99 protein-coding genes, 2 tRNA genes and 2 pseudogenes (1 of these 103 running past the window's edge) are annotated in these 114,263 nt (G+C 62.5%); 51 read left to right on the forward strand and 52 right to left on the reverse strand.

From position 1 onward, the window contains the following. Positions 1–189: 189 nt before the first annotated feature. Both AK81_RS15555 and AK81_RS15560 read right to left on the reverse strand, forming a co-directional pair. Positions 190–942, reverse strand: a complete 753-nt coding sequence (locus AK81_RS15555; protein WP_043200234.1) for a slipin family protein — start codon at positions 940–942, stop codon at positions 190–192. 2 nt (positions 943–944) lie between these two features. Next, positions 945–2,291 (reverse strand): NfeD family protein, encoded by a 1,347-nt coding sequence (locus tag AK81_RS15560; RefSeq protein ID WP_043200235.1) that lies wholly within the window; start codon positions 2,289–2,291, stop codon positions 945–947. A gap of 98 nt (positions 2,292–2,389) precedes the next feature. Here AK81_RS15560 and AK81_RS15565 point away from each other — a divergent pair, with 98 nt between their 5' ends. From AK81_RS15565 to AK81_RS15575, 3 genes are all read left to right on the forward strand, one after another. After that, positions 2,390–2,848 carry an aminoacyl-tRNA deacylase gene (locus AK81_RS15565; protein WP_016484356.1) on the forward strand — a complete coding sequence of 153 codons (459 nt, stop codon included), beginning with the start codon at positions 2,390–2,392 and terminating at the stop codon, positions 2,846–2,848. Positions 2,849–2,909: 61 nt separating this feature from the next. Further along, positions 2,910–3,152: a DUF2789 domain-containing protein gene (locus AK81_RS15570; RefSeq protein WP_043200237.1), complete on the forward strand. Its 243-nt coding sequence runs from the start codon at positions 2,910–2,912 to the stop codon at positions 3,150–3,152. A 69-nt stretch (positions 3,153–3,221) separates the two neighbouring features. Then, positions 3,222–3,860: a hypothetical protein gene (locus tag AK81_RS15575; RefSeq protein ID WP_043200238.1), complete on the forward strand. Its 639-nt coding sequence runs from the start codon at positions 3,222–3,224 to the stop codon at positions 3,858–3,860. A gap of 6 nt (positions 3,861–3,866) precedes the next feature. Here the strand turns inward: AK81_RS15575 and AK81_RS15580 are convergent, their stop codons facing one another. The 3 genes from AK81_RS15580 to AK81_RS15590 form a co-directional block, all read right to left on the reverse strand. Continuing rightward, positions 3,867–4,304 carry a CBS domain-containing protein gene (locus AK81_RS15580; protein ID WP_043200239.1) on the reverse strand — a complete coding sequence of 146 codons (438 nt, stop codon included), beginning with the start codon at positions 4,302–4,304 and terminating at the stop codon, positions 3,867–3,869. A 366-nt stretch (positions 4,305–4,670) separates the two neighbouring features. After that, positions 4,671–6,401: a dipeptidase gene (locus tag AK81_RS15585; RefSeq protein WP_043200240.1), complete on the reverse strand. Its 1,731-nt coding sequence runs from the start codon at positions 6,399–6,401 to the stop codon at positions 4,671–4,673. A 161-nt stretch (positions 6,402–6,562) separates the two neighbouring features. Next, positions 6,563–6,639: transfer RNA gene (locus AK81_RS15590), tRNA-Arg, on the reverse strand. 214 nt (positions 6,640–6,853) lie between these two features. Here AK81_RS15590 and AK81_RS15595 point away from each other — a divergent pair. From AK81_RS15595 to AK81_RS15630, 8 genes are all read left to right on the forward strand, one after another. Continuing rightward, on the forward strand, positions 6,854–7,603 hold the full coding sequence (locus tag AK81_RS15595) for a GntR family transcriptional regulator (protein WP_043200242.1): 750 nt from the start codon (positions 6,854–6,856) through the stop codon (positions 7,601–7,603). Then, entirely contained in the window at positions 7,600–9,324 is a 1,725-nt protein-coding gene (locus AK81_RS15600; protein ID WP_043200245.1) for a fumarate reductase/succinate dehydrogenase flavoprotein subunit, read from the forward strand. The genes AK81_RS15595 and AK81_RS15600 overlap by 4 nt, the downstream gene beginning before the upstream one ends. Positions 9,325–9,486: 162 nt before the next feature. Further along, the gene (locus AK81_RS15605; RefSeq protein WP_008096634.1) at positions 9,487–9,732 is read left to right on the forward strand and encodes a 4Fe-4S dicluster domain-containing protein; all 246 of its coding nucleotides are present in this window, start codon (positions 9,487–9,489) and stop codon (positions 9,730–9,732) included. Between the two features lie 119 nt (positions 9,733–9,851). Next, positions 9,852–11,258 carry an ABC transporter substrate-binding protein gene (locus tag AK81_RS15610; protein ID WP_043200247.1) on the forward strand — a complete coding sequence of 469 codons (1,407 nt, stop codon included), beginning with the start codon at positions 9,852–9,854 and terminating at the stop codon, positions 11,256–11,258. A gap of 15 nt (positions 11,259–11,273) precedes the next feature. After that, positions 11,274–12,056: an ABC transporter permease gene (locus AK81_RS15615; protein WP_043200249.1), complete on the forward strand. Its 783-nt coding sequence runs from the start codon at positions 11,274–11,276 to the stop codon at positions 12,054–12,056. Continuing rightward, positions 12,056–12,907, forward strand: coding sequence for an ABC transporter ATP-binding protein (locus tag AK81_RS15620; RefSeq protein WP_043200250.1), 852 nt, complete (start codon positions 12,056–12,058; stop codon positions 12,905–12,907). The genes AK81_RS15615 and AK81_RS15620 overlap by 1 nt, the downstream gene beginning before the upstream one ends. Next, positions 12,904–13,869 (forward strand): HEAT repeat domain-containing protein, encoded by a 966-nt coding sequence (locus AK81_RS15625; protein WP_043200252.1) that lies wholly within the window; start codon positions 12,904–12,906, stop codon positions 13,867–13,869. The genes AK81_RS15620 and AK81_RS15625 overlap by 4 nt, the downstream gene beginning before the upstream one ends. Next, positions 13,869–14,150 (forward strand): DUF971 domain-containing protein, encoded by a 282-nt coding sequence (locus tag AK81_RS15630; RefSeq protein ID WP_043200255.1) that lies wholly within the window; start codon positions 13,869–13,871, stop codon positions 14,148–14,150. The genes AK81_RS15625 and AK81_RS15630 overlap by 1 nt, the downstream gene beginning before the upstream one ends. Before the next feature lie 249 nt (positions 14,151–14,399). On the opposite strand, the gene AK81_RS15635 is transcribed toward AK81_RS15630, so the two are convergent. Next, positions 14,400–15,263 carry an ABC transporter ATP-binding protein gene (locus tag AK81_RS15635; RefSeq protein ID WP_050491894.1) on the reverse strand — a complete coding sequence of 288 codons (864 nt, stop codon included), beginning with the start codon at positions 15,261–15,263 and terminating at the stop codon, positions 14,400–14,402. Next, positions 15,260–16,861, reverse strand: coding sequence for an ABC transporter permease (locus AK81_RS15640; protein ID WP_241496083.1), 1,602 nt, complete (start codon positions 16,859–16,861; stop codon positions 15,260–15,262). Before AK81_RS15640 ends, AK81_RS15635 begins: the two co-directional genes overlap by 4 nt. A 297-nt stretch (positions 16,862–17,158) precedes the next feature. Between AK81_RS15640 and AK81_RS15645 the strand changes: the two genes are divergently transcribed. Then, positions 17,159–18,196 carry an ABC transporter substrate-binding protein gene (locus AK81_RS15645; protein ID WP_043200257.1) on the forward strand — a complete coding sequence of 346 codons (1,038 nt, stop codon included), beginning with the start codon at positions 17,159–17,161 and terminating at the stop codon, positions 18,194–18,196. A gap of 39 nt (positions 18,197–18,235) precedes the next feature. Next, the gene (locus tag AK81_RS15650) at positions 18,236–19,141 is read left to right on the forward strand and encodes a TauD/TfdA dioxygenase family protein (protein WP_019471770.1); all 906 of its coding nucleotides are present in this window, start codon (positions 18,236–18,238) and stop codon (positions 19,139–19,141) included. Between the two features lie 122 nt (positions 19,142–19,263). On the opposite strand, the gene AK81_RS15655 is transcribed toward AK81_RS15650, so the two are convergent. Further along, entirely contained in the window at positions 19,264–20,178 is a 915-nt protein-coding gene (locus tag AK81_RS15655; protein ID WP_043200260.1) for a LysR family transcriptional regulator, read from the reverse strand. Between the two features lie 192 nt (positions 20,179–20,370). On the opposite strand from AK81_RS15655, the gene AK81_RS15660 reads away from it, so the two are divergent. The 5 genes from AK81_RS15660 to AK81_RS15680 all read left to right on the forward strand — a co-directional run bounded on the left by AK81_RS15660 (position 20,371) and on the right by AK81_RS15680 (position 29,022). Continuing rightward, positions 20,371–22,707, forward strand: coding sequence for a TonB-dependent receptor (locus tag AK81_RS15660; protein WP_043200262.1), 2,337 nt, complete (start codon positions 20,371–20,373; stop codon positions 22,705–22,707). A gap of 17 nt (positions 22,708–22,724) precedes the next feature. Then, a complete protein-coding gene (locus AK81_RS15665; protein ID WP_043200264.1) occupies positions 22,725–24,401 on the forward strand; it encodes an aryl-sulfate sulfotransferase in 1,677 nt (558 codons plus the stop codon). A gap of 338 nt (positions 24,402–24,739) precedes the next feature. Continuing rightward, complete coding sequence (gene gabD, locus AK81_RS15670; RefSeq protein WP_043200265.1) at positions 24,740–26,182, forward strand: NADP-dependent succinate-semialdehyde dehydrogenase; 1,443 nt, start codon at positions 24,740–24,742, stop codon at positions 26,180–26,182. A gap of 182 nt (positions 26,183–26,364) precedes the next feature. Continuing rightward, positions 26,365–27,642: a 4-aminobutyrate--2-oxoglutarate transaminase gene (gabT, locus tag AK81_RS15675; RefSeq protein ID WP_043200267.1), complete on the forward strand. Its 1,278-nt coding sequence runs from the start codon at positions 26,365–26,367 to the stop codon at positions 27,640–27,642. A 138-nt stretch (positions 27,643–27,780) separates the two neighbouring features. After that, positions 27,781–29,022, forward strand: a complete 1,242-nt coding sequence (locus AK81_RS15680; RefSeq protein ID WP_043200269.1) for a response regulator — start codon at positions 27,781–27,783, stop codon at positions 29,020–29,022. Positions 29,023–29,187: 165 nt separating this feature from the next. On the opposite strand, the gene AK81_RS15685 is transcribed toward AK81_RS15680, so the two are convergent. From AK81_RS15685 to AK81_RS30140, 3 genes are all read right to left on the reverse strand, one after another. Beyond that, entirely contained in the window at positions 29,188–30,174 is a 987-nt protein-coding gene (locus AK81_RS15685) for a GGDEF domain-containing protein (RefSeq protein ID WP_043200271.1), read from the reverse strand. A 142-nt stretch (positions 30,175–30,316) separates the two neighbouring features. After that, complete coding sequence (gene desA, locus AK81_RS15690) at positions 30,317–31,501, reverse strand: delta-9 fatty acid desaturase DesA (protein ID WP_043200273.1); 1,185 nt, start codon at positions 31,499–31,501, stop codon at positions 30,317–30,319. Between the two features lie 38 nt (positions 31,502–31,539). Continuing rightward, positions 31,540–31,743 carry a hypothetical protein gene (locus AK81_RS30140; RefSeq protein ID WP_043200275.1) on the reverse strand — a complete coding sequence of 68 codons (204 nt, stop codon included), beginning with the start codon at positions 31,741–31,743 and terminating at the stop codon, positions 31,540–31,542. Here AK81_RS30140 and dibA point away from each other — a divergent pair. Further along, the gene (dibA, locus tag AK81_RS15700; protein ID WP_043200277.1) at positions 31,742–33,637 is read left to right on the forward strand and encodes a phosphodiesterase DibA; all 1,896 of its coding nucleotides are present in this window, start codon (positions 31,742–31,744) and stop codon (positions 33,635–33,637) included. The two genes, AK81_RS30140 and dibA, sit on opposite strands and share 2 nt — an antisense overlap. A 115-nt stretch (positions 33,638–33,752) precedes the next feature. On the opposite strand, the gene AK81_RS15705 is transcribed toward dibA, so the two are convergent. From AK81_RS15705 to tcyJ, 9 genes are all read right to left on the reverse strand, one after another. Then, the gene (locus AK81_RS15705) at positions 33,753–34,397 is read right to left on the reverse strand and encodes a methionine ABC transporter permease (RefSeq protein ID WP_008096606.1); all 645 of its coding nucleotides are present in this window, start codon (positions 34,395–34,397) and stop codon (positions 33,753–33,755) included. Further along, a complete protein-coding gene (locus AK81_RS15710; protein ID WP_043200279.1) occupies positions 34,387–35,496 on the reverse strand; it encodes a methionine ABC transporter ATP-binding protein in 1,110 nt (369 codons plus the stop codon). The genes AK81_RS15705 and AK81_RS15710 overlap by 11 nt, the downstream gene beginning before the upstream one ends. A gap of 1 nt (position 35,497) precedes the next feature. Further along, positions 35,498–36,298 (reverse strand): MetQ/NlpA family ABC transporter substrate-binding protein, encoded by an 801-nt coding sequence (locus tag AK81_RS15715; RefSeq protein ID WP_043200281.1) that lies wholly within the window; start codon positions 36,296–36,298, stop codon positions 35,498–35,500. Then, positions 36,291–37,682: an LLM class flavin-dependent oxidoreductase gene (locus tag AK81_RS15720; RefSeq protein WP_043200283.1), complete on the reverse strand. Its 1,392-nt coding sequence runs from the start codon at positions 37,680–37,682 to the stop codon at positions 36,291–36,293. Before AK81_RS15720 ends, AK81_RS15715 begins: the two co-directional genes overlap by 8 nt. Then, positions 37,682–38,863: an SfnB family sulfur acquisition oxidoreductase gene (locus AK81_RS15725; protein ID WP_043200284.1), complete on the reverse strand. Its 1,182-nt coding sequence runs from the start codon at positions 38,861–38,863 to the stop codon at positions 37,682–37,684. The genes AK81_RS15720 and AK81_RS15725 overlap by 1 nt, the downstream gene beginning before the upstream one ends. Positions 38,864–39,027: 164 nt before the next feature. Next, positions 39,028–40,269 (reverse strand): SfnB family sulfur acquisition oxidoreductase, encoded by a 1,242-nt coding sequence (locus AK81_RS15730; protein WP_043200285.1) that lies wholly within the window; start codon positions 40,267–40,269, stop codon positions 39,028–39,030. Positions 40,270–40,595: 326 nt separating this feature from the next. Continuing rightward, positions 40,596–41,354 carry an L-cystine ABC transporter ATP-binding protein TcyN gene (gene tcyN, locus AK81_RS15735; protein WP_043200286.1) on the reverse strand — a complete coding sequence of 253 codons (759 nt, stop codon included), beginning with the start codon at positions 41,352–41,354 and terminating at the stop codon, positions 40,596–40,598. Between the two features lie 2 nt (positions 41,355–41,356). Further along, complete coding sequence (gene tcyL / locus AK81_RS15740; protein ID WP_043200287.1) at positions 41,357–42,025, reverse strand: cystine ABC transporter permease; 669 nt, start codon at positions 42,023–42,025, stop codon at positions 41,357–41,359. Then, positions 42,022–42,816: a cystine ABC transporter substrate-binding protein gene (gene tcyJ, locus AK81_RS15745; RefSeq protein ID WP_043200288.1), complete on the reverse strand. Its 795-nt coding sequence runs from the start codon at positions 42,814–42,816 to the stop codon at positions 42,022–42,024. Before tcyJ ends, tcyL begins: the two co-directional genes overlap by 4 nt. 406 nt (positions 42,817–43,222) lie before the next feature. Between tcyJ and epsC the strand changes: the two genes are divergently transcribed. Together epsC and betT are read left to right on the forward strand one after the other, a co-directional pair. Then, complete coding sequence (epsC, locus tag AK81_RS15750) at positions 43,223–44,155, forward strand: serine O-acetyltransferase EpsC (protein ID WP_043200289.1); 933 nt, start codon at positions 43,223–43,225, stop codon at positions 44,153–44,155. Positions 44,156–44,446: 291 nt separating this feature from the next. Beyond that, complete coding sequence (gene betT, locus AK81_RS15755; RefSeq protein WP_043200290.1) at positions 44,447–46,450, forward strand: choline transporter BetT; 2,004 nt, start codon at positions 44,447–44,449, stop codon at positions 46,448–46,450. A 125-nt stretch (positions 46,451–46,575) separates the two neighbouring features. Here betT and tauD read toward each other — a convergent pair whose 3' ends face one another. From tauD to tauA, 4 genes and pseudogenes are all read right to left on the reverse strand, one after another. After that, entirely contained in the window at positions 46,576–47,409 is an 834-nt protein-coding gene (gene tauD / locus AK81_RS15760) for a taurine dioxygenase (RefSeq protein ID WP_043200291.1), read from the reverse strand. Positions 47,410–47,457: 48 nt separating this feature from the next. Continuing rightward, positions 47,458–48,277: pseudogene (tauC, locus tag AK81_RS15765) on the reverse strand (taurine ABC transporter permease TauC). Beyond that, positions 48,274–49,062, reverse strand: coding sequence for a taurine ABC transporter ATP-binding subunit (gene tauB, locus AK81_RS15770; protein ID WP_043200292.1), 789 nt, complete (start codon positions 49,060–49,062; stop codon positions 48,274–48,276). The pseudogene tauC and the gene tauB overlap by 4 nt, the downstream one beginning before the upstream one ends. A gap of 13 nt (positions 49,063–49,075) precedes the next feature. Beyond that, a complete protein-coding gene (tauA, locus tag AK81_RS15775) occupies positions 49,076–50,047 on the reverse strand; it encodes a taurine ABC transporter substrate-binding protein (protein ID WP_043200293.1) in 972 nt (323 codons plus the stop codon). Positions 50,048–50,695: 648 nt separating this feature from the next. Between tauA and AK81_RS15780 the strand changes: the two genes are divergently transcribed. The 8 genes from AK81_RS15780 (at position 50,696) to AK81_RS15815 (ending at position 57,836) form a co-directional block, all read left to right on the forward strand. Next, positions 50,696–52,024 carry an OprD family porin gene (locus AK81_RS15780; protein ID WP_043200294.1) on the forward strand — a complete coding sequence of 443 codons (1,329 nt, stop codon included), beginning with the start codon at positions 50,696–50,698 and terminating at the stop codon, positions 52,022–52,024. Positions 52,025–52,189: 165 nt separating this feature from the next. Next, the gene (locus AK81_RS15785; RefSeq protein WP_043200295.1) at positions 52,190–52,828 is read left to right on the forward strand and encodes a peroxiredoxin; all 639 of its coding nucleotides are present in this window, start codon (positions 52,190–52,192) and stop codon (positions 52,826–52,828) included. A gap of 277 nt (positions 52,829–53,105) precedes the next feature. Next, a complete protein-coding gene (gene ssuE / locus AK81_RS15790; protein WP_043200296.1) occupies positions 53,106–53,699 on the forward strand; it encodes an NADPH-dependent FMN reductase in 594 nt (197 codons plus the stop codon). An 85-nt stretch (positions 53,700–53,784) separates the two neighbouring features. Then, positions 53,785–54,750, forward strand: coding sequence for a sulfonate ABC transporter substrate-binding protein (locus AK81_RS15795; RefSeq protein ID WP_043200359.1), 966 nt, complete (start codon positions 53,785–53,787; stop codon positions 54,748–54,750). Positions 54,751–54,810: 60 nt separating this feature from the next. Continuing rightward, entirely contained in the window at positions 54,811–55,959 is a 1,149-nt protein-coding gene (ssuD, locus tag AK81_RS15800) for an FMNH2-dependent alkanesulfonate monooxygenase (protein WP_043200297.1), read from the forward strand. A gap of 10 nt (positions 55,960–55,969) precedes the next feature. After that, a complete protein-coding gene (ssuC, locus tag AK81_RS15805) occupies positions 55,970–56,767 on the forward strand; it encodes an aliphatic sulfonate ABC transporter permease SsuC (RefSeq protein WP_043200298.1) in 798 nt (265 codons plus the stop codon). Beyond that, positions 56,764–57,576 carry an aliphatic sulfonates ABC transporter ATP-binding protein gene (gene ssuB / locus AK81_RS15810; RefSeq protein ID WP_043200299.1) on the forward strand — a complete coding sequence of 271 codons (813 nt, stop codon included), beginning with the start codon at positions 56,764–56,766 and terminating at the stop codon, positions 57,574–57,576. The genes ssuC and ssuB overlap by 4 nt, the downstream gene beginning before the upstream one ends. A 44-nt stretch (positions 57,577–57,620) precedes the next feature. Continuing rightward, on the forward strand, positions 57,621–57,836 hold the full coding sequence (locus tag AK81_RS15815; RefSeq protein WP_008095172.1) for a TOBE domain-containing protein: 216 nt from the start codon (positions 57,621–57,623) through the stop codon (positions 57,834–57,836). Between the two features lie 127 nt (positions 57,837–57,963). Here AK81_RS15815 and AK81_RS15820 read toward each other — a convergent pair whose 3' ends face one another. The 4 genes from AK81_RS15820 to AK81_RS15835 all read right to left on the reverse strand — a co-directional run bounded on the left by AK81_RS15820 (position 57,964) and on the right by AK81_RS15835 (position 63,034). Then, positions 57,964–58,596 carry a TetR/AcrR family transcriptional regulator gene (locus AK81_RS15820; protein ID WP_043200300.1) on the reverse strand — a complete coding sequence of 211 codons (633 nt, stop codon included), beginning with the start codon at positions 58,594–58,596 and terminating at the stop codon, positions 57,964–57,966. Continuing rightward, the gene (gshA, locus tag AK81_RS15825; RefSeq protein WP_162491977.1) at positions 58,596–60,173 is read right to left on the reverse strand and encodes a glutamate--cysteine ligase; all 1,578 of its coding nucleotides are present in this window, start codon (positions 60,171–60,173) and stop codon (positions 58,596–58,598) included. Before gshA ends, AK81_RS15820 begins: the two co-directional genes overlap by 1 nt. Positions 60,174–60,326: 153 nt before the next feature. Beyond that, positions 60,327–60,710 (reverse strand): PaaI family thioesterase, encoded by a 384-nt coding sequence (locus AK81_RS15830; RefSeq protein ID WP_012270050.1) that lies wholly within the window; start codon positions 60,708–60,710, stop codon positions 60,327–60,329. Beyond that, on the reverse strand, positions 60,710–63,034 hold the full coding sequence (locus AK81_RS15835) for a Tex family protein (RefSeq protein ID WP_043200302.1): 2,325 nt from the start codon (positions 63,032–63,034) through the stop codon (positions 60,710–60,712). Before AK81_RS15835 ends, AK81_RS15830 begins: the two co-directional genes overlap by 1 nt. Before the next feature lie 217 nt (positions 63,035–63,251). Between AK81_RS15835 and ompR the strand changes: the two genes are divergently transcribed. Continuing rightward, positions 63,252–63,992: a two-component system response regulator OmpR gene (gene ompR / locus AK81_RS15840; RefSeq protein ID WP_016484407.1), complete on the forward strand. Its 741-nt coding sequence runs from the start codon at positions 63,252–63,254 to the stop codon at positions 63,990–63,992. A 13-nt stretch (positions 63,993–64,005) separates the two neighbouring features. After that, the gene (locus AK81_RS15845) at positions 64,006–65,319 is read left to right on the forward strand and encodes an ATP-binding protein (RefSeq protein WP_043200303.1); all 1,314 of its coding nucleotides are present in this window, start codon (positions 64,006–64,008) and stop codon (positions 65,317–65,319) included. A gap of 204 nt (positions 65,320–65,523) precedes the next feature. Here AK81_RS15845 and AK81_RS15850 read toward each other — a convergent pair whose 3' ends face one another. After that, the gene (locus AK81_RS15850) at positions 65,524–66,219 is read right to left on the reverse strand and encodes a FadR/GntR family transcriptional regulator (protein ID WP_154100796.1); all 696 of its coding nucleotides are present in this window, start codon (positions 66,217–66,219) and stop codon (positions 65,524–65,526) included. 214 nt (positions 66,220–66,433) lie between these two features. Here AK81_RS15850 and AK81_RS15855 point away from each other — a divergent pair, with 214 nt between their 5' ends. The 4 genes from AK81_RS15855 (at position 66,434) to AK81_RS15870 (ending at position 72,036) form a co-directional block, all read left to right on the forward strand. After that, the gene (locus AK81_RS15855) at positions 66,434–68,521 is read left to right on the forward strand and encodes a hydantoinase/oxoprolinase family protein (protein ID WP_043200305.1); all 2,088 of its coding nucleotides are present in this window, start codon (positions 66,434–66,436) and stop codon (positions 68,519–68,521) included. A gap of 10 nt (positions 68,522–68,531) precedes the next feature. Then, on the forward strand, positions 68,532–70,160 hold the full coding sequence (locus tag AK81_RS15860) for a hydantoinase B/oxoprolinase family protein (protein WP_043200306.1): 1,629 nt from the start codon (positions 68,532–68,534) through the stop codon (positions 70,158–70,160). Between the two features lies 1 nt (position 70,161). Continuing rightward, complete coding sequence (locus AK81_RS15865) at positions 70,162–70,635, forward strand: RidA family protein (RefSeq protein WP_050491895.1); 474 nt, start codon at positions 70,162–70,164, stop codon at positions 70,633–70,635. Between the two features lie 90 nt (positions 70,636–70,725). Then, entirely contained in the window at positions 70,726–72,036 is a 1,311-nt protein-coding gene (locus AK81_RS15870) for an MFS transporter (protein WP_043200307.1), read from the forward strand. A 114-nt stretch (positions 72,037–72,150) separates the two neighbouring features. On the opposite strand, the gene rimK is transcribed toward AK81_RS15870, so the two are convergent. Together rimK and AK81_RS15880 are read right to left on the reverse strand one after the other, a co-directional pair. Then, positions 72,151–73,056, reverse strand: coding sequence for a 30S ribosomal protein S6--L-glutamate ligase (gene rimK, locus AK81_RS15875; protein ID WP_043200308.1), 906 nt, complete (start codon positions 73,054–73,056; stop codon positions 72,151–72,153). Then, positions 73,053–73,535, reverse strand: coding sequence for an ATP-dependent zinc protease family protein (locus AK81_RS15880; protein WP_016497556.1), 483 nt, complete (start codon positions 73,533–73,535; stop codon positions 73,053–73,055). Before AK81_RS15880 ends, rimK begins: the two co-directional genes overlap by 4 nt. Positions 73,536–73,644: 109 nt before the next feature. Between AK81_RS15880 and AK81_RS15885 the strand changes: the two genes are divergently transcribed. Beyond that, positions 73,645–74,046, forward strand: coding sequence for an RNA-binding S4 domain-containing protein (locus tag AK81_RS15885; protein WP_043200309.1), 402 nt, complete (start codon positions 73,645–73,647; stop codon positions 74,044–74,046). 128 nt (positions 74,047–74,174) lie between these two features. Here AK81_RS15885 and AK81_RS15890 read toward each other — a convergent pair whose 3' ends face one another. After that, positions 74,175–74,969 (reverse strand): phosphatase PAP2 family protein, encoded by a 795-nt coding sequence (locus tag AK81_RS15890; RefSeq protein ID WP_043200310.1) that lies wholly within the window; start codon positions 74,967–74,969, stop codon positions 74,175–74,177. Positions 74,970–75,089: 120 nt separating this feature from the next. Here AK81_RS15890 and hslO point away from each other — a divergent pair, with 120 nt between their 5' ends. The 3 genes from hslO (at position 75,090) to AK81_RS15905 (ending at position 78,437) form a co-directional block, all read left to right on the forward strand. Next, the gene (gene hslO, locus AK81_RS15895) at positions 75,090–75,989 is read left to right on the forward strand and encodes an Hsp33 family molecular chaperone HslO (protein WP_043200311.1); all 900 of its coding nucleotides are present in this window, start codon (positions 75,090–75,092) and stop codon (positions 75,987–75,989) included. A gap of 179 nt (positions 75,990–76,168) precedes the next feature. After that, positions 76,169–77,710, forward strand: a complete 1,542-nt coding sequence (locus AK81_RS15900) for a phosphoenolpyruvate carboxykinase (RefSeq protein WP_043200312.1) — start codon at positions 76,169–76,171, stop codon at positions 77,708–77,710. 286 nt (positions 77,711–77,996) lie between these two features. Then, positions 77,997–78,437: an acyl-CoA thioesterase gene (locus AK81_RS15905; protein WP_043200313.1), complete on the forward strand. Its 441-nt coding sequence runs from the start codon at positions 77,997–77,999 to the stop codon at positions 78,435–78,437. A gap of 55 nt (positions 78,438–78,492) precedes the next feature. Here AK81_RS15905 and AK81_RS15910 read toward each other — a convergent pair whose 3' ends face one another. The 3 genes from AK81_RS15910 to fdhD form a co-directional block, all read right to left on the reverse strand. Beyond that, positions 78,493–78,972, reverse strand: coding sequence for a glycine zipper domain-containing protein (locus AK81_RS15910; protein ID WP_043200314.1), 480 nt, complete (start codon positions 78,970–78,972; stop codon positions 78,493–78,495). Between the two features lie 316 nt (positions 78,973–79,288). Beyond that, positions 79,289–81,634: an FdhF/YdeP family oxidoreductase gene (locus AK81_RS15915; RefSeq protein ID WP_043200316.1), complete on the reverse strand. Its 2,346-nt coding sequence runs from the start codon at positions 81,632–81,634 to the stop codon at positions 79,289–79,291. A 5-nt stretch (positions 81,635–81,639) separates the two neighbouring features. Then, a complete protein-coding gene (fdhD, locus tag AK81_RS15920) occupies positions 81,640–82,470 on the reverse strand; it encodes a formate dehydrogenase accessory sulfurtransferase FdhD (RefSeq protein WP_043200319.1) in 831 nt (276 codons plus the stop codon). Positions 82,471–82,647: 177 nt separating this feature from the next. Here fdhD and lysM point away from each other — a divergent pair, with 177 nt between their 5' ends. Further along, a complete protein-coding gene (lysM, locus tag AK81_RS15925) occupies positions 82,648–83,088 on the forward strand; it encodes a peptidoglycan-binding protein LysM (protein ID WP_043200321.1) in 441 nt (146 codons plus the stop codon). 112 nt (positions 83,089–83,200) lie between these two features. On the opposite strand, the gene yrfG is transcribed toward lysM, so the two are convergent. Next, a complete protein-coding gene (gene yrfG / locus AK81_RS15930; RefSeq protein ID WP_043200323.1) occupies positions 83,201–83,863 on the reverse strand; it encodes a GMP/IMP nucleotidase in 663 nt (220 codons plus the stop codon). Between the two features lie 64 nt (positions 83,864–83,927). Between yrfG and nudE the strand changes: the two genes are divergently transcribed. Together nudE and cysQ are read left to right on the forward strand one after the other, a co-directional pair. Beyond that, positions 83,928–84,494 (forward strand): ADP compounds hydrolase NudE, encoded by a 567-nt coding sequence (gene nudE / locus AK81_RS15935; protein WP_043200325.1) that lies wholly within the window; start codon positions 83,928–83,930, stop codon positions 84,492–84,494. Next, entirely contained in the window at positions 84,491–85,309 is an 819-nt protein-coding gene (gene cysQ / locus AK81_RS15940; RefSeq protein ID WP_043200327.1) for a 3'(2'),5'-bisphosphate nucleotidase CysQ, read from the forward strand. Before nudE ends, cysQ begins: the two co-directional genes overlap by 4 nt. A gap of 166 nt (positions 85,310–85,475) precedes the next feature. On the opposite strand, the gene AK81_RS15945 is transcribed toward cysQ, so the two are convergent. From AK81_RS15945 to rfbC, 4 genes are read right to left on the reverse strand one after another with little or no spacing between them, the layout of a single operon-like run. Continuing rightward, complete coding sequence (locus AK81_RS15945) at positions 85,476–85,931, reverse strand: YiiD C-terminal domain-containing protein (protein WP_043200328.1); 456 nt, start codon at positions 85,929–85,931, stop codon at positions 85,476–85,478. Then, on the reverse strand, positions 85,931–87,337 hold the full coding sequence (locus tag AK81_RS15950; RefSeq protein WP_043200329.1) for a sigma-54-dependent transcriptional regulator: 1,407 nt from the start codon (positions 87,335–87,337) through the stop codon (positions 85,931–85,933). Before AK81_RS15950 ends, AK81_RS15945 begins: the two co-directional genes overlap by 1 nt. Beyond that, positions 87,334–89,148 carry a sensor histidine kinase gene (locus AK81_RS15955; RefSeq protein WP_043200330.1) on the reverse strand — a complete coding sequence of 605 codons (1,815 nt, stop codon included), beginning with the start codon at positions 89,146–89,148 and terminating at the stop codon, positions 87,334–87,336. Before AK81_RS15955 ends, AK81_RS15950 begins: the two co-directional genes overlap by 4 nt. Before the next feature lie 42 nt (positions 89,149–89,190). Then, complete coding sequence (gene rfbC / locus AK81_RS15960) at positions 89,191–89,736, reverse strand: dTDP-4-dehydrorhamnose 3,5-epimerase (protein WP_043200331.1); 546 nt, start codon at positions 89,734–89,736, stop codon at positions 89,191–89,193. Between the two features lie 278 nt (positions 89,737–90,014). On the opposite strand from rfbC, the gene aguA reads away from it, so the two are divergent. Further along, the gene (gene aguA, locus AK81_RS15965; protein ID WP_043200332.1) at positions 90,015–91,121 is read left to right on the forward strand and encodes an agmatine deiminase; all 1,107 of its coding nucleotides are present in this window, start codon (positions 90,015–90,017) and stop codon (positions 91,119–91,121) included. Between the two features lie 191 nt (positions 91,122–91,312). Then, positions 91,313–91,510, forward strand: a complete 198-nt coding sequence (locus AK81_RS30455) for a hypothetical protein (RefSeq protein ID WP_026034717.1) — start codon at positions 91,313–91,315, stop codon at positions 91,508–91,510. A 178-nt stretch (positions 91,511–91,688) separates the two neighbouring features. On the opposite strand, the gene AK81_RS15970 is transcribed toward AK81_RS30455, so the two are convergent. Further along, the gene (locus tag AK81_RS15970; protein WP_043200333.1) at positions 91,689–93,764 is read right to left on the reverse strand and encodes a TonB-dependent receptor; all 2,076 of its coding nucleotides are present in this window, start codon (positions 93,762–93,764) and stop codon (positions 91,689–91,691) included. Positions 93,765–94,239: 475 nt separating this feature from the next. Here AK81_RS15970 and AK81_RS15975 point away from each other — a divergent pair, with 475 nt between their 5' ends. After that, the gene (locus AK81_RS15975; RefSeq protein WP_043200334.1) at positions 94,240–95,559 is read left to right on the forward strand and encodes an OprD family porin; all 1,320 of its coding nucleotides are present in this window, start codon (positions 94,240–94,242) and stop codon (positions 95,557–95,559) included. A 153-nt stretch (positions 95,560–95,712) separates the two neighbouring features. On the opposite strand, the gene AK81_RS15980 is transcribed toward AK81_RS15975, so the two are convergent. The 3 genes from AK81_RS15980 to AK81_RS15990 all read right to left on the reverse strand — a co-directional run bounded on the left by AK81_RS15980 (position 95,713) and on the right by AK81_RS15990 (position 99,777). After that, entirely contained in the window at positions 95,713–97,383 is a 1,671-nt protein-coding gene (locus tag AK81_RS15980) for an FMN-binding glutamate synthase family protein (protein ID WP_043200335.1), read from the reverse strand. Positions 97,384–97,688: 305 nt separating this feature from the next. After that, complete coding sequence (locus tag AK81_RS15985) at positions 97,689–99,056, reverse strand: ATP-binding protein (RefSeq protein ID WP_043200336.1); 1,368 nt, start codon at positions 99,054–99,056, stop codon at positions 97,689–97,691. A gap of 1 nt (position 99,057) precedes the next feature. Next, positions 99,058–99,777: a response regulator gene (locus tag AK81_RS15990; RefSeq protein WP_043200337.1), complete on the reverse strand. Its 720-nt coding sequence runs from the start codon at positions 99,775–99,777 to the stop codon at positions 99,058–99,060. Between the two features lie 140 nt (positions 99,778–99,917). Between AK81_RS15990 and AK81_RS15995 the strand changes: the two genes are divergently transcribed. After that, positions 99,918–102,215, forward strand: a complete 2,298-nt coding sequence (locus AK81_RS15995; RefSeq protein ID WP_043200339.1) for a TonB-dependent siderophore receptor — start codon at positions 99,918–99,920, stop codon at positions 102,213–102,215. 142 nt (positions 102,216–102,357) lie between these two features. On the opposite strand, the gene AK81_RS28395 is transcribed toward AK81_RS15995, so the two are convergent. Together AK81_RS28395 and AK81_RS30460 are read right to left on the reverse strand one after the other, a co-directional pair. Beyond that, on the reverse strand, positions 102,358–102,564 hold the full coding sequence (locus AK81_RS28395) for a DUF3079 domain-containing protein (protein ID WP_081042079.1): 207 nt from the start codon (positions 102,562–102,564) through the stop codon (positions 102,358–102,360). Positions 102,565–102,814: 250 nt separating this feature from the next. After that, on the reverse strand, positions 102,815–103,768 hold the full coding sequence (locus AK81_RS30460; protein ID WP_241496084.1) for a DUF6036 family nucleotidyltransferase: 954 nt from the start codon (positions 103,766–103,768) through the stop codon (positions 102,815–102,817). A 466-nt stretch (positions 103,769–104,234) separates the two neighbouring features. On the opposite strand from AK81_RS30460, the gene AK81_RS16005 reads away from it, so the two are divergent. The 4 genes from AK81_RS16005 (at position 104,235) to AK81_RS29565 (ending at position 108,236) form a co-directional block, all read left to right on the forward strand. Then, entirely contained in the window at positions 104,235–104,471 is a 237-nt protein-coding gene (locus tag AK81_RS16005; RefSeq protein WP_043200340.1) for a helix-turn-helix domain-containing protein, read from the forward strand. Between the two features lie 486 nt (positions 104,472–104,957). Continuing rightward, positions 104,958–106,121 (forward strand): caspase family protein, encoded by a 1,164-nt coding sequence (locus AK81_RS29555; RefSeq protein WP_154100800.1) that lies wholly within the window; start codon positions 104,958–104,960, stop codon positions 106,119–106,121. Between the two features lie 11 nt (positions 106,122–106,132). Beyond that, complete coding sequence (locus AK81_RS29560) at positions 106,133–107,170, forward strand: hypothetical protein (RefSeq protein WP_154100801.1); 1,038 nt, start codon at positions 106,133–106,135, stop codon at positions 107,168–107,170. After that, complete coding sequence (locus AK81_RS29565) at positions 107,163–108,236, forward strand: hypothetical protein (protein ID WP_154100802.1); 1,074 nt, start codon at positions 107,163–107,165, stop codon at positions 108,234–108,236. Before AK81_RS29560 ends, AK81_RS29565 begins: the two co-directional genes overlap by 8 nt. Positions 108,237–108,391: 155 nt before the next feature. On the opposite strand, the gene AK81_RS16010 is transcribed toward AK81_RS29565, so the two are convergent. The 5 genes and pseudogenes from AK81_RS16010 to AK81_RS16035 all read right to left on the reverse strand — a co-directional run bounded on the left by AK81_RS16010 (position 108,392) and on the right by AK81_RS16035 (position 112,471). After that, positions 108,392–108,667 (reverse strand): hypothetical protein, encoded by a 276-nt coding sequence (locus AK81_RS16010; protein WP_043200341.1) that lies wholly within the window; start codon positions 108,665–108,667, stop codon positions 108,392–108,394. Beyond that, positions 108,664–109,644: pseudogene (locus AK81_RS16015) on the reverse strand (integrase domain-containing protein). The gene AK81_RS16010 and the pseudogene AK81_RS16015 overlap by 4 nt, the downstream one beginning before the upstream one ends. A 909-nt stretch (positions 109,645–110,553) precedes the next feature. Continuing rightward, positions 110,554–111,876 carry a tyrosine-type recombinase/integrase gene (locus AK81_RS16025; RefSeq protein ID WP_043200345.1) on the reverse strand — a complete coding sequence of 441 codons (1,323 nt, stop codon included), beginning with the start codon at positions 111,874–111,876 and terminating at the stop codon, positions 110,554–110,556. Positions 111,877–112,048: 172 nt separating this feature from the next. After that, positions 112,049–112,124, reverse strand: a tRNA-Thr gene (locus AK81_RS16030). Between the two features lie 98 nt (positions 112,125–112,222). Continuing rightward, complete coding sequence (locus AK81_RS16035; RefSeq protein WP_043200346.1) at positions 112,223–112,471, reverse strand: hypothetical protein; 249 nt, start codon at positions 112,469–112,471, stop codon at positions 112,223–112,225. 564 nt (positions 112,472–113,035) lie between these two features. Between AK81_RS16035 and AK81_RS16040 the strand changes: the two genes are divergently transcribed. Then, on the forward strand, positions 113,036–113,305 hold the full coding sequence (locus AK81_RS16040; protein ID WP_043200347.1) for a DUF3077 domain-containing protein: 270 nt from the start codon (positions 113,036–113,038) through the stop codon (positions 113,303–113,305). 280 nt (positions 113,306–113,585) lie between these two features. Here the strand turns inward: AK81_RS16040 and AK81_RS16045 are convergent, their stop codons facing one another. Continuing rightward, positions 113,586–114,263 carry the 3' portion of a methyltransferase gene (locus AK81_RS16045; protein WP_043200350.1) on the reverse strand. Its footprint extends 528 nt past the window's final position, so 678 of the gene's 1,206 nt are visible here — the last part of the coding sequence; its start codon lies off the right edge, out of view — the gene reads right to left on this strand; it ends in the stop codon at positions 113,586–113,588.

Below are 114,263 nucleotides of genomic sequence, written 5' to 3' on the forward strand. Positions count from 1 at the left end.
GGAATCGAGCAGTTATCATCAAGAACCATGCTTGCAGCACGTTGCTTGAACTCACGGGTATAGGTCTTTCGTTCTTGCATGGAACCTCCTGATTGGGCGAATCATATCGCCCTTAAGAGGTGTCCGGGATCATTAGGCCAGTTCAGTTCACTACCTGTGGGAGCGGGCAAGCCCGCGAATGGGCCACCGCTATTTTTGTTTGTCTACCAGCCCCGCCAGCAAGTCCACCGGCATCGGGAAGACAATGGTCGAGGTCCTGTCCCCCGCAATCGCCCCCAGCGTCTGCATATAGCGCAACTGCATCGCCCCAGGCTCCTTGCCCAGCATCTGTGCGGCCTGCATCAGCTTCTCCGACGCCTGCAATTCCCCCTCGGCATGGATCACCTTGGCCCGCCGTTCGCGTTCGGCTTCGGCCTGCCGGGCGATGGCGCGGACCATCGATTCGTTGAGGTCGACATGCTTGATCTCGACGTTGGCCACCTTGATGCCCCAGGCATCGGTTTGCGCGTCCAGCACCTGGCGAATGTCCGCGTTCAGTTGCTCACGTTCGGCCAGCAGCTCATCCAGTTCGTGCTTGCCCAGCACCGCACGCAGCGTGGTCTGGGCCAACTGGCTGGTCGCTACCAGAAAGTCCTCGACCTGGATGATCGCCTTTTGCGGGTCGAGCACACGGAAGTAGAGCACCGCGTTGACCTTGACCGAGACGTTGTCGCGGGTGATCACATCCTGTGGGGGTACATCCAGCACCACGGTGCGCAGGTCTACCCGCACCATTTGCTGGATTACCGGGATCAACAGGATCAGCCCCGGCCCCTTCACCTGCCAGAACCGCCCCAGCTGGAACACCACGCCGCGTTCGTATTCGCGCAGGATGCGAAACGCCGACAGCAACAGCATCGCCAGCACGATCAGCACGGCAGTGAAACCCACTTGCATGAACATGGTCATTCTCCTTGCGCCGCAGGCGCGGCGGCGCTCACGTCCAGCATCACGCCATGGCGCGCGGTCACCCGCACGTTCTGGCCCGCTTGCAGCGGCGTTGCGCACTGCACTTGCCATTCCTCGCCCTGGGCCAGGACCACGCCACGGAACGGGTTGCCTGCCATCACCTGGGTGACGGTGACCAGGCTGCCGACCAGGCCGGCGTCACCGCTGACCAATGCCCGTTGGCGTGCCTTGAGGGCCATGCCCAGCACGCCACCGATCAGCAGCGCGGAAAGCACTGCCAGGGTACCGATCAAGGCCAGCGGGATGCCGAAGCCGGGGGCGTCGGTGTCGATCAGGATCAGCGCGCCGACCACAAAGGCAACGATGCCGCCAAAACCGACCACGCCAAAACTGGGCAAGAAGGCTTCGGCGATCATGAAGGCGATGCCCAGCAAGATCAGCGCCACCCCGGCGAAGCTCACCGGTAACAACTGCAGGGCGTAAAGCGCCAATAGCAGGCAGATGCCGCCGACCACGCCCCCCACCGCAGAGCTGGGGCTCATGAATTCGAACAGCAGGCCATACACGCCGATCATGATCAGGATAAGCGCCACGCTGGGGTTGGTAATGACCGCCAGTACCCGTGTGCGCCAGTCCGGCAGGTGCTCGACCACACTGGCGCCGGCGGTCTGCAGCTGGCGTGGCTGGCCGGCGACCTCCAGCGTTTTGCCATCGAGCTTGCGCAGCAGGGCGGGCAGGTCATCGGCTACCTGGTCGATCACATTCAGCCGCAAGGCCTCGCTAGCCGGCAGGCTGACGGCCTCGCGCACGGCTTTCTCCGCCCAATCGGCATTGCGCCCGCGCAGCTGCGCCAGGCCGCGTATGTACGCAGCGGCGTCGTTGACCTGCTTGCGGGCCAGGGTTTCATCATCGCTGCCCTTGGCCTTGTCGTCCTTGGGCGCACCAGGGGGGCCGCCGATCTGCACGGGCGTGGCAGCACCCAGGTTGGTCCCGGGGGCCATCGCGGCAACATGGCTGGCGTAGAGAATATAGGTGCCGGCGCTGGCAGCGCGGGCACCGCTGGGGGCCACGTAGGTGGCAACCGGCACGGGGCTGGCGAGAATCGCCTTGATCATCTGGCGCATGGCGCTGTCCAGGCCACCGGGGGTGTCCATGCGGATCACCACCAGTTGCGCGCCCTGCGCCTGGGCCTGGTCGAGGCTGCGTACCAGGTAGTCGGCGCTGGCCGGGCCGATGGCGTCATCGATGCCCAGCACCCACACCGCACCGGGCGCTGCCTGGCCACCTGGCGTGATGCCAAGCAGCAACAGCAGCAACAGCCAGCGCCAGCAGCGGGCGATCACCTGTCGTCACCTCGTATGCCCCTATTACACAAGTTTAGCCCTGCCTGCCGCTACCCGGCCTAAAATTGGAGATTGGGGGGCGTAACCGGAGGTGCATCATGCGTATGGCAAAGACCCTGCAGGCCCGCCTGGACAAGGCCAACTGCGACTACGACATCATTCCCCATCCACACTCGGCCACCAGCCTGGAGTCGGCCCGTACGGCCGGCGTGCCGGCCGAGCGGGTCGCCAAGTCGGTGATGCTCGATGACCGGCATGGCAACTACATCATGGCCGTGCTACCGGCCAACCGGCATCTGGACATGACCAAGGTGCGCATGTCCGGGGCCTGGCAACTGACCCGTGAAAGCGGCCTGCCGAGCCTGTTCGGCGACTGCGAGCGCGGCGCCGTGCCGGCCCTTGGCGACGCTTACCAGATAAAAATGCTGCTCGACCCGAGCCTTACCCGCCAGGGCGATGTCTACCTGGAGGCGGGTGACCACGATCACTTGATCCACATGAGCATGGAGCAGTACATGAAGCTGGTGCCGCACGCCGAAGTGCGCGAGCTTTGCTGATGTTTTCACACCAATGCCAGACGGGCGTCGTGGACGGCCTGTCTGGCGCTCAGGAGGAACCATGGAAGCGCCGATCCATCCCTTTGCCGACCTTTTCAAGCAGTTGGGCTTGCCCGACGATCCCACGAGTATCGATCAGTTCATCACCAGCCATTCCCCGCTGAAGAATGAAACCAAGCTGGTGGATGCGCCGTTCTGGACCGACTCTCAGCGTGCTTTTCTCAAGGAGAGCATCATTGAAGATGCCGATTGGGCGGTGCCGTTCGATCAACTCAACGAAGCGTTGCGCCGCCCCCGAAAATAAAGCGCCGAGCGGCACCTGACGAGTGATCGGCCGTTGCTATGCTCAGGAAAACAATAAGGGGATAGCGCGATGAAAGATCCCTACGCACCAGGTTTCTGGTGTTCCGTGACGATCCTGGGCACCCTGACGGCCAGTTACTTCTATGGCATCAGGCAGACGCAACAGATGAACCAGGCAGTGCATTTCCTGTATGCCGCTGCGGCTGTCACTGTGGCGGTTGTACTGGTGGCGCTGACCTGGATTGCCTGGCAACAGTTGCACCTGAACAAGCGTGAAGTGATTCAGGGGCGAACGTTGCTCACCATCTGGAACACCAAGGTAGCGCTACGCCGCGTCGAGACGGTGTTCGACCGGTACTTCTGGGGCAGCTACTGGCACTCGGGGCGCACGTTCGAAGAGGTCATGGGCGAGCTCAAGGGCACGCCGCTGGAGCAGAGCCTGGATGCGCTGAAGCGCCAGTGCCGGGTACTCGACCGTGAAATCCATGACCATCATCACCATTGGCTGGCCAATGCCCGCGACCTGTCCAGCGTGGCCCAGGCCATGGCCCGCGAACGCTACCAGCTGGACCTGGGCGAGCCCACCTGCAGTGGCAGTGGCAATACTGCTGTGCTCAACCGTGACCTGGAAGTGCTGGTATACACCTGGTCGGCGCGCCTGCGCAGCTTCGACCATCAGCTGGACGAGCTGGAGCGCGCCTACCATTGAGGGGCTTCACTCGCCGCGGATGTACTGCTCCAGCTGCTGAATCAGGCTGGCCTGTTCGGTGATGGTTTCCTTGACCAGGTCGCCGATCGACAGCAGGCCGAGCAGCTTGCCGTTGTCGACCACCGGCAGGTGACGCAGGTGACGGTCGGTCATCAGGTTCATACAGAAATCGAGCTTCTGCTTCGGCTCCACGGTGACCACGGGTGCGCTCATGATTTCGCGCACCGGGGTGGCGGCGGAAGAGCGGCCCTTGAGTACCAGTTTGCGTGCATAGTCCCGTTCACTGACGATACCCACCACCTGGTTGCCCTCAACCACGGGCAACGCACCGACGTTTTTCTCCGCCAGCATTTTCAGGGCGTCGAGCACCGAGTCATCCGGGCCGATGGTGTAAACGGTCTGGTGCTGGGACTTGGTCTTGAGGATTTGTTCGACGGTCTTCATACGGGCCTCTGCGGGTGAAAAAAGCGCTGTCTCGGAGTAACTAAAGCATCCGGCACGGCGCTCTGCACGGCAATGCAGGAAACGGCATGGAGTCGATTGAAAAACGTCATCGGTGTTCGCCTGTGCCGGCCTCTTCGCGGCTGAAGCCGCTCCCACAGGAATTACACCACCTTCAAAATCTGTGCGATCCCTGTGGGAGCGGGCGTGTCGAGGCGTCGAACCGCCGCGAACACCGGCGAAGCCGGTGCCATCCACCGCGCAGGGTTCTTCGCGGGCATGCCCGCTCCCACAGTGACTGCGCAGGCTTCAGGGTTGATGCAGTACCTGTGGGAGCGGCCTTGGCCGCAAAGAGGCCAGTACTGTCGATCAAAGTTTCGGCATCTGCCCGAGTCGCGCCACCATCTCGCTCACGATCTGCAGGTCCAGCATGAACTGGTCCACAGTTTTGAACTCGTTGTCGTTGTGCCCGGTGTATTTCACATCCGGCATGGCCAGGCCGAACTGCACGCCATTGGGCAGGTCATGCACCGAGGTCGCTCCGGCCGAGGTACCAAACTCATGCTTCATGCCCAGGTTCTCGGTGGCCACAGCCAGCAGGGCCTTTACCCATTCGCCTTCGGGGTTGCGATACATCGGCTCGTCCAGGCTGTAGTCGAACGCCACCGAGGTGCGGCTTTGCCGGGTCCATTTGCCCAGTTTGTCGGCCAGGTCGTCCTTGATCGTGGCGATTGGCTTGCCCTTGGGAATGCGCAGGTTCACGGCCAGTTTCAGGCCTTTGTCATCCACCCCGACAAAGGTCAACGAGGCGGTCAACGGGCCCATGAACGGGTCCTTGAAGGCCACGCCGAGTTTGTTGCCCAGGTAGTCCAGGCCCCAGTTATCGGCGGCGTAGCGGGCAGCGTCGGTGAACTGGTTGTGCTTGAGCGGCACCTGTTGGCCCAGGCCGTTGATGAAGTCGAGCATGCGGGCAACCGGGTTCACCCCGGACTCCGGTTCCGAAGAGTGGGCGGAAACACCGGTGACGGTGAGCAACACCTGCTTGCCATCGGCCTTGGCGTCGATACTGAAGTCGCTGCCATGCTGTTTCACATAGTTGGCGCCGGCTTGCTGCAGCTGTTTGGCCAGTTGTGCCGGGTTGTCAGAAACCAGGGTTGCTACGGAAGTGGTCGGAATCTGGTTGGTGGCCAGCCCCCCCGTCAGGTTGACGATCTCGGCACCCTTGCCGTTGGCCGGGCGCTTGCTGAAGCTGGCCATGACCGTGCCGTAGCCTTTCTCGGCAATTACCACCGGGTACCCACCGTCGAGGGCGAGGTTGTAGTCGGGGGTAGGGTTGCGCTCGAAGTAGTACGGGATGGCATCACCGCTGGTTTCCTCGGTGGTGTCGATCAGCAGCTTGAACTGCCGGGCGAGCGGCAGGTTTTCGTCCTTGGCCACTTTCAGCGCGTACATCGCCACCACGATGCCGTTCTTGTCGTCTTCGGTGCCGCGGCCATACATGCGGTCGCCAACCAGGGTGACCTTGAACGGGTCCAGGCGCGTGCCGTCAGCCAGCTTCCAGTTGTCCGGGTTGACCGGCACCACGTCAGCGTGGGCATGGATGCCGATCACTTCCTTCCCGCTGCCCAGCGAGATCTCGTACACCCGGTTGTCGATGTTGCGGAAGGCCAGGCCAAAGCTGTCGGCCAAGGCCTTGATCTTGTCGGCGATCTTGAGGAATTCAGGGTTTTCGTATTGCGGCGTACCCTCGACATTGAAGGTGGGAATGGCCACCAGCTCGCGCAGGGTTTCGGTGGCGGCCTTGCCGTACTTGATGCGGGTATACAGGCCGAGCAGGCGATTGATTTCGTCTTGCTGTTCGGCGGCCAGTGGCTTGTTGGCCAGGTAGGCGTCCAGGGTTGCGTCAAGGTTGTCGGCCTTGGCCAGGTCGCTGCCTTTAAGCTTGCCGAGGAACTGCTTGAAGTCGCTTGGGTTGCTGGCGTCGAAGGCTTTGACGATGGCAGCGGACTGCTGCTGGGTGAGGTTGGCCTGGGCCGGTTGGGTGAACAGGCCGATGCTGGCCAGTAGCAGGGTGGTGGCGGTAAGTTTTTTCAAGTGCATGGTTGTGCGCATTCCTTCGCCAATCATTGTTGTGGGTTACCCGCCTGGAAAACGGGAAGACGCTCACGCTAACACCAATGACCCGTGGCACGGGAGTACCAGAAACGCGACATGTCGCACAAACGAAAAAGCCCCGGGCGCAGGCCCAGGGCTTTTTGATATGGCGCACTCGGCGGGATTCGAACCCACGACCCCTGCCTTCGGAGGGCAGTACTCTATCCAGCTGAGCTACGAGTGCAACGCGCAGGCATGATACCCATCTGTATCGTTGACGTCCATCGCCTTGATCTGTGGCCTTTTTCCTCTTTTTCCGCAGGCGGCTTCTGCGGGCCATTGGCCTGCGCAAATTTATCTATCCATATGCGATATCAATATTTCCCACACCCTTCTTATGCCCTCTATCCTCTGGTCACAACTTGTTATAACAAGTCATCGATCAGCGAAGAGATCCCATGGCCCAACTGCTCCCCCTGTCCCCGGTACCGCTCTACACCCAGCTCAAGGAACTGCTGCGCGAGCGCATCCTCGACGGTACTTATCCACCGCACAGCCGCATGCCCTCGGAAAGCGAACTGGGCAAGGCCTTCGACGTCAGCCGCATCACCGTGCGCCAGGCACTGGGCGACCTGCAGAAGGAAGGGCTGATCTTCAAGATCCACGGCAAAGGCACTTTTGTCGCCAAGCCCAAGGCGTTCCAGAACGTCAGTACCTTGCAGGGCCTGGGCGAGTCGATGACGCAGATGGGCTACGAAGTGATCAACCGCCTGCGCAGTTTCCGCCATGTGCCGGCCAACGCATTGGTTGCCGCCCGGCTGCAGGTCGAGGAGGGCAGCCTGGTCACCGAGATCCGCCGGGTGCGCCTGATCAACCGCGAGCCGGTATCGCTGGAGCTGACCTGGCTGCCCAAGGCCGTCGGCGAAAAACTGGAGAAGGCCGACCTGGTCACCCGCGACATCTTCCTGCTGCTGGAAAACGACTGCGGCATCGCCCTTGGCCACGCCGACCTGGCCATCGATGCGGTACTGGCCGACAGCGACCTGACCCAGGCCCTGGATGTTGAAGAAGGCTCGCCGATCATGCGCATCGAGCGCCTGACCCATGCTGCCGACGGCACGCCACTGGACTTCGAACACCTTTACTACCGCGGCGATTCCTTCCAGTACCGCCTGCGCATTGATCGCCAGAAAGGGGGCAAGGCATGAGCATCCAGACCCAGGACTACGACATCATCATCATCGGTGGCGGCACGGCCGGGCCGATGGCGGCGATCAAGGCCAAGGAGCAGGACAAAAGCCTGCGTGTGCTGCTGCTGGACAAGGCCAACGTCAAGCGCAGCGGCGCGATCAGCATGGGCATGGACGGCCTGAACAACGCCATCATCCCCGGCCACGCCACCCCCGAGCAGTACACCAAGGAAATCACCGTGGCCAATGACGGCATCGTCAACCAGGCCACCGTGCATGCCTACGCTACCCACAGCTTTGAAACCATCGAGCAACTCGACCGCTGGGGCGTGAAGTTCGAGAAGGACGAGACCGGCGACTACGCGGTGAAGAAGGTTCATCACATGGGCGCCTACGTGCTGCCCATGCCCGAAGGCCACGACATCAAGAAGGTGTTGTACCGCCAGCTCAAGCGTGCCCGGGTAGAAATCAGCAACCGTATGGTCTGCACCCGTGTGCTGCTCGATGGCGAAGGCGCCGCCGCGGGTGTGCTGGGCTTCGACTGCCGCAGCGGCGAGTTTCGCGTGGTGCGGGCCAAGGCGGTGATCCTTGCCTGCGGTGCCGCCGGGCGCCTGGGCCTGCCGTCGTCGGGTTACTTGATGGGCACCTACGAGAACCCGACCAACGCCGGTGACGGCTACGCCATGGCCTACCACGCAGGCGCCGAGCTGGCCAACCTCGAGTGCTTCCAGATCAACCCGCTGATCAAGGACTACAACGGCCCGGCCTGTGCCTACGTCACCGGCCCGCTGGGTGGGTATACCGCCAACAGCAAGGGCGAGCGCTTTATCGAGTGCGACTACTGGAGCGGCCAGATGATGTGGGAGTTCCACCAGGAGCTCGAAGGCGGCAATGGCCCGGTGTTCCTCAAGCTCGACCACCTGGCTGAAGAGACCATTCAGAACATCGAAGAGATCCTGCACAGCAACGAGCGCCCCAGCCGTGGCCAGTTTCACGCCGGGCGTGGCACCGACTACCGCCAGCACATGGTCGAGATGCATATCTCCGAGATCGGTTTCTGCTCCGGGCATTCGGCGTCGGGCGTGTGGGTCAATGAAAAGGCCGAGACCAGCGTCAAAGGGCTGTATGCCGCGGGCGACATGGCTGCGGTGCCACACAACTACATGCTCGGCGCCTTTGCCTATGGCTGGTTTGCCGGCGTGAACGCCGCGCATTACGTGGCCGGGCGCGAACTCGCCGAGGTCGATGCCGAGCAGGTCGAACGCGAGCGCGCGCGGGTGTTTGCCCCGCTGCAGCGTGAGCATGGCCTGCCGCCAGCCCAGGTCGAATACAAGCTCAGGCGCATGGTCAACGACTACCTGCAGCCGCCGAAGGTGACCAAGAAGATGGAAATCGGCCTGGCGCGCTTTGCCGAGATCGAGCGTGATCTGGAGCAGATGAAGGCCAGCAACCCTCATGAACTGATGCGTGCGATGGAAGTGTCGGTGATTCGCGACTGCGCCGAGATGGCGGCGAGGGCTTCGCTGTTCCGCGAGGAAAGCCGCTGGGGCCTGTACCACCACCGGGTGGACTTCCCTGAGCGCAACGATGGCGAGTGGTTTTGCCATTGCCACCTGAAAAAGGGCGAGAACGGCGAAATGACCAGCTTCAAGAAGGCCGTTGAACCCTACCTGATCGCCCTGGATGCAGAAGAGCAGACCGCCTATGACCGGTTGAGGGTAAAAGCCGATGCGGCATGAGTGGGGCTGCTTCGCAGCCCAATCGCCGGCAAGCCAGCTCCCACAGGTACTGCATCGACTGTGAAGTTTGCACCCTCCTGTGGGAGCTGGCTTGCCGGCGATGGGGCCATCAGTTTCAGCAAAAAACAGAACGAGGGCCACAGGCCCCAAGGACTCCGTGAAATGGCCTACCAGCCGCAAGAAATCTTCTTCCGCAGCAGTGCCCCGGTCACCATCGACGAAGACAAATGCATCGCCGAAAAAGGCTGCACCGTGTGCGTCGAGGTCTGCCCCATGGACCTGCTGGCGATCAACCCGGCCACGCAGAAGGCCTACATGGCTTTCGACGAGTGCTGGTACTGCATGCCCTGCGAGAAGGACTGCCCCACCGGCGCGGTGAAGGTCGACATCCCGTACCTGCTGCGCTGATTCATCCCGCCATCCGGCGAACCACCGGACGCCCTCCTGCTGTGCCCCTCGTTTCCCACCACCCAAGCCGGGCGGCGGAGACGACTCCAACTCTTATAACGATTCGAGGGGAAACACCCATGCGCCTTGTTGCAACCGTGGCCGGCCTCGCGCTGGCGCTCACTGGCCTGAATGCCAGCGCCGAAACCATCCGTATCGCCATCGGCACCCAGGACACCACCATCAACTGCGCCACCGGCGGCCTGCTGATCCGTGAGCTGGGCCTGCTGGACAAGTACCTGCCGCACGACGGCAAGTACAAGGACGCCACCTACCAGGTCGAGTGGAAGAACTTCACCAGCGGTGCGCCGCTGACCAACGAAATGGTCGCCGGCAAACTCGACTTTGGCGCCATGGCCGACTTCCCGGGGTCGTTCAACGGCGTTGCCCACCTGGATGCCGGCAAGCGCAGCCTGTTCATCAGTGTGCTGTCCGGCAGCGTGCATGGCAGCGGCAACGGCATCGTCGTACCCGCCGCGTCCAGCGTGCAGTCGCTGGCAGAGCTCAAGGGCAAGACCATTTCCGTGCCGTTCGCCTCCACTGCCCACGGCATGCTGCTGCGGGCCGTCGCAGCCCAGGGCTGGGACCCGCAGAAGGATGTGCGCATCATCGCCCAGGCGCCGGAAATCGCCGGTTCCGCCCTGCGCAGCAACCGCATCGAAGCCCACGCCGACTTCGTGCCGTTCGCCGAGCTGTTCCCCAACCGCGGCTTCGCCCGCAAGATCTATGACGGCGCCCAGGCCAACGCACCGACTTTCCATGGTGCCCTGGTCGATGCCGACTACGCGAAGAAGTACCCGGAAGTGGTCACCGCCTATCTGCGCGCCAGCCTTGAAGCCGACCGCCTGATCGCTGCGCAGCCTGAGAAGTACAGCGAACTGATCGAGAAGGTCACGGGTATCGAAGCCGAGGTCAATTACCTGTTCCACGGCCCGCTCGGCCTGCAGACCCGTGACCTGACCTGGAAGCCCGAATACCGCCAGGCAGTGGCTACCTCCATCGATACGCTCAAGCTGCTGAAAAAGACCGACCGCGGCCTGGACACCGGCAAGTTCATCGACGACCAGTACATCCGTGCCGCCTTCAAAGAGGCTGGCCTGGACTACAACAAGGCGCTGAAAGATTACGACCCGCTGCCACTCAAGGCCAATGACGCGCTGACCGGCAAGCCGATCACCGACTTCAGCCGCCTGGCGCAAATCTGGGTGCGCGGTGAAGACAAGGTCCGCCACTACGCTTCGCCGGAGGCCGCCCTTGGTGCGCTGGCCCAGCTGGAGCAGGAGGGCAAGGACATCCGCGCCATCTACGCCCAGGCCGCCGACAGCGGCATCAAGCTGCTGGCCAACCAGGCCTGGTTCGTGCGCAACGGCAACGGCGAACTGGCGGCGTTCCTGCTCAAGGACCAGGCCGAGCAATATGCCAAGGCCCATGGCGGTGAGGCGCTGGACTTTGTCAGCGCCAACCAGAAGCTGGTCGCGCAGCGCTGACCGGGAGGCACCGACATGACCCGCAACCTCAAGCGCTGGCCGGTGCGCCTGGCGTCGCTGCTGGCCTGCCTGCTGTTCTGGCAGGTGGCGGCACACGTGAAACTGGACCTCGGTCTGCTGACCTTCACCTATGTCCCCACTCCCGAGGCGGTGCTGGACGCTGCCTGGCAGTTGCTGACCTCCAGCACCCTGCTGGCGCACCTGGGCAGCAGCCTGTCGCGGGTGTTTGCCGGTTATGCCACTGCGGCACTGGTTGGCGTGGCCCTGGGGTTGCTGATCGGCCGCTCGCAATGGGCTGAAGACACCCTGCTGCCGCCGCTGGAAGTGCTGCGGCCGATTCCGGCGGTGGCGTGGATCCCGCTGGCGATCCTGATGTTCCCGTCGTCGGAACTGTCGATGGTGTTCATCACCTTCACCGGCGCGCTGTTCCCCATCCTGCTCAACACCGTGCATGGCGTCGAGGCGGTCGACCCGCGCCTGGTGGCATCGGCACGCAGCCTTGGTGCCGGGCGCTGGGCAATCCTGCGCGAAGTGGTGTTGCCAGGGGCGTTGCCGAGCATCGTCACGGGCCTGGCCATCGGCATGGGGACATCATGGTTCTGCCTGGTCACCGCCGAGATGATTTCCGGGCAGTTCGGCATCGGCTACTACACCTGGGAGTCATACACCTTGCAAAACTACCCGGACATCATCGTCGGCATGCTGCTGATCGGCGTGCTGGGCATGGGCAGCAGCGCCCTGGTCAAGCGCCTGGGGGCGCTGGCCACGCCGTGGTACCGCACGCGGAGGGCCAGTTGATGAACAGTTATCAACAGGCGCCGGGGCGTATCGATGGTCGTGGCCTGTCGATTCGCCTGGGGCACGGCAGCGAAGCGTTCGAGGCAGTGCAACGCCTGGACTTTGCCGTGGAGCCTGGCGAGTTCGTCTGCATCCTAGGCCCCTCCGGTTGTGGCAAGTCGACGTTGCTCGGCGCCCTGGCCGGGCACCTGGTGCCCAGCAGCGGCCAGCTGAATGTGGACGGCCAGCCCGTTGCCGGGCCGTCACCGCAGCGGGGCATGGTGTTCCAGCACCACACCTTGCTGCCCTGGCGTAGCGTGCTCGACAACGTGGCCTTTGGCCTGAAGATGCAGGGCCTGGGCCGCGCCGAACGTCACCGGCAGGCGGGCGAAATGCTGCAACTGGTGGGGCTGGCCGACTTTGCCGGGCGCTGGCCCAACCAGCTGTCCGGCGGTATGCAGCAACGGGCCGAAATTGCCCGGGTTCTTATCAACCGCCCACGGCTATTGCTGATGGACGAACCTTTCGGCGCACTGGATGCGCAAACCCGTGCTCGCATGCAGGAGCTGTTGCTGGATATCTGGGCCAGCATCCGCACCACCGTGGTGTTCGTCACCCACGATATCGACGAAGCGCTGTTCCTCGCCGATCGCATCCTGGTGATGAGCCCGCGCCCCGGTCGCTTTATCGAGGACCTGCGCCTGGACTTTGCGCGACCCCGCCGCGCCAGCCTGCTGACTAGCCCTGAATTCACTCACCTCAAGCGTCACTGCCTGGCGTTGCTGCGCCACGAGGAAGGCCGCGAACTGCCGCGCCTGACCCCGCTGGGCCTGCCGGACACTGACCACCCACCGCTACGGATCGCGCTATGACTGACCGAACGACCGACAACCCCGACATCCTTGCCCTGTTGCCTCGCCTTGATGCCAGCGACGCTGGTGTGCGCCGCATCGCCCTGATCGAGCTGGCCGACCTGGAAGACCCGGATGGCTTGCCTTGGCTTACCGATGCACTGCTGGTGGACGCCGCTGATGAGGTGCGTGCCGAGGCCGCGCGCCTGCTCGAGGCCTGGGAAGAACCTGAAGTTGTGCAAGCCTTGTGCGCTGCGCTGGCCGATGCCGCCGAACCGGTACGGCTGGCTGCGGCGCAGAGCCTCAGCGAACTCAAAAGCCTTGAAGCCGGCCAGTTGATCCTGCCATGGGTCAAGCACGCCGATGCCTTCGTCCGCGCCAGTGCCCTGCGAGCCTTGCGCGAGCTGCGCCTGGAGGATGCTGCCGACCCTGCGCTGCTGGCGCTGGCCGATGACGACGCCGCCGTGCGGCGCGAGGCCGTGGGCATTCTTGGCTGGCTCAAGCACCAGCCGGCGTTGCTGGCGCTGGCAGCGCTCGCCGAGGCCGAGCCGGACACCGAGGTGCGCCGCGCGGCCATCGGCGCGCTGGGCCTTGCACGGGACAGCTCGGTGCTGCCTGCGTTGGTGGCGGCATTGACTGACCAGGCCTGGCAAGTGCGCGAGGAAGCCGCCACCACGCTAGGCAAAGTCGGTCAGGAACAAGCAGGCCCGGCACTGGTGGAGGCCCTTGCCGATGACTTCTGGCAGGTACGCCTGCGGGCCGCGCGTTCACTGGGTCGGTTGCGCTATGCCGCTGCACTGGACGCGCTTGGCGCGTTGCTTGGCCATGGCATTGCCAACCTGCGCAAGGAGGCGGCGCTGGCCCTGGGCGAGCTGGGCCAGGCGCGTGCCTTGCCGGTGCTGCAAGCCGCCGAGGCCGACAGCGACCCCGAGGTGCGCAAGGCGGTGCGGATTGCCCTGGCGCAACTGCGCGGGGCTGCCTGATGAACGCCCCGCAAGCCATTCGCAACCTGCGCGGGCCAGGGCAGTTGGTACTGCAATGGGAAGACGGCGAGCACAGCCTCAGCCATACCCGTTTGCGCGGTGCTTGCCCCTGTTCACAATGCCGTGCGGCGCGGCTGTCGGGCGCGATCAGCCTGGTGCGCGACGATGTGCGTGTGGAGCGGATTACCTCGCAAGGGTATGGCGTGCAGCTGGTGTTCAGCGATGGGCATGAGCGCGGGATCTACCCTTGGGCTTACCTGCGCGACCTAGTCAGCAAGTGAAGCTGATCCCTCAGCTACCGCATCCCCCTGTAGGAGCAGCCTTGTGTTTGCCTTGAAGTCGACGCCGGTCAGGTAGGAGCAACTGTCTTGCTCAAACGCTGAAAGTCCCTGCGATCACTGTGGGAGCGGGCGTGCCCGCGAACACGGGCGAAGCCCGTGCCAGGCACCGTGTTGGAGCCTTCGCGGGCGTGCCCGCTCCCACAGGTACGGCGCTGGCTTCGGGCCCATGCTGTACCTGTGGGTGCGGGTTCACAATGCAATCAGCTCCGGCCGCAGCCCTTCCACCCGTCGAACCGGCGGTGGCAGGTAGCCGCCATCTCCGGTGATCTGGTGCAGCACTTTTTCGCGCAGCCCATGCAGCGCTACACCAGTACGCAAACGTGGGTGCGGCAGGTCGACCTCGACCACCGACTTGATCCTGCCCGGCCGTGGCTCCAGCACCACTACCCGATCCGCCAGGTACGTCGCCTCTTCGGCATCGTGGGTCACCAGCAACGTTGTGATACCTGCTCGCTCACGAATGGCCAGCAGCTCGTCCTGCAGTTGCTGGCGGGTCAGCGCATCGAGTGCACCGAACGGCTCGTCCAGCAACAGGATCCGTGGGCTGGCCACCAACCCACGGGCAATCGCCACGCGTTGGGCCATGCCACCGGAAAGCTGGTGCGGGTACGCTGTCTCGAAGCCGGCCAGCCCCACCAGCAACACGAACTCGTGCACACGGCGGGCACGCTCCCCCTGGGTCAGTTGCTCGTTCACCAGGCCCAGGGCGATGTTCTGCTCCACCGTCAGCCAAGGGAACAGGCGGTGTTCCTGGAACACGATACCGCGCTCGCCACCGATGCCGCTGACGGTGTGCCCATCGACGCGGATGCTGCCGCTGTAGTCGGTGTCCAGGCCCACCAGCAAGCGCAGCAAAGTGGATTTGCCACAGCCGGAGGCACCGACAATGGCAATGAACTCGCCTTGGTTGATCGACAGGTTGAAGTTGCGGATGGCCTCGAACGGCTGGCCGTCCACGGTGAACACCTTGCCGACACCCTCGAAGCTGACCAGCGGCGGGGTGGTGTCGGGCTGGTTGGCCGCCTGCAGGTGCGACGTGTTGAATGCGTTCATGCGGTTCTCCAGCGCGTGGCGCGCGATTCGAGGCGTTGTCCAAGGGTGCCGAGCAGGGCGCCGACCAGGCCGATCAGGACCATGGCGGCCATCACCTGGTCCATGCGGAACAGTTGCTGGGCGCCAATCATCAGGCTGGCGATGCCACCGTCCGACGGCATGAAATACTCGGCACCGATGGTGCCCAGCCAGGCGTAGATCAGTGACAGGCGCAGGCCGGCGAATATCGCCGGGGCCGCACCGGGCAGCACCAGCAGGCGCAGGCGTTGCCACAGGTTCAGGCGCAGGGTGCGGGCCGCTTCGCCCAGCTGTGGCGAGAGGCTGGCGATACCGCGTTGGGTAGCGATCAGCAGCGGGAAGAATGCGGCCAGGCCAACGAACACAAGCTTGGCCCCTTCACCCAGGCCGAACCACGCAGTGAGCAGTGGCACCCAGGCGAACAGCGCCACTTGGCGCAAGGCCGACAGGCTTGGCCCGAAGACCCGTTCGGCCGCGCTGGAAAGCCCCAGCAGCAAGCCGGCCAGCAGGCCTGCGGCGCCACCCAGCAGCAGGCCGCTCAGGGTGCGTTCCAGGCTCAGCAACAAGGCCTGCGGCAGCGACCCATCGGCCAGGCCGACCAACAGCGTGCGCAGCACCTCAAGTGGCGAGGTGAGGATGTTCGGGTCAACCCAGCCAAAGCTGTTGCTGGCCTGCCACAGCGCCAACAGCCCCAAGGGCAGCAGCAGGCTCTGCCAGCCGCGTGGCACAGGCCCGCGCTGCTGCTCGCCAGTGGCCGGTTGCGGCCAGTACAGCAGGCGCTTTTCCAGGGCTGAGAAGCTGCGCTCCAGCACGGCGCCGACCAGGCCGATCACCAGAATGCACAGCATCACCAGGTCGAGCATGAACAGTTGCCGGCCCCACACCATCAGGTAACCGATCCCCTCGCTGGAGGCCAGCAACTCGACCGCCAGCAGCGAGGTCCAGCCGGTGGCCAGCGCCAGGCGCACGCCGGTGAGGAAGGCGGGCAGGGCGGCCGGCAGTAACAGGCGCAGGAACAGCAGGTGACGGGGCAGGCGCAGCGCCGCAGCGGCCTCACGCAGCTTTGGCTGGGCATCGCGCACACCTACCAGCGTGTGCAAGGTGACCGGGACCACCACGGCTTTTACCAGCACCACCAGCTTGAGCAGTTCGCCGATGCCGAAGAACAGCATGAACAACGGAATCCAGGCCAGGGTAGGGATCTGGGCAAGCGCCACGAAAGTCGGCAGCACCAGCGTCTGTGCCCGCCGCGAAGCCCCCAGCCACACACCCAGCAGCAAGCCGCTGGCAATGCCCGCCGCCAGCCCCCAGAACAGCCGTTGCAGGCTTATCCACAAGTGCCCCCACAGCTCGCCGGAGCCAAACTCCAGCGCGCTTTGCCACACCAGCGCCGGTGCCGGCAGGATCTGCTCGCTCATCCAGTGCTGCCGGCTCGCCACCACCCACAGCAGCGCAATCAGCGCAGGCAGCAACCAAGGCAACAAGCGGTCACGGCCTTTGTGGGAGCGGGCTTGTGTCGCGATAGGGCCGCGCAGCGGCCCCCGAAGCCACCTCCGATTCCTGCTCAGAACTCCATTCATCGGCCATCTCTCGAAGCGTTGTTAGGTTATTCATTTATGGAATTAAAAAAACCATAAAGTGACTTTCAAGAGATAAGAGCATGCGCCCCGTGCATACGGAAGCCCCCCGCCGTTGCGTTTTCCTCATATTTTCCATGCGCTTTGCGCAAGCTTCCCGCAGGCCCGCATGCCGCCTGGTTTATGCCTTCCAGTTACTAAAAAATGAAGTTTTGATCTTTGTAGGTTCTAACCAGACCTGCCTAGCTTCTGGCCAAAGCGCCGGCCTTCGCCGGTGGCAGCCTGCCAAGGAGCCTTGCCATGAAAACCCCGTTGCGCCACCTGATCACCGCCCTTGGGCTGGCCTTTACCCTCGGTGCCCACGCCGCTGAACCGGCCAAGCCAGAAAGCATTCGCATCGCCGTGCCCGACCTTAGCGCCGGCAGCAAGCCCAGCGCCGGTGGCGTGGTCGATGTGTTGCGTGACCAGCAACTGCTGGAGAAAGAGTTCGCCAAGGACGGCATCCGCATCGACTGGCACTTCTTCAAGGGCGCGGGCCCCGTGGTGAACGAGGCGCTGGCCAACGGCCAGGCCGACTTCGCCTATCTGGGCGACCTGGCCGCGATCGTCGGCAAGGCCAATGGCCTGGACACCCGCGTGCTGTCGGCGGGGGTGCGTGGGGTCAAGAGCTACCTGGGTGTGGTGCCCGGCTCTGGCATCAAGACCCTGCATGACCTCAAAGGCAAGCGCGTGGCGGTGTTCCGCGGCACAGCCAATCAGCTGTCGTTCGCCAGCGCCCTGGCCAGCCAAGGGCTGACCGAGCGCGAACTGAAAGTCATCAACCTGGACTTCAACGCTGCCAACGCCGCGCTGGCGGCCAAGCAGATTGACGCCACCTGGGGCCTGTCCAACCTGCTGTCGCTGCGTGAGCGTGGCTTGGTCGAACTGCCAGTCAACTCGCGGGATCTCGAAGGCGCCGGCAGCACCCAGGCGGTGCTGCTGGGCACCGGCGATTTCATCCGCAAGTACCCCGAGCTGGTCCAGCGCCTGGTCAACGCCCAGGAGCAGGCCAGCACCTGGCTGCGTGATGAACACAACCGCCAGGCCTACATCGATCTTGTGGCCAGCAACGCCAACTGGCCACGCAGCATCCTCAGCGATGACCTGGCCAAGGAAGACCTTGCCCATTACTTCGACCCACGCCTGGACGCTGACTTCGTCGGCCAGCTGCAGCAGGGCGTAGACCTGGCCGCCAAGGAGCGTTTGATCCGCCGTGGCTTCCAGGTAGCCGACTGGATCGAACCGCGTTTCCTCGATGCTGCGCTGAAACAGGAACAGGCCGTGCAGGCCGCCCGCTGAACCTTCAAAAACCCGACAATGACCGCAAGGACCACGACCATGAGCAATGCCGCCCTGGCCACCGCGCCACAAACCCTCGAACTCGACATTCACCCGGTTGCCGGCCGTATCGGCGCCGAAATCCGCGGTGTGCAACTGTCCGCCGACCTCGATGCCGCCACCATCGAGGCTATCCAGGCTGCACTGGTACAGCACAAGGTGATCTTCTTCCGCGACCAGACCCACCTGGATGACCAGAGCCAGGAAGGCTTTGCCAAATTGCTCGGCGAGCCGGTCGCCCACCCCACCGTACCGGTGGTGGACGGCACCAGCTACCTGCTGCAACTCGATGGCGCCGAAGGCCAGCGGGCCAACTCCTGGCACACCGACGTGACCTTCGTCGACGCCTACCCCAAGGCCTCGATCCTGCGCAGCGTGGTAGCGCCGGCTTCGGGTGGCGACACCGTCTGGGCCAACACCGCTGCGGCTTATCAGGAACTGCCCGAGCCGCTGCGCGAGCTGGCCGACAAGCTGTGGGCGGTGCACAGCAACGAATACGACTACGCCAGCATCAAGCCGGATGTGGACCCTGCGAAGCTGGAGCGCTACCGCAAGGTGTTCACATCGACCGTTTACGAGACCGAGCACCCGGTAGTGCGTGTGCACCCGATCAGTGGCGAGCGGGCGCTGCAACTGGGGCATTTCGTGAAGCGCATCAAGGGCTATTCGCTGGCGGATTCGCAGCACCTGTTCGCGGTGCTGCAAGGGCATGTGACGCGCCTGGAAAACACCGTGCGCTGGCGCTGGCAGGCGGGGGACGTGGCGATCTGGGATAACCGCGCGACGCAGCATTATGCGGTGGATGACTACGGGACCCAGCCGCGGGTGGTGCGGCGGGTGACATTGGCGGGAGAGGTGCCGGTTGGGGTGGATGGGCAACTGAGCCGGACTACGCGTAAAGGTTGATATTGCCGGGGCCGCTTTGCGGCCCTTTCGCGACACAAGGCCGCTCCCACAAAAGCACGGCGTACGCCGATCCAATGTGGGAGCGGCCTTGTGTCGCGAAACGGGGGCAAAGCCCCCGCCCGTCACAACCCGGTATCACAGGCAATCAACTGCCTGACCAGCCCCTGCGCCAACGGTGACAAACCATACCCCACCCGGCTCACCACCCCATAGCGGGTATGGCATGCCTCTTCCTGCTCGGGCGTCAGGTCTGCCAGCTTCAACTTCACCAGCCCGCCCTCGCGTTGATACGGCCGCAAGTTGGCATTGCAGGCAATGCCGATGGTGTTCGAGTGCATCACCACATTCAGCAGCGCATACCCGTGCTCGCACTCCACTGAGGGCAGAAAGTCCTGCCGCCCGCTGAGGTCGCTGAGGATCTTGCGGATGTTCGGCGGGCGGAAGGTGGTGGCCATCGGGTAGTCGAACAGGTCTCGCGCCTGCACGGCTTCCTGCTCGGTCAGCGGGTGCCCGGCGCGGCAGCAGAAGTGCCAGCGCTGTGGCGCCAGCTTGTGCACCTGGTAGTCCGGGTCGGACTCGAACTGGCGCGTGTCGGCGACAAAGAACTCGATCTCTTCGGCCACCAGCTTGCGGTTCAGCGCCTGCCAGTTGTCCACCTGGAAGCACGTGCGCGCCGCCGGGTACTCGGCCACGAACCGCGCCACCGCGCGCGGCACCAGGCCACCGGCCGGCGCCGGGCCGGAGCCGAAGCGCACCACCCCGGTGGTGGCGCCATTGAACTGGTGGATTTCGTTGACCAGGTTGTGCGCCCCGTGCACCAGCCGCCGCGAATGCTCCAGCACCAGCAAGCCCTGGCGGGTTGGCGCCAGTTCTTTGCTGGCGCGGTCCACCAGGCGGCAGCCGATGTTGTGCTCCAGGGTCTGGATGCTGCGGCTGAAGGCCGATTGCGACAGGTTCACCGCCGCCGCAGCGGCCACGAAACTGCGGTGCTCGACGAGGGCGATGTAGTGACGCAGCTGACGCAGATCGATATGCATTTTCTACATTAAAACCTTCGGTCAAATGCAATTGCTGACAAGGGTGAGTCCCCTTATAAAGGGTGTTACTTATTCCACTAAATATGAATTGCAAATATTTATATTACTTAAAAGAATATAAGCCCAACTGACCGCGATTCGGTTCCGCTAACGGAAATGCTCGCCAGGGCCCATGCCTCAAGGAGCATTTGCATGTCCGGACTTTCCCGTTGGCCTGCGCGCGCGTCGCGCTTCACCTTGCAACCCTTGGCCGCTGGCGTGTTGCTGGCGGCGTCCTCTGGCAGCTTCGCCGAAGAGCCGGTCAGCACCACCCCGGCGGTAGAGCAGGAAGCCAAGCTCGGCACCGTCACGGTCAATGCCCGCCGCCGCGAAGAAACCGCGCAAAGCGTGCCCACGCCAATCAGCGTGCTCGACAGCGAAACCCTGGAAACCCAGCGCATCTACCGCGTGCAGGATTTGCAACAGCTGGTGCCCAGCACCAACGTCGCTTACGTGCATGCCCGCCAGTCGAGCATCTCGATCCGTGGCCTGGGCAACAACCCGGCCAGCGATGGCCTGGAGGGCAGCGTCGGCATCTACCTGGACAACGTCTACCTCGGTCGCCCCGGCATGGCGGTATTCGACCTGCTGGACGTGGAGCAGCTGGAAGTGCTGCGCGGGCCGCAGGGCACGCTGTTCGGCAAGAACACCACGGCCGGCGTACTCAACATCACCACGCGCAAGCCCACCTTCCACCGTGAAGGCAGCATCCAGCAGTCAATGGGCGAAGACGGCTACCTGCAAACCCAGGGCAGCTTCTCGGGGCCGATCAGCGAAACCCTGGCCGGGCGCATCAGCGCCTACCGCACCGAAGACGACGGCTATGTGAAGAACATCCACAACGGTGACGACCTCAACGGCGGCAAGCGCCAGGGCTTTCGCACCCAGTTGCTGTTCAAGCCCAGCGACACCTTCAACCTGCGCTGGATCGGCGAATACAACGAAGAAGACTCCAACAACGGCATCCTCAGCCTGTACAGCACCGGCCCGACCATCAATGGCGTCAACCGCTACGAAAGCCTGGCCGCCCAGGCCGGTGCGACGCTGGTGTCGGGCAAGGACCGCAAGGTCAATTTCGACGCCGACCAGCAGGTGACGGTGTTCCAGGGCGGCACCTCGGTGGAAGCCAACTGGACCTTGCCCAACGACTTCACCCTGACCTCGATCACCGCCTACCGCTGGTGGGACTTCACCCCGCGCAACGACGATGGCCTGAACGTGCCGGTGTTCTACAGCGCCGGGGTATCGGTGCGCGACAAGCAGTACTCGCAGGAAATCCGCCTGGCTTCGCCTACCGGTGGCGCCTTCGACTACGTGCTGGGTGCCTATTACTTCAAGCAGGACCTGGACAACAAATCCTTCACTTACTACGGGCCGCAGGCGGATGTCTGGAACCTCACACCGGCCGGTGCGCTGAACAACGTCAACACCATTGGTGACGGGCACATCGATACCGACAGCTATGCGCTGTTCGCCCAGGGCACCTGGCATGTCACCGACCGCCTGGACTTCACCGCTGGCATCCGCGGTACCTATGAAGAGAAGAGCGCCTGGGTGACCCGCGATGCGCCTGAGGGCGGCGCCGCAGTAACCGGTGCTGCTGCCACCGCGCGCCAGGCCCGGATAGGTGCCTACGATTCGGGCGACCTCAACCAGTACAGCTTCAGCCCTTCCGGCCTGCTGGGCCTGAGCTACCGCTTCAACGAACAACTGCTGGGCTACGCGACCCTGACCCACGGTGAGAAGTCGGGTGGCGTCAACCTTACCGTCGGCGCAGCACCACGGCTGGGCACCGATTCGCTGCTGGTGGGCACCGAGCGGGTCAACAACGCCGAACTGGGCTTGAAAAGCACCCTGTTCGACGGCCGCCTGCAACTCAACAGCAACCTGTTCTGGGCCGAAGTGCATGGCTACCAGGCCAACGTCTACGACCAGATCAACCGCGTGCAATACCTGGCCAACGCCGGCAGCGTGCGCTCGCGTGGCCTGGAGTTCGAAGCCACGGCGCTGCCGATCCGTGGCCTCACGGTCAACTTCAACGGCTCGTGGAACGACGTGCGCTACACCGAGTACAAGGATGCCCCATGCCCGCCTGAGGTGAGCCTGGCCAATGCCACCGCCACCTGCGACTTGTCCGGCCACCAGGTGGTCGGCGCCTCCAAGTACATCGCCAACCTCAACACCCAGTACAAGTGGCAGGCCACCCAGCACGTCGAGCCCTACGTCACCGCCAGCTACGCCTTCCGCTCGAAGGCCGTGGGCACCATCGACGATTCCGATTTCGGCCAGATCCCCAGCTACGCGCTGGTCAACCTTTCCGCCGGTGTGCGCCTGGACCAGGGCGATGGTGTGGTCGACCTGTCGCTGTGGGTGAAAAACGCCGGCGACAAAACCTACTTCACCAGCCTGTGGAACTCCGCCAACGGTGGATATGCCGGCGTGCTCGGCACCCCGCGCACCTTCGGCGCCACCGCCCGTTACGACTTCTGAGCACAAGGAGCTTTGCCATGAATGCCAAGACCGAAACCCCTGTACTGCCCGAAGGCGCCTGCCTGACCGCGAAAGTCCCGGAGCGCGACGAAGCGCTGCTCGGCGACGTGGTGGTCAACCCGTACCGCCTGGCGCCGCTGACCGCGATCATCCGCGACGGTGGGCGCAGCCTGAGTGATGCCCATGTGCGTGTGCTGGGGCGTGGCGAGCGCGGTGTGGACATTGTCTATGACGTGTCTGACCGTTCGTTGTGGACCTACGGCGGCATCCCGGTATTCGGGCTGTACCCGGACCACGTCAACCAGGTCGAGGTGACCTACAAGCTCGACGGCGAGCGCATTCGCGAGCAGTACCAGATCTACGCCCCGGCCGTGCGCCTGCCGGTGGTGGCCAGGCAGACCGCCGCATTGCCGGAGGTGGAGCCGGTCAAGGTGGCGCCCGGCTTTGAAAAGCGCCTGTACCTGTTCAACCACCTGCAAGGTGACATTCCGGGTGCCCGCGCCTTGAAGTGGAATGCCCTGGGGGGCGCAGCGGAATGGGACCAGGTGGGCAACAACTGGATCGCCGACAGCAATGGCGATGTGCGCTGGTACCTGGATATCGAGCAGATCCACGATTCCAACCGCCGCGATGGCCTGGGCGGCACCATGGGCTTCCAGCAGACCCGCGACGGCAAGCTGATCTGGGGCCAGGGCCAGACCTACTCCAAGTTCGACCTGCTGGGCCGGCGCATCTGGCAGCGCAGCCTGCCGGACAAGTTCGCTGACTTCTCCCACGAAATCCGCGAAACCGCCAACGGCACCTACCTGCTGCGGGTGGGCACCAGCGACTACCGCCGCCCCGACGGCAAGCGTGTACGTTCGATTCGCGACCACATCATCGAGGTCAGCGAAGCCGGGGATGTGCTGGACTTCTGGGACCTCAACCAGATCCTCGACCCGTACCGTGGCGACTTGCTGGAAACCCTCGGCAAGGCAGCGATCCAGTTGCCGGAAGGGGTGCAGAAGCAGGACGACCGCCTGGCCAACGAACTGGCCGAGGGTAACCTGCCCTTTGGCGACACCCCGGGTGTGGGCACCGGGCGCAACTGGGCCCACGTCAATGCCATCGATTACGACGCCGATGACGACAGCATTATCGTTTCAGCGCGTCATCAAGGTGTGGTGAAGATTGGTCGCGACAAGCAGGTGAAGTGGATTCTGGCCTCGCCCCAAGGCTGGCCTGAGCGCCTGCGCGACAAGGTGCTGACGCCGGTTGCGAGCGAAAACTTCGACTGGTCGTGGACCCAGCACACCGCCTGGCTGACCGGCAAAGGCACGCTGACGGTGTTCGACAACGGCTGGGGGCGCGACTTTGCGCCGACCAAGCTTGCCGGCAACTACAGCCGGGCGGTGGAGTACCGCATCGACGAAGCCAAGGGCACCGTCGAGCAGGTGTGGGAGTACGGCAAGGAGCGCGGCGACGAGTGGTACAGCCCGGTGACCTCGGTGGTGGCCTACCGGCCAGAGACCGACACCCAGTTCATTTACTCGGCTTCGGTGAACTTCCTCACCCCCGAGAAACTGACCACCACCGTGCTCAACGAGGTACGGCGCGGGACCCAGGAGGTGCTGGTGGAGCTGAAGGTGCACAGCCGGCAGCCGGGCAGTGTCGGCTACCGGGCACTGGTGATCGACCTGGCCAAGGCGTTCTGATCCACCCCTCCGGGAGGGCCGTCGGTCCTCCCTTCACATTTCTTTCAGTTCATTCGTCTAACCTGTACCGGCCCCTTCGCGGGCACGCCCGCTCCCACAGGTACCCCACCGGTCTCGAGTTCGGTGCAGTACCTGTGGGAGCGGGCGTGCCCGCGAAGAGGCCGGTGGCCATCATGCAGAATGATGAATTTTCCGCCCGGCTGTTCAACCATTCGTTCTTTTTTTCGAACAGCCTATTGTCCAACACCCCAGCAGCCGCTTAGCATTCGTTTGAGATTTCAAACGCTCGATGCCCTGCCTTGGGCGCTTTTCAACAATCAACAATTCGGGAAGCCGACATGCAGCTCAAAGACGCTCAGTTGTTCCGCCAGCAAGCCTATATCAATGGTGAGTGGCTGGATGCGGACAACGGCCAGACCATCAAGGTGACCAACCCGGCCACCGGTGAAGTCATCGGTACCGTGCCAAAGATGGGCACCGCGGAAACTCGCCGCGCCATCGAAGCCGCCGACAAGGCCCTGCCGGCCTGGCGTGCACTGACCGCCAAAGAGCGTTCGGCCAAGCTGCGTCGCTGGTTCGAACTGATGATCGAGAACCAGGACGACCTGGCTCGCCTGATGACCACCGAGCAGGGCAAGCCACTGGCCGAAGCCAAGGGCGAAATCGCCTACGCCGCTTCGTTCATCGAGTGGTTCGCCGAAGAAGCCAAGCGCGTCTACGGTGACACCATCCCGGGCCACCAGCCAGACAAGCGCCTGATCGTCATCAAGCAGCCAATCGGCGTTACCGCGGCCATCACCCCGTGGAACTTCCCGGCCGCCATGATCACCCGTAAAGCCGGCCCGGCCCTGGCCGCTGGCTGCACCATGGTGCTCAAGCCTGCTTCGCAGACCCCTTACTCCGCCCTGGCCCTGGTCGAGCTGGCACACCGTGCCGGTATCCCGGCTGGCGTGCTGAGCGTCGTTACCGGCAGCGCCGGCGAAGTTGGCGGCGAACTGACCGGCAACTCCCTGGTACGCAAGCTGTCCTTCACCGGCTCGACCGAAATCGGTCGCCAGCTGATGCAGGAATGCGCCAAGGACATCAAGAAGGTTTCCCTGGAGCTGGGTGGCAACGCCCCGTTCATCGTGTTCGACGACGCCGACCTGGACAAGGCGGTCGAGGGCGCGATCATCTCCAAGTACCGTAACAACGGCCAGACCTGCGTCTGCGCCAACCGTATCTACGTGCAGGACGGCGTCTACGACGCGTTCGCCCAGAAGCTGGCTGCTGCAGTTGCCAAGCTGAAGATCGGTAACGGCCTGGAAGACGGCACCACCACTGGCCCGCTGATCGACGGTAAAGCTGTCGCCAAGGTTCAGGAACACATCGAAGACGCCGTCTCCAAAGGCGCCAAGGTGCTGTCCGGTGGCAAGCTGATCGAAGGCAACTTCTTCGAGCCGACCATCCTGGTTGACGTACCGAAGACTGCTGCGGTCGCCAAGGAAGAGACCTTCGGCCCACTGGCGCCGCTGTTCCGCTTCCAGGACGAAGCCGAAGTCATCGCCATGTCCAACGACACCGAGTTCGGCCTGGCTTCGTACTTCTACGCCCGCGACATGAGCCGTGTGTTCCGTGTTGCCGAAGCGCTGGAATACGGCATGGTGGGTATCAACACCGGCCTGATCTCCAACGAAGTGGCACCGTTCGGTGGCATCAAGGCTTCGGGCCTGGGCCGCGAAGGTTCCAAATACGGTATCGAGGACTACCTCGAAATCAAATACCTGTGCATCAGCGTCTGATAGCACGGTAAAGGCTTTACCTCTGCCAGCGGGGCGCGAGAGCGACGTCTCGCTGGCCTTTTTTACATCGCAGTACCTGGTGGCCAGGGCGTTTACGGCAGTCGATCAACGAATACTGTTTGCGAGCACTCCCAGCCACCCCCGAATAAAAGCGCCATTCCTGTCGGCGCAATGAGGGCATTATGAGCAAGACCAACGAATCCTTGATGCAACGTCGTGTAGCTGCCGTCCCACGTGGCGTTGGCCAGATCCACCCGATCTTCGTCGACACCGCGAAGAACTCGACCGTGATCGACGTTGAAGGCCGCGAACTGATCGACTTCGCCGGCGGCATCGCAGTACTGAACACCGGCCACCTGCACCCGAAAGTGGTTGCAGCCGTGCAAGAGCAGCTGACCAAAGTCAGCCACACCTGCTTCCAGGTGCTGGCCTACGAACCCTACGTAGAGCTGTGCGAGAAGATCAACAAGCTGGTACCAGGCGACTTCGACAAGAAGACCCTGCTGGTCACCACCGGCTCCGAAGCCGTTGAAAACGCCGTCAAGATCGCCCGTGCCGCCACTGGCCGTGCTGGCGTCATCGCCTTCACCGGTGCTTACCACGGCCGTACCATGATGACCCTGGGCCTGACCGGCAAGGTTGTGCCGTACTCCGCTGGCATGGGCCTGATGCCAGGCGGCGTGTTCCGCGCGCTGTTCCCGAACGAGCTGCACGGTGTCAGCGTTGACGAAGCCATCGCTTCGGTCGAGCGTATCTTCAAGAACGACGCCGAGCCTAAAGACATCGCCGCGATCATCCTCGAGCCAGTACAAGGCGAAGGCGGCTTCCTGCCAGCGCCGAAAGAGCTGATGAAGCGCCTGCGCGCCCTGTGCGACCAGCACGGCATCCTGCTGATCGCCGACGAAGTACAGACTGGCGCTGGCCGTACCGGTACCTTCTTCGCCATGGAACAGATGGGCGTTGCGCCTGACCTGACCACCTTCGCCAAATCCATCGCTGGCGGCTTCCCGCTGGCCGGTGTGTGCGGCAAGGCCGAGTACATGGACGCCATCGCGCCGGGCGGCCTGGGCGGCACCTACGCCGGTTCGCCGATCGCTTGCGCCGCGGCCCTGGCCGTGATCGAAGTGTTCGAAGAAGAAAAACTGCTGGACCGCAGCAAGGCTGTAGGTGAGCGTCTGACCGCTGGCCTGCGCGAAATCCAGAAGAAGCACCCGATCATCGGCGACGTCCGTGGCCTGGGCTCGATGATTGCTGTTGAAGTCTTCGAGAAAGGCACTCACACCCCGAACGCTGCTGCTGTTGGCCAGGTTGTTGCCAAGGCACGCGACAAGGGTCTGATCCTGCTGTCCTGCGGCACCTACGGCAACGTTCTGCGTATCCTGGTACCGCTGACTGCCGAAGACGCACTGCTGGACAAAGGCCTGGCCATCATCGAAGAGTGCTTCGCTGAACTCGCTTGATGTGACGCGCTTCTGAAAAAACCCGCTTCGGCGGGTTTTTTTTGTGCCCAGGAAAGCCATGGGGCGCTATGGTTAGCGGAGGATTTGCTTTGGAAGCTGCGACGGAATGTGTGTCAGGCTATTCAGGAGTTGTTGGCGATGAGCGCTGCAAACCCCACCGCACCAAACGTACTGATAGTCGAGGGTGATCCCTGGGTACGTGACATGCTCAGCGAGATGCTGCTCAGCGTGCGCTGTGATGCCCGGCTGCAGGTGTGCGCCGATGGTTCGCAGGCACTCAACCTGCTGGCCAACAAACCCGACCTGATCATCGCCGCCCGCGAGCTGGCCGGTGTCGACGGCCTGGACCTGCTGCGCAAGGTCCGCGCCAAAGGGCCGGGGTTGCCGTTCATCCTCATGAGCAACCGCAGCGACAGCGCCAGTGTGCGCGAGGTGTTGCCCCTGCACCCCACCGCCTACCTGAGCAAACCACTGAACCTGGACAACCTGCGCAAGCGCCTGGAAGAGCTGCTGGTGGCCGTTGGCGAAGAAATCGCCTGCCCGGTGCCGGCCTTGCAAGCCGGTGCCAGCCTGCCCGCCTACCTGGAGCAGCGCCGCGCTACCGCCGATGGCGGGCCGCTGTTGGCCGATGTGCAGGTGGCGATCAAGCGGGCGCTCAACCCTCAGGGCCTGAACCTGAAGGTGCTCGAAGAAGAAGTGCGTAACGATCCTCAAGTCACCGCCGTTTTGATCGCGGCCGCCAACAGCGCCGCGCTGCACCGTGAAGCGCCGGTGCAAACGTTGCTGCAGGCCCTGAACAAACTTGGCAGTACCCAGAGCATGAACCTGATTCTGGGCATGACCCTCAAGCGCAGTGCGCGGCTCAGTGACCCGTTGCTGGCGCAGCACGCGGCCGGTTACTGGGACCTTTCGCTGCATACGGCCGAATATGGCCGTACTTTGGCGCGCATGCTCGAGCTGGACGAAGGGCGCTGCTATTGCGCGGGGCTGCTGCATTGCCTGGGTGACCTGGCGGTGCTGCGCTGCTTGCAAGAGTGGCGGTTGGCCGGGGGCGAGCTGGACGAACGCAACGTGCAGCAATCGCTGGATGAGTTTGGTGCGGCGTTCGGTTCGGCGCTACGCACGCGCTGGCGCTTGCCGCTGGCACTGCGCGAGTTGATCGCGGCGATCTACCAGCTGGGCGGCGGCGTGTATTCGCGGGAGATCCTGGCCATGAACCTGGCCGGGCAGTTGTCGCGGCTGCCGGCCGAGCAGGGGATGGAGAAGGTGGCCAGTGGCAAGACGGCGCGGTTGCTCAAGATTGGCCTGCCGGAGCTGAACCGGCTGCGTAAGGTTCAGAGTCCCCAGGCTACGCCGCCTGAGGAGGAGGCCTCGGGCTGAGCCACGGCCTTTTGTGGGAGCGGCCTTGTGTCGCGAAAGGGCTGCGCAGCAGCCCCAGGATTCCAGCGCAAATGCATGAATTGCCGGGGCTGCTGCGCAGCCCTTTCGCGACACAAGGCCGCTCCCACAGAAATCGCGCTGGCCTTTAGGCTGTGGGTAGGACACTCAGCCGCGGACGATCTGGTTCTTGCCCTGCCGCTTGGCCTGGTACATCGCCGCATCGGCCCGGGCATACAGGCTGTCCAGTGCCACGTCTTCTTCGGTCAGCCCGGTCAGCCCCTGGCTCACCGTCACCCCGTACGTCTGCTCGCCGTGGCTGAAGCTCAAGCGCTGGATTTCCCGCTGCAAGCGCTCGGCCACCGGTTCCGCCATCTGCGCATCGCATCCCGGGAATATCGCGGCAAATTCCTCGCCGCCAATGCGCCCGAACAGGTCGCCACGGCGTAGCACGGCCTTGCCGCTGTCGGCGATGCGTTGCAGCACCTGGTCGCCTTCCTGGTGGCCATAGCTGTCGTTGATGACTTTGAAGTCATCGATATCCAGCAACAGGAAGGCCAGCGGCGTACCGTCTTCGCGGGCACTGTCGAAGGCTTGCTGGGCGCATTCGAAGAAGTGTCGGCGGTTGCTGCTCTGGGTCAGCACGTCGGTGGTGGCCAGGCGTTGCAACTCGCTTTCGAGCTGCTTTTTCTCGGTGATGTCTTCGGCAATGCCGACGATGATCACCCGGTCGTCCTCGCGCTGCTGGTTGATGTAGCACTTGTCGCTCAGCCAGCGCACTTGGCCTTCGGCATTGAGGATGCGGTATTCGCGGTCTTCCACCGAGCCCTTGAGCAGGACCTGGGCCAGGCTGCGTTCGGCGAACTCCAGGTCGTCGGGGTAGATGCTGTCGCGCCATTCGTTGTAGTCGGCCAGCACCAGGCTCACCGGGCGGCCGAAGATGCGCTCGTAGGCGGGGCTTACGTAGAGCACCTGGCGGGTTTCCCAGTCGAAGGCCCAGAGCACCGCATTGACGCTGTCGAGCAGTGAGCTGAACAGCTGCTCGCGCTCGCTCAGACGGGCAACTTCGCCTTGGGCGTGGAGCAAGGCCAGCAAGGTCTGGGCGGCTTCAGGAGGAGGGGTACCAGGCAGGATCGTGGGGATATTCTTGGCCATGTGCACGAATCAGGTCTCGACTTGAAAGCGTGCGGCCAGCATCCTGCCCGCCACGCGGGCGATGTGCCTGGTTTGAGTGGTGACGGGTGGGCGAAGTTCCGAGCGGCACGCCCCGCCAAGGGGGCGTGCCGACTAACGGCGGTCAGGCGCCGGTCGGGCGCAGGGAGTAGGTCTTGAGTTGCGCCGCGAAGTCGCGCAGGGCGTGAATGCCGCTGGTTTCAGCCTCGTGTATCCAGTCCTTCATGGCAGCCAGCATGTCGTGGCCGTTGGCGCTGGTGCGCGCCCAGATCTGCTGCAGGGCCAAGCGCTTTTCGTAAATGGTCTTCAGCGCCTGGCTATGGGCAAGCATGGACTCGATACGCACATGGTGGCGGTCTTCCAGCAAGCTGGTTTCGCGCGACAGCAGGCGTTTGGCACGGCGGAAGTGGTGACGCACCGACGCATCGACGCGGGCCAGCTCCTGTTTCACCAGCGGGCCGATCACCAGCTTGCGGTACTGGGCCATGATCTGGAAGCGGTTGTTGAGGATGGCCATGGCAGTGTCCATGTCCAGGCTGGCCTTGCCCGCCACCCGGTGGGCAATGGGTGCCACGCGCTGCACCTTGGCCAGGCGCAACAGGCAGAACAGGCGTATCCAGGCCCAGCCCATGTCGAACTCCCAGCGCTTGACCGACAGCTTGGCCGAGTTGGGGTAGGTGTGGTGGTTGTTGTGCAGCTCTTCGCCGCCGATGACGATGCCCCACGGCACCAGGTTGGTGGCAGCGTCGCGGCATTCGAAGTTGCGATAGCCAAGCGCGTGGCCCAGGCCGTTGACCACACCGGCAGCCCAGAACGGGATCCACATCATCTGCACCGCCCAGATGGTGATGCCGATGGTGCCAAACAGCAGCAGGTCGATCACCGCCATCAAGGCGATGCCACCCAGCTTGTAGCGCGAGTAGAGGTTGCACTCGATCCAGTCATCCGGGCAGTTCTTGCCGTAGATGCGCAGGGTTTCGGGGTTGCGCGCCTCTTCGCGATACAGCTCGGCGCCCTTGCGCAGCACCGTTCCTAGGCCCTTGTGCACCGGGCTGTGCGGGTCGTCGGGGGTTTCGCACTTGGCGTGGTGCTTGCGGTGGATGGCGGTCCATTCGCGGGTGTTCTGCGCCGTGGTCAGCCACAGCCAGAAGCGGAAGAAGTGCTTGAGCGCGCCATTGAGCTCCAGGGCCCGGTGCGCGGAGTAGCGATGCAGGTAGACCGTGACGCTGACAATGGTCACGTGGGTCATCAACAAGGTGATGCCGACCAGTTGCCAGGCCGACAAGTCGAGCAGGCCGTAGTACCACATAGGTGTAAAAACCCTCGGAATGCAGGAGGAGGGGCTGATTATCCCTTGGCAGGGAAATAAAACCAGTCAAAGCTGACGACGCGATATTTCACGCGATCCCTGTGGGAGCGGGCGTGCCCGCGAACACCGGCAACGCCGGTGCCATGCACCGAGTTGCCCTCTTCGCGGGCATGCCCGCTCCCACAGACCACCAGAACCTTTATAATCGCCATTCCTTTCTGATGGGCAATCCCACCCGACATGTCTGTTTCCGTTCGCGACGCCTTGCGCATGGCTGCGCTGTATGTGGTGCTCTCGATCCTCTGGCTGGCGCTGGCCGAGGTGATGCTGCACGGCATGACTGACGACCCCCTGGCACTGACCGTGGGGCGGCAGATCAATATCGTGCTGTGGGTGCTGTTCAGTGCCGTGCTGATCTACGTTTCCAGGGTACGGCTGCTGAACTTCATCGGTGTTGGTGCGCGCTTGCGCTGCGAGGACCGCGAGCGGCTGCGCATGGCTGCCGCAGTGTTCGACAGTACCCTCGAAGGTGTACTGGTCACCGACCGCCAGGGCCTGATCGTGCACGTAAACCGTGCCTTCATGCGCATCACCGGCTACCAGCAGGACGAGGTGATCGGCCATCGCCCGAGCAAGTTCAAGTCGGGCCGCCACGGCCAGGCGTTCTACCAGCAGATCTTTGCCACCCTGGCCGAGCAGGGCGAGTGGAGCGGCGAAATCTGGAACCGGCGCAAAAGCGGCGAAATCTACCCGCAATGGCAGACCATCTGCGCCATCCGCGATGACGACGGTGAGCTGAGCCATTACGTGGCGGTGTTCAGTGATATCAGTGCGATCAAGCATTCGGAACAGGAACTGGCCTTCCTGGCGCACCACGACCCGCTGACCGGCCTGCCCAACCGCCTGCTGTTCACCGACCGGGTCGAGCAGGCCCTGGCGGCCGCGCAGGCCAACAAGCGCGGCTGTGCCCTGCTGCTGCTGGACCTGGACCATTTCCAGAGTATCAACGACGGCCTCGGCCACACCATCGGTGACCAGTTGCTGAAGCTGGTGGGCGAGCGCCTGGGCGAGGTACTGGGCAACGGCGTGACCCTGGCACGCCTGGGTGGCGACGAGTTCGGTGTGCTGGCCGAGAACTGCCAGCAGGTCGGCCAGGCGGGCAAGCTGGCGCAATGCATTATCGAGCGCATGCGCGAGCCGTTCCTGTTCGAGGAAAATCGCCTGTTCATCAGTGCCAGCGTCGGTATCAGCCTGTTCCCCAGCGACGCCTTGAGCGCCGAGCAGTTGCTGCGTAATGCCGACGCGGCGTTGTACAAGGCCAAAAGCAACGGCCGGGCCTGCTATGCGCTGTACACCGAAGAGCTGACCGCTCACGCCCAGCACCGGGTCGAGACCGCCGGTGAGCTGCGCCGGGCCCTGGAGCAGGATGAGCTGCGGGCGTACTTCCAGCCGGTACATGACTTGGCGACAGGCCTACAGGTCGGGGTCGAGACACTGGTGCGCTGGCAGCACCCCCAGCGCGGCCTGGTGCCGCCGGGCGAGTTCATACCGATTGCCGAGCGCACCGGGCTGATTGCCGAAATCGACACCTGGGTGCTGCGCCAGGCCTGTCGGCAAATGGTGCAATGGCAGGCTGAAGGCCGGCAGCTGGCATTTGTGGCGGTAAACATTTCCAGCCGGCTGTTTGGCCAGCATGAACTGTACCGGCAGGTGGCCGAGGTGCTGAGCGAGACGGGCCTGGCCCCGGCCCTGCTTGAGTTGGAAGTGACCGAAAGCGCAGTGATGGAAGACCCTGAAGTGGCGCTGGAGCAGCTGCATCGTCTACGCGAGCTGGGGGTGACTCTTGCCATCGACGACTTTGGCACCGGGTATTCGTCGTTGCTGCGGCTCAAGCGATTGCCGGTGCAGAAGCTGAAGATCGACCAGGGCTTTGTTGCCGGGTTGCCGCTGGATGAAGATGACATCGCGATCGTGCGGGTGATCATCGCCCTGGCCCGCAGCATGGGCATGCAGGTGCATGCCGAGGGCATCGAGCAGGCCGAGCAGGCCAGCTTCCTGCTGCAGGAGCAGTGTCAGTTGGGGCAAGGGTACTGGTTCGGGCGGCCGGTGCCGGCTGGGGATCTTCGCTGGGATTGAGAGCTTGGGGCCGCTTTGCGGCCCGATCGCGACACAAGGCCGCTCCTACATGGGGACGCGGTCGCCTGTAGGAGCGGCCTTGTGTCGCGATTGGGCTGCGAAGCAGCCCCAACATTCAACGCTTGTTCAAGCCCTTCGCCAGGCGGTCTCCACCCAGCTGGATCAACGCCACCAACGCTACCAACATGGCAATCACGGTCAGCATGATCTGGCTGTCAAAGCGCTGGTAGCCATACCGATAAGCAATGTCGCCCAAGCCCCCGGCTCCGATTGCTCCGGCCATGGCCGAGGAGTTGATCAGGGTCACCAGGGTAATGGTGAAGCCCCCGACGATGCCCGGCAGCGCCTCGGGCAACAGCACGTGCCAGACGATGTGCCAGCGCCGGCAGCCCATGGCCTGTGCGGCTTCCACCAAACCATGGTCGACTTCGCGCAAGCTGACCTCGGCAATCCGCGCAAAGAACGGCGTGGCGGCAATGGTCAACGGCACCACCGCCGCCCACACGCCGTAGGTGGTGCCTACCACCAGGCGAGTGAAGGGGATCAGCGCGACCATCAGGATCAGGAACGGGATCGAGCGGAACAGGTTGACGAAGGCGCCCAGCACCCGGTTCAGCAGCGGCGCTTCAAAGATGCCGCCCTTGTCGCTGGTGACCAGCAGCACCGCCATCGGCACCCCCACCAGCAGGGCAATCAGCGACGACACGCCGACCATCAGCAGGGTATCGAGCAAGCCTTCCAGCAGGCGATCAAACCACATGGCCCAGTACCTCCACGTCCTCGGCCCAGCGGCGGGCACGTTCCAGCAGTTGATGGGTATCGTGCGGCGAGTGTTGCACCGACAGGATCAGTTGCCCCAAGGCATGCTCGCCAATGGTTTCCACGCCGCCCTGCAGCAGCCGCACGCGGCCGCCCAGATCGTTGAACAGGGCAGACAGCTCGGGTTCGCCGAGCAGGGTCAGTTTCAGCACCACAGCGCTGTCGCGGCTCACCGGGCTCGCCCGCAAGCTGGCTTGCAGCGCGGCAGGCAACCTGGCCTGCAACGGCGCGAGCAGGGTGCGGGTGACCTCGTGGCGTGGAGAGCCAAACACCCGCCAGACTTCGCCCTGCTCGACCACTTCGCCGCGCTCCAGCACGACCACCCGGTGGCAGATATCGCGGATCACCGCCATTTCGTGGGTGATCAGCACGATGGTCAGGCCCAGGCGCTGGTTGATGTCGCGCAGCAGCTCAAGGATCGACGCGGTGGTTTCCGGGTCCAGCGCCGAGGTGGCCTCGTCGCACAGCAAAATCTCGGGGTCGTGCACCAGCGCCCGGGCAATGCCCACGCGCTGTTTCTGCCCGCCGGACAGCTGCGCAGGGTACACGTGGTGCTTTTCCTGCAAGCCGACCAGCTCGAGCAGTTCGCGCACCTTGCGCTGGCGCTCGGCCTTGGCCACGCCGGCCACCTTCAATGGCAGCTCGACGTTCTGCCACACGGTCTTGGCCGACATCAGGTTGAAGTGCTGGAAGATCATGCCGATGCGCCGGCGCAGCGCCACCAGGTCGTCCTCGTCGAAGGGCGCGATGTCCACCTGGTCGATCAGTACCCGGCCCTGGCTGGGTTGTTCCAGGCGGTTGATGGTGCGCAGCAGTGAAGACTTGCCGGCACCGCTGCGGCCGATGATGCCGAAGATCTCGCCATGGCGGATGTTCAGGTCGATGCCTTGCAAGGCCGGTTGCGCCTGGCCAGGGTAGGTCTTGCCCAGGCCGATGAAGCGCACATGGGCTTCATTGACTTCCGGGCGCAGGGCCTGTTCCTTGACCGTTGGCGGCAATGGTTGTGGTGTAGGCGCCCTGAGCGCGCTGGCCTGGCCCATGTCAGCCTTCCCAGCCGGCTTGGTAGAGCTTGCCGTGGGCTTTGTCCAATGCTGCGCGCACCACCGGCGAGTGCTGGTAGATGTCGACGAACTTGGCCAGGCGTGGGTCGTCCTTGCTTTGCGGGCGGATGACGAACTGGATCACGTATTCCTTGTTTTCCAGGCCGTCGAACAGCAATGCCGAGGTGGCATCGAAGGTGTTGGCCAGGCGGATGTAGGCCGGGTAGCCCTGCACCAGGTCGGCGTCATCGTAGGCGCGTACCAGCTGAACCGCCTCGACCTGCAGGATTTTCAGCTTTTTCGGGTTGGCGACGATGTCGTCTTCGGTGGCCTTGTAGCCAACGCCTGGCTTCAGGGTGATCAGCCCGGCCTTGGCCAGCAGTTGCAGGCCGCGGCCGCTGTTGATCGGGTCGTTGGCGATGGCCACGCTGGCGCCTTCAGGCAGGTCGGCGAAGCTTTTGTACTTTTTCGAGTACAGGCCAACGTTGTTGATGATGCCCGAGGCGTAAGGCACCAGGTTGAAGCCCGCAGCCGCCTTGGCGTTCTCCAGGAACGGGATGTGCTGGAAGTAGTTCACGTCGATGTCGCCGCTGTTGAGGCTGACATTGGGCGCAATCCAGTCGCTGAACTCGATCAGCTTCACGTCCAGGCCTTGCTTGTGCGCTTCTTCCACTGCGGCTTCCAGCGGAATGGCAAAGGCCGAGGTGGTGCCGATCTTCAGCGGTTCGGCAGCCAGGGCGCTGGCGGAAAGGCCCAAGGTGAGGGCAATGGCCGCGACGGGCCGGAACAGTTTTTCAAGCATGGTGCAGGGCTCCAGTCGGGGCAGGGGTTGGGGTAAAGCGGTAAGTAGAGCCCGGGTGATCGGCGGGCAGGTGCGGGTGGTCGGCCTGGAACAGCTTCTCGCGCAGGGTGCCTTCGGCGTAGGCGGTCTTGTAGCGGCCACGCTGTTGCAACTGCGGGATGACCAGGTCGATGAAGTCCTCGAAGCTTTCCGGGGTGACGGTGCGGGTCAGGTTGAAGCCGTCCAGCCCGGTTTCGTCGATCCAGGCGATCAATTGTTCGGCCACCTGTTCGGGTGAGCCGACCAGGGTTACGTAGCGGCCGCCCAAGGCGTGCTGTTCAAGCAGGCGGCGGCGGGTCCAGGCGTTGTCCTGCAACTGGCGCGTGGCGGACTGGATGGCATTGCCCTGGCTGAAGCCAATCGGCTCGTCCAGCCCGTAGGCCGCAAAATCGATGCCGGTGGACGCGGCGAAGTGCGCGACGCCGGCCTCGGGGCTTGCATGGCGCAGGTACTCGGCATGCTTGGCCTGGGCCGCTTGCTCGGTGGCGGCCACGATCACCGTGATGCCCATGAATACTTTGACCGCGTGCGGGTCGCGCCCGGCAGCCTGGGCGGCAGCGCGTACCTTGTCGACCTGGGCGCGGGTAGCGGCCTTGTTTTGGCCGCTGATGAACACGCATTCGGCATGGTTGCCGGCGAACGCCAGGCCACGCTGCGAGCTGCCGGCCTGGAACAGCACCGGGGTGCGTTGCGGCGAGGGTTCGCTCAGGTGGTAGCCCTCGACGTTGTAGAACTCGCCGTGGTGGCTGACCTTGCGCACTTTGTCGGGCTGGGCATACACACGCTGCTCGCGGTCTGCGACCACGGCGTCGTCGGCCCAGCTGCCTTCCAGCAGCTTGTACAGCACCTGCAGGTATTCGTCGGCCTGGTCGTAGCGGCGGTCGTGCTCGGGTTGCTGCTCAAGGCCCATGGCGCGGGCCGCGCTGTCGAGGTAGCCGGTGACGATGTTCCAGCCCACCCGGCCATTGCTCAGGTGGTCGAGGGTGGAAAGGCGCCGGGCGAACAGGTACGGCGCCTCGTAGGTGAGGTTGGCGGTAAGGCCGAACCCCAGGTGGCGGGTGACCGCAGCCATGGCCGAAACCAGCAGCAGCGGGTCGTTGACCGGCAGCTGGATCGACTCCTTGAGGGTGACGTCCAGCGACTGGCCGTAGATGTCGTAGGTGCCGACGATGTCGGCGATGAACAGCCCGTCGAACAGGCCGCGCTCTAGCAGGCGCGCCAGGTTGGTCCAGTACTCCAGAGACTTGTACTGGGTCGAGGTGTCCCGTGGGTGGGTCCACAGGCCGTGGTTGATGTGCCCGATGCAGTTCATGTTGAAGGCATTGAGCAGAATCTGCTTGGCCATCAGATGGTCCCCCGGCGTGGCGGGTTGGCCTCGTTGAGGTAGTAGTTGCCGATGGCGTGGTACTTCCAGCGCACCGGGTCGTGCAGGGTGTGCACGCGCGCGTTGCGCCAGTGGCGGTCGAGGTTGTGCTCGGCCAGGGTGGCCTGGCTGCCGCCCAGTTCGAACAGGGCGGTACCGGCGGCGAGGGAAATCTCGGTGCTGATGGCCCGCGCTTCGGCCACGGCGATGGAGGCGGCGGCCACGTTGTCGGCGGTGCTGTCGTCACGGGCGCGGTCGAGGTATTCGCCGGCGCGCTCCAGCAGGGCTTCGGCGGCATGCAGGCGGATCGCCAGGTGGCCGAAGCTCTTCAGCGTCAGCGGGTCATCCGTGGCCTTGTCCAGGCCCGAGTCAACCCAAGGGCGGCTGCGGGTGCGCACGAAGTGCAGGGCGTCTTCATAGGCCGCGCGGGCGATGCCGGTGTCGATGGCGGCATGAAGGATCTGCGCCAGCGGGCCGACCGGGGTGGGGCGCTCGAAGGCGCTCTGGAACGGCACCACATCGGCGGCGCTGACATATACGTTGTCGAACACCACCGAACCGCTGCCGGTGGTGCGCTGGCCGAAGCCGCTCCAGTCGTCGATCACCTGCAAGCCCTGGCTGTCGGCCGGGACGAAGGCCAGTTGCTGAACGCCTTGGTCGTCGACGACCGAGGTGGGAATGCGCTGGGCGTAGATGGCGCCGGTGGAATAGAACTTGCGGCCGTTGATGCGAAAACCCTCGCCGTCTCGGCTCAGGCGGGTGGTGCGTTCGTTGGCAGTCTTGGTGCCCAGCTCGGCCAGGGCATTGCCGAAGCGGCGGCCGGCCAGTACCTCGGCGTACAGGCGCTGTTGCTGTTCGGGGCTGCCGTTTACCCGCAGCACTTCCAGGCCGTAGAAATGGTTTTGCGGGATCTGCCCGAGCGAGCCGTCGGCCTGGGCGATACGCGCAATGACCTTGGCCAGGGTGACGTTGGACACGCCGGCGCCGCCAAAGGCCTTGGGCACGCTGATGGCCCACAGGCCGGAGCGGGTGAACAGCTCGAGTTCGGCGTGGGGCAGGCGGCGCTCGCGGTCGCGCAGGGCGCTGTCGCGGCGCAGCTGTTGGGCGATGTCTTCGGCGACGTTCAGGGCTTCGGTGTCGCTGGTGATGATAGAGATTTTCATAGTGTTCTCCGGGGCCATTGGGGCCGCTTTGCGGCCCTTTCCGACCGGTCCGGCGCCCCGGCAAGGCCGCTCCCACAGGGAACCGCGCACTACTTGTGGGAGCGGCCTTGCCGGGGCGCCGGACCGGTCGGAAAGGGCTGCGCAGCAGCCCCAGAGGCTAAAAATCAGATCCAGGAATGCCGCGCAGGCAGGGTGCCGTTGAGGTGGTACGCGCCCACCGCGTGGTACTTCCAGCGCACCGGGTCGTGCAGGGTGTGCACCCGGGCATTGCGCCAGTGGCGGTCGAGGTTGAACTCGGCAAGGGTGGCGCGGCTGCCGGCCAGCTCGAACAGCTTCTCGCTGGCCTGCAGGGAGATTTCGGTGGTCAGCACCTTGGCCTCGGCCACCGCAATCGAGGCCCGGGCCGCGCTGGCTGCGTCGATAGGCGCAGCATTGACCTCGTCGAGTACCCGCGCAGCCTTGCGCAGCAGCGCTTCGGCGGCGTGCAGCTCAAGCTTCAGCCGACCGATGTCGGCGATCACATAAGGGTCGTCGCTGGCACGGTCCACGTTGGCTTCAATCCACGGGCGGGACTTTTCGCGCACGAACGTGATCGCATCATCGATTGCCGCTTCGGCAATGCCGGCGTCGATCGCTGCCTGGATCAGCTGCGAGGCTGCGCCCTGGATGTTGGGGATATCGCGCTGGCGCCAGTTGTCGATTACCAGCTCCGCGTCTACCGGCACCTGGTCCAGCAGCACAGTGCCGCTGGCGGTGGTGCGCTGGCCGAACCCGGACCAGTCATCGACGATACGCAGCCCCGGAGTGCCGCGGCGCACGAACGCCAGGCGCTGGCGGCCTTCGTCATCCAGTGCCTTCACTGCTACCCAGTGGGCGAACAGGGCACCGGTGGAATAGAACTTCTCGCCGCTGATGCGATAGCTGTCGCCAACGCGGGTGATTCGGGCCTTGAGGGTGAGGGTGTCCTTGGTGCCGCGCTCAGGCCCGGCATTGCCGATGCGCCAACCGTCGAGCACGCTGCGGAAGATCAGCGCCTGTTGCGCCTCGGTGGCCGTCAGGCGAATCAGTTGCAGCATGCCGAACTGGTTCTGCGGGATCTGCCCCAGGGCCGGGTCGGCGGCGCTGATCAGGCGGAACACTTCGGCTACGGTTTCGAACGATACGTCGGGGCCGCCGTGGGCCTTGGGTACGCTGATGCTGCCCAGGCCGCTGCGGGTGAACAGCTCGATCTCCGCCCACGGCAGCTTGCGTTGCTGGTCGCGGCGGGCGGCTTGCTCGCGGGCAACCTCGGCCAGTTCGCGGGCCGCTTGCAGGGCTTCGGCGTCGTTGCGCAGTACCTTGGCCGGCAGCAGCAGGGGCGAGCTGTCGAGATCGCTGTGGAATTGGGTATTTGGCTGGCTGGACATCAGTACCGCTCCTTGGCTGCACTCAATGCCCTGGCGATACGCACTGGGGTGATTGTGATCCTGACCATTCCTGACCTCACAAAAAAGTTGTGTCGCTACAGCTGGTCGCGACAAAAGTGTGCTGGTCCGGTGGTCCGGTTCATATACCCTAATGCTTTATAAAAAGTTTATGAACTAACTCTTTGGAATATGTATAGAAGGAGGGATTTGCTACAGATGTGCCGGCCCTTTCGCGGGCACGCCCGCTTCCACAGGTCCTGCACAGGTCTTGAAACCGGTGCATTCCCTGTGGGAGCGGGTTTACCCGCGAAGAGGCCGGGACAGGTTTACTCGGAGGCAGCAGTACCGAGGAACTTACGCAAAAACTGGCGGGTACGCTCTTCCTTCGGCGCCGCAAACAGCGCCTTGGCTTCACCCTGTTCCACGATCACGCCCTTGTCGAAGAAGATCACCCGGTTCGCCACGTCCCGGGCAAAGCTCATCTCGTGGGTGACGATGATCATGGTGCGCTTCTCCTCGGCCAGGCCGCGGATGGTCGCCAGCACTTCACCCACCAGCTCCGGGTCCAGTGCCGAGGTGGGTTCGTCGAACAGGATCACCTCCGGCTCCATGGCCAGGGCGCGGGCGATGGCTACCCGTTGCTGCTGGCCGCCGGAAAGGCGCCGTGGGTAGGCGTCTTCCTTGCCCGCCAGGCCGACCTTGGCCATCAGGCGTCGCCCCAGCTCGATGGCTTGCTCGCGGGGCGTCTTCTTGACGATCACCGGCCCCTCGATCACGTTCTCCAGGGCGGTGCGGTGTGGGAACAGGTTGAAGTTCTGGAACACGAACCCGGCCTGCTGGCGCAAGCGGCGTATCGCACCCTGCTGGCCACCCAGCGGGCGGTTGGCATCGATGCTGATGGCGCCGATCTTGATCTGCCCGGCATCGGGCGTTTCCAGCAGGTTCAGGCAGCGCAGGAAGGTGGTCTTGCCCGAGCCGCTGGGGCCGATGATGGCCACCACTTCGCCGGGCTGCACGGTCAGGTCGATGCCGTTGAGCACGGTCTGGCCCTTGAACCGCTTGGTCAGGCCTTTGACTTCAATCATGCTCATTGCTCCTGGTCATGCTGGTTGACCCGCGCTTCCATGCGGTTCTGGAAGTGCGCGAGGATGCTGCACAGCACCCAGTAGATGACCGCGACCGCCACGTACATGGTGAACACTTCGAAGGTGCGTGCGGTAATCAGCTGCGCCTGGCGGAACAGCTCGGGCACCTGGATGGTCGCTGCCAGGGCGGTGTCCTTGACCAGCGAGATGAAGCTGTTGCCCAGCGGGGGCAGGGCGGTGCGCAAGGCTTGTGGCAGTATCGCCCGGCGCATGGCCTGGACGCGGGTCATGCCGATACTGGCGGCCGCTTCCCACTGGCCGCGGTCGATGGAGGAAATCGCTGCACGCAGGATTTCGCAGATGTAGGCCGCCATGTTCAGCGACAGGCCGATCAGCGAAGCCGGGATGGGGTCGAGCTCGATGCCGATCTGCGGCATGCCGAAATAGATCACGAACAGCTGCACCAGCAGCGGCGTGCCGCGGAAGAACGACACGTAGATCCGCGCCAGCCAGTTCAGCGGCAAGACCTTCGACAGCCGCATCAGCGCCAGGGCAAAGCCCAGCAGCAGGCCAAAGAACATGCCGCCGACACTGAGCAGCACCGTATAACCCGCGCCCTTCAGCAGGAAGGGCGTGGAGTCGACAACGAGTTGCAGGCTTTCAGCAATCATTTGGTGACATCGGCACCGAAGTATTTTTCGGACAGCTTGGCCAGCGTGCCGTCAGCCTTGAGCTTGTCGATGGCCTTGTTGATCGCCGCCAGCAGTTCAGGCTCGCCCTTGCGCAGGGCCACGCCGCTTTCAAGGCGCGAGAAGGCATCGCCGGCCAGTTCGGTGTCCTTGGCTTTTTGCGCGTATTCCAGCGCGGCCAGGCGGTCGATCAGGATGGCGTCGATACGGCCGTTGCGCAGGTCGGCAAACTTGCTCGGGTCGTCTTCATAGGTGCGCACTTCGGCTTTCGGGACGTCTTGCTTGACCCACTGCTCGTAGTTGGTGCCCAGGCCCACGCCGACTTTCTTGCCGGCCAGGTCTTGCGCCGACTTGATGTTCAGCTGCTCGGCTTTCTTCTTCAGGATCAGGGCCTGGATACCGGAAACGGTGTAGGGCTCAGAGAAATCGTATTTCTTCTTGCGCTCCTCGGAGATGGTCACCTGATTGACCACCACGTCCAAACGCTTGGATTCCAGCGCGGCAAGGATGCCATCCCACTTGGTCGGCTGGATCTTGGCCTTGACCCCCAATTCCTTGGCCAGCAGTTCCGAAAGCTCCACCTCGAACCCTGCCAGCTTGCCGTTCTCGTCCTGGAAGCTGAACGGTGGGTAGGTGCCCTCTAGGCCGACGTTGATCACGCCTTTTTCCTGGATGGTCTTCAACTGCTCGCCGGCGAACGCCTGGCTGAGCAGGCCGACACCCAGCAGGAGGGCCAGGCTGGCGTTGAGTAGCGGTTTGGCGAATTTCGACATGTCAGAGCCCCGCGCTTGTTGTGTAAGTAGTGAGGTGGCGACTATAGGGTTGGCTGCTTAGGCCAGGAAATATTAAAAAATTATTTTGTTATTCCCTTTTTGCTTTGTGCCAGGTGCTGGCTGCTTTGAGGGTAGGCGAGGATGCTCGCTACGTCATCGCGGCTTATGCCTGACTTAGCGCAGGATGGAATAAAGCGTTGTTTTTTCCAAGGGACGGATTTGCCGTAGAGTGGATTGTATGTAGGCAGGGCCGGCCTCTTCGCGGGCAAGCCCGCTCCCACAGGTACAGCACACGGCTCAAAATGTGTGCGGTCTTTGTGGGAGCGGCGGTGCGGCGATCCGACGTGCCCGCGAAAGGGCCGGACCTGGCGAAAAAACTAGATGGCCTATACGGCAGGAGAAAACCGTGAGCGAACAACCTTCATCCGCACACTGGCAGTTGCACAACATCGTCAGCGGCCTGCGCGGCGCCCGTGAGCAGTGGCGCACCCGCAATGGCCGCAGTATCGGCGAGCAGGGCGGGCGCGAATTGCCGTCGCGCGAGGCGATGCGGCAGATCCTGGAGCAACTGTGCGGTGCGTTGTTCCCCATGCGCCTCGGGCCTGTGGACCTGCGTGAAGAGAGTGAAGACTTCTACGTTGGCCATACCCTGGATGCCGCGCTGACCGCCTTGCTGACTCAGGCGCGTCTGGAGTTGCGCTATGCCGCCCGGCAAAGCAAGGCTGAGCTCGCCAGCGTCGATGCCCAGGCGCTGAGCCTGATCCAGGGCTTTGCCGCCGCGCTGCCAGAACTGCGGGTGCTGCTCGACACCGACGTGCTGGCCGCCTACCACGGCGACCCGGCGGCGCGCAGCGTCGATGAAGTGCTGCTGTGCTACCCGGGCATTCTGGCGATCATCCACCACCGTCTGGCGCACTACCTGTACCAGGCCGGTTTGCCACTGCTGGCGCGGATCAGTTCGGAGCTGGCGCATTCGGCCACCGGTATCGATATTCACCCCGGGGCGCAGATTGGCCCGAGCTTCTTCATCGACCACGGTACCGGCGTGGTCATCGGCGAAACCGCGATCATCGGCGAGCGCGTGCGCATCTACCAGGCGGTGACCCTGGGCGCCAAACGCTTCCCCAGCGATGAGTCGGGGACCTTGCACAAAGGCCTGCCGCGCCATCCGATTGTCGAGGACGATGTGGTGATCTATGCCGGGGCCACGGTGCTGGGGCGCATTACCATCGGCAAAGGCTCGACCATTGGTGGCAATGTGTGGCTGACCCGCAGTGTGCCGGCGGAAAGCAACATCACCCAGGCCAACCTGCAGCTGGATTGCCAAGACAAGAATTGATCTAGCATTCGTATTGGCTGTTCCGGCCTCTTCGCGGGCTCGCCCGCTCCCACAGGGACCCCACAAATCTTGAACCTTGTGCGGTACTTGTGGGAGCGGGCAAGCCCGCGAAGAGGCCAGTGCAGGAGCACGCCAATCAGCGCCCCAATTCGCATTGAAATCCGATCCATGTTTAACTTGAACGCTTGTTCAATGTAAAAACGCTGGTCCGCTGCCGGTGTTCAACAGGAGGATTCCTTTGCTGAACCCGTTCATTACGAACCTCACGTCATTCGACGAGGTGCACGCCCGATGAGTGCACCGAACCCATCCGCCGCCAACGGCAAAATCCGCATGAACCCCCCGGTGTTCTACTTTGCGGCAAGCTTCATCCTCATCTTTGGCCTGGTGGTCATCTCCAACCCGCAAGCTGCAGGCGACTGGCTGCTGGCGGCGCAGAACTGGGCGGCCAACACGGTCGGCTGGTACTACATGTTGGCCATGACGCTGTACCTGGTCTTCGTGGTGGTCACCGCCTTGTCCGGCTACGGCAAGATCAAGCTCGGTGCCGACCACGACGAACCCGAGTTCAGTTACCTCTCGTGGGCCGGCATGCTGTTCGCCGCCGGTATCAGCATTACCCTGTTCTTTTTCTGCGTTTCCGAGCCGCTGACGCACATGCTGCAACCGCCCCAGGGCGAAGCGGGCACGGCCGAGGCCGGGCGCCAGGCGATGCAGATACTGTTCCTGCACTGGGGCCTGCATGGCTGGGGCGTATTCGCCTTTGTCGGCATGGCGCTGGCCTACTTCGCCTACCGGCACAACCTGCCGCTGGCGTTGCGTTCGGCGCTGTACCCACTGATCGGCAAGCGCATCAACGGGCCGATCGGCTATGCGGTAGACGGCTTCGGTATCATCGCCACGGTGTTCGGCCTGGGTGCCGACATGGGCTTTGGCGTACTGCACCTGAACGCCGGCCTGGACTACCTGTTCGGCATCAGCCACAGCCAGTGGGTGCAGGTGATCCTCATCACCCTGATGATGGGTGCGGCGGTTGCCGTGGCCGTTGCCGGGGTGGAGAAGGGCGTGCGGGTGATGAGCGACATCAACCTGTTCCTGGCCTGCGCGCTGCTGTTGTTCGTGCTGTTTGCCGGGCCTACCCAGCACCTGTTCAACACGCTGATCCAGAACCTTGGCGATTACCTGGGCGCCTTGCCACGCAAGAGCTTCGATGTGTATGCCTACGGTGAAAACCGTGACTGGCTGGGCGGCTGGACAGTGTTCTACTGGGCCTGGTGGATTGCCTGGGCGCCGTTCGTGGGCCTGTTCATCGCCCGTATCTCCCGTGGCCGCACCATCCGCGAGTTCGTCTTTGGCGTGCTGCTGATTCCGCTGGGCTTCACCCTGGCGTGGATGTCGATTTTCGGCAACAGCGCCCTGGACCAGGTGATCAACCACGGCATGACAGCGCTGGGCCAGTCGGCACTGGATAACCCGTCGATGAGCCTGTACCTGCTGCTGGAGACCTACCCCTGGAGCAAGGCGGTGATCGCCACCACGGTGTTCATCAGCTTCGTGTTCTTCGTGACCTCGGCGGACTCGGGCACTGTGGTGCTGTCGACCTTGTCGGCCAAGGGTGGCGACGCCGATGAGGATGGGCCGAACTGGCTGCGTATCTTCTGGGGCGCGATGACGGCGCTGATCACCAGCGCACTGCTGTTCGCGGGCAGCATCGATTCGCTGAAGTCGGCGGTGGTGCTGACCTCGTTGCCGTTCTCGCTGATTTTGCTGTGCATGATGTGGGGGCTGCACAAGGCGTTCTACCTGGAGTCGCAACGGCAGATCGCGCAGATGCACTCGCTGGCCCCGTTCGCCCAGTCACGCCGCGGCCGTGGCGGCTGGCGCCAGCGCCTGAGCCAGGCGGTGCACTTCCCGTCGCGTGACGAGGTGTACCGCTTCATGGACGACGTGGTGCGCCCGGCGATTGCCGACGTGCGCGAAGTGTTCGAGCAGAAGGGCCTGGTGCTGATCACCCAGGACGACCCGAGCCACGACAACGTCAGCCTGAAGATTGGCCATGGCGAGGAACAGCCGTTCATTTACCAGGTGCAGATGCGTGGCTACTTCACGCCATCGTTCGCCCTGGGTGGGCTGGGGACGCAGGAGTTGAAGAACCGCCGCTATTACCGGGCTGAGGTGCACCTGAGCGAAGGCAGCCAGAACTATGACCTGGTGGGCTACAGCAAGGAGCAGATCATCAACGACATCCTCGACCAGTACGAGCGGCACATGCAGTACCTGCATCTGGTCCGCTGACCAGGCTCTCCTGTCCTGGCCTCTTCGCGGGCTTGCCCGCTCCCACAGGGACGGCACCGGTTTCGAAACCTGTGTTGTACCTGTGGGAGCGGGCAAGCCCGCGAAGAGGCCGGCACAGGCAACAACTAGAAGGGTGCATCCCCCAGGATGGTCGCCCGGTGCATCACCCGCCGGTTCGGCCGGTAATCATCCACCGCAAAATGCTGGGTCACGCGGTTGTCCCAGAACGCCACATCATTCTCCTGCCAGCGCCAGCGAATGCTGAACTCCGGTCGCGTCGCATGGGCGAACAGCAGCCTCAGCAGCGCATCGCTTTCCAGCTCGCTCAGCTCATTGATGCGCGTGGTAAACCCTTCATTGACGAACAACGCCTTGCGCCCGCTCACCGGGTGCGTGCGCACCACCGGGTGCGACAGCGGTGGGTTGTTGCGCCGGGTGGCCTCCCAGCGCGCCAGGTCTTCCGGCGTGGTGCCAAAGCGCTCCAGCGGGAACGACTTGGTGAAGTCGTGGGTGGCGGTCAGCCCGTCAAGCAGCTCGCGCAGCGGCGCCGACAAGGCTTCGAAAGCCGCAATGCCGCTGGCCCACAGGGTATCGCCACCGTAAGCAGGCAACTGCTTGGCGCTTAGCACCGCGCCCAGTGCCGGGGTCGGCAAAAAGGTCACGTCGGTGTGCCACACGGCGTTGTCGCGCACATCGGTGACTGCCGTGTCGAGCACCAGCACCTGTGGGGTTTCCGGCACGTTCGGGTAGATCGGGTGGATGTGCAGGTCGCCGAAGCGTGCGGCAAAGCGCGCCTGCTGCTGCGGGTTGATCGGCTGGTCGCGGAAGAACAGCACCTGATGCTGGAGCAACGCCTGTTCAATGGCGTCGCGCTCTTCTGCAGTGATATCACGGCTGATGTCCACGCCGCTGATCTGGGCGCCGAGGGCAGGGCTGAGAGGGGTAACGGTCAGGCTCATGTCTTTTCTCGTTCTAGGCGCCGGGTTGCCGGCGTGGTCAGTCGGCAATCAGTGGCTCTGCCCGTGCCAGGGCACCAGTTTGCGTTGCAGGGCACGCAGGCTCATTTCCAGGGCGAAGGCGATCAGGGCAATCAACAGGATGCCCAGCACCACCACATCGGTGACCAGGAACTGCGCCGCCGACTGCACCATGAAGCCCAGGCCGCTGGTGGCGGCAATCAGCTCGGCGGCTACCAGGGTCGACCAGCCGACCCCCAGGCCGATGCGGATGCCGGTGAGGATGTCGGGTAACGCACTGGGCAGGATCACATGGCGGATCAGTTGGGCCTTGGTCGCGCCCAGCGACTGCGCCGCCCGCAGCTTGGCCGGGTCGACCGTGCGCACACCGGTGGCGGTGGCAATGGCGATCGGGGCGAAGATTGCCAGGTAGATCAGCAGCACCTTCGACAACTCGCCGATACCGCACCAGATGACGATCAGCGGCAGGTAGGCCAGCGGCGGGATGGGCCGGTAGAACTCGATCAGCGGGTCGAGGATGCCGCGGGCCGATGCCGACCGGGATGGCGGTCAGGGTCGCGGCCACCAGTGCCAGGCCGATGCGGCCCAGGCTGGCGCCCAGGTGCTGCCACAGGCTGGCGTCCATGTAGCCTTGGGTCAGCAGGGTCCAGGCCCTGGCCAGGATGTCACCGGGCGAAGGCAGGAACAGCGGCTCGATCCAGCCGGCGGCCGTCACCAGCCACCAGACCAGCAGCAGGCTGGCCATGGTCAGGGTGCTGATCCAGCGGGTGGACAGTGGCCGGCGCGGCTTGGCGGCTGGCCGGGTTTGGGCGTTGTGTTTGCCGGCGACCGGCAGGTCCAGGCTGCTCATGCGCGCTCCTGCAGGCTTTGGCGTTGGGAGAACACCCGCGCCAGCACATGCTCGCGGGTTTCGATGAAGGCGGGGTCGGACTTGATGGCCCGGGCTGATTCACCCGCGGCATAGCGCTGGCCGAAGTCCAGTCGCAGGCGTTCCACTACACGTCCCGGGTTGGGCGCGAGCAGTACCAGCTCGCTGGCGAGGAACACCGCTTCTTCGATGTCGTGGGTAATCAGGAACACCGGCTTGGCGGTGCGCTGCCACACCTGCAGCAGCAGCTCTTGCATCTGCTCGCGGGTGAAGGCGTCGAGGGCGCCGAACGGTTCGTCCATCAGCAATACCCGTGGGTCGGCTGCCAGCGCGCGGGCCAGGCCTACGCGCTGCTTCTGGCCACCGGACAATTGCCAGATGCGCCGTTCGCCAAAGCCATCGAGGTCGACGAGGGCGAGCATTTCACGGGCCTTGGCCTCACGCAGGGCGCGCGGCACACCGGCCAGTTCGAGGCCGAAGGCGACATTGCCCAGCACGTTCTGCCAGGGCAGCAGGGCATCGTCCTGGAACACCACGCCGCGCTCGGCACCAGGGCCCTGTACCGGTACGCAGTCGAGGGTGATGCGCCCGCCGCTGGGGGCGACAAAGCCGGCGATCAGGTTGAGCAGCGAAGTCTTGCCGCTGCCGGAAGGCCCCAGGGCCACCAGCAGCTGGCGTGGCCCCAGGCTCAGGTTGATGTCGGCCAGCACCGGGGTGCTGGCGCCGGGGTACTGTGCGCTGATGCGCTCCAGTTCGAGCAAGGCCATGACGGGCTCCGGATCAGTTTGGAAGGAACTTGGCGCTGACGTACGGCGAGTAGTCCGGCAGCACGGCGTCGACCTTGCCTTGCTGCTTGAGGAAGTTGGCCGTGTCGGTCAGTGCCTGGGTGGTCGGCGCGCCGAGGGCGTTGGCCTGGTCTGCGGCCAGCGGGTACACGTTGCCCTCCAGCAGTACCGGGATGTCGCTGGCCTTGGCGCCGGACAGCTTCACCAGCTTGTCTACGTTGCCCTTGTCGGCCAGCCAGGCTTTCGGGTCCTTGCGGTAGTCGGCGTAGGCATCGAGGGTGACCTTGGCAAAGGCCTTGACCACCTCAGGGTGCTTGTCGGCAAAGTCCTTGCGCACAATCCAGGCATCGAACGTGGGTGCGCCTTTCTTCGCCAGTTCGCCCGAGGTGATCAGCACCTTGCCGTTTTCCTTGGCCACGCCCAGCGCTGGGTCCCAGACGTAGGTGGCATCGATGTCGCCGCGCTTCCAGGCGGCAATGATGGCCGGTGGCGCCAGGTTGAGGATCTGTACCTTGGAGGGGTCGATGTTCCAGCTTTTCAGGGCGGCCAGCAGGCTGTAGTGGCCGGTGGACACAAACGGCACGGCGACCTTCTTGCCGATCAGGTCTTGCGGGGTCTTGATGCTGTCGCGGGCGACCAGCGCTTCACCGGCACCAATCTGGGTGGCGATGAGGAAGGTCTCGACCGGCAGCTTGCGGGTAGCGGCAGCGGCCAGCGGGCTGGACCCCAGGTAGCCAATTTGCACGTCGCCGCTGGCCACCGCGGTGATCACGTCGGCACCGTTATCGAATTTGCGCCAGTCGATGCTGGCGTTGCTGGCTTTTTCGTATTGGCCATCGACCTGGGCCACTTTGGCCGGGTCGACGGTGGTCTGGTAGGCCACGGTCAGGTCGGCAGCCTGGGCAAACCAGCTGGTGCTGGCGAGGGTCAGGGCGGCGAACAGGCGCAGCGGAGCGTGCGGGATCATGGTGAACCTCTCGTCAGGCAATCAGGGCGATGGATGGCGAGAAGACTAAATGATCTAAGAATTTAGAAATAAATAACTTTTTTGCATTAGCTTAGGAGCCAAATGCTTTAAGCCCAAGGGGAGCGCGGTCTTTGTAGGAGCGGCCTTGTGTCGCGATAGGGCGCGAAGCGGCCTCAGGATTTCAGCTACGCCGCAGAAATTGCCGGGGCCGCTGTGCGGCCCATCGCGACACAAGGCCGCTCCTACAGGGATCGCGCAAGCCTGCTGGTGGGGGGATGCTGCCTCATGGCGAAATCAGGAGAGCCTGCTAGGCTTTTTCGTCCCTATAGAACGATACGGTATTAGGTTATGAGCAAACGTTTGCAAATAACCTATGGTTATGAGTGGCGGGGTTGCTACAACGTTTGGCAGTAAAGGTTCCAACCATATTCCGTAAAAATCTTACGAATTCATAAAACGGTCATTTTGGATTTATAGGATTGTCATTATCCTGTAGCGCAGGTGGCGTCTTAGACCAAAGTCGCGAAACGTTTAGAAACGATTGACTTAGTGGTCACGCTTTGGGACTAAATCGCCAATCCACGGTGAGCGGGGCAACAGACCCCTCCGCCAGAGATACACAAGAATTAGAACGTAGAGGAGCAAAACATGTACAAGTCCAGCCTGGCTCTGGCCGTGGCACTGGGGGTTCTCGCCCAACAAGCAGGCGCTGCCGGTTTCGTTGAAGACAGCAAACTGTCGCTCAGCTCGCGCACCATGTACTTCAACAACGACAACCGTGATGGCGGTGCTGACAACCGCGAGTCGGGTCAGGGCTTCAAGCTCGACTACATCTCCGGCTTCACTGAAGGCACCGTTGGTTTCGGTGTAGATGCCCAGGCCCTGTGGGGTATCCACCTGGATGGCGGCCGCGGCAAGCACCCAGACAACAGCAGCTTCTTCCCGAGCGACAGCGACGGCTCTGCTGAAAGCCAGTGGGCTCGCGTTGGCGCCAACGCCAAGGCGCGCTTCTCTAAGACCGAAGTTCACTACGGTAGCGCCCTGGCGCCGAACCTGCCGATCCTGGTCTCCAACGATGGCCGTCTGCTGCCGCAAACCTTCGAGGGTGGCACCATCCAGTCGAAGGAAATCGACAACCTGACCATCAACGCCGGTCAGCTGACCCACGCCATGGGCCGTGCGTCGAGCAACCGTACCGGTCTGTCGGTAGCCGGTGCTACCCAGGACAGCAACAAGTTCCGTTACGGCGGCCTGGACTACAAGCTCACTCCAGACCTGACCCTGCAGTACTACTACTCGAACCTGGAAGACTTCTACAAGCAGCACTTCCTGGGCGCGACCCACGTGTTCAAGATCGCTGACGACCAGTCGTTCAAGACCGACCTGCGCTACTTCGACAGCAGCAGCGACGGCAAGAACGGTGAGGCCGGCTACCGCTTCAACAACAACAGTGGCTACGCCAAGAACGCTGGCGAGGTCGACAACAAGACCTGGTCCGCGATGTTCACCTACACCCTGGGTGGCCACTCGCTGCTGCTCGGCCACCAGCGCGTCAATGACGACGGTGGTTTCGTCTGGCTGAACCAGGGCAGCGTAGTTGATGGCAACGGCCGCAACGAAGGTGCCGGTGGTTCCAGCTTCTACCTGTTCACCGACAGCATGATCAACCAGTTTGCCAAGGCCGGTGAAAACACCACCTTCGGTCAGTACGCCTACGACTTCGCACGCCTGGGCGTGCCGGGCCTGAAAGCCTCGGTTTCCTACTTGAAGGGCGAAGACGGCAAGAACGCCAACGGCAACGGTACCTTCAGCGAATGGGAACGTGACGCTCGCGTCGACTACGTTATCCAGGAAGGCACCTTCAAGGGCCTGGGCGCCAGCCTGCGTCACGGCGTATACCGTGGCACCGGCACCAGCTCGCTGGCTGACCAGGATCAGACCCGTCTGATCTTCAACTACACTTACAACTTCCTGTAAGCCGTAGCTGAACAAGAAGCCTCGCCTAGTGCGAGGCTTTTTTGTGCCTGCAAATTCGTATGCATTATGGTTATAAATAAATCGTTATTTATTCTTTTTATTTTTAACCGAATGCAGGCACATTGAACCCATACGGTACAGAACCCAGCCAAGGAGCCGCAGCCCATGAGCCTCAAACTCGGCGATATCGCCCCCGATTTCGAACAGGATTCCAGCGAAGGCAAGATCCACTTCCACGAGTGGCTGGGCAACAGCTGGGGGGTATTGTTCTCCCATCCGGCCGACTTCACCCCGGTGTGCACCACCGAGCTGGGCCTGACCGCCAAACTCAAGGACGACTTCGCCAAGCGCGGGGTCAAGGCCATCGCCCTGTCGGTAGACCCGGTCGACTCGCACCATAAATGGATCGAGGACATCAACGAGACCCAGAACACCGTGGTCAACTTCCCGATCATCGCCGATGCCGACCGCAAGGTGTCCGACCTGTACGACCTGATTCACCCGAACGCCAGCGACACCCTGACCGTGCGCTCGCTGTTCGTCATCGACCCGAACAAGAAGGTGCGCCTGACCATCACCTATCCGGCCAGTACCGGGCGCAACTTCAATGAAATCCTGCGGGTGATCGACTCGCTGCAGCTGACCGACAATCACAAGGTCGCCACGCCAGGTAACTGGCAGGACGGCGACGAAGTGGTGATCGTGCCTTCGCTCAAAGACGAGGAAGAAATCAAGCAGCGTTTCCCCAAAGGTTACCGGGCGGTCAAACCCTATCTGCGTCTGACCCCACAGCCAAATCGTTAACGGATTCCTCGTTGCATTGCTCTTAGCCAAGCAGGGATTTTCGGGCCGTTTCGACGGCCCTTTTTTATGCCCGCCAGAATTGCGTGGGCCTCTTCGCGGGCACGCCCGCTCCCACAGGTTTCGGCACAAGACGCCGTCCCTGTGGGAGCGGGCATGCCCGCGAAGAGGCCCTCGAGGTTAAATACAAAAATGGAATAAACAAATGAAAAAATATGATTTCTAGATATATGTAGCAGCTGTTAATGTCTCCCTCAACAGAACACAAGGAAGCGCTGCAATGCTGGTCGTCTCAATCGGTGGTAGCCCAAGTCCTCGTTCACGCTCTGGCGTGCTGCTTGAGCGTTCGCGCCAGTGGCTGCAGGGCCGGGGCGTTGAAGTGGTGACGTTCCAGGTACGTGACTTCCCCGCCGAAGACCTGCTGCATGCCCGTTTCGACAGCCCGCATGTGCAGCACTTCCAACAGCTGGTAGCCCAGGCTGATGGCCTGATCGTTTCCACCCCGGTGTACAAGGCTTCGTTTGCCGGTGCACTGAAAACACTGCTCGACCTGCTGCCCGAACGCGCCCTGGCCCACAAGATCGTGTTGCCAATCGCCACCGGTGGCAGCATCGCCCACATGCTGGCGGTGGATTACGCATTGAAACCCGTGCTGTCGGCACTCAAGGCACAAGAGACCCTGCAAGGGATCTTCGCCGACGACAGCCAGGTGGCTTACGCAGATGGCACGAAGCCCGCGCAGTTGGTACCGGCACTGGAAGAACGCCTGCTGGACTCGCTGGAAACCTTCCACGTTGCCCTGGCCCGTCGGCCACGCCCCGTGGCCCCCGGCGTACTGAACGAACGCCTGATCAGTGCTCGCTGGAGCATCTGACCGGCACAACCCGCTTCACCACCTTACTCGCCCGACAACGAGGCAAGCAGGTGCAACCCGAACCTCATTCGCACAGGAGAGCGCCATGCGCACAGTCTTCTTGCGTCGCGGTCTGGTCGCCCTGTTTGCGGCGGCTGTGTCCTTCGGCGCCATCACCCAAGCCCAGGCCGAAAGCCTGCGTATCGGTTACCAGAAATACGGCACCCTGGTGCTGCTCAAGGCCAAAGGCACGCTGGAGAAGCGCCTGGCCGAGCAGGGCGTGCAGGTGCAGTGGACCGAATTTCCCGGCGGCCCGCAGCTGCTTGAGGGCCTGAACGTCGGTTCCATCGATTTTGGTGTTACCGGCGAGACCCCGCCCGTATTCGCCCAGGCCGCCGGCGCCGATCTGCTCTACGTGGCCTACGAGCCGCCAGCGCCGCACAGCGAGGCGATCCTGGTGCCGAAGGGTTCGCCGATCCAGTCACTCAAGGAACTCAAGGGTAAGAAAGTCGCCCTCAACAAAGGCTCCAACGTGCACTACCTGCTGGTCCGCGCCCTGGAAGACGCCGGCCTCAAGTACAGCGATATCCAGCCTGTGTACCTGCCCCCGGCCGATGCCCGCGCCGCTTTCGAACGTGGCAGCGTCGATGCCTGGGTGATCTGGGACCCGTACCAGGCCGCTGCGGAAAAACAGTTGCAGGCCCGTACCCTGCGTGACGGCAAGGGCCTGGTCGACAACCACCAGTTCTACCTGGCCACCCGCAACTACGCGACCCAGCACCCGGCGGTGATCAACACCCTGATCGAAGAAGTGCGCGCCGTGGGCGAGTGGTCCCAGGCCAACCCGCAGGAAGTGACCGATCAGGTGGCACCGCTGCTCGGCCTGCCCGCCGACATCACCCTGACCTCGGTCAAGCGCCAAGGCTACGGTGCAGCACCGCTCACCCCCGAGGTAGTGGCCGCACAACAGAAAATCGCCGACACCTTCCAGGCGCTCAAGCTGATACCCAAGCCGCTGAGCATCAAGGACGTGATCTGGACACCCCCGGCCAAGGTCGCTAGCGCGCCTTGATTGATTCGCCTGTGCCGGGGCGTCGCTCCGGCTTGAGCCACCCTTGAGGAGACAACTCCAATGAGCCTTAACATCTTCTGGTTCCTCCCTACCCACGGTGACGGCAAGTACCTGGGCACTTCCGACGGCGCACGTGCGGTCGATCACGGTTACCTGCAGCAGATCGCGCAGGCCGCCGACCGTCTGGGCTTTGGTGGGGTACTGATCCCTACCGGCCGTTCCTGCGAGGATTCCTGGCTGGTGGCAGCGTCGCTGATCCCTGTGACTCAGCACCTGAAATTCCTGGTTGCCCTGCGCCCGGGCATCATTTCGCCGACCGTGGCAGCCCGCCAGGCGGCAACCTTGGACCGTCTGTCCAATGGCCGTGCGCTGTTCAACCTGGTAACCGGTGGCGACCCGGACGAACTGGCCGGTGATGGCCTGCACCTGAACCACCAGGAGCGCTACGAAGCCTCGGTCGAGTTCACCCGTATCTGGCGCAAGGTGCTGGAAGGCGAAAACGTCGACTACGACGGCAAGCACATCCAGGTGAAGGGCGCCAAGCTGCTCTACCCGCCGATTCAGCAACCACGCCCGCCGCTGTATTTCGGCGGTTCGTCCGAGGCCGCTCAGGACCTGGCTGCCGAACAGGTCGAGTTGTACCTGACCTGGGGCGAGCCGCCGTCAGCCGTTGCCGAGAAAATCGCCAAGGTGCGCGAAAAAGCGGCTGCTCAAGGCCGTGAAGTACGCTTCGGTATCCGCCTGCACGTGATTGTGCGGGAAACCAACGAAGAAGCCTGGGCCGCCGCCGACCGCCTGATCTCGCACCTGGACGATGACACCATCGCCCGTGCCCAGGCCTCGCTGGCGCGTTTCGACTCGGTGGGCCAGCAGCGCATGGCTGCCCTGCACGGCGGCAACCGCGACAACCTGGAAGTCAGCCCCAACCTGTGGGCAGGCGTTGGCCTGGTACGTGGCGGCGCCGGTACCGCACTGGTGGGCGATGGCCCGACTGTCGCGGCGCGGGTGAAGGAATATGCCGCCCTGGGGATCGATACCTTCATCTTCTCGGGTTATCCACACCTGGAAGAGTCGTATCGCGTTGCCGAACTGCTGTTCCCGCACCTTGATGTACAGCGGCCGGAGCAACCGAAAACCGGTGGCTATGTGAGCCCGTTCGGCGAGATGGTGGCCAACGACATCCTGCCCAAATCCGTGTCGCAGAGCTGAGGGCCGGGCCATGAGTCGTGCAACTTCCTCCACCCTGACCCAGCGCCTGGCGCCGTGGGCGCTGCCGGTGCTGCTGCTGGCAGTCTGGCAGCTGGCGGTCAGCGCTGGCTGGCTGTCGACGCGCATCCTGCCGGCGCCAAGTGCAGTGGTCAGCGCCGGCGTCGAGCTGGTGCGCAGCGGCGATATCTGGACCCACCTGGCCATCAGTGGCTGGCGTGCCGGGCTGGGCTTCGTCATCGGCGGCAGCATCGGCCTGGTACTGGGCTTCATCACCGGCCTGTCGAACTGGGGCGAACGCCTGCTCGACAGTTCGGTGCAGATGATCCGCAACGTGCCGCACCTGGCGCTGATTCCGCTGGTGATCCTGTGGTTCGGTATCGACGAGTCGGCAAAGATCTTCCTCGTCGCGCTGGGCACACTGTTCCCGATCTACCTGAACACCTACCACGGTATTCGCAACGTTGACCCGGCACTGGTAGAGATGGCGCGCAGCTACGGTTTGTCCGGCTTCAGCCTGTTCCGCCAGGTGATCCTGCCGGGCGCGCTGCCATCGATCCTGGTGGGCGTGCGTTTCGCACTGGGCTTCATGTGGCTGACCCTGATTGTGGCCGAGACCATTTCGGCAAACGCCGGCATCGGTTACCTGGCGATGAACGCCCGTGAGTTCCTGCAGACCGACGTGGTGGTACTGGCCATCGTCCTGTATGCCGTGCTCGGCAAACTCGCTGACCTCGCCGCCCGTGGCCTGGAGCGTGTGTGGCTGCGCTGGCACCCGGCCTATCAAGTGGCCAAGAAGGAGGGTGCATGACTGTGCTCAAGGAACAGCCGCCACGCCTGCTGCGTGGCATCCCGCTGGCCTCCAATGGCCTGCGCAAGACCTTTGGCCAGCGCGAAGTGTTGAAGGGCATCGACCTGCACATTCCGGCGGGGCAGTTCGTCGCCATCGTCGGCCGCAGCGGCTGCGGCAAAAGCACCCTGCTGCGGCTGCTGGCCGGGCTCGACCAGCCTACGGCCGGGCAATTGCTGGCCGGTGCTGCGCCGCTGGAGGAGGCCCGTGAAGAAACCCGCCTGATGTTCCAGGACGCACGCCTGCTGCCGTGGAAGAAGGTGATCGACAACGTTGGCCTGGGCCTGTCGGGTGACTGGCGCCCACGTGCGCTGGAAGCGCTGGAAGCGGTTGGCCTGGCCGACCGCGCCAGTGAATGGCCGGCAGCCCTCTCGGGTGGCCAGAAGCAGCGCGTGGCCTTGGCCCGCGCCTTGATTCACCAGCCACGCCTGCTGCTGCTGGATGAGCCGCTGGGTGCGCTGGATGCATTGACCCGTATCGAAATGCAGCAACTGATCGAACGCCTGTGGCGTCAGCACGGTTTCACTGTGCTGCTGGTCACCCACGATGTCAGCGAGGCGGTTGCCGTGGCTGACCGGGTGATCCTGATCGAGGACGGCGAAGTCGGGCTTGACCTTACGGTCGACCTGGCACGGCCCAGGGCGCGTGGTTCGCACCGCCTGGCCGCGCTGGAAAGCGAAGTGCTCAACCGTGTTCTGTCGGCCCCGGGCACTGCGCCCGAGCCGGACCCTGTAGCCCCTCTGCCCACGCAACTGCGTTGGGCGCACTGATTGACTCACTTACCAGACCGAACCCATAGAGAAGGAATTGCATCATGACTATCAAAGCCATCAACGTCCGCAACCAGTTCAAAGGCACCGTGAAAGAAATCCTCGAAGGCCCGGTACTGTCGGAAATCGACGTGCAGACCGCCTCGGGCATCGTGACTTCGGTCATCACCACCCGCTCGGTTAAAGAGCTGGAGCTGCAGGTGGGTAGCGAAGTGATTGCCTTCGTGAAGTCGACTGAAGTGTCTATCGCCAAGCTGTGATGACAGTGACCAATGGGGCTGCTTTGCAGCCCTTCGCGGGCACGCCCGCTCCCACAGGTGCTTTGCAGGCACGGACTCTGTGGGAGCGGGCGAGCCCGCGAAGGGCCGCAACGCGGCCCCACTAATTTCAGCTGGAACGCTTGGCCAGAAACGGCGGCAGGTACAACCCCAGATACGCCTCGAACACCCGCTTGCCTTCTTCGGCCATGCGCGGGGTGATCGCCTCGTGCAGCTGCACCGACCGCGCATAAACCCGGTCGCTCAGCTCCATGGCCAGGGCAAACACATCCACATCCAGTGGCATCACCGGCAGGTGAAAATGCTGGTCGAACAACTTGTGCATCAAGTCGCCCAGTTCCATGTCGTGCTGCCGATCGGCCTGCACCACTTCGCTCAGGCCATGCTGGGCCAGAATCAGCTGCCGCGCCGCAGCATCTTCGTTGTAGATATCCAGCATGCGCTGCTCGATCAGCCGTGACAGTTGGTGCCAGGTGCTGAATGCGCTGCTGTCGAACGGTGCGCTCAGGGCTTCGCGAAATGCCCGGTGCACATCGGCCGTCAACGCTTCCAGCAAGGCCGGCACGCTGGCGAAGAAGTGATACACCGACGAGGGTGGAATCTGCGCCCGCTCGGCCACGCTGTAGATGGACAGTGCCGCCACCCCTTGTTCGGCCAGCAGCTCACGCGCAGCCGCCAGGATCGCTTCGATCCTGGCCTGGCTGCTGGCGCGCGGCTTGCGCGAGGCGACGGCGCGGCTCATCAGTTACTGATCGCCAGGATGCTGGCCTGATAGGCGCCGACGAACAGGTCGAAGTCACCGACTTCCTCCTGTTCCAGCTCAGACTGCTTGGCGAGCGATTCGCGGGCCAGTGTTTCGAACGCCTGTTGCTGTTCGTGGCTCAGGGGCTGTTCGCGGAATGTCTCGGCGTGGACACGGCTTTGGCGCAGGGAGAACTGGATGAAGGTTTCGTCGTGCTCGGTCATGCGTGCCAGCACCTGGGCCGACGGGGTGAGCGCGGCGTCATCGACCTTGGCCTGCTGGGCATCCAGCGTTTTGCCGTGGGCGTCGCCGCCTTGCGCCTGGTCGAGCAGGTCGGCCAGTGGCCGGATACGCTCGATCAGCTCGCTGGCCCAGTCCTTCAGGGTGATCGGCTGGCCGTCACGATGCAGCTCCAGGCCTGGGCGACGGCCTTCCTTGACCACGGTCAGGAAGTTGTCGGTGCACTGGCCGCATTCGCCGTTGTCCAGCTGCGGGCTGTCTTCCAGTGCGCAGAACAGCAGGAACGCATCGAGGAAGCGCGCCTCGGGCAGGTCGATACCCACCGGCAGGAACGGGTTGATGTCCAGGCAACGCACTTCCACATACTGCACGCCACGCGACGTCAGGGCCTGGATCGGCCGCTCGCCGGTGTAGGTGACGCGCTTGGGGCGGATGTTCGAGTAGTACTCGTTCTCGATCTGCAGGATGTTGGTGTTCAGTTGCACCCACTCGCCGTCCACGTGCGTGCCGACCTCGACGTAAGGCGGGTAGGGCGTGCCCACGGCCTTGCGCAGGCTGTCGGTGTAGCTGGCCAGGTTGTTGTAGCACGGCGTCAGGCCGGCCTGGGCGTTGCTCTGGTAGCCCAGGTCGCTCATGCGCAGGCTGGTGGCGTAGGGCAGGAACAGGGTTTCGGCGTCCAGCTCTTCGAGCTGGTGCGGGCGGCCACGCAGGAAGCCTTTGTCCAGCGCTGGCGACGCGCCGAACAGGTACATCAGCAGCCAGCTGTAGCGGCGGAAGTTGCGGATCAGCGCGATGTAGGCCGACGACTGGTAGTCGCGGTTGTCTTGCGTGCTGCCTTCGGCTTCGCGCAGCAGCGGCCACAGGGCTTCGGGCAGCGAGAAGTTGTAATGGATACCGGCGATGCACTGCATGGTGCGGCCGTAGCGCAGGGCCAGGCCCTTGCGGTAGACGTGCTTGAGCTTGCCGATGTTCGAGCTGCCGTACTCGGCGATCGGGATGTCCTCCTCGGCCGGCAGCGTGCACGGCATCGACGGGCTCCACAGGTATTCGTCGCCCAGCTTGCTGTAGACGAAACGGTGGGTCTGTTCGAGGCTTTCGAGCACTTTGGCCGGGTCGGGCAGGGCTGGGGTGATGAACTCCAGCAGCGACTCGGAATAATCAGTGGTGATCTGCTCGTTGGTCAGCGCCGACCCCAGAGCTTCCGGGTGCGGGGTCTGGGCCAGGCGACCTTCGTCGGTCACGCGCAGGCATTCGCGCTCAATACCGTGCAGGCACTGCTTGAGCAGGGGGAGATTGGCGCCGAGCAGGCTCAGGCGGCGGTTGAGGAGTTCGCTCAAGATGTATTCCTTCACGCGTCAGTCGCCCCAATATGGGGGTAGAGATAACGGTCTACAAGGGTAGGAAGAAAGGAACTGGCGTTGTCGCCTGGTTTACGCGGTTCCAGCAGTGCCAGCGCACTGCTGAAAATACCGCAGATACGGCTTGGTGAGCTAGAGAACCGCGAAGGTTCCTTGCGCTTTTGCCACCAGCTTGTCGCCTTGGACTACGTCGGCGTCGACCACCAGGGTACGCCGCCCGGCGTGCAGCACACGGGCGGTACACAGCACTTCACCGTCGCTGACGGCGCGCATGTAGTTGATCTTGCACTCGATGGTGACGCTTTGCTGGTCAAAGCCATGGCTGGCCGAGCAGGCCAGGCCCATGGCGATGTCCACCAGGCTGAAGATCGCCCCGCCGTGCAGCTTCTGGCCACGGTTGCGCAAGTGCGGCTCAAGGGCCAGGGCCACCTCTGCAACACCGGTGTCCAGGCGTTGCAGGCGGCAGCCCAGCAGCTGGCTGAAGGCGCTTTCGACGTATTCGCGGGGTACGTCCATCACTTCTTCTTCAACTGCTTGGCGTTGGCGAACAGCGAGGCCATGGCGTTGTTGGCCGGTGCGGCAGTGGCGGTTTCACGCGGGCGTGGGGCCTGCTGCTGGCGGTTGCCGCCGTTGCCACGGTTACCACCACGGTTGCCTTCGACCTTTTCACCCGGGGTGTCACCCATGCGCATGGACAGGCCGACGCGCTTGCGCGGGATGTCCACTTCCATGACCTTGACCTTGACCACGTCGCCGGCCTTGACCGCTTCACGCGGGTCTTTGATGAACTTCTCCGACAGCGCCGAGATGTGCACCAGGCCGTCCTGGTGCACGCCGATGTCGACGAAGGCACCGAAGTTGGTGACGTTGGTTACCACGCCTTCCAGGATCATGCCGGGTTCGAGGTCCTTGAGGTCTTCGACGCCGTCCTGGAAGGTGGCGGTCTTGAACTCGGGGCGTGGGTCGCGGCCAGGCTTGTCCAGCTCTTGCAGGATGTCGGTGACGGTCGGCAGGCCGAAGGACTCGTCGGTGAACTTCTTCGGGTCCAGGCGCTTGAGGAAGCTGCTGTCGCCGATCAGCGAGCGGATGTCGCGGTCGGTGCCGGCGGCGATGCGCTGCACCAGCGGGTAGGCCTCAGGGTGCACTGCGGAGGCGTCCAGCGGGTTGTCGCCGTTCATCACCCGCAGGAAGCCGGCGGCCTGTTCGAAGGTTTTTTCACCCAGGCGGCTGACTTTTTTCAGCGCTGCACGGGTGGCGAACGGGCCGTTGGCATCGCGGTGGGCAACGATGTTCTGTGCCAGTGTGGCGTTGAGGCCAGAGATACGGGTCAGCAGCGCCACTGAGGCGGTGTTCACGTCCACGCCCACGGCGTTCACGCAGTCCTCGACCACGGCGTCCAGGCCACGCGCCAGTTTCAGCTGGGACACGTCGTGCTGGTACTGGCCGACACCGATGGATTTCGGGTCGATCTTCACCAGCTCCGCCAGCGGGTCCTGCAGGCGGCGGGCAATCGACACGGCGCCACGGATCGACACGTCCAGGTCCGGGAACTCGCGAGCGGCCAGTTCCGATGCCGAGTACACCGACGCGCCGGCTTCAGAGACCATGATCTTGGTGATTTTCAGTGCTGGGTATTTTTTGACCAGTTCGGCCACCAGCTTGTCGCTTTCGCGGCTGGCGGTGCCGTTGCCGATGGCGATCAGCTCTACCGAGTGCTTGGCGCACAGTGCGGCCATGATGGAAATGGTGCGGTCCCAGTCATTCTTCGGCGCGTGCGGGTACACCGTGGTGTAGTCCAGCAGCTTGCCGGTGGCATCGACCACGGCGATTTTGCAACCGGTGCGCAGGCCCGGGTCAAAGCCCAAGGTGGCGCGCGGGCCGGCCGGGGCGGCCAGCAGCAGGTCGTGCAGGTTGTGGGCGAACACGTTGATCGCCTCGCCTTCGGCGTTTTCGCGCAGTTCGCCGAACAGGTCGGTTTCCAGGTGGGTGTACAGCTTGACCTTCCAGGTCCAGCGCACCACCTCGCCCAGCCACTTGTCGGCCGGGCGGCTGCGGTTTTCAACGCCGACGTGGTTGCCGATCATCACTTCGCACGGGTGCAGGGTGCCAGGCAGTTCTTCGCCCACTTTCAGCGAAGCGCTCAGCACGCCTTCGTTGCGCCCGCGGAAAATCGCCAGGGCACGGTGCGACGGGGCGTTGCGCAGCAGTTCGTCGTGGGCGAAGTAGTCGCGGAACTTGGCGCCTTCTTCTTCCTTGCCGGCCACCACACGGGCACTGAGCACCGAATCCTGCTTGAGGAAGCTGCGCAGCTTGTCGAGCAGGGCGGCGTCTTCGGCGAAGCGCTCCATGAGGATGTATTTGGCACCTTCCAGCGCGGCCTTGACGTCGGCTACGCCTTTTTCGGCGTCGACGAAGCGTGCGGCTTCGCTTTCCGGGGCCAGGGTCGGGTCGTTGAACAGGCCGTCGGCCAGTTCGCCCAGGCCGGCTTCCAGGGCGATCTGGCCCTTGGTGCGGCGCTTCTGTTTGTACGGCAGGTACAGGTCTTCGAGGCGGGTCTTGGTGTCGGCCAGCTTGATTTCGCGGGCCAGTTCCGGGGTCAGCTTGCCCTGTTCCTCGATGCTGGCCAGGATGCTGGCGCGACGGTCGTCGAGTTCGCGCAGGTAGCGCAGGCGCTCTTCCAGATGGCGCAGCTGGGTGTCGTCCAGGCTACCGGTCACTTCCTTGCGGTAACGGGCGATGAAGGGCACGGTCGAGCCTTCGTCCAACAGGCCCACGGCCGCCTCGACCTGCTGGGGGCGTACGCCCAGTTCCTCGGCGATACGGCTGTTGATGCTGTCCATGTAAACCACCTGACATTTGTGAATACGGGGGTCGCCTGTGGGCTTTTCGCCCGGCGGCGCTGGATGAAAGCCGCGCATTATACCCATCGCAATCGGCTTGCGGTGATGGCGCCCAGCCAGCTGGAACTGGCGCCGGGGGAAAAATCTGCTAACAATGCTCACGCAACGTGCAGCAATGGCTACGCCATAATGCGCGGCGAAATCAGAGGAGTTATTCATGACCGGCACCGCAAACACCGCTGAAGGTGACAAGATTCTCATCGTCGACGACGATCCGGGGCTTAGCAGCCTGCTGGAACGTTTCTTCACCAGCAAGGGCTACCGTGCCCGTGCGGTGCCCAACACCGAGCAGATGGACCGCCTGCTGCAGCGCGAGGTCTTCAACCTGGTGGTGCTCGACCTGATGCTGCCGGGCGAGGACGGCCTGTCCGCGTGCAAGCGCCTGCGCCAGCAAAACAACCAGATCCCGATCATCATGCTCACCGCCAAGGGCGACGAGCTGAGCCGTATCAAGGGCCTGGAACTGGGCGCTGACGACTACCTGGGCAAGCCGTTCAACCCGGACGAGCTGATGGCCCGGGTCAAGGCTGTGCTGCGCCGTCAGGCTCCTGCCGTGCCGGGTGCGCCGGGCAGTGAGGACGAATCGGTCACCTTCGGCGACTATGAGCTGTCGCTGGCGACCCGCGAACTCAAGCGTGGCGATGAAGTGCACATGCTCACCACCGGCGAGTTTGCCGTGCTCAAGGCCCTGGTGATGCACGCCCGCGAGCCGCTGACCCGCGACAAGCTGATGAACCTGGCCCGTGGCCGTGAGTGGGATGCACTGGAGCGCTCCATCGACGTGCAGATCTCGCGCCTGCGCCGCATGATCGAGCCGGACCCGTCCAAGCCGCGTTACATCCAGACCGTCTGGGGCGTGGGTTACGTGTTCGTGCCAGACGGAAACGCAGGTAAATGATGCCGCGTCGTCCATGAAAACGCCGCTCTGGTTTCCGCAGAGTTTCTTCGCCCGCACCCTGTGGCTGGTGTTGATCGTCGTCCTGTTCAGCAAGGCCTTGACCCTGGTCTACCTGCTGATGAACGAGGACGTGCTGGTCGACCGTCAGTACAGCCACGGTGTGGCGCTGACCTTGCGCGCCTATTGGGCTGCCGACGAAGAAAACCGCGACAAGATTGCCGAGGCGGCGGGCCTTATCCGCGTGACCGGCTCGGGTGTGCCCGAGGGTGAGCAGCACTGGCCCTACAGCGAAATCTACCAACGGCAGATGCAGGCGGAGCTGGGCGAAGACACCGAGGTACGGCTGCGCATTCATGCGCCACCGGCGTTGTGGGTCAATGCGCCAAGCCTGGGCCCCGGCTGGCTGAAAGTGCCGCTGTACCCGCACCCGCTGCGTGGGCAGAAAATCTGGAACGTGCTGGGTTGGTTCCTGGCCATCGGCCTGTTGTCCACAGCCTCGGCCTGGATCTTCGTGCGCCAGTTGAACCAGCCGCTCAAGCGCCTGGTGTTCGCTGCTCGTCAGCTGGGCCAGGGGCGCAGCGTGCGCCTGCCGATCAGCGATACGCCCAGCGAGATGACCGAGGTGTACAAGGCCTTCAACCAGATGGCCGAAGATGTCGAGCAAGCCGGGCGCGAGCGCGAGCTGATGCTGGCCGGGGTGTCCCACGACCTGCGCACACCGTTGACGCGTCTGCGCCTGTCGTTGTCCTTGCTGAACAGCGACAGCGACTTGAGTGACGACATGGTCCGCGATATCGAGGACATGGATGCGATCCTCGATCAGTTCCTGGCCTTCATCCGCGATGGCCGTGACGAGCCGGTGGAAGAGGTCGACCTGGCTGACCTGGTGCGTGAAGTGGTGGCGCCGTACAACCAGCCGAAAGAACGGGTGCGCCTGTGCCTGGAGCCCATCCCGCCGTTCCCGCTGCGCCGCGTTTCGCTCAAGCGCATGCTGGGCAACCTGATCGGCAACGCCCTGCACCATGCCGGCAAGGGCGTGGAAGTGGCTGCCTATGTGTCGGGTGACGAGAGTGCGCCTTATGTGGTGCTGAGTGTGCTGGACCGTGGCACCGGGATCGACGAGTCAGAACTGGAGACCATCTTCAACCCGTTCATTCGTGGGGACCGTGCACGGGGCGGCAAGGGCACCGGGCTGGGGCTGGCGATCGTCAAGCGCATCGCGGCCCAGCATGGCGGGAATGTGGAGCTGCGTAACCGGTCTGGTGGCGGCATCGAGGCGCGGGTGCGGTTGCCGCTGGGGTTGTTGTTGCCGCGTAATGCTGTGTGAGCTTCACTGGCCTATTCGCGGGCAAGCCCTCTCCTACATGGGTGCGGTATGCCTGTAGGCGTGCTGCTTGAGTGCGATCGACGGCGTAGCCGTCGTAAACCGGCTATTGCATTGTGCCTGGAAAAACGCGGCGCCTGATTTGCTGCCACTTCGCGGCAGAGCGAGCATGCTCTGCCCGAGGGTAGGATACGTTGTGGTTTCGTCCTAGCCCGCGGCCCCTCCCCGATAGCGCCTGTGCCCGCGCGCCAGGTGTGCGCGCATGGCCTGCTGGGCGCGTTCGGCGTCGCCGGCGCTGATGGCTTCACAAATTGCGCGGTGTTCGGTTACCGATTGCTCCACGTACTGCGGTGTTATCAGTGCGGGGTCCACTTCCCGGGAAAACGCAGGGCGCGGGGTGATTTTTACGCACAACACCTTGAACGCCTCGATGAACGCGGCGTTGTTGGTGGCCTCGGCGATTGCCTGGTGGAACGCTGCATCGCACAGGTCCAGGCGGGCATCGTCGCCTGCCGCCTGCTCGAACGCAGTGGCAGCGTCCCAGATGGTGGTTTCCTGGGCCCAACTGCGGCGGGCGGCGGCAAGCCCGCAGGCATGCACTTCCAGGGCCATACGCAACTCGAGCAGGTCCATGAAGGTTGCCTTGATGCTGGCGAGTGGTGCCAGCATGGCATCCAGCAGCGCCACTTCCGCCGGAGCCGTCCGCTCGCCCAGCACGAACACTCCCACACCATGGCGTGACTCCAGCACGCCATCGGCCGCCAGCGCGATGACCGCATCGCGCACCACAGTGCGGCTCACTCCCAACTCGCTGGCCAGCTGATTCAGCGTCGGCAGCTTGTCGCCGGCCTTCAGGCCTTCCTTGTCGATCTTGTTGCGAATCCATTCTGTGGTTTGCGTCATCAGGGTATTCAAAAAGCTCTCCAGGCGTCATGGCTCTGCGCCCGACGAGTGTAGGTGTATCGCTCACTGCCGGGCAATCGGATGGTAATCGGGTAGTGATAGTATCACTATCCATGGTGTTTGACAGGTAATTGTATCTCTGCAATAACTCTCGCACCGCTTCGATCGATATCGAGGCGCCTCACCCAGCATTTGCTTTTCCCGGAGCCAAATAATGACAAGAGACGGAAAATCTATTCGCGCCGGTGTCGACATTGGCGGCACCTTCACCGACGTCGCCATGGAAGTCGGGGAGCGGCTGTACTCGACCAAGGTACTGACCAACTACAGCAACCCCGAACAGGCCATCATCGATGGGCTAAAGCAGGTGTGCGAGCAGGCAGAAATCGACCTTGCGGCCATCGACACACTGATTCACGGCACGACGCTGGCGACCAACGCACTGATTGAACGGCGCGGCGCGCGCACTGCGCTGATCACCACCGAAGGTTTTCGCGATGTTATCGAGATGCGCACCGAGAGCCGTTTCGAGCAGTACGACCTGAACATCGTGCTACCCACCGCGCTGGTACCGCGTAACGACCGCTTCGTGCTGGCCGAACGGGTAATGGCCGATGGCAGCGTGGCCAAGCCACTGGACGTGGCGCAAACCCGTGCGCTGTGCCAGCGCGTGGTGGACGCCGGCTACGAAAGTGTGGCGGTGGGCTTCATGCACAGCTATATCAATGGCGACCATGAACGAGCCGTGCGCGATTGCCTGCAGTCGATAGCGCCACAGCTGCAGGTCTCGATATCGTCCGAAGTATCGCCACAGATGCGCGAATACCAGCGCTTCAATACGGTGTGCGCCAATGCCTATGTGAAGCCGTTGATTGCCTCGTACCTCAACCGCCTGGTGCAGCGCCTGGAAGAAGAGGGCGTTGCCTGCCCGGTTTACATGATGCATTCGGGGGGCGGCATTATCAGTGTGCAGAGCGCCATCGACTTCCCGGTACGGCTGCTGGAATCGGGGCCGGCCGGTGGCGCGATTTTCGCGGCCGATGTAGCCGCCCGTTATGGGCTGGACCATGTGCTGTCGTACGACATGGGCGGCACCACGGCAAAAATCTGCATGATCGAGCAGCAAGTGCCGAAAACCTCGCGCACCTTTGAAGTGGCTCGTACCTGGCGTTTCAAGAAGGGCAGTGGCATGCCGATTTCGATCCCAGTAATCGAGATGGTCGAGATTGGCGCCGGTGGTGGGTCGATTGCCAGCGTGGATGCCATGCGCCAGATTCGCGTAGGCCCGCACAGCGCCGGCTCCGAGCCTGGTCCGGCGTGCTACGGCCGGGGCGGCGAGAAACCGACCGTGACCGATGCCGACCTGCTGCTGGGCCGCCTGGACCCAGAAGCCTTTGCCGGTGGCTCGATTACCCTGCATAGCGATGCCAGCGCCGTTGCGGTGGAAACAGCCCTGTGTGCGCCCCTACAGGTGGACCAAGCGACTGCGGCCTTTGGCTTGAGCGAGGTGGTCGACGAAAACATGAGTAACGCGGCGCGCATGCACGCCGTAGAAAACGGCAAGGAGTTGAGCGAATTCACCATGATCGCCTTTGGCGGTGCTGCGCCACTGCACGCTGCGCGCTTGTGTGAAAAGCTTGCCGTTGCCGATCTGCTGGTACCGCCGGGGGCCGGGGTTGGCTCGGCCATCGGCTTTCTACGCGCACCGTTCGGCTTCGAAAGCGTGCGCAGTGCCTACATGCGCCTGAGCAGCTTCGATGCTGCCAAGGCCAACCAACTGGTCTACGAGCTGATCGAAGAAGCCACCAGCTTTGTGCGCATGGGGGCCGGCAGCGCCGAGCCCGAGCTTGAGTGCACCGCCTTCATGCGCTATGTCGGCCAGGGCTGGGAATTGCCGGTCAATGTACCGATAGAGCAACTGGGCAAGGCAGACGGGCAAGCCCTGAAGGCAGGTTACGACCGGGAATACGAGGCCTTTTTCGGCCGCACCATCGACGGCCTGGATATCGAAATCGTCAGTTGGTCACTGCGCGCAAGTTCGCCTGTCGCCAAGCCGCAACGGCGGCCGCTGACCGATAAAGGCGCGCCCGCTCGGGTCAGCGGCAAGCGGCGATTGTTCGACGCCCGCCTTGAAGGCTTCCAGACCGCCGCGGTAGTCGACCGTGAGCACATGCGCGCAGGCGACTGGGTAGCCGGCCCGGCTGTGATCACCGAACGCGAAACCACCACCATCGTTACCGCCAGCCGTGAAGCCATCATGCAAGGCGACGGTTGCCTGCTGCTGCGCGCCGTCAAGGCCTGAGGAGAACACCATGAGCCAACAAACCCTGACTGATGTGCGCATGCAGATCATGTGGAACCGCCTGATTTCTGTGGTTGAAGAACAAGCGCTCACGCTGATTCGCACGGCATTCAGCACCAGCGTGCGCGAGTCCGGCGACCTGTCCGCTGGAGTGTTCAACCAGGCCGGTGAAATGATCGCTCAGGCCGTGACCGGTACCCCCGGGCACGTCAATGCGATGGCCGAGGCGGTAGGCCACTTCATTCGCGACATTGGCCGCGACAACCTTTTCGAAGGTGATGTGTACATCACCAACGACCCCTGGAAAGGTACCGGTCACCTGCATGACTTCACCGTGGTATCGCCCAGCTTCCGCGCGGGCAAGCTGGTCGGTTTCTTCGCCTGTACCGCCCATGTGGTGGATGTCGGCGGCCGCGGCTTCGGCCCGGATGCCAATGAGGTGTACGAAGAGGGCATCTTCATCCCGATCATGAAGTTTGCCGAGCGCGGCACCGTCAACCGCGACCTGGTGCACCTTATCCGCAACAACGTGCGCGAAAGCCGCCAGGTGGTCGGCGATATTTACTCGCTGGCCGCCTGCAATGAAATCGGCCATCGGCGCCTGATGGACATGATGGGTGAATTCGGTCTGGCCGACCTGGAGCATCTGTCGCAGTTCGTCTTCGATCGCAGCCACGCCGCCACCCTGGAACGAATCAGTGCCTTGCCCCGCGGCGTGTACCAGAACCTGATGCGCGTGGACGGCTACGATTCGCCGATCGATATCGCCGTTGCGCTGACCGTCGCTACTGACCAGATCACCGTGGATTTCGCCGGTACCTCCGCGCCGAGCAAAAAAGGCATCAACTGTCCGCTGATCTACTCCACAGCCTATGCCTGCTACGGCATCAAGTGCGCGATTGCCCCGGACATCCCCAACAACCATGCCTCGCTCAAGCCGTTCAAGGTGGTAGCGCCGACCGATTGCATCCTCAACGCACAGCGACCTGCACCGGTGTCAGTGCGCCATGTGCTCGGGCACCTGGTACCTGACGCAGTGCTTGGGGCCATCCATCAGCTGCTGCCTGGGCAGATACCTGCCGAAGGTGCGGGTGCCTTGTGGAACCTGCATGTGAGTGTGCGTCCGGTGCAGCCTGGCGAAGGTGCGGAAGGCGCCGAAGTGCTGCTGTTCAACAGCGGCGGCATGGGCGCCCGGCCCGGCCTGGACGGGCCCAGTGCCACGGCATTCCCCAGCGGCGTGCAATCCATGTCGATCGAGGCGACCGAGCAAGTGGGGCCGGTGGTGTTCTGGCGCAAGGAGCTGCGCGAAGGTTCTGGCGGCGCCGGCAAGTACCGTGGCGGGCTGGGGCAGGTGGTCGAGATTGCGCCCAAGGATGGCTACGAGATCTGGTTTAACGCCATGTTCGACCGTGTCGCCCACCCGGCGCGTGGCCGCGAAGGTGGTGAAGATGGCGCGCCGGGCGTAGTGCGGCTGGACGACGGCACTCGCCTGGCAACCAAGGGCCGCCAGTACGTACCGGGTGGCAAACGCCTGGTGCTGGAATTGCCGGGTGGTGGCGGTTATGGGCCGGTGGCCGAGCGTTCAGCCGAGGCGCGGGCGCAGGACCTTGCATTTGAATATACCCGCGAGGTGAACTGACATGTTGGCGAGTTCTTCATTTACTGCGCGGCTCGCGCAGCTTGATCTGCAATTACCGCTGTTGGTGCCAGGCAACAACCCCTTTGTCGCCGCGCGCCGCGTGGGCAACCTGCTGTTCGTCTCGGGGCAGGGCTCCAAGCGTGATGGCGAGGCGGTGTTCATCGGCAAGGTAGGTGTGCAGCTGAATGTCAGCCAGGCCCGCGAGGCCGCAAAGCTGTGCACCTTGAATGTGCTGGCCCATGTGGCACACGCAGTGGGGGGTGATATCGACCGGGTGAAGGGCTGTGTGCAGCTGCGCGGCTACGTCAATGCGGTGGATGACTTCACCGAATCTGGCGCGGTGATCGACGCCGCCTCCGAACTGCTGGTGCAGGTGTTCGGCGAATGTGGCCAGCATGCGCGTACCACGATTGGTGTGAGCTCCTTACCCAGGGGCTTCGCGGTGGAGGTAGACGCCATTTTCGAAATGGCCTGACCCCCACATCCAAGCCCGTCTTCAGCCGTAACAAGGTGCGCAGGCCCCTGCGCACCTTCACACAGCAATAAAAACAAGAGCGTGTCGTTCATGAAGATAAAAAGCTTACGTTGGTGGGTGGTGGGCTTGATGATCATTGGCTTGATCATCAACTACCTGGCCCGCAATACCCTCTCGGTTGCCGCGCCGACCATGATGACCGAGATGAACATGACCACCGAGGAGTATTCCTGGGTGGTCGTCGCCTGGACTGTTGGCTATGCGCTGATGCAACCGGTGGCCGGTTACATCATCGACGCGATCGGCATCAAGCTGGGCTTCGCCCTGTTCGCCATTGCCTGGTCGGTTTCCTGTGCGCTGGCCGCGTTTGCAACCGGTTGGCAAAGCTTGGCTTTTTTTCGCGGGCTGCTGGGCATGACCGAGGCCGCCGGTTATCCCGCCGGCATCAAGACCACTGCCGAGTGGTTCCCGGCCAAGGAGCGCTCGGTGGCGCTGGGCTGGTTCAACATCGGCTCCGCACTGGGCGCTTTGCTGGCGCCGCCGCTGGTGGTGTGGGCGATCCTGAGCAGCGGCTGGCAACTGGCGTTCATCCTCACCGGTGTGTTCGGTTTGATCTGGGGCGGCCTTTGGTATTGGCTCTATCATCCGCCGGGCGAGCACCCGCAAATACATCCCGAGGAGCTCGAATACATCTACGCGGGTCAGGAAGCAAAGTTTCGTGACCAGCCCAAACAAAAGGCGCAATGGCGCAAGGTGCTCAAGCGGCGCAACTTCTACGCGGTGGCGATCGCCCGCTTCATGGCCGACCCGGCCTGGCAGGTGTTCAATGCCTGGATCCCGCTGTACCTGATGCACGAGCGCGGCATGGACATCAAGCAGATCGCACTTTTCGCCTGGCTGCCGTTCCTGGCGGCAGACTTGGGCAGCGTGGTCGGCGGCTACCTGTCACCGTTCTACCATCGCCACTTCAAGGTCTCGCTGTTCACCTCGCGCAAACTGGTGATGGTCACCGGTTGCCTGTGCATGATTGCACCCGGTTGTGTAGGGCTGGCGGGCAGCCCCTACACTGCGATCATGCTGCTGTGCGTGGGCGGCTTCGCCCACCAGATGTTGTCTTGCGCGCTGTACTCGATGACCTCGGACTCCTTCGACAAGAACGACGTGGCCACCGCAGCCGGGCTCATCGGCATGTGCGGGTTTCTCGGTGCGGCGGTGTACACGGCAATCATGGGCGTGCTGGTGACCAAGATCGGTTACGGGCCGTTGTTTGCCGCCTTGTCGGTGCTGGACCTTGGAGCTGCGGCAGTGATCATGTTCATGGCCAGGCCTGAGCAGTCCGTGAAGGAGGTACCAGTGGATCAGGGTATGGGTGGGCTCGCTCGGGAGCCGGGGGTTGGGTGAGTCGCCCGGTAGACCGCACCGCCAGGTTCGCAGCCTGGCGGCAGCTTTACGGGCCCCCGGCGTAGCCCACTGTAGGAGTGGGCTTGCCCGCGAAGAGGCCGGCACAGGCTTACATCAGCCCTTACCTTTGGTCCGGGTCTGATTGGGCCCGCCGTTCTTCTCCAGGTGCTCGAAGATCATCCCGGCCACGTTCTTGCCGGTGGTCACTTCAATGCCCTCCAGCCCCGGCGACGAGTTCACCTCCATCACCAACGGCCCATGGTTGGACCGCAGGATATCCACACCCGCCACGCTCAACCCCATCACCTTGGCCGCACGAATCGCGGTAATCCGCTCTTCCGGGGTAATCTTGATCAGGCTGGCGACGCCCCCGCGGTGCAGGTTGGAGCGGAACTCGCCCGGCTTGGCCTGGCGCTTCATCGAGGCAATCACCTTGTCTCCCACCACGAAGCAGCGAATGTCGGCGCCGCCGGCCTCCTTGATGTACTCCTGAACCATGATGTTCTGCTTGAGGCCCATGAACGCCTCGATCACCGACTCGGCCGCCTGGGTGGTTTCGCACAGCACCACGCCAATGCCCTGGGTGCCTTCCAGCACCTTGATCACCAGCGGGGCGCCATTGACCATCTGGATCAGGTCGGGGATGTCGTCGGGTGAGTGGGCGAAGCCGGTAATCGGCAGGCCGATACCGCGACGCGACAGCAGTTGCAGCGAGCGCAGCTTGTCGCGCGAGCGGGCAATGGCTACCGACTCGTTGAGCGGGTACACGCCCATCATTTCGAACTGGCGCAGCACGGCGCAGCCGTAAAAGGTGACCGAGGCCCCGATGCGCGGGATCACGGCATCGAAGCCTTCCAGCGGTTTGCCGCGGTAGTGGATCTGCGGCTTGTGGCTGGCAATGTTCATATAGGCCCGCAGGGTATCGATCACCACCATTTCGTGGCCACGCTGGGTACCGGCTTCGACCAGGCGGCGGGTGGAATACAGACGCGGATTGCGCGACAGCACAGCGATCTTCATGCAGCACCTGTGACAGGGGAAAGGGTGGCCGGAAAGGCCGGTTTATCTTGTACGTACTTCAAGCCGGGGTTCACCACCAACTGGCCCTGGATCAAGGCCTTGGAACCGAGCAGCAGGCGGTAGCGCATGTTCTTGCGGCAGGCCAGGGTGAACTCCACCTCCCACACACCATCGCCCAGCGCCAGTGACGTGCGAATGACATAACGGGTCTGGGCGTGGCCGTTGGAACTCTTTATGGTTTTCATGGTGACCAGCGGCGCCTCGCAGCGCCGGTGACGCAACTGCACCACCGAGCCCAGGTGCGCGGTGAAACGGACCCACGGCTGGCCGTCGCGCTCGAACGGTTCCACCTCGGTAGCGTGCAGGCTTGAGGTGCTGGCGCCGGTGTCGATCTTGGCGCGCAGCCCGGCGACACCCAGGTCGGGCAGGGCTATCCACTCACGCAGGCCGATCACAGTCAAATGGTCAAATGTCTTCACTAAGCGCACCCTGCGAATGAGGTGGTGAACTGTAAGCACGCCGGGGATTTTTTGCATCCGCTCGTTACGGTAGTACAGTTCGATGAAACACAGTATTCGAGGTAACGGGATGGCACAAAAAGCCGAAGACGACGACAAGGTTCGCCTGGACAAGTGGCTGTGGGCAGCGCGTTTCTATAAGACGCGGGCGCTGGCCAAAGCGGCGATCGAGAGCGGCAAGGTGCATTGCCGCGGCGAGCGTTGCAAGCCGGGCAAGGAGCCGCGAGTGGGTGACGAATTTTTGCTGCGCACCGGGTTCGACGAGCGCACCGTGGTGGTGAAGGCGTTGTCGGTAGTGCGGCGTGGGGCGCCGGAAGCGCAGACGCTGTACGAGGAAACTGAAGAAAGCGTGCGTCGCCGTGAACAGGCGGCCGAAATGCGCAAGGCCGGGGCCATGGGCGTGACCACCGATGGCCGGCCAAACAAGAAGCAGCGCCGGCAGATTCACCAGCTGCATGGAAGCTTTGAATAGCCGGGGCCGCTCTGCGGCCCATCGCGACACAAGGCCGCTCCCACACGGAAGGCGCGCTCCATAGGTCTTGCGCAGTCCTGTGGGAGCGGCCTTGCGTCGCGATGGGCTGCGCAGCAGCCCCCGAGGGCCTAGCGGACGACCGCCAACCGTCCGACCAACGGTAGCTTGGCCACAATCGTGAACAACGGCGCAGTCCACCGCATCAATGCCTCACTACCCTTGGCCGCCAGCGGCGTGTAGTAGCTCCAGCCCAACGCCAGCACCGCCATCAGCAACCCGCCAATGTAGTCATCCTGCCCCCAGTGCGCACCGGCTACCAGGCGCGGCAGCATGAACAGCACCGCCAGCCCCCAGATCACCAGGAACTGCACCAGGCGGCGGCTGAATACGCTCATGAACAGCGCCCAGATCAGCAGCACCGAGGCGTGATCCCCCGGGAAACTCTTGCTGGATTTGTCCTTGAGCTCCCAGGCCGCCTCCAGGTTCGGGTAGTAGTCGCTGAGGTGCACCACGTCGTCGAACATCATCGACGGGCTCTTGTGCTGCCACCCTGCTGCATCCACCCACTTGGAAAACAGCGCGCGAATCACCACTAAGAGGAGTAGCGTGACCAGAAAGCCGAAAAAGGCCTGGCGAACCTGAGTGGCCTTGAACACCCAGTCACCACGGATAAGCACTGCCAGCAGGATCAGCCCGACGACGATGTCGAACGGGCGCAGGCTGCCGACGGTCCAGATGTAACGCCATGTGGTGTTGTCGGCCAGCGGCGCATTCAGGCTGTGGAACAGCCACTCGTCGAAAGTCAGGCACAAGATCTGGCCAATGGGCCATAACCAGAAACACAGTAGAGCGATGGGAAGCAGCGTGCAGGCTGCCAAAGGCCCCAAGGACCACCTAGCTTGGAACAGTGGTCGATTGTCCATAAAATACCTCTATTGCAAACAGGAATCGGAGCGCCTTGTGAGCGCTCTGTCACGGGTTTTCGAAGGTTTTTCGACTACCGTTGTAACCATTTTGTCATCATTTTTAGATAGCCAAAACCTATGAGCGATTTGCCAGATACCGATTTCACTCAACGTTTCATCTTTGACGAGCGCGATGTGCGCGGCGAGTGGGTGTCTCTCGATGACAGCTTCGCCGCGGTACTGGCGCGTCATGAGTACCCACAGCCGGTGCAGGCACTGCTCGGCGAACTGATGGCTGCCACCGCCTTGCTGGTGGGTGCGTTGAAGTTCGATGGCCTGCTGATTTTGCAGGCGCGCTCGGAAGGGCCGATCCCGCTGCTGATGGTGGAATGCTCGGGCGATCGCGAGATCCGTGGCGTGGCACGCTACGAGGCCGATCAGATCGCCGCTGACGCCACGCTGGCGCAGTTGATGCCCGACGGCCACCTGACCCTGACCATCGACCCGGTCAAGGGCCAGCGCTACCAGGGGACCGTGGACCTCGATGGCGCCAACCTGTCGGAGTGCTTCACCAGCTACTTCGTCCAGTCGCAACAGCTCAATACCCGCTTCTGGCTCAACGCCGAAAACGGCAAGGCCCGTGGCCTGCTGCTGCAGCAGCTGCCGCGTGATCGCCAGCCTGACGACGAAGAGCGCGAAGACAGCTGGCAGCACGTGATCGCGCTGGCCAAGACCCTCAAGCCTGAAGAATGGGCCGAAGGTAACGAAACCCTGCTGCACCGCCTGTACCACGAAGATGCCGTGCGTCTGTTCGACATCCAGCCGTTGCGCTTCAATTGCAGCTGCTCGCGCGAACGCTCCGGCAATGCGCTGGTGAGCCTGGGCGAGCACGATGCCAAGGCACTGGTGGAGGAATGTGGCGGCAAGGTAGAAATCGATTGCCAGTTCTGCAACGAGCGCTATTTCTTCGATGCCAGCGATGTAGCGCAACTGTTTGCCGGTGGCGGTACAGACACGGCGTCAGAAACTCGCCACTGAAACGTTTAATTGCAGGGAAATCTCCTGTCGAATTGCGCAAAAGCGCGGTTACGACAGGAGGGGCCTACTTTTTTTGGGCGTTTCTGGCATAATCCGGCCACTTTTTTCGCTGTAGTAGTTTTTTCAAGACAACTACAAAACGTTTGGAGCACTCGGCCTCGGGCCGGATGGGGTATCTCATGACGCAAGCCAACAACACCGTGTACACCGACCTGAGCGTCGATGAGCTGGTAAAAGAAGCGCTGCAACGCGGTGAAGGCGTACTAGCCGATACTGGCGCACTGGTCGTAGAGACCGGTCACCGTACTGGCCGTTCGCCGGCTGACCGTTTCATCGTCGAAGAACCTTCCACCCAGGACGCCATTTCCTGGGGCCCGATCAACCGCAAGTTCCCGGCCGACAAGTTCGATGCCCTGTGGGACCGCGTCGAGGCGTTCAACAACGCCCAGGATCACTTCGTTTCCTACGTTCACGTAGGGGCGGCTGCCGAGCACTACCTGCCGGTGAAGATGACCACCCAGACTGCCTGGCAGAACCTGTTCGGCCGTTGCCTGTTCATCAACCCGGAGCAGTTCAACCCGGCTGGCCGCGATCAGTGGCAGGTGCTCAACGTTGCCAACTTCGTGTGCGAGCCTGAGCGTGACGGCACCAACTCCGACGGTTGCGTGATCATCAACTTCGCCGCCAAGAAAGTGCTGATCGCTGGCATGCGTTACGCCGGCGAAATGAAGAAAGCCATGTTCTCGGTGCAGAACTTCCTGCTGCCGGCTGCCGACGTACTGCCAATGCACTGCGCGGCCAACATCGGCGAAGAAGGCGATGTGACCCTGTTCTTCGGCCTGTCCGGCACCGGCAAGACCACCTTGTCGGCCGACGAAAGCCGTTACCTGATCGGTGACGACGAGCACGGCTGGGGCGAAGGCGTTGTCTTCAACATGGAAGGCGGCTGCTACGCCAAGTGCATCGACCTGTCCGAGAAGAACGAGCCGGTCATCTGGAAAGCCATCAAGCACGGCGCTGTGCTGGAAAACGTCGTTCTCGACGCCAACAAGCACGCCGACTACACCGATGTCAGCCTGACCCAGAACAGCCGTGCAGCCTACCCGCTGGAGCACGTTGCCAAGCGTTCCGAAGCGAACCTGGGCGGCGAGCCTAACGCGGTCATCTTCCTGACCTGCGACCTGACCGGTGTTCTGCCTCCGGTTTCGATCCTGAACAACGAGCAGGCGGCCTACCACTTCCTGTCCGGTTACACCGCGCTGGTCGGTTCGACCGAAATGGGTTCGGGCGGCGGCATCAAGTCCACCTTCTCCACCTGCTTCGGCGCACCGTTCTTCCCGCGCCCGGCTGGCGAGTACGCCGAGCTGCTGATCAAGCGTATCAACGGCTTCAACTCCAAGGTCTACCTGGTCAACACCGGCTGGACCGGCGGTGGCTACGGCGTTGGCAAGCGCTTCAGCATCCCGACCACCCGTGCGGTGATCGCTGCGATCCAGAGCGGCGCGCTGGTCGGTGCCGAAACCGAGCACCTGGACATCATCAACCTGGACGTACCAAAAGTCGTCCCGGGCGTTGAAACCGAGCTGCTCAACCCGCGCACCAACTGGGCTGACAAAGCTGCCTACGACGCGGCGGCCCAAGGCCTGGCCAAGCTGTTCATCGAAAACTTCAAGAAGTTCGAAGTTTCCGACGCCATCAAGGCCGCTGGCCCACAGCTGTAAGCTGAGCCAGCCGTAACAAGAAAGCCGCCCTCAGGGGCGGCTTTTTTGTTCTTGATTCCCGGCTCACGCGGTTTTTTGTAGGAGCGGCCTTGTGTCGCGATGGGCCGCGACGCGGCCCCAGGATCTCAGTGTCAATGCAGAAATTGCTGGGGCTGCGTCGCAGCCCATCGCGACACAAGGCCGCTCCTACATGGGATCTCGAGGCTTTGGGAGGCGGCTCAGGCAGCGAAAGTCTGGATTTTCTGTTTCACTGTCAGCATCAATTGCGAAGACAAGAGCCAGACAGATGACCGAATCCCCTCAGCGCACTGCCTTCTCCCACTTCCACCCCATCCTCACCCGCCCTTCGGACAACGACGTCAACGGCCATATCGCCGGTGCTACCGTGCATGGTTTTTTCGAAACCGCTATCCATGCCTTTCTCGTCGAACAGGCCGAGGTGGACCTGCGTGACGGCGCGCTGGCGGCCTTCGTGGTCAGTTCGGCTGCGGACTTCTACGCGTTGCCGGGCTTCCCCGATGTGCTCGAAGTGGGCTTGGGGGTGACGCGCCTGGCGGGCAGTACGGTGGAGTACCGCCTGGCGCTGTTCCGCCCGGGCGAGCCGGAGGCGTGTGCGGCAGGTGCGGTGGTGCAGGTGTTCATCGAGCGCGCCAGTGGCAGGCCGGTGACACTGCCAGAGGCGCTGCAGGTGATTATGTCTGGGCTTGTACTGGAGCAGCAGGCATAAAAAAGCCCCGCCGTAAGGGGCGGGGCTTTTGTTGCCAGGGCAGGGCCCTCAGGCATCAGTCGCGCCAGTGGCGCTTGTGCTTGCGGTGGCCGTAGTGGCGGCCGCGATCGTAGTGGCGACGGTCGTCGTAGCCGCGACGGTAGCGGCGGTCTTCATGGCGCTCGTCTTCGTCGGCCTTGTTGCCCATGTAGTTACCCAGCGCACCACCAGCACCACCGCCGGCTGCTGCGCCAATGTAGCTACCGGTGGTGCCGCCCACCGAGCGACCGACCACGTTACCGCCAGCTGCGCCCAGCGCGCCGCCGATAGCGGCCTCACCGCGCTGGCGCTTGTCGGCGCCCAGGGCACCGCCGGCCGCGCCGCCCAGGCCTGCGCCAATGGCGCCGCCGGTGCTACCACCGATGGAGTTGCCCACCACTGAGCCCAGTACCCCACCCAATGCGCCGCCGATGCCGGCCTCGGTGGTGCCGCCTGCCATGGCAACGCCGCTGAGCAAGCTGAAAGACAACAACAGAATCGAGGAGTACTTCTTCATCAAGAGAGCCTCATAGGGATGACGAGGCGAATTTGAGGGTAAGCGGCGTGGCTGGCAAACGAAATCCGACGAGTAGCACGAGTTGTACACAATTCTCTAAGTTACTGTATTTACTGTGAAACTTTATCGATTTTCGGCTGTCTGAGACCTTTATGACAAAGCCCTGAACCGTTACGGAACAGGGCTTTTTTCGTTTTTGCGCTGTCGCTTCTGGCCTCTTCGCGGGCTTGCCCGCTCCCACAGGATCACCACCAACTTCAAGCTTGGTGAAGTACCTGTGGGAGCGGGCAAGCCCGCGAAGAGCCCAACGCAATGCCTAAAGGATACGCCCGTCGTCCTGCGCCCGCTCCAGCTTGATGGCAATGAACTTCGATGTCGGCGTATGGCTGCCATCGCCAATGCTCTCCAGCGGCACCAGCGGGTTCACTTCGGGGTAATACGCCGCGGCCTGCCCGGCCGGGATGTCGAAGGCCAGCAGGGTGAAGCCCTGCACCCGGCGCACATGCTCATCGCCCCACAGCGACACGATGTCGACCTTCTGCCCCGGCTGGAAGCCCAGGCGGATGATGTCGGCTTCGTTGGCGAACAGCACCTCGCGTTGGCCGCGCACGCCGCGGTAGCGGTCGTCCAGGCCGTAGATGGTGGTGTTGTACTGATCGTGCGAGCGCATCGACTGCATGATCAGGTCCGGCAGCTGGCCACTGGCGCGCACGCGCTCATCGAGCAACGAATCCGGCAGCAGGTTGGCCTTGAAGTTGGCGCGGCCGGTGCTGGTCTTCCATTCGCGACTGCCGGCGCTGTTCCCCAAATAGAAGCCGCCTGGGTGTTGCAGGCGCTGGTTGAAACCGCTGAAGCCGGCAATGGTATCGCTGATCAGGTCACGGATGCGGTCGTAGTCGGCCACCAGCCAGTGCCAGTCCACCGGGTGCTTGCCCAGGGTGGCGGCGGCGATGCCGGCAACCACTGCGGGTTCCGAGCGCATCTGCGTCGACAGTGGCTTCAGCTGGCCGTTGGAGGCGTGCACCATGCTGAACGAGTCTTCCACCGTTACCGCTTGCGGCCCGTCGGCCTGCAGGTCGATGTCGGTGCGGCCAAGGCACGGCAGAATCAGCGCCTGCTTGCCGTGGACCAGGTGGCTGCGGTTGAGCTTGGTGCTGATATGCACGGTCAGCGCGCAGTTGCGCAGCGCCTGTGCGGTGCGTTCGGTGTCGGGCGTGGCTTGGGCGAAGTTGCCGCCCAGGCCGATGAATACCCGGGCGCGGCCGTCGAGCATGGCGTGGATTGCTTCGACGGTGTTGTGGCCGTTGTGCCGGGGTACGGGGAAGCCAAAACGCTTCTCGAGGGCGTCAAGCAGGGCCACCGGTGGGCGCTCGTTGATGCCCATGGTGCGGTCGCCCTGCACGTTGCTGTGGCCACGCACCGGGCACAGGCCAGCGCCGGGTGCGCCGATGTTGCCGCGCAGCATCTGCAGGTTGACGATTTCCTGGATGGTCGGCACCGAGTGGCGGTGCTGGGTGATGCCCATCGCCCAGCACATGATCACCCGCTTGCCCCGGCAGTACATGCGTGCGGCCAGCTCGATGTCGGCCAGTGCCAGGCCGGACTGATCCTGAATGTGTTCCCACGGCGTGGCATCTACCACTGCCAGGTAATCGTCGACGCCATGGCCATGTTCGGCAATGAAAGCATGGTCGAACACGGCCGGTTCGCCCTTGGCCTGGGCTTCGCGCTCCCATTGCAGGGCGAACTTGGCCATGCCGCGCAGCAGCGCCATGTCGCCGCCCAGCGCCGGGCGGAAGAACGCGGTGTTGGTCGGCCGGTCACTGTTGGTCAGCATCTCCAGCGGGTTTTGCGGGTGCTGGAAACGCTCCAGGCCACGTTCCTTCAGCGGGTTGACGCACACCACCTGGGCGCCACGCTTCACCGCATCGCGCAGCGGGTCGAGCATGCGCGGGTGGTTGGTGCCGGGGTTCTGGCCCCAGACGAAAATCGTGTCGGCATGCTCGAAGTCGTCGAAGGTGACGGTGCCCTTGCCAACCCCGACGCTTTGCCCCAGGGCCACACCACTGGCCTCGTGGCACATGTTCGAGCAGTCGGGGAAGTTGTTGGTGCCGTAGGCGCGCACGAACAACTGGTACAGGTATGCCGCTTCGTTGCTGGCGCGCCCCGAGGTATAGAATTCGGCTTGGTCCGGCGTGGTCAGCGCGTTCAGCTCGCGGGCTATCAGGGCAAAGGCGGCATCCCAGCTGATCGGCAGGTAACGGTCGCTGGGCGCGTCGTAAACCATCGGCTCGGTCAGGCGCCCTTGGTACTCCAGCCAGTAGTCGCTCTGCTGCAGCAGCGAGGTGACGCTGTAACGGGCGAAGAAGGCCGCATCGACGCGGCGCTTGGTCGCTTCCCAGTTCACCGCCTTGGCGCCGTTCTCGCAGAACTTGACCATGCCGCTTTCCGGCGAATCGCCCCAGGCGCAGCCCGGGCAGTCGAAGCCGCCGTTCTGGTTGGTCTTGAGCAGCGCGCGAATGTTCTTCAGCGCGTTATCGCTGCCGACCCAGGCCTTGGCCACGCTGCGCAGTGCGCCCCAGCCGCCAGCGGGGCCGTGGTAGGGCTTGTAGCGAGGAGTGGAGGCTGGGGCGTTGTCCGGAAGGTGCTGGTACGAGGTCACGGCTGTTACGACTCCGCCGCTGGGCTGTAGACCCGCGGTGCGCTGTGCTTGGGCAAATGGATGAGGTTGAGGTTGTGCTTGCGTGCCCATTGCAGGGCAAGGCCGGTGGGCGCCGACAGGCTGACCAGGGTCTGGATGCCGGCACGCAGTACTTTCTGGATCAGCTCCAGGCTGCAGCGGCTGGTGACGATGGCCAGGCCGCCCTGGCTGTCGATGCCTTGGCGCAGCAGGGCGCCGATCAGCTTGTCGAGGGCGTTGTGCCGGCCGATGTCTTCGCGGCCGAGCAGCAGCTCGCCATGGCGGTCCATGAACAGTGCCGCATGCACAGCCCCGCAATGCTGGCCCAACGGCTGGAAGGCATCGATGCGTTCACGCAGGCCGACCAGCCACTGGGCCGGGGGCAGGGGTGCGCCAGGCAGCACGGCCAGCTCCGGCAGGGCTTGCTCCAGGGCTTCGACCCCACACAGGCCGCAACCACTGGTGCCGGCCAGCTGGCGGCGCTGGTTTTTCAGGTTCCAGAACGCCCGGCTGGAAATTTCCAGGTCGGCGTACATCGCCGAACCGCTGCCGGAGAGTTTCAGGTCGTAGATTTCTGCCGTGCCTTCGACAATGCCGCTGCCAACGCTGAAACCGACGGCGAAGTCTTCCAGGTCGGTGGGGCTTACCAGCATCACTGCCTGGTTCAGGCCGTTGTAGACAATGGCCAGGGCCACTTCTTCGGCCAGCGGGGTGCTGTCGCGTTGGGCGTCGCTGAGCTGGACGTAGTCGTAGGTGTTGCTGGCGGCGGGCATGGACAAGGGCGATGAGGCCGCGCAGACCGGAGGTTTGCTGTTCATCGGGGCGTTGAATACCGGCGGCTTTCTGATAGCACAAGCCTAGGCTTGCGGGCCGGCGGCGTCTAATCGCTAGGCTCTATGCCTTGATAGACCGCGTCGATTGGTCGCACGGGGGGCGGGAGTGGAAAAGCTGGCCTAGACTCGTGTGTCCGAGGTTTCGTCAACAAGGAGAGCGCAATGAGCCTGTTCAGTTTCGTGAAGGAAGCCGGCGAGAAGTTGATAGACCTGCTGACCCCTGGCAATGCCAATGCCGAGGAGCAGCTGAAGAAACACGTGGAAAGTGTCGGCTTGGGTAACCCGAACATCACCGCCACTGTAGAGGGAGACAAGATCACCCTCAAGGGTGAAGTGGCCAGCCAGGAAGAGAAGGAGAAGATCATTCTCGCAGCCGGCAACATCAATGGCGTGGCCAGCGTGGATGACCAGATCACCGTGACCGGGCCGGTGGTGGCGGCGGCCAGGTTTGTTACGGTGAAGAAGGGCGACACGCTGTCTGCCATTTCTGTGGTGGTTTACGGCAATGCCAACCAGTACAACAAGATCTTCGAGGCCAACAAGCCAATGCTGTCGCACCCGGACAAGATCTATCCGGGGCAGGTGCTGCGTATTCCTGACTGATCTCTGAAGCCTGTAGCGGCCTCTTCGCGGGCGCGCCCGCTCCCACAGGTACAGCGCCAGCGTTGAATGTGGCGCTGTACCTGTGGGAGCGGGCATGCCCGCGAATGGGGCGTCACAGGCCTGCCAATAACTCCCGGTAATCCTCGACCGCCGCAAACTCTTCGGTATCCCGCGGCCCTGCCTTGCTATCTGGCTGGCGCACCGCCAGCAGGTGCCCCACCCCAAACCGCTGTGCACTGCGCAAAATTGCCAGCGTGTCATCGATAAACAGGCTGCGCCCCGGCTCAAAGCCGATATCCGCCTGCAACGCATCCCAGAACTGCGGGCTTTCCTTGGGGTAGCCATAATCGTGCGAGCTGATCAGCCGTTCGAAATACGGCGCCAGTTCCACCCGTTCCAGCTTCAGCGACAGCGAGTCGCGGTGCGCATTGGTGATCATCACCACGCGTTTGCCCGCCTTGCGGATTGCCGCCAGAAAGGTATCGGCGTCCGGTCGCAGGGCAATCAGGTCGGCAATTTCCTGCTTCAGCTCACGTATAGGCAGGCGCAGCTCGCGGCTCCAGAAGTCCAGGCAATACCAGTTCAGCGTGCCGGCATTGCGCTCGAACAGCGGTTGCAGCTCCATTTCCGCCATGGCCCGGCTCACCCCGTGCAGCTCGGCATAGCGCTGGGGCAGGTGCTCCAGCCAGAAGCGGTTGTCGTAATGCAGGTCGAGCAGGGTGCCGTCCATGTCCAGCAGGACGGTATCGATGGCAGACCAGGGAATAACAGGCATGGGAAACTCTCGATCAGTCGGCTAGCCGCGGTATAGTAACCCGTTCACGCCAAGGAGCCGCCCCATGCGCCAGAAACCCACCGTCCTCAGCCGCGAAATCGTCGCCAGCAGCCGTCTGTTCCGCGTCGAAGCCGTGCAATTGCGCTTCAGCAATGGCAACGAGCGTACCTACGAGCGTTTGGTGGGCCGGGGTAACGGCTACGGCGCGGTGATGATCGTGGCCATGCTCGACGCCGAGCACGCCGTGCTGGTGGAGGAATACTGCGGCGGCACCGATGAATACGAGCTGTCGTTGCCCAAGGGCCTGATCGAGCCGGGCGAGGACGTGCTGGCGGCAGCCGACCGGGAGCTCAAGGAAGAAGCCGGTTTTGGCGCACGCCAGCTGGAGCACCTGACCGAACTGTCGCTGTCGCCGGGCTACATGAGCCAGAAGATCCAGGTAGTGCTGGCCACCGACCTGTACGAAGAGCGCCTGGAAGGCGATGAGCCGGAGCCGATGCGGGTCGACAAGGTCAACCTGCGCGAGTTGTCGGCATTGGCCATGCACCCGCAGTTCACCGAGGGCCGCGCCCTGGCGGCGCTGTACCTGGCCCGTGACCTGATGATCCAGCGGGGTCTGCTGGAGCTATGAACGACCTGCAACTGATGCACGAAGTGGTCAAGCTGGCGCTGACCGCAGGTGAGGCGATCCTGCCGTTCTGGCGCGCCGATGTGGCCGTGACCAACAAGGCCGACGATTCGCCGGTGACCGCCGCCGACCTGGCAGCGCACCGGGTGATTGCCGATGGCCTGCTGGCGCTGGCGCCGCACATTCCGGTGCTGTCCGAGGAAGACTGCAACATTCCGCTGAGTGAGCGTGAGGGTTGGAGCCGCTGGTGGCTGGTCGACCCGCTGGACGGCACCAAGGAGTTCATTGCCGGCAGTGAAGAGTTCACGGTCAACATCGCCCTGGTCGAAAACGGCGAGGTGGTGTTTGGCGTGGTTTCGATGCCCACCAATGGGCGCTGCTATTCTGGTGGGCGCGGCATCGGGGCCTGGCGTGCAGATGCCGGTGAGGCGGCGCAGCCGATTCAGGTACGCAACGCACCTGCGCAGGGCGAGCGTTTTACCGTGGTGGCCAGCCGTCGACATTCCAGCCCGGAGCAGGAAGCGCTGTTGGCCGGCCTTGGGGCTGCGGTGGGTGAGCTGGAGCTGGCCAATATCGGCAGTTCGTTGAAGTTCTGCTTGCTGGCAGAGGGCAGCGCCGATTGCTATCCGCGCCTGGCACCGACTTCGCAGTGGGACACTGCGGCGGCGCAGGGGGTGGTGGAAGGGGCCGGTGGCGAGGTGATCGGGCTGGACGGGTTGCCGTTCCGGTACCCGGCGCGGGAGTCGCTGCTTAATCCGTATTTCCTGGCATTGCCGGCCAATGCTGCATGGCGCCAGGCCTTCCTGAGCCTGATCTGACGGGTTTCACCCTACCCTGTGGGAGCGGCCTTGTGTCGCGAAAGGGTCGCAAAGCGGCCCCAGGATTTCAGCTTTGCCGCGAGAATTGCCGGGGCCGCTTTGCGGCCCTATCCGACCGGTCCGGCGCCCCGGCAAGGCCGCTCCCACAAAGTCCGCGTAAGTCGTACTAGCGGTGCAGCACGTACTGGCCGCTGAATTTCACCGCTGGCTCGTCACTTCCGGCATTGCTCACGGTGGTTTCCAGCGTCAACCGCGCCCGCCCACGGCGCTGGTACATGGCCAGGAATCGCTCCCAGGTTTTCTCGTCGGGCGCCGCACACCGCGCCACCGCCGCACCGGTAACGGGCAACGGATAACTGATCTGCCCTTCCTGGATGACGATGTGCCCGTCATCGACCCCCAGCGCCCGCAAGCGCAGGTGCAGCCAGCCCCAGCCCGCCAGCACGGCGGCGCAGTACAGGCTGCCGCCAAACATGGTGCTCTTGTGGTTGACGTTGGCCGCCAGCGGCAGTTGCAGGCGCAGGGTGTGCTGCTGCCAATCGATCACTTCCAGGCCCATTTCGCGGGTCAGGGGGATGTCGCTGTGCAGTACGGACTGCAGGTACTGGCTATCGGTGTTCATCAACGGTGGTCCTCGTGGTCGTCATGCCCGCCGCTGCCGCCGTCAAAGCTCAAGCTGTGCTTGCGCAGCTTGTCGTGCAGGGTCTTGCGGGGGATGCCCAGCGCCTCGGCCAGGCTGCGCATGGAGCTGTGTGGCTGGGCCAGTTCGGCAGCGATCAGCGAGCGTTCGAAGTGCTCGACCTGTTCGCTGAGGTTGCCGCTGAGCACTGGCACTGCAGCTGCTGTCGGCGGTGGCGCCTGGCCGTCCAGGGCCAGCTCCAGGCCAAGGGCGAAACGCTCGGCGGCGTTCTGCAGCTCGCGTACATTGCCTGGCCAAGGGTGGCGCAACAGCACGGCACGTTGGGCCGGCTGCAAGGTGTGCGGCGCCAGGCCATGGCGTTGGCTGGCGGCATCAGCGAAGTGCTGGAACAGCACCAGTATGTCATCGCCGCGTTCGCGCAGCGGCGGGATACGCAGCGGCGCCACGTTCAGGCGGTAATACAGGTCGGCACGGAAGCGCCCCTGGTCGGCGGACTGGCGCAGGTCTTCCTTGGTCGCGGCAATGATGCGGATATCCAGCGGGATCAGCTGGTTGCCACCTAGCCGCTCGACCACCCGCTCCTGCAACATGCGCAGCAGTTTTACCTGTACATCCAGGCTCATGCTCTCGATTTCGTCGAGGAACAGCGTGCCGCCGTTGGCGAACTCGAACTTGCCGATACGACGTTTCTGCGCGCCAGTGAAGGCGCCTGGCTCATGGCCAAACAGCTCGCTTTCCACCACTGACTCGGCCAGCGCGCCGGCGTTGATCGCCACGAACGGGCCGTCGCGGCGGCTGGACAAGTCGTGCAGGGCGCGGGCAACCACCTCTTTGCCCGCGCCGGTTTCACCCAAAATCAGCACATCGGCGCGGGTGCCGGCCAGGGCGCCGATCTGCTCGCGCAGGCGCAGCATGGACGGCGAATGGCCGACCAGGCGGGTGGCCAGTTGCTGGCGGTCGCTCAGTGCCAGGCGCAGGCTGCGGTTGTCCAGCACCAGCCGGCGCAGGGCCAGGGCGCGGCGCACGCTGTCGAGCAGGGCGTCTGTGGCAAAGGGTTTTTCCAGGAAGTCATACGCCCCGGCGCGCATCGCCTGCACCGCCAGCGGCACATCGCCATGGCCGGTGATCAGCAGCACCGGCAGCTCGCTGTCGCGGCCGTGCAGTTGCTCCAGCAGTTGCAGGCCATCGATGCCCGGCATGCGGATGTCGCTGACCACCACACCGGGCCAGTCGGCCTCGATACGCTCGGCCAGGCCTTGGGCATCGGCCAGGGCGACCACCTTGAGCCCGGCCAGGTCCAGGGTCTGGCTCAGCGCCTGGCGCAGGTGCGGGTCATCGTCGACCAGGATGACCTGGGCTTGGCTGTCGATCAGTGTCTCGGTGGTCATGCCGAGGAGTCCTCCGAATTGGGCAAAGTAGCGCCAGGCGCGGCCACACGCAGCTGCAGGGTCAGCAGTGCGCCCCCTTCCGGGTGGTTGGCCAGCAGCAGTTCACCGCCCAGGGCGCGCATCAGGCTTTCGCAGATGGCCAGGCCCAGGCCCAGGCCCTGGGTGCGGGTCTTGGTGGTGAAGAACGGTTCCTTGGCATGCTCCAAGGCCTGGCGACTGAAGCCGGGGCCGTTGTCGCGGATGTACAGGTAGACGCAGTCATCGCGCTGCTCGGCACTTAGCCACAAGCGGCGCGGGTTGGCCTTTTCGGTCAGGGCGTCGAGGGCATTGGCCAGCAGGTTGCCGAGCACCTGGCGCAGGCGGGTTTCACCGGCCTGTACCCACAAGGTCGCCTCCGGCAGGTCGCGGATCAGCTCCACGGCCATTGCCCGTCGGCGCTTGGCCAGCAGTGCCAGGGCATCGTCCAGGGCCGGCTGCAAGGCCACGCTTTCCGGGGCATGCCGGTCGCGGCGGGCGAAGGCGCGCAGGTGGGCGATGATCGAGGCCATACGCCCGGTCAGTTCGCTGATCAGCTTGAGGTTGCCGCGGGCGTCATCGGTGCGCTGGTGGTCCAGCAGGATTTCGGCGTTTTCCGCGTAGCTGCGGATGGCCGCCAGCGGCTGGTTCAGCTCGTGGCTGATGCTGGCCGACATGGTGCCGAGTACCGACAGCTTGCCGGCCTGCACCAGTTCGTCCTGGGCGCGCACTGCCTCCTGCTGGGCGTTTTCGCGTTCCAGCACGGCATTTTTCAGCCGGGTGTTCAGGCCTTCAAGGTCGGCAGTACGTTGGGCGACTCGCTTTTCCAGCTCCTGGCGGCCACGGGCTTCGAGGTCGATGCGGTCGATGTAGTGACGCCGCCGTTGCATCACCAGGCCGGCCAGCAGCATCAGTACCAGCAGCGTGCCGGCACCGATGGCCATCACCGTTTGCACCGAGCGGTCGACCAGCATGCGCGGGGCGAGGATGCTGACCTGCCAGCCGGTTTCCTTGATGTCGCGGGTCTGGGTGATCCAGGCGTCCGGGTTGAGTACCAGCGGTTGCGGGGCCTGGGTCGGGTAGGGCTGGATGGCGATGATGGCCTGGCGCTCGGCCTCGGTCAGCGTGCGGGTGGAGCGGAAGCGCCAGTCGGGCCGCGACGTCAGGATGACCACGCCATTGTGGTCGGTCAGCAACAGCTGCTCGGGGGTGCGGCCCCAGAGGGTTTCGGTGTGGTCGAGGTCGACCTTGACTACCAGCACGCCGACGATGCGTTCGCGGTCCCGCACGGCTGCGGCGAAGAAGTAGCCGCGCTTGGCCGAGGTGGTGCCCTGGCCGAAGAACCGGCCCAGGTGGCCGGCCATGGCTTCGTTGAAGTAAGGGCGGAAGGCGAAGTTGCGGCCGACGAAGCTGTCGCGCTTGTCCCAGTTGGACGCGGCCAGGGTGTTGCCGCTGACGTCCATCAGGTACATCACCTCGGCCCCGGTCTGCTGCACGATGTCCTTGAGCAGGCGGTTGGCGTTGGTCACCGCTTCCAGGCGGAACGGGTCGGCCAGCACGCCACGCAGCGCCGGCAGGTCGCCGAGTATCTGCGGCAAGGTTTCGTAGCGGTGCAGGGTGCCGAGCAGGTTGGCGACGTACAGGTCGAGGGTCTGGCGGTTCTGCGAGGCAAGCTCTTCCTGGTAGTAGCGTTCGGCTAGGTGATGCAGGGGCCAAAGCAACGGGGCCAGGCACAGGGCCAACAAGGCCAGGCTGCGCCAGCGGGGACGGCGTGGGGGCGTGGGTTTTGCAATCATCACGTAAATGCGCCAGAAAAGTCTGGCGCAATTATGCGCTAGTTAAGGCAGCAGTTCCGCCTTTGCCAGTGGCAGGCCGAGCTTGTCCTTGTCCGACAGCACCGGTGGTTGCTGCAGCCCCCAGTCGATGGCCAGCTGTGGGTCGTCCCAGCGGATGCAGCGGTCGGCGCCCGGGTTGTAGTAATCGGTGGTCTTGTAGAGGAACTCGGCCGACTCGCTCATCACCGCAAAACCGTGGGCGAAGCCAGGCGGAATCCAGAGTTGGCGGTGGTTGTCGGCCGACAGGTGCACCGCAACCCATTGGCCAAAGGTTGGCGAGCTTTTGCGCACGTCCACGGCGACATCGCGGATTTCCCCGTGCACCACCCGCACCAGCTTGCCTTGGGTGTTCTCGACCTGATAGTGCAGCCCGCGCAGTACACCCTTGATGGAGCGTGAGTGGTTGTCCTGGACGAACTCGGCCTTAACACCGGTTTGCCGCGCGAACTCACGCGCGTTGAATGCCTCGAAGAAGAAACCACGGCTGTCACCGAAAACCTTCGGCTCGATGATCAGTACTTCAGGGATTGCGGTAGGGATGATGTTCATAGTGGCTCGCTGGCCCGTTGCCCAAGTATTGACCCTAGTCGGCCCTGCTCGAAATTTCCGCATGCCGATGCAACAGGATGCATAAGGTGTGGCTATGGTAGACGTCAGACCGGTGGCGGCACCAGACAAGGGTTTGCGCGATTCGATTGTTATCGATTTAATTGCGCAAAGGCCGCGAGCAAATCCCGACTATCGGGCTTCAAATATCGATATATATCGGTTATAAATTGGCAAACGCCCCAGCACACTCCGGCTCAGGGCCATCATAGAGGTCACCCATGAAAACCCTCAACTCCACGCCCCGTGCCGATGGTTTCCACATGCCCGCTGAGTGGGCGCCGCAAACCCAGGTCTGGATGGTGTGGCCGGAGCGCCCGGACAACTGGCGCCTGGGCGGCAAGCCGGCGCAGGCTGCGCATGTGACCCTGGCCAAGGCCATTGCCCGCTTCGAACCTGTGACCGTCGCGGCCTCTGCTGGCCAGTACGAAAATGCCCGTCGCCAGCTCGACCAGCCGAACATTCGTGTGATCGAAATCAGCAACGACGACGCCTGGGTGCGTGATACCGGCCCAACCTTCGTCATCAACGACCAGGGTGAAGTGCGCGGCGTGGACTGGGGCTTCAATGCCTGGGGCGGCTTCGATGGCGGCCTGTACGCACCGTGGAACCGCGACGAGGAACTGGCCGCCAAGGTGCTGGAAATGGAGCGCTGCCAGCGCTACCACACCGAAGGCTTCGTACTTGAGGGCGGTTCGATCCACGTGGACGGTGAAGGCACCGTGATCACCACCGAGGAATGCCTGCTCAACCGTAACCGCAACCCGCACCTGAGCCGCGAGCAGATCGAAGCGGTACTGCGCGATCAGCTGGCGGTCGACACCGTGGTGTGGCTGCCCGATGGCCTGTACAACGACGAAACCGACGGCCACGTCGACAACTTCTGCTGTTACGTGCGCCCGGGCGAAGTGTTACTGGCCTGGACCGATGATTCCAACGACCCCAACTATGCGCGCTGCCAGGCGGCCATGGAGGTGTTGAAGAACACCCGCGATGCCAAGGGCCGCGAGTTTATCGTGCACAAGATGCCGATCCCGGGCCCGCTGTTTGCCTCCGCCGAAGAGTGTGCCGGTGTCGACCAGGTGGCCGGTAGCCAGGAGCGAGACCCGTCGGTACGCCTGGCCGGTTCGTACGTGAACTTCCTGATCGTCAACGGCGGCATCATTGCGCCAAGCTTCGACGACCCTGCAGATGCCCAAGCCAGAGCGATCCTGGCGGAAATCTTCCCCGACCACGAGGTGGTGATGATCCCGGGCCGCGAGTTGCTGTTGGGTGGCGGCAACATCCACTGCCTGACCCAGCAGCAACCGGCGCCGGTCAAGCGCTGAGTACGCAGTGAATGAAGAGGCCCGTCATGTGACGGGCCTTTTTTTGGGGCGACGTCCGGAGGCTCGGGTTGGCATACGTTTTGTATTGTTTTTCAAGCAGATAGCCAGATAGCTTGGCGAAGCCGGGGTATCGGATCTGTAACAATACTTACGTAAATTAGCCGCTCACGGGCCAGGGAGTACGTGCAGGAATGAACGCAGCAAGTGAGTCGGCATTGCGCCCATCGGCAGTGAATCACCAATCGCTCAAGGTTGTGGCGAAGTGGTTGAAACACCATGGAAGCATCAGGGTCAGGACGACCGACCCACGACGTCTGCTTGCCGGACGGTACCCCCAAGGGCTGATCAGCGAAGCAGAGATGCAGGCGCTGATGGCGGTGTGGCACTGACATCAATTACCGTCAATGCCTGAAGGTTGCGCGCAATCGTGTAGGAGCGGCCTTGTGTCGCGATGGGCTGCGCAGCAGCCCCAGCAATCTGTGCTGAGATTGCGATCCTGGGGCTGCTGCGCAGCCCATCGCGACACAAGGCCGCTCCTACAATTGACCGTGTCAATCCACGGGAGGGCTAGAAGCTGTAACTACCCGTCACCACCAGGCTACGCGGGTCCCCCACCTGGATCTGCGCCGCGCTGGTCGCCGAGCTGTAGTAGGTCTTGTCGGCAATGTTGCTCAATGCCGCCCGCACATCCCAGTCATGGGTGCGGTACCCCGCCAGCGCATCCCAACGGCCATACCCCGGCAACACCGTGGTGTTCTGGTTATCCGCGTAACGCTCGCCCACCAGCGTCAGGCCGGTTTCGGCGTACCAGCCCAGCTCGGGTTTCCAGGTCACGAACAGGCTGGCGTTGCGCTTGGCCACGTCGTTGATGCGGTTGCCTTCCTGGCCGTTGTTGTCCTTGACGATGATTGCATCCTGCAGGCCGATGCCGCCGCGTACATACCAGTTGCCAACGATGTTGCCGGTGGCCGTCAACTCGATGCCGCGCGAACGCTGCAAGCCGCTGAGCAAGATGTTATTCGGGTTCTCCGGATCACGGGTGCGGCGGTTGTACAGTTCCAGCTCGTAGACGGCCAAGGTGGTGGTCAGGCGCTGGTCCAGCCAGTCGCTCTTCACGCCGATTTCTTTCTGGCGGGTTTCTTCCGGTTTGGCGTCGTTGCCGTTGCCCGGCGCATCTGGAGTGATGCCGATCAGGCCGCCGCCCACCGGCGAAAAGGTCTTGCTCCACGAAGCGTAGAACGAATGGTCGCGCCACGGCGTGTAGACCACGCCCAGGCGCGGGCTGGTGCTGTTGCTGTCCTGCGGTTCGCGCACGCCATCCTTGTTGGTGGTTTGCACGTCGAATTGGTCGAAGCGCACGCCAGCCAGGATCTGCCACTGATCGTTCAGGCGGATCTGGTCTTGCAGGTAAAGACCACGGCTATCAACCACGGTGTGGTTGTTACTCGATAACCCCAGGTTGCCATTGTGCTGCTGGTTGCGTCCGGGTTTGCCCAGGCCCGGCAGCAGCTGGCTTACGGCGGTATACAGCACCGGGTCACGCTTCTGGTTGCCGAACTCCAGGCCCAGCAGCAGCTTGTGCTCCAGCCCCAGGGTGTCGAAATCGCCCTCGGCTTCCAGGTTGTTGAACAGGTTGCGGGTGTTCAGGTCCTGCTGCCAGCGCTGGCGGGTCAAGACATTGGTGCTGGCGTTGTAGCCCGTGACGTAGGTGTTGTCGAACTCGCTGTCGAGCTTGAACAGGCCCAGGGTATGGCGCAGCTGCCAGGTTTCGTTCAGCTGGTAGTTCAGGCGTGAGCGCAGGGACTGGGCGCGATCATCGATGTAGTCGCGCTGGTCGCCGTAGGTGGTGCCGCGGCTGACGTCGGCCGGGCGACCATTTACCCCGGGGATGCCCCGGTCGGGCGTGCGGTTGTAGCGGCTGTATTCGTACTGCACCAGCCAGTTCAGGTCGGGGGTGATTTGCCAGCTGATCGACGGGGCGAACAGCTGGCGGCTGCCGTCGATACCATCGCGGAAGCTGTTGTTGTCCTGGTTGCCCATGTTCAGGCGTAGGCTGACGGTGTCGCTGGGGTCGGCGCTGAGGTCGGCGTACAGGCTGCGCAGGTCTTCGCTGCCGGCCTGTGCGTTGATGCTTGAGCGGCGGCCGGGCTCTGGTGCCTTGCTGACCCGGTTGACGATGCCGCCCTGGCTGCCCCGGCCATACAGCACCGCCGCAGGCCCCTTCAGCACCTCGACCCGCTCGATGTTGTGCAGGTCGCGGATGTACTGGCTGTCGTCGCGAATGCCGTCCAGGTAGAAGTCGTTGCTGGCCTCGAAGCCGCGGATGCGCACGCTGTCGAAACGGGTGTCGGCGCCGCTGCTGACGTTGGGGATACCCTCCAGCGCCTTGCCCAGGGTGTTGCTGCCGTAGTCCAGCACGTTGGCGGTTTTCACCGTGTCGATGGCCTGCGGCACATAGCGTACCGGGGTGGAGGTTCGGGTGGCGGTGTTCACTTCCTTGACGCGCGGGTTGTCCTTCTCGCGCTCGCTGTCGGCGGTAACCGACGACTCTGGCAGCGTGGTGGTGGCGGCACTGGCCAGGCCGGCGCTGAACAGCAGCGACAGGCCAAGCGTCAAGGGGGAAAGGCGGCAGGGTACAAGCATGGACACATCCGGACCGGGCAGGTGAAAAAGAAGGCGCGAATGGTAATGCTTGCTATTTGCTCTTGCTTGGGTATTTGTAAAGGCTTGTCTTTACATATGTATCTCTTTGTAACAGCTTCTGCCGCCACGGTTTGCCTGCTCACGGGAAATTGTCCGTTCGATCAAAAGGCAATTTCCCACACAAGATAAATTGCCCGCTGATAGCGCAAACCTGCATGGAAATGCACCAGATGCGTCGATAATTTTGGTTATATCAACCTGCATTTCACGACTTTTTGACATTTGTAATCGCACACGGCTAGGATTCGGCCAACGCCTGCTGGCCATGATCTTGGCCAAGCTGCTGCCGAGGGCTGCCGTGCACTTACCGGCTGGCCCACCAGGCTGGATCCGCATAGCGTCGAACCTACGAAGGGGCGTTGGTTCCTGGCGTCATAGTGCAGAGCGTTTTTGATTAAGAAATAAGGAAAACAACATGTTGAAAACCAGGATCAGCCTGGTCGCCTTGGCGATGATCGCCGCGACCCAGGCACAGGCCAATGACCAGGCCGACAGCAAGGGCTTCATCGAGGACAGCCACGCCAACGTCCTTCTGCGCAACGCCTACATCAACCGTGACAAGAAGCACGGCACCGACGACCAGATCGAATGGGGCCAGGCGTTCATCGCCAACTTCTCCTCCGGCTTCACCCAGGGCACCGTTGGCGTCGGCGTCGACGCATTCGGCCTGTACGCCGTGCGCCTTGATGGCGGCAAAGGCCACAACGGTGGCGGCGGCGTCGACTTCTTCAAGCCGCACGAAACCACCAATGCCGACGGCAACGCCAGCTCGCCGCACAACCTGGCCCGTGGTGGCGCAGCAGTCAAATTCCGCATCTCCAACACCGTGCTGAAGTACGGTGACCAGATGCCAGCACTGCCAGTGCTGCAGTACGACGACGCGCGTCTGCTGCCAGAAAGCTTCACCGGTACCCTGATCACCTCGAAAGAGATCGAGGGCCTGGAACTGAACGCCGGCCGCTTCACCCAGGAAGCGCGCAAAAGCGCCGAGCGCCGTGACGGTGGCGGCCTGAAGTCGATCAACGTCTTCGGTGGTAGCTACAAGTTCACCGACAACTTCACCGCTTCGCTGTACACCGCCGACAACGAAGACGTGATGAAGAAGCACTACCTGGGCTTGAACTACGTCTTCCCGATCGCCAGCGACCAGTCCCTGACCCTGGACTTCAACGGCTACAAGTCGGACATCGACAGCAAGTACGTACAAGCCGCTGGCCTGAACGGCGACTCCAACACCATCTGGAGCCTGGCAGCCACTTACGCGTACGGTGCGCACTCGTTCACCCTCGCGCATCAGCGCAGCACCGGCAGCACCGGCTACAACTACGGCTTCTACCAGAACGCCGGTGGCGTGGGTGACGGTGGTTCGACCATCTACCTGGCCAACTCGTACTGGTCCGACTTCAACGCCGAAGACGAGCGCTCCTGGCAGCTGGGCTACGGCCTGGACTTCGGTGCCTACGGCATCCCGGGCCTGACCTACAAGCTGGCCTACGTGGTGGGTGACAACATCAACACCCGCAACGTCGCCAACCCGCAGGGCTTCGGCGAAGGTAAAGAGCGCGAGATCTTCAACCAGATCCGTTACGTGGTGCAGGACGGCCCGGCCAAGGACCTGTCCATCAAGCTGCGTAGCTCGTTCCTGCGTACCAACAACGCCGTGCAGCAGAACGGTTACAACGACGACGGCAACGAAGTCCGCGTATTCGTCGAGTACCCGATCAGCATCTTCTGATCCGCAGTTGTTTGCATGAAAGCTGGGGCCGCGCTGCGGCCCTTCGCGGGCTTGCCCGCTCCCACAGGTATAGCGCCGCCTCCTGATCTGGCGCTGCAACTGTGGGAGCGGGCAAGCCCGCGAAGGGCTGCAGAGCAGCCCCAGTCGTTGTTGTCATGCCGGTTCAGTCTCTTCGTGGCGCACGCGTGATGCCACAGCTCTCGTTGGAATGTCCCCCGTCTCTGGCGCAAAACTGTCGCTGCGCGCCATCCGCCACATCCGTGCATAAAACTCGCTTTCAATCGAGCCACTGAGCAGTTCGCCTGGCTTGAGGAACGTGTGCAGGTCCGAAAACAGCCCGATCTCGCTGGGGCTGATGCGCCGGGCCAGGTGCTTTGGCTTCAGCTCCGAAGGGTGCTCCAGGCCTGCAGCCGCCAGCATTTCGGCCAGTGCGTGCAGCGTGTTGCGATGAAAGCTGGCCACCCGCTCGGCCTTGTCCGGTACCACCAGGGCGCGCTGGCGCAGTGGGTCTTGCGTGGCCACGCCGGTCGGGCATTTGTTGGTGTGGCAGCTTTGCGACTGAATGCAGCCAATGGCGAACATGAAGCCGCGTGCCGAGTTGACCCAGTCAGCGCCGATGGCCAGTACGCTGGCGATGTCGAAGGCACTGACGATCTTGCCCGCAGCGCCAATGCGAATGCTGGAGCGCAGGTTCAGGCCGACCAGGGTGTTGTGCACGAACATCAGCCCTTCGCGCATTGGCACACCCATGTTGTCGCTGAATTCGCGGGGTGCCGCGCCGGTACCGCCTTCCTTGCCATCGACAACGATGAAGTCCGGGGTGATGCCGGTGGCCAGCATGGCTTTGGCGATGCCCATGAACTCCCACGGGTGGCCCAGGCAGAACTTGAAGCCCACAGGCTTGCCGCCCGACAGTTCGCGCAAGCTGGCCAAAAACTGCAGCAACTCGACCGGTGTGCGGAAGGCGCTGTGCGCGGCCGGAGAGATGCAGTCTTCGCCTGCGCGCACGCCACGGGTCTCGGCAATTTCGGCGCTGACCTTGTGCCCCGGCAGGATCCCGCCGTGGCCAGGCTTGGCACCTTGGCTGAGCTTGATCTCGATCATCTTCACCTGCGGCGAGCGGGCCTGTTCGGCGAAGCGCTGCGGGTCGAAACGACCGTCCGCGGTACGGCAGCCGAAGTAGCCACTGCCGATTTCCCAGATCAGGTCACCGCCGTGTTCGCGGTGGTACGGGCTGATGCTGCCTTCGCCGGTGTCATGGGCAAAACGGCCCATGCGCGCGCCACGGTTGAGCGCGGCGATGGCATTGGCGCTGAGGGCGCCAAAGCTCATGGCGGAGATGTTGAAGATAGAAGCCGAGTAGGGCAGGCGGCATTGCGGCCCGCCAATGGCGATGCGGAACGAGGCCGGGTCTGGCGTGGCTACTGGCAGCATCGAATGGCTGATGAATTCGAAACCGGGCTTGTAGGCATCGTTCAGGGTGCCGAAGGCTTTTTCGGCGCTTTCGTTCTTGGCGCGTGCGTACACCAGCGAGCGCTGCGAACGGGAGAACGGCAGCTTGTCGTCGTCACCCTCGATCAGGTACTGGCGGATTTCCGGGCGGATGGTTTCGATCAGGTAGCGGATATTGCCCAGGATCGGGTAGTTGCGGCGCACGGCGTGGTGGCTCTGGCGCAGGTCGTTGAGCCCGACCAGGCTGAGCAGGGCAGTGATCAGTGTGATTGGCCAGAGCCAGGCATGTTGGGGCAGCAGCGGCAGGCTGGCGAAGGTGAACAGCAGGCAGATTGCGAGGCAGGCGTAGCGGCTGGGCAGAGAGTGATTCATGGGTCCATCGCAGGCAGGATGACCGGGCATAGGATAGGCAAAGGCGGGGAGGGGAAAACCTGGGTAATCGGTAAAAGACTGTTACCTGATTGCGTATTCCAGAGCGTTCGCGGCCCCTTTGGGGAACAACCGTCTAGCACAGCACTTAAAATCTGACGCGATCTCTGTGGGAGCGGGCATGCCCGCGAACACCGGCGTAGCCGGTGCCATCCACCGCGTTGCCTGCTTCGCGGGCATGCCCGCTCCCACAGTTATCGCGCCCGCTTCTGGATTTTGTGCAAGACAGTTCCCCCGCAAAGATCGCGTTAGCGAGGAAGGAGTATGCTGACCCGCAACCCACCGCCCTCGCGGTTCGACAGCATCAGCTCACCGCCATGGCTGGCGGCAATTCGCTGGGCAATGCTCAACCCCAGCCCGTACCCGCCGGATGCCTGGTTACGCGAGCCTTCACCCCGCACGAACGGGTCGGTGATGGTGGCCAGCAGGTCCGGCGCAATCCCCGGCCCGCGGTCGTCGATATGGATGAACACCCCACTGACAGCCCGTTCCAGTGTGACCGAGATGTCCTTGGCATAGCGCAGTGCATTGACCAGCAGGTTCTGCAGGCAGCGCTGCAGCAGCACGGCATCCACCTGCGAACACCCCGCCTGGCCATGCACCGGCAGCGGTTCTTCGGCGCAGGCCAACTCGGCGCACTGGCGTGCCACCAGTCGGTCCAGGTCCACCTGCTGCAAATTCAGCTGCTCCCCGGCCCGCAGGTAGTCCAGCACCTGGCCGATCATGTCGTCCATCTGGGTAATGTTCTGCCGCAAGCGCTGGCGATGTTCGTCGTCCGGCAGGCGCTCCAGGCGCAGGCGCATGCGGGTCAGCGGGGTGCGCAGGTCGTGGGACACGGCGGCCAGGAAGTAGGCCTTGTCATTGACCATGGCAATCAGCCGCTGCTGCATGGCATTGAACGCCTGGGCCGCCTGGCGCACTTCCTCCGGGCCATCCAGTGCCAAGGGGGGTTGTTCGAGGTTGCCACCCAGGCCACGTGCGGCATCGGCCAGGCGCCGCAAAGGGCGCAGGCACAGGCGCACGGCAATCAGGCACACCAGCAGCACCGCGACGATGCGCAGCGCATACACTCGCAGCAGATAATCGCTGATCAGCACCCAGGCCGACTCGCCGCTCCAGCCCTGTAGTTCCTGGCCATCGATGGTCAGCCAGTGGCCATCGGCCAACGGCACCGCGAACTGGATATGCGCCTGGGCCGTGCGCAGGCCGAACAGGCTGCGCCAGACGATCGGCTGGCCCAGTTCATCGGTCAACTGCACTTTCAACAGGCGCACCTCCTGGGCATGCCCCAGCTCGTACTTGAGTGCCTGGTGCAGCAACAGCTCGACGCGCCTGCGCCCGCGGCGCTCGTCTTGTTGCGGCGTCGGCAGGCTTTCGGCGCAGCGTAGCTGGTAATGGGCTGGCGCCTGCAGCGTGCCGCCGTGGCAGTTGGCCTGGGCAATCAGCGGTGCGCTGCGCGCAGCAACCAGCCGCACGGGTGCCTCGAGTACCTGGGCGAAACGCACATCGAACCAGATGCTGCTCGACATCAACTGGATCACCAGCGTGCCGCTGACCATGATCAGCAGCAGCTGACCAAACAAGGTGCGCGGCCACAGCCGGCGAAGCCAGCGCATCTCAGGCATCCGCCTCGCGGCTGGCGACGCTCAGCAGGTAGCCTTCGTTGCGGATAGTGAGGATTTGCGCGGCACCTGCCGGCGCACGCCGCAGTTGCTGGCGCAGGCGGCTGACGCACATGTCCACCGAACGGTCGTCGGGCAGGTGGTCGCGGCCGAACGCACTGCGGGTCAGCTGGTCGCGGGAAACCACCCGGTTATTGGCTTCCAGCAGTTCGCGCAGCACGCGGTAGTCGGAGCGCGGCAGGGTCAGGGTCTCGCCGTCAGGGCGGGTGAGCAGGCGCTTGACGTGTTCCAGGCGAAAGCCCGCGAACAACTGGGCGTTCGCAGCCGGTTCTTCGACAGGTATATCCAGGCGTTGCGGACGACGCAGCACGGCCTTGATCCGGGCGATCAGCTCGCGCGGCTCGAAAGGCTTGGCCAGGTAGTCGTCGGCACCCACTTCCAGGCCGATGATGCGGTCCAGCGTGCTGCCCTTGGCCGACAGCATGATCACTGCCAACCCCGGCGTCGCTTGCAACTGGCGGCACAGGCTAAGGCCATCTTCACCCGGCAGCATCAGGTCGAGCACCACCAGGTCCACCTTGTGCCGCGCCAGCTGTTCGCGCATTTGCTCGCCTTCGGCAGCAGCCAGCACGTTGTAGCCGGCATCTGTCAGGTAATCACAAAGAAGTTCGCGGATCTCGTCGTCATCGTCGACAACCAGCAAGGTCGTGCTCATGCGGAAAAACACCTGTTCGGTGAGGGCCGGTGGCGCTCGTTACGTTCAATTACATGCCCGTACATGTCGGGTCTGGAGCCTGGAGGGCCGATCCCTAGAATCCTAACAAAAAATCATCTGCAAATACGAAGCCTTCCCAAATGAATCCAGTAAGCATCCCGCAAGCCTTCACCCCCATCACCCGAGGCGGCAACCGTATCAAGCCGCTGGCCTTCTGCATTGCCGTCGCCATCAGTGGCGGGGCCATGGCTGCCGACGGCAAACCCCTGGAGCTGGACGCCACGCAGATCGAGGACAGCGCGTTGCTGCCCGCCGACGATGCCGGCCAACTGGGCTACACGGTCGAGAGCACCCGCAGTTCCACCGGCCTGGCGTTGACGCCACGGCAGACGCCGCAATCGGTCACCACCATCACCCGCCAGCAGATGGAGGACCGCGACATCCACACCATCGAGCAAGCGCTGGAAACGACGCCGGGTGTGACGGCGAGCAAGTCTGAGGTAGGCGGGCGCACCGATTACCGTGCCCGTGGCTACTCCATCAGCAACTGGAAGATCGATGGCCTGCAAACCCAGGGCGGCTCCGATTTCAGCGGCAGCGGCAACGCAATGAACATGGACCTGTACGAGCGCATCGACATCGTGCGTGGCGCCAACGGCCTGCTGGGTGGCACCGGCGACCCGTCGGCCACCGTCAACCTGATCCGCAAGGCCCCGACCAAAACCTTCGGCGGCAGCGCCTATGCCACCTACGGCAGTTGGGACAAACGCCGCCTGGGCGCCGACCTCAACCTGCCATTGTCCGAAGACGGCCGCCTGCGCTCGCGCTTCGTGATGACCCAGCAGGATGCCAACTCGTTCCGCGACAACCAGTCCGAGCGCTCCCGCGCCGCACTGGCCAATTTCGAGTTCGACCTGGACGACGCCACCACCCTGGGTGCCGGTTACCAGTATGAGTACAACAAGGTGGTGGGCGGCGGCTGGGGCGCGAACATCCCGATCTGGTACCGCGATGGCAGCAAGACCGACCTGCCGCGCAGCAGCAACGTGGTGCCCAGCTGGAGCTTTGGCGAATACACCACCCGCACCGCATTCGGCTCGCTGGAGCACCGCTTCGACAACGACTGGACGCTGGACCTGAAAGCCGCCCAGAGCACCACCGAAACCCTCAACCACCGCGGCCTGGCCAAGGTGAATTCGGCCGGGCGCGGCACCTATGGCGGCTACTGGGACCAGGATGGCAGCGGTGCCGTGCTCAACGGCCTGCACAGCTCCAGCGACACCACCCAGCAGTCGGCGCAAATCGACCTGTCGGGCCCCTTCCAGCTGTTCGGCCGCACCCACCAGGCGATGGTCGGCTACAACGACAGCCGCACGGTGGGCTGGTCGCCCGAGTACACCTGCACCATGGTCGGCGACGGTATGGCCAGCGCCCCTGCACTGGGCTGCCAGTTCCGCGCCAACAATGGCTTCCCGCTGACTGACTGGCGCAATGGTGTGGACGACGATTACAACATGCTCGCCTCGCGCACCGGCCGCCACAGCAAGACCACCACGCGCCTGCAAGGCATGTACGCCGCTACCCGCCTGAGCATCACCGACCCGCTGTCGGTGATCGTCGGCGTGCGCACCAGCAACTACTCCACCACCACCCGCAGCGTGGCCGGGGCGCGTACCAGCCAGGAAGAGAACGGTATCGTCACCCCGTACCTGGGCGCGGTATACGACCTCAACGACAACTACTCGCTGTACGCCAGCTACACCGACATCTTCACCCCGCAAACGTCTGAAACCAGCAGCGGCAGCAAGGTCGAGCCGATTCGCGGGCAAAGCTACGAGACGGGTATCAAGGGTGAGTGGTTCGACGGCCGCCTCAACGCCTCGGCGGCGTACTTCCGCACCAAGCAGGAAAACAAGGCAGTGCTGGACGGCGACCTGACCACCCCGACCGGTGGCGACGCCTACAAGGCCGGTTCCGGCCAGGAAACCGACGGTATCGACCTGGAAGTCGCTGGCGCCCTGACCCCGAACTGGAACGTCTACGCCGGTTACACCTACCTGCACTTCCGTCGCGTTGACAGCGACGGGCGCAGCGACCCGTCGCACCTGTTCAAGGCCTCCACCACCTACCGCCTGAGCGGCCCGCTCGACCGCCTGACCCTGGGTGCCGGCGTGACTGCGCAAACCAACATCCGCGCCATTTCCAGCCCGGCCGGCCAGCCCACCAACGGCGTGAGCAACGGTGCTACCGACGTGAACTGGTCCGGGTACGCCATCTGGAATGCCATGGCCAAATACCAGCTGACCGACGACACCAGCGTCAGCCTCAACGCCAACAACCTGTTCGACAAGCATTACTACACCCGCTACGGGTTCTATGCAGGGGCGATCTATGGTGACCCGCGCAACCTGTCGTTGACGGTAAGTACGGCGTTCTGACCAGCGCTGCTTGGGGCTGCCTTGCAGCCCATCGCCGGCAGGCCGGGCTCCCACAGGTTCAGTGCCTACCTCAAGGCATGCGCAATCCCTGTGGGAGCGGCTTTAGCCGCGAACACCGGCGCAGCCGGTGCCATCCCCCGCGCTATCCGGGCTCTGCGTCTTGTCCTTGGTCAGACGGTTTCTCCAAGCCCCCCTCGAAACGCTCCCAATCCTCACCAAATAATTCCACCGGGTGCATGGTCCGATCCGCACCATTGCCGCAGGCCAGTGATTTGGCCGAGCAGTAAAGATCGCATCCCCAGCAGATGCGCTCGGGATGGCTAGGGTTTGTGGGAAATTTCTTGGCCATGCTTCCATCCCTCAACTGCTGACAGATCTCAGGCTAGGCTGCGTGTTCATCTCAAGCTTGATTGAGATCAACTTTGGGGAAGAATCCCAAGCGGCGCTCACATTCTGCATCGAGGACCACTGTTCCGCATGCTGAGTGCGGCAAGTGGTAAAAGGTCAGATCGCAGCATGGCTGCTCGGACGCCCTGATGCAGCCCCCACAAGCTACAACCGAGCGTCAGTGACCTTTTTGCCTAGATGCATGGAATGAGTCATCGGTGCTTAGATGCGTGTGTTGTCAGCTTGGCATAGCCGTTCGGCAGGTGATGGGCATCTACAAAGTGCCGGGTTTGCAGGTCCAGCACCATGTTCATCAGACTGGAAACCGGCTCAGCCACGCCCCATGTAGCAGCGACCTTGTCGTAACGGTTCACTGCCTGAGCCTTTTCTACCAGCTTTGCATTCAGGCCGTGAGACAGGTCCTTCCAGCGGGCGACCAGCTTCTTCATCTGTTCAGCTTGATCCGGTTTCATACACGGGAAGCGGCGAAGGCGGTCAACCAGATACATCAGGCGCCGCTTCCGTACGGGGGCTAACCTTGGCATGTTCAAGCGATTTTCCAGTGCTCCGCGCATATCCTCGTTTCTATACCAGAACAGGAGTGCGAAGGTCTCGGCAACGGCCTTGTCGAGTTTGTCCAGCGAGGCTTTGGTTGCTTGAACGACCAGGTGATCGAGTGCCTGACGGGCGAGTTGATCGGTGGTGTGCATGTCAGAGCACGCGAGTGCCCGGAGTTCTGTTAGCGGGTCGTCGAGCTGGGAGTTGAGTTTTGAAATGGCGAGGTCGATGGGGTGGGCGATGAAAACCTGTAAAGGGGAGCGTTCCTGGCTGGGAAGCAATATTGCCCGCGCATCGTAGTCTTCATGCAAGGGGCATAGCGCGTTATTGAACTGCTGGTCGAACACCACGGACAGGTCCAGGCCATCCTGCTCGTAGTCTTCCGGCGCGGCATAGATTGCCCTGATTTCGTCCCTGAGCAGATGCTCGCTGGCCTGAATCTCCGCATCGACATCTGCACTGCCTCGGGCATTTGTCAGCATGTGCAAGGCACACCCGCCAAAGACGTAGACCTTGACTGTTGCCGGAGGCCGCCCTGCCAGCAATGGCAAGGCCCTATCGAAGAGCTGGCGCACAGCCTGCGCCAGAGGGGTTTGCAGGTGCAGCATGAGGCAGGCTCCTGAGGTTGGAAGGGCACTTTACTCACGGATGGATGCAGAGTTGTTTCGTTGAAACATCGCTTTGCAAAAAGAACCTGCCAAGGCCGCGTGCCGTTAACGTCTCCCAGGGACCTACGTTGGTCCAAAACACCAGGCTTCCCAATGCCTTTCCGCTTCGGTCGCGCTGTCCGTTGTGAGCTTGAGACTGTGTAGTCTTTCCCAGGCGAACCCCTGATGCGCAATCAACTCAGCGCGCGCAAGCGCAGAGCTTGAGTCGGCGGCTCTTCAAGAAGCAGTTCTATGCCTTCCTGTGTCTTCAAAGGGGTGGATGAGGTAGCGACCAAGTTCGATCTCGCGGCGAATGGCCGAGCCCGACTGACCGAGCGCCGGGCGCATTCGCCAACGGTGACGTAGGGCATGCTGCATTCAGTTAACCTAAGAGTGATTTTGGAACCTGCCAAGAAAGGATTTTGCTGTGGATCTGGCGGCGAAGATGAAAGCTTTACGGTCAAGGGAAGGCCTGACGCAGGGCGAGTTCTGCGAACTGCTGGGGTTCAGCATCAGCACCTGGAAGAAGTACGAAGCGGGAATTACCGAGATGGGAGTGGCACCGTTCCTCAAGGTGGCCAATCACCCACGGTTCAAGAAATACGCGCTTTGGCTGACCACGGGTGAAGCTGCCCCGAACTGTGACCAGATCAGCCCGGTCTAAGCCATGTCGATCAAGAAACTGCCTACTGGGGAGTGGTTACTGGACGCAGCCCATCGCAGGCAATCCATCTCCCACACCGATCGCGCCGGTTCCAAGACATTTGGGACACGGAAAACAAAAAAGGCCCACCTTTCGGTGAGCCTTTTTTGATACTGCGTATGGTGCGGCACCAGGAGTCGAAAAAAACCATAACTGCATGATTTTAAGAGATTTATTTTTAGTTGTGTGATTGTCTATCTCTAAAATTATCCTTTGGCGCTGGGTCGGATTTGATGAGTGTGAGTGGAGTCAATCTTAGACCGATTGCCCCGAGGCAACAGTAGGGCAGTATGGCTCTGATAGGATTCGTGCCATTAGGCTCGGGAATCATGCTCATGCCATGGGGGGGATTCAGGGCGAAACGTCAATAGAAAGGTACGGAATGACTGGGTACTGACGTTTTGCTATCATCTGGCTGCTGCCATCGAGATGGAGTTTTTGGCTCTAATGACTGTGTATACAACCGCTGCGGCTACAAATGTGCCTTGTACTCACGCACTTGTGATTGGTGTTAGTCGATATTTACATCTTTCTGGAGGTGAGTCTACTTCAGACTTTGGCCGTGAGCTGGAGATGGCTCAGTTAACTTCAGCTGCGAGATCTGCCTCTGATTTTGCAGCGTGGCTAATTGAAAATTACCGAAACTCGTCTGCACCTCTGTCTTCAGTTCGTATTTTACTTTCGCCCAATTTTGAAGCCGAAGAGGAAGTAAATGCCAAGATTAAAGGCATGCTGGATGGAAGTTCAGAAGCCACCAGAGGCAATGCAGAACTCTACTTCGACCAATTTTCAGCATCTTTGGCTAAACATACTGAAAACGTTGGAGTTGTGTATTTTGCCGGGCACGGTGTGCAGTTAACAAAGACGGGGGCAATTCTTTTGCTTAGTGATGTTGGCGACCCTGCTCACCCTACAGAGTTGCACGGGTCACTTGATTTAATGAGCTTGCACAAAAGTGCTAGTCATCCTGGAACAGCCCAAACGCAGTTCTGGTTTGCGGATGTTTGCAGGCAGGAGCCTAAAGTCGCAAAGCAATTCGAGTGTATGGTTGGTTCGATGCAGCGCAGCAAGAAAAACGGTCACGCCAAGAGCTCTACAATGTTTCTGTCCTCGATAAGTGGTGCTAAAGCTTATGGGCGACCGGATGGAGTCACTCTATTTAACGAGGCACTTATGAACGGTCTCGTTTCGGGTGAGGCGGCGCAGTCAGATGGAGAAGATGAGTCACCTTGGGAGGTAACAGCTACAAGTCTCATAGAGTATTTATCCTCTGCTGTGCCAAAAAAAGCCAGGGCAGCTGGTGCTGAGCAGTTTGTGGAGAATATAGGGATCATTGAAAACGCAGTGTTGCATTCAATGATCGCTGCGCCAACTGTTGAGTTTGAGGCTGATGTAAGTCCACAGGCTCATCGCGGACACTGCACAAATTTCAATTTGAGATCTTCTAGTTGTACACATGTTGACAGCAATTCTGATTGGCCTTTCAGTACTTTTCTCCCGGCTGGATTGTATAGCGCGGCATGGAACACTTCGCTTGGTAGTGCAACGTCGCAACGCCAAGCTTTATTAAATGTGCGCCCGCCTAAAAAAGTTCTGTCAGTTAAGCCTTAAGGGATAAGGATATGTTAAATAGTCAGGACAGCTGGGGATCGATAAATATAGTTGTTGACTCAAAGCTAAATTTCGCGGGCGGTGATACGAAAATAAAAATTAGAGATCAACGATTAAGGCTTTATCTCACTACTACTCCTAAGCAAGTGCTCGTTCCCTCAGGGATTTATGAACTAAGCACAGTGAAGGATAATGGACAAGCCATAAGTCAAATAGTTCAGGTCTCGGAAGACGAAAAAAAGGAAGTAAAATTTTACCTTAAAACGGAAGCTGGTCCCGACGCCAGCCTCTTAGATGAGGATTTTGTCCATTTCATAAGTCCTGCTCCTTCAAGCCCCAAGACATCTGACATTAAGCTTGTTGAGATAACGCAAGGTGCACAGATTCACATGAAGGATGATCGGTGGGTAATTCGGCAAGAAAATCCCATGGAGCAACTTACTTCGGCTACGTTTGTCACCGAAAAAGGTGCGGTAGTTGTTAACTTGCCAGTTAGCGGCGGTAATCACTTTCGCTCAATGTGGTGCCAAGTTTTTTCAAACCGTGAAGATAACTTTACTTATCCAAAAATAAAAATAGCACCAACACGAACTATAGCTTCTTCGATGGAGCAAATGTTAGATTCGGGGCGAATATTCTATGCATCACAAGTGGCTTTCAATAGCATGAAAGCGCTTTTGGATAGATATCCAGATCCAACTGGGGCAATGCTAGGAGTAATTGCGCTATTTAAAGTTGGGCGTCTGCATCTTCATAAAAGGTGGTTGCAAGAATTCAATAATCGATATGAATGGCTACCTGATGGGAAGATTTTTCTCGCGCTAATATTGGCAGAGTCAGAGAATGATGAATGCAGCGCGATTGAGCTAATAAAAACTGCGGCTCATCAAAAAATACTATATAGCGATAGTTTTTCAGTGTTGCTTTCTTTAATTAGAGCGCTTCCAGTTGAGAAAAGTCAATTTGAATCCATATTTAATATGGCCACTCTTATCGACTGGCGTTCTAGGTATCTCTGCTACTCCAAGTCGAGTGATCTTGATGTTTGAAATTACAATGCTCCCCGCTAGAGAGGGTGATGCGCTCTGGATCCGATGGGGTGATGCGGATAATCCAAGGCAAATGCTTGTTGACTCCGGAATAAAGGCCAGTGGTAGAAAGTTAAAAAGCCTGATAACGGCAATGCCAGAAGAGCGAAGACATTTTGATCTCATTGTTATAACTCATATTGATTGTGATCATATATGGGGGGCTATTAGCTGCTTCGTGGAGTCTCCTAAAATTCCCAACTTGTCAATCTCAGACTTTTGGTTTAATGGGCACAAGCATCTTGTAGAAAGCCAACATACCCTCGAATCACTAGGTCCTATACAGGGAGATGAGCTTTCAAACTGGTTGGAATATTCGGGTCACTGGAATTTGGCCTTTGATAAAAAGGCTGTAAGCACTTCTTCCGATGGGCAGCCAATAAAAATTGTTTTGCCAGGAAATATGGTAGTTACTGTCATTGGGCCCACCCCAAAAAGGTTGTACGAACTAGCTCCTTCATGGCCAGAGGCGATGTCTGAGGCTCTGAATGAGGCCCCCCCTCCTGTAGTAGGCTTAGAAGAGCTTGGGGCGAGAAGTAGCATCGATATATCCAGTCTTGAAGATTTGGATGAAGTGGCAAACGCACAGTTTGTAGCCGATACTAGTACTACTAATGCCAGTAGTATAACCCTTGTCTTAGAGTACGAAGGAAAACGAGTTCTGCTCGCCGGTGACGCACTAGCTAGTGATCTTATTGGTGCGTTTGAAAAATTCACTGATCGGCTTCCAATAAGTTTTGATGCTGTTAAAGTCCCTCATCACGGTAGTGAGAAAAATGTAAGCAAGGAATTAATGGCGAGTATCAGTTGCGATAAATGGCTGATATCAACGGATGGTAACAAACATCATCATCCTGATATTGCTGCGGTTGCCAGGATAATTACTTGCGCCAATGAGCCAAGCATATATTTTAATGTTCCTAGTATTCATAATGATCTGTGGGGTAGAAAGCGTTGGCAGGCTGAGTTTAAGTATCAGGCTTTTTATGGGGATCAAACTAAAGGGCTGACTGTAGAGGTGGGTTAACAATATTTAGTTTAGCGTGGAATGGATTGAGATGCTTGATCCGGAAACGATAGCTCTCCATTTGGAGCCCTGCTCCGGGCTGCATTTATGCATAGCAGAAATATACAGTCAAAATTTTACTTTTGATTGTGTTTGTTAGTTTTTTTTGTCTTAATTTAGATAACAAAAATCCATTGTTTTTCTAATCTGCGAGCGAGCAAGCGCACGGTCAACAAGTAATAATACCGCGTTTCGTCACTATGCTCTGCTAGGCGATGATTTAGAAACCAGTCTAGATGCTTTCTCTGCCAAGTCCACGGCGTTTCTCGCTGCCAGCGTTCAGCAATTTCATTCTGGATGGTCTTCGCCTGCCGTAAATGGCGTTGCCGTGTCGCGGGCGACCCCGTAAGCATTCCACCCAAGAACAGTTCCATGTCGAATGGCTTACTCATGACCGCCCTCCAATATAGGCAGCGACCACATCGATCCGACTGTGCCCCAGCTCGTAGCTGATTTGCCTTCGGGCCTCACGATCAAGGTCCCTATCTACCTGGCAACATTGGTCGCCATTAATAGGCGCGGGGTGTTGGGTGATTTGCTCATAGCGCTCACATGCGTACGCCGCTCGTAGCTCATGGAAGCCTTTGAGGTTGTGTGCATGCATGATGTCCCGTGCAGGGCGGACAATTCTTTGTAGAAAGTTCAGGTAGCTTTCGTGTGGCGCGATGAGATTGCGGCTCCCCTCAGGCAACACCTGTCGTGCAACCCCAAGTGCACCTCGAACATGGTCGTCCACCGCAATCCAACGTGGTGCCGAGGCGCCGGCGCGGCCGCCCTTGGTGCCATCCTGGATGTTGATCCTGCCTAAATTTTGGGCCTCACGACTTAACCGTGGCAGGTCAGCCAAGATGGCCTCACGCAAGCGCATGCCGGTGGCTCGCGCTAACAGAACAATCGCAGCGGCCCGTAGCTGATGATGACGGCAAAGCGCATCGACGATTTGCTGAACCTGCTTGCGGTCCTGGCCCTGTGGCACCGACTGGCGAACCCCGGTGCGCTGCATACGCAACTCTTTGCTCGGGCTGGGCAACTTCACGCACTGATCACCGCGAAGCGCCGCCATGGTCCTGTTAACGCTGGATAGCCGATTTTGCGCGGTGCTGATGGCGAGGTCGCCGCGCCCAACCAGGTCACGGAGATACGCCGCATAGTTGGCCAACACCTTCCGATTAACCTGCCGCGCATCATTGATACCGGGCCCCTGTTCGGATCGGCACCACTTCACAAATGCCTGCTACCGATCAGAATGCGCCTTGACCGTGCCGTAGTGGCCACCGCCGAACATGTCTTTCAATGCCTGCGGCCCTGCGTAGCTCAATTGCCTGCCGTAGCCGAAATTGCGGCCATCGCGTCTACCCGCCAATGTCATCTCAATCACCTCATCTCCCGTTCTCCGATCCTCGCCCCACGTCATCCCGCCAAGAATGTTGAGTGTTATCAGGGATCAAGGCCCCTGCGACCTGTGAGGGTTGTCCACTAACGCGGGACTGGCGGCTCTTTACGACCGGGAGCTTGGGCATCTCATGATCTGGCCTCCTGAGCACTTCCGAGGAAGTGGGCGGGTGGAGGTTGCACTGGCTGACTAGACCAGCGCCGCGAGATCCTGAGTCAGGTGAAGGCAGTGAAGCGATGACCGGGGCATGCCTGACTGTCAGTCAGGTGCAGTCCATTCCCTGGGCTGCGGCACCATCATCTGCATCGCTGTTGCTGGTGACTTCGGTGTTTGTCACGCCGATTGTCACGAGGGGAAATGCCGCAAAGCCTTGTACGAGGTGGACTGCAGCAGCGGTAGGAGCGCCCGTCTCTTTCCGGAAGAAAGAGACGGGCGCAGGTTGGCGCAAGGAAATGGCCAAGCGGATAGGTTGCTGCAGGGCAGCTATGAAAGGGAATGAGTGGCCGCAGTGGGCACTCTGGTAGAAGTAGGCATCCATCACATCGCTGTGACCGTGCGAGCCGCCGGACGCTAATCGCACTTTGGGAGAACCACCACGGTGTGGCGTAGCCTTAAAGGTTCTAGCTACTTGGGGTTGCTGTCTATGACAGCGCTTTGCCCGATCTTTTCTACGCCTGTGGATAATTCGGGTCAAGGCTCGAATTTTTGGGAGTTCTGCGGCTGTGGATGAAAGTATCCACCGGTGGAAATCTGTGGTTTTCCACAGACAATTTGCGTGGGCTTTAGATTTTTTAAATGAGGTCCATCCAAGCAGGGCGGCTTTGCAGCCCTGTTTGGATGGACCCGTGCGGACAAGCGGATCACTGAGATATGAAGACCGAGCGCTTACTCGGTTGCGCCACGTTTTGCTTTTAGGCGAGTGACGTTCGCTCCGGTCTGGTTCGCGAATTCGTGTGGAGTGACATGCTCCTGCCGGTTGGCCTCCAGGTACCGGCTCCACCAGTTCATGATCAGCCTGCGCTCCTCGATGAACTCGGCCTTGTGGATGTAAGCGGCGCGGACGTTGTTGCGCTCCTTGTGGCTCATCTGCCGTTCAATGGCTGTCTCCGACCACAATCCTGACTCGATCAGTGCACTGCAGGCCATCGAACGAAATCCATGCCCGCAGATATCGGTTTTGGTGTCGTATCCCATCGTCCGAAGTGCGTTGTTCACGGTATTTTCGGACATGGGCTTCCAGGGTTTGGCATCCCCTGCGAACACCAATGCGAAGTTACCTGTGAGCGCATGGATTTGTTCGAGTAGAGCCACCGCTTGCGGAGATAAGGGTACAAGGTGGATGTCCCCGGCCATCTTCGTACCCCTTGTGGAAAAGGGTACTCCCTCCAGCGCTGGCCGAGTGTCTGGGATTTCCCAGGTGCCGCGCTTGAGGTCGAACTCGCTCCAGCGGGCGAAACGCAGCTCGCTGGAGCGTACAAACACATGCAGCGACAGCATCACCGTCAGACGAGTAAGTGCCCGGCCTTTATAGGTGTCGATCCGCTCCTGTAGTTCCCGCAGTCGCGATAAGGGTAGAGCGGGGCGATGTACCACCCGCGGGGCTTTGATCAAGCCTTCGAGGTCGTAAGTAGGGTTTACGGTGATAAGCCGGAGGCGTTTTGCCTCGCGCATGATGCTCTGCAGGTAGTTTTGTACCCTTAAAGCAACGTCTATCGTTCCGCGCTTCTTGATCGCTTCCAAGGGCTGCATGAGGTCATGGGTGTCGAGGTCGACAATGGCGCGGGCGCCGATCAGCGGGAATACGTGGGTTTTGAGGCGGCTCATCACAGTCTTGGAGTGGCCTGGTGCCCACTTGGCCGACATTTCCGTGTGCCAGCCCAGCGCAACGCTTTCAAAGGTTCTGCCTTTGATCACAGCTTCCGCCCTGACTTGGTGCTTGGTCTTTATGGGATCAATGCCATCCGCCAGCATTCGCTTGACCTCCAAGCGCTTGCGGCGCGCGTCGGCGAGGCCAATGACGGGATAGTTGCCGAACGAGGTCAGTCCTTCCCGTCCGTCAGGTTTGACGTAACGGAGCCGCCAGCCTTTGCGGCCATTGGGTTGGACTAGAAGGTAGAGGCCGTCGCCGTCGAAAAGCTTGTAGGCGCGGTCGGTGGGCTTGGCTGAGCGGCAAGCCGAATCAGAGAGTGGAGCAGTGGTGCGCGACATAAGGGTACTCCCTTTTATCGAAGTGACCTTTACCCCAAACTCTACCCTTAAACCGGTTGGAATCCACAAGGATTCACCGGAATCCGACGGAACCCCAAAACGAAAAAACCCGCCAGAAGGCGGGTTTTTCGGGGGTTCCAGAGATTTTGAAAGCTTTCTATGGAACCTTGAATGGTGCCGGCACCAGGAATCGAACCCGGGACCTACTGATTACAAGTCAGTTGCTCTACCATCTGAGCTATACCGGCAATGGGGCGTCATTATAACGATCGTTTGGCGCCTGTAAACCACTTAGTTGCGAATGTTCGAAAAAGACCTAAGTCACCGGCCTAAAAGGAGAATTTTCCTACCAGCCGCGGTGGATGGTGTTGACGCTTGGCTCGCTTTTGCCCGGGTTGAAGAACAACTTGTCGTTGTCGCAGCCGCGCTTGCGGCAGGGGCTTTCGGTGCGCAGGGGCAGGCCGTTGTCGCCGCCCAGTTGCATGCCGGGGTGGTTCCAGCCCAGGTTGCTGTTTGGGTGAGGCGAGGTGCCGCCGGCGCAGCCGGTCAGGGCCAGGGCGAAGGTCAACAGGGTTAGTGGTTTGGCTTGGGTCACGATGGTCAGGTCCGTTGGTCCATTGTCGGTTCTGGCACAACGCCAGAAGGCCGCGGGGCTGGCGGGCAGCGCGCGACGTCACTTTTTAATGATTTGGGGGGCGGATGATACACCGTTACGGCGGTGGGGCATTAGCCTTGTGTTGTCTTGCATGGCCTCTTCGCGGGCATGCCCGCTCCCACAGGTTCAGTGGGTGCCTTGAAAACGGTGCAGAAATTGTGGGAGCGGGCGTGCCCGCGAAGAGGCCATAAGCTGTATGAAAATTCTGAACCGTGGGGCCAAAAGCTTCAGGGTTTGGATGCTTCGGACGTATCCTACGCGCGCCGCCGAAGTATCGCTGTTGTCGGGGAAATCGCTCACGGATAACGTTCTTGGGTCGCTCAGGCGACCGGGTGTGAGAGCCCGACTTTGAATAAGCGCTACCTGTCATGGTGGCCGTACGTGGGCAGACCTCGGTCTGGCCGGGCTTCCTTATTCACTCGGTTTCTCACCCCGCGTACGGCTGCCGCCCCAAATCCGTGAGAAAGATTTCTGGCAGCCTCCTTTCGTGAATGAGGATTTGCCATGAAACAAGATGAGCCAATCACCACCGCAGGGGTGGAAACCTTCCTCGCAGCCGGTAACCCATCCCTCAATCTGCTACGCGTAGAGCCCGGCGTCCCGGTCGATGCTGCCTATGAGCATGTCTCGATTCTGATGGGCTATATCAAGCACCTGGTGCGCGAGGGGGATATGGAGGACGACCATAAATTCCTGGGTGCAGCCGATTACCTGTGCGACATGGCCAAGGCGCTGATGAACGATATCGAGATTGCCAAGCATAAATCGCATTGAAAATGTGAGATCGCCGGGGCTGCTCTGCAGCCCTTTCGCGACACAAGGCCGCTCCCACAAAAGCCGCTTGCGCCAACCACAAGAAATGTTTATGCACAAGTAGCATTGACGTCTTGCGCGAAAGGCATGCCGGATCGCTGCGCCGCTGGTCTTTGCGCAAACGCCTGTTTTTACTGGCCTTGAGCTGCGCGCAGGAATAAGCCATGCGCTTGAAATAGCGCTCGGATCCAACAGGTAATCAAAAGCTTGTTCACAGACTTATCCACAGGTTGTGCTGCGGCTAACGGTCGCGTTCCGCGAGGATGAGCAGGTTGCGTGGGGTCAGTGGATAGTCGCAGAACAAGCCCAGGCGAACGGCGTAGCCTTGTTCTTCGAGGAACAGGGCGCGATCGAGTACCAGCCACAACTCCAGCGGGCGGCGGAACAGGTTGCGTACACGCTCCAGGTTGCGTACCTCGGCCAGGCGCTGCCAGCCGGCGGCCTCCAGGGCGGCCCAGTCCGGGTTGCCGGTCAAGGGCAGTTGTTTGAGGTCGGCCAGATCGCGGCAGTACTGCTCGAAGGGCTTTTCCAGCCAGGCTACCGGCAGCGACGGCGTTGGCAGGTATTCGCCGCTCTGGCGCTGCTGGCGTTGCAGCAGGTCAAAGCCCAGGCGGCGGGCCATCGAGGTGTCGCGCTGGCGCCGCACGCGGGCACCGGCGGTGACGGTTTCGCTCAGGGGCAGGCCCAGGTCGTCCATCGACAGTCTTAGGGGCGACGCCTGCGCGGCTGTGGATAACGCCTGGTACTGCGGCGCCGCAATACGGTTGTAGCAGCAGGGGGCTACGGCGAGTTGCCGGCAACCTTGCTGGCTGGCCAGTTGCATCAGGCGCACATGCAGGTCGCCACAGGCGTGCAGGGCAACCACACTTTTATCACCCGCCAGATGGTGGGCGCTGTCGCTGGCCATCACATCCTGGTG

Source organism: Pseudomonas putida W15Oct28, from assembly GCF_000708715.2.
Classification (GTDB): Bacteria; Pseudomonadota; Gammaproteobacteria; order Pseudomonadales; family Pseudomonadaceae; genus Aquipseudomonas; species Aquipseudomonas putida_R.

Coding starts and splice junctions, on each gene's coding strand:
- AK81_RS15555 (WP_043200234.1), bottom strand. CDS start 942: ATGTTCATGCAAGTGGGTTTCACTGCCGTGCTGATCGTGCTGGCGATG.
- AK81_RS15565 (WP_016484356.1), top strand. CDS start 2,390: ATGCGTATGGCAAAGACCCTGCAGGCCCGCCTGGACAAGGCCAACTGC.
- AK81_RS15570 (WP_043200237.1), top strand. CDS start 2,910: ATGGAAGCGCCGATCCATCCCTTTGCCGACCTTTTCAAGCAGTTGGGC.
- AK81_RS15575 (WP_043200238.1), top strand. CDS start 3,222: ATGAAAGATCCCTACGCACCAGGTTTCTGGTGTTCCGTGACGATCCTG.
- AK81_RS15580 (WP_043200239.1), bottom strand. CDS start 4,304: ATGAAGACCGTCGAACAAATCCTCAAGACCAAGTCCCAGCACCAGACC.
- AK81_RS15585 (WP_043200240.1), bottom strand. CDS start 6,401: ATGCACTTGAAAAAACTTACCGCCACCACCCTGCTACTGGCCAGCATC.
- AK81_RS15595 (WP_043200242.1), top strand. CDS start 6,854: ATGGCCCAACTGCTCCCCCTGTCCCCGGTACCGCTCTACACCCAGCTC.
- AK81_RS15600 (WP_043200245.1), top strand. CDS start 7,600: ATGAGCATCCAGACCCAGGACTACGACATCATCATCATCGGTGGCGGC.
- AK81_RS15605 (WP_008096634.1), top strand. CDS start 9,487: ATGGCCTACCAGCCGCAAGAAATCTTCTTCCGCAGCAGTGCCCCGGTC.
- AK81_RS15610 (WP_043200247.1), top strand. CDS start 9,852: ATGCGCCTTGTTGCAACCGTGGCCGGCCTCGCGCTGGCGCTCACTGGC.
- AK81_RS15615 (WP_043200249.1), top strand. CDS start 11,274: ATGACCCGCAACCTCAAGCGCTGGCCGGTGCGCCTGGCGTCGCTGCTG.
- AK81_RS15620 (WP_043200250.1), top strand. CDS start 12,056: ATGAACAGTTATCAACAGGCGCCGGGGCGTATCGATGGTCGTGGCCTG.
- AK81_RS15625 (WP_043200252.1), top strand. CDS start 12,904: ATGACTGACCGAACGACCGACAACCCCGACATCCTTGCCCTGTTGCCT.
- AK81_RS15630 (WP_043200255.1), top strand. CDS start 13,869: ATGAACGCCCCGCAAGCCATTCGCAACCTGCGCGGGCCAGGGCAGTTG.
- AK81_RS15635 (WP_050491894.1), bottom strand. CDS start 15,263: ATGAACGCATTCAACACGTCGCACCTGCAGGCGGCCAACCAGCCCGAC.
- AK81_RS15640 (WP_241496083.1), bottom strand. CDS start 16,861: ATGAATGGAGTTCTGAGCAGGAATCGGAGGTGGCTTCGGGGGCCGCTG.
- AK81_RS15645 (WP_043200257.1), top strand. CDS start 17,159: ATGAAAACCCCGTTGCGCCACCTGATCACCGCCCTTGGGCTGGCCTTT.
- AK81_RS15650 (WP_019471770.1), top strand. CDS start 18,236: ATGAGCAATGCCGCCCTGGCCACCGCGCCACAAACCCTCGAACTCGAC.
- AK81_RS15655 (WP_043200260.1), bottom strand. CDS start 20,178: ATGCATATCGATCTGCGTCAGCTGCGTCACTACATCGCCCTCGTCGAG.
- AK81_RS15660 (WP_043200262.1), top strand. CDS start 20,371: ATGTCCGGACTTTCCCGTTGGCCTGCGCGCGCGTCGCGCTTCACCTTG.
- AK81_RS15665 (WP_043200264.1), top strand. CDS start 22,725: ATGAATGCCAAGACCGAAACCCCTGTACTGCCCGAAGGCGCCTGCCTG.
- gabD (WP_043200265.1), top strand. CDS start 24,740: ATGCAGCTCAAAGACGCTCAGTTGTTCCGCCAGCAAGCCTATATCAAT.
- gabT (WP_043200267.1), top strand. CDS start 26,365: ATGAGCAAGACCAACGAATCCTTGATGCAACGTCGTGTAGCTGCCGTC.
- AK81_RS15680 (WP_043200269.1), top strand. CDS start 27,781: ATGAGCGCTGCAAACCCCACCGCACCAAACGTACTGATAGTCGAGGGT.
- AK81_RS15685 (WP_043200271.1), bottom strand. CDS start 30,174: ATGGCCAAGAATATCCCCACGATCCTGCCTGGTACCCCTCCTCCTGAA.
- desA (WP_043200273.1), bottom strand. CDS start 31,501: ATGTGGTACTACGGCCTGCTCGACTTGTCGGCCTGGCAACTGGTCGGC.
- dibA (WP_043200277.1), top strand. CDS start 31,742: ATGTCTGTTTCCGTTCGCGACGCCTTGCGCATGGCTGCGCTGTATGTG.
- AK81_RS30140 (WP_043200275.1), bottom strand. CDS start 31,743: ATGTCGGGTGGGATTGCCCATCAGAAAGGAATGGCGATTATAAAGGTT.
- AK81_RS15705 (WP_008096606.1), bottom strand. CDS start 34,397: ATGTGGTTTGATCGCCTGCTGGAAGGCTTGCTCGATACCCTGCTGATG.
- AK81_RS15710 (WP_043200279.1), bottom strand. CDS start 35,496: ATGGGCCAGGCCAGCGCGCTCAGGGCGCCTACACCACAACCATTGCCG.
- AK81_RS15715 (WP_043200281.1), bottom strand. CDS start 36,298: ATGCTTGAAAAACTGTTCCGGCCCGTCGCGGCCATTGCCCTCACCTTG.
- AK81_RS15720 (WP_043200283.1), bottom strand. CDS start 37,682: ATGGCCAAGCAGATTCTGCTCAATGCCTTCAACATGAACTGCATCGGG.
- AK81_RS15725 (WP_043200284.1), bottom strand. CDS start 38,863: ATGAAAATCTCTATCATCACCAGCGACACCGAAGCCCTGAACGTCGCC.
- AK81_RS15730 (WP_043200285.1), bottom strand. CDS start 40,269: ATGTCCAGCCAGCCAAATACCCAATTCCACAGCGATCTCGACAGCTCG.
- tcyN (WP_043200286.1), bottom strand. CDS start 41,354: ATGATTGAAGTCAAAGGCCTGACCAAGCGGTTCAAGGGCCAGACCGTG.
- tcyL (WP_043200287.1), bottom strand. CDS start 42,025: ATGATTGCTGAAAGCCTGCAACTCGTTGTCGACTCCACGCCCTTCCTG.
- tcyJ (WP_043200288.1), bottom strand. CDS start 42,816: ATGTCGAAATTCGCCAAACCGCTACTCAACGCCAGCCTGGCCCTCCTG.
- betT (WP_043200290.1), top strand. CDS start 44,447: ATGAGTGCACCGAACCCATCCGCCGCCAACGGCAAAATCCGCATGAAC.
- tauD (WP_043200291.1), bottom strand. CDS start 47,409: ATGAGCCTGACCGTTACCCCTCTCAGCCCTGCCCTCGGCGCCCAGATC.
- tauB (WP_043200292.1), bottom strand. CDS start 49,062: ATGGCCTTGCTCGAACTGGAGCGCATCAGCGCACAGTACCCCGGCGCC.
- tauA (WP_043200293.1), bottom strand. CDS start 50,047: ATGATCCCGCACGCTCCGCTGCGCCTGTTCGCCGCCCTGACCCTCGCC.
- AK81_RS15780 (WP_043200294.1), top strand. CDS start 50,696: ATGTACAAGTCCAGCCTGGCTCTGGCCGTGGCACTGGGGGTTCTCGCC.
- AK81_RS15785 (WP_043200295.1), top strand. CDS start 52,190: ATGAGCCTCAAACTCGGCGATATCGCCCCCGATTTCGAACAGGATTCC.
- ssuE (WP_043200296.1), top strand. CDS start 53,106: ATGCTGGTCGTCTCAATCGGTGGTAGCCCAAGTCCTCGTTCACGCTCT.
- AK81_RS15795 (WP_043200359.1), top strand. CDS start 53,785: ATGCGCACAGTCTTCTTGCGTCGCGGTCTGGTCGCCCTGTTTGCGGCG.
- ssuD (WP_043200297.1), top strand. CDS start 54,811: ATGAGCCTTAACATCTTCTGGTTCCTCCCTACCCACGGTGACGGCAAG.
- ssuC (WP_043200298.1), top strand. CDS start 55,970: ATGAGTCGTGCAACTTCCTCCACCCTGACCCAGCGCCTGGCGCCGTGG.
- ssuB (WP_043200299.1), top strand. CDS start 56,764: ATGACTGTGCTCAAGGAACAGCCGCCACGCCTGCTGCGTGGCATCCCG.
- AK81_RS15815 (WP_008095172.1), top strand. CDS start 57,621: ATGACTATCAAAGCCATCAACGTCCGCAACCAGTTCAAAGGCACCGTG.
- AK81_RS15820 (WP_043200300.1), bottom strand. CDS start 58,596: ATGAGCCGCGCCGTCGCCTCGCGCAAGCCGCGCGCCAGCAGCCAGGCC.
- AK81_RS15830 (WP_012270050.1), bottom strand. CDS start 60,710: ATGGACGTACCCCGCGAATACGTCGAAAGCGCCTTCAGCCAGCTGCTG.
- AK81_RS15835 (WP_043200302.1), bottom strand. CDS start 63,034: ATGGACAGCATCAACAGCCGTATCGCCGAGGAACTGGGCGTACGCCCC.
- ompR (WP_016484407.1), top strand. CDS start 63,252: ATGACCGGCACCGCAAACACCGCTGAAGGTGACAAGATTCTCATCGTC.
- AK81_RS15845 (WP_043200303.1), top strand. CDS start 64,006: ATGAAAACGCCGCTCTGGTTTCCGCAGAGTTTCTTCGCCCGCACCCTG.
- AK81_RS15850 (WP_154100796.1), bottom strand. CDS start 66,219: ATGACGCAAACCACAGAATGGATTCGCAACAAGATCGACAAGGAAGGC.
- AK81_RS15855 (WP_043200305.1), top strand. CDS start 66,434: ATGACAAGAGACGGAAAATCTATTCGCGCCGGTGTCGACATTGGCGGC.
- AK81_RS15860 (WP_043200306.1), top strand. CDS start 68,532: ATGAGCCAACAAACCCTGACTGATGTGCGCATGCAGATCATGTGGAAC.
- AK81_RS15865 (WP_050491895.1), top strand. CDS start 70,162: ATGTTGGCGAGTTCTTCATTTACTGCGCGGCTCGCGCAGCTTGATCTG.
- AK81_RS15870 (WP_043200307.1), top strand. CDS start 70,726: ATGAAGATAAAAAGCTTACGTTGGTGGGTGGTGGGCTTGATGATCATT.
- rimK (WP_043200308.1), bottom strand. CDS start 73,056: ATGAAGATCGCTGTGCTGTCGCGCAATCCGCGTCTGTATTCCACCCGC.
- AK81_RS15885 (WP_043200309.1), top strand. CDS start 73,645: ATGGCACAAAAAGCCGAAGACGACGACAAGGTTCGCCTGGACAAGTGG.
- AK81_RS15890 (WP_043200310.1), bottom strand. CDS start 74,969: ATGGACAATCGACCACTGTTCCAAGCTAGGTGGTCCTTGGGGCCTTTG.
- hslO (WP_043200311.1), top strand. CDS start 75,090: ATGAGCGATTTGCCAGATACCGATTTCACTCAACGTTTCATCTTTGAC.
- AK81_RS15900 (WP_043200312.1), top strand. CDS start 76,169: ATGACGCAAGCCAACAACACCGTGTACACCGACCTGAGCGTCGATGAG.
- AK81_RS15905 (WP_043200313.1), top strand. CDS start 77,997: ATGACCGAATCCCCTCAGCGCACTGCCTTCTCCCACTTCCACCCCATC.
- AK81_RS15910 (WP_043200314.1), bottom strand. CDS start 78,972: ATGAAGAAGTACTCCTCGATTCTGTTGTTGTCTTTCAGCTTGCTCAGC.
- fdhD (WP_043200319.1), bottom strand. CDS start 82,470: ATGAACAGCAAACCTCCGGTCTGCGCGGCCTCATCGCCCTTGTCCATG.
- lysM (WP_043200321.1), top strand. CDS start 82,648: ATGAGCCTGTTCAGTTTCGTGAAGGAAGCCGGCGAGAAGTTGATAGAC.
- yrfG (WP_043200323.1), bottom strand. CDS start 83,863: ATGCCTGTTATTCCCTGGTCTGCCATCGATACCGTCCTGCTGGACATG.
- nudE (WP_043200325.1), top strand. CDS start 83,928: ATGCGCCAGAAACCCACCGTCCTCAGCCGCGAAATCGTCGCCAGCAGC.
- cysQ (WP_043200327.1), top strand. CDS start 84,491: ATGAACGACCTGCAACTGATGCACGAAGTGGTCAAGCTGGCGCTGACC.
- AK81_RS15945 (WP_043200328.1), bottom strand. CDS start 85,931: ATGAACACCGATAGCCAGTACCTGCAGTCCGTACTGCACAGCGACATC.
- AK81_RS15950 (WP_043200329.1), bottom strand. CDS start 87,337: ATGACCACCGAGACACTGATCGACAGCCAAGCCCAGGTCATCCTGGTC.
- AK81_RS15955 (WP_043200330.1), bottom strand. CDS start 89,148: ATGATTGCAAAACCCACGCCCCCACGCCGTCCCCGCTGGCGCAGCCTG.
- rfbC (WP_043200331.1), bottom strand. CDS start 89,736: ATGAACATCATCCCTACCGCAATCCCTGAAGTACTGATCATCGAGCCG.
- aguA (WP_043200332.1), top strand. CDS start 90,015: ATGAAAACCCTCAACTCCACGCCCCGTGCCGATGGTTTCCACATGCCC.
- AK81_RS30455 (WP_026034717.1), top strand. CDS start 91,313: ATGAACGCAGCAAGTGAGTCGGCATTGCGCCCATCGGCAGTGAATCAC.
- AK81_RS15970 (WP_043200333.1), bottom strand. CDS start 93,764: ATGCTTGTACCCTGCCGCCTTTCCCCCTTGACGCTTGGCCTGTCGCTG.
- AK81_RS15975 (WP_043200334.1), top strand. CDS start 94,240: ATGTTGAAAACCAGGATCAGCCTGGTCGCCTTGGCGATGATCGCCGCG.
- AK81_RS15980 (WP_043200335.1), bottom strand. CDS start 97,383: ATGAATCACTCTCTGCCCAGCCGCTACGCCTGCCTCGCAATCTGCCTG.
- AK81_RS15985 (WP_043200336.1), bottom strand. CDS start 99,056: ATGCGCTGGCTTCGCCGGCTGTGGCCGCGCACCTTGTTTGGTCAGCTG.
- AK81_RS15990 (WP_043200337.1), bottom strand. CDS start 99,777: ATGAGCACGACCTTGCTGGTTGTCGACGATGACGACGAGATCCGCGAA.
- AK81_RS15995 (WP_043200339.1), top strand. CDS start 99,918: ATGAATCCAGTAAGCATCCCGCAAGCCTTCACCCCCATCACCCGAGGC.
- AK81_RS28395 (WP_081042079.1), bottom strand. CDS start 102,564: ATGGCCAAGAAATTTCCCACAAACCCTAGCCATCCCGAGCGCATCTGC.
- AK81_RS30460 (WP_241496084.1), bottom strand. CDS start 103,768: ATGCTGCACCTGCAAACCCCTCTGGCGCAGGCTGTGCGCCAGCTCTTC.
- AK81_RS29555 (WP_154100800.1), top strand. CDS start 104,958: ATGACTGTGTATACAACCGCTGCGGCTACAAATGTGCCTTGTACTCAC.
- AK81_RS29560 (WP_154100801.1), top strand. CDS start 106,133: ATGTTAAATAGTCAGGACAGCTGGGGATCGATAAATATAGTTGTTGAC.
- AK81_RS29565 (WP_154100802.1), top strand. CDS start 107,163: ATGTTTGAAATTACAATGCTCCCCGCTAGAGAGGGTGATGCGCTCTGG.
- AK81_RS16010 (WP_043200341.1), bottom strand. CDS start 108,667: ATGAGTAAGCCATTCGACATGGAACTGTTCTTGGGTGGAATGCTTACG.
- AK81_RS16025 (WP_043200345.1), bottom strand. CDS start 111,876: ATGTCGCGCACCACTGCTCCACTCTCTGATTCGGCTTGCCGCTCAGCC.
- AK81_RS16040 (WP_043200347.1), top strand. CDS start 113,036: ATGAAACAAGATGAGCCAATCACCACCGCAGGGGTGGAAACCTTCCTC.